Consider the following 112,289-nt stretch of genomic DNA (forward strand, 5'->3'; position numbering starts at 1 on the left):
AACCGCCGGACTGCCGCTTCCACAGCCTGGCATAGAGCCCGTCGAGCCCGACCAGCTCGTCATGCGTGCCTTGCTCGACGATGCGGCCCTCGTCGAGCACCACCAGCCGGTCGAGTGCCGCAATGGTCGACAGCCGATGCGCGATGGCGATGACCGTCTTGCCTTCCATCAGCCTTGCCAGATTTTCCTGGATCGCCGCCTCGATGTCGGAATCGAGCGCCGAGGTCGCCTCATCGAGCACCAGGATCGGTGCATCCTTGAGGAAGACGCGGGCGATCGCCACGCGCTGGCGCTGGCCGCCGGAGAGCTTGACGCCGCGCTCGCCGACATAGGCCTCGTAGCCGATACGATCGCGATTGTCGCGCAGACCGAGGATGAACTCGTGCGCCTCGGCCTTCTTCGCTGCCGCGACCATCTCGGCGTCGGTCGCTTCCGGCATGCCGAGCTTGATGTTGTCGCGCAGCGAGCGGTGGAAAAGTGCCGTATCCTGGCTGACGACGCCGATATTGGCGCGCAGCGAATTCTGCGTGACCCTGGAGACGTCCTGCCCGTCAATGGTGATCTTGCCGCTCTCGAGGTCGTAGAGGCGCAGGATCAGATTGACCAAGGTCGTCTTGCCGGCGCCGGACGGGCCGACCAGGCCGACCTTTTCGCCCGGCCGCACGACGAGGTCGATGCCGTTGAGCACGCCGGACCCCTTGCCGTAGTGGAACTCGACATTGCTGACGTTGATGCGCCCGCCGCCGACGACAAGCTCTTTCGCGTCCGGCGCATCGGTCAGGCCGAGCGGCTGTGAGATCAGCGCCTTGGAATTCTCCAGCACGCCGAGGTTCCGCAAGATGCCGTTGAGCTGCATCATCAGCCGGCCGAGCAGCATGTTCAGCCGCAGCACCAAAGACAGCGTGAAAGCCACGGCGCCGACTGTGATCGCACCCTCGACCCAGAGATAAACGGCAAAGCAGGCGATCGCCGTGATCATAATGCCCGACAGCATCGTCAGCGCCATGCGCACGCCGGTCAGCCTGCGGGTGAACGGGCGCAGCGCGTCGAGATAGATGTCGAAGCCGTTCCTGATGTAGCGGTCGTCGCCATCGGCCGAGAACAGTTTCAACGTCTGCACGTTCGAATAGGAATCGACAAGGCGGCCGGTGATCATCGAGCCGGCTTCGGCGGTGGCTTCGGCATGTTTGCGGATTGCCGGCAAATAGCGCCTGGCCAGAAAGCCGAAGGCGGTAATCCAGATCACCACCAGCACCGCCAGCCGGAGATCGAGCCCGGCGACCAGCGCCAGCGTCGTCACCGTATAGACGACCATGAACCAGACCACCTCGATGAAGCTTTCCATCAGATCGCCGGTCGCCTGTCCCGCCTGCCAGACCTTGGTCGCGATACGCCCGGCAAAGTCGTTCTGGAAGAAGGCGTAGGATTGGCGCGAGACATGGCGATGGGCCTGCCAGCGCACCAGATTATAGAAGCCCGGCGTGATCGTCTGCTCGTCGACCAGCGCCGACAGGCCGACGACAATGGTGCGGATGACCAGCACCACCGCGATCATGAAGACAAGTTCCGGGCCGGCGGCAGTCCACAGAGCGTGCCAGCTGCGTTCACCGGGAAGCTGGTCGAGGATGTCGACCAGCCGCCCGACGAAATAGAACAGTCCGGCTTCGACCAGCGGCGCGATGCCGCCGATCACCAGCATGGCGAAGAAGGCGATCTTCGCCTGCCCGACATAATGCCAGAGGAAACCCCTGACGCCGGCAGGTGGGCGAAGGTCCGCAGGCTCGCGGAATGGATAGACCCAGTTCTCGAACCAGCGGTAGATGGCAGTCATCATTCGGCGGCTTCACCCTTGGCGATTGCATCGTTGGCGGCTGCATCGTTGGCGGAGGGGCCGTCGTCGAGCAGGAAGCCGCCCGACTGGCGTTGCCAGAGCTGGGCGTAGAGCCCGCCGCTGGCAACCAGTTCCTCATGCGAACCTTCCTCGATGACGCGGCCCTTGTCCATAACGACGAGCCGGTCCATGGCGGCGATCGTCGACAGCCGGTGCGCAATGGCGATGACGGTCTTGCCTTGCATCAGTCTGTAGAGGTTCTCCTGGATGGCCGCCTCGGCCTCGGAATCGAGGGCGGAGGTCGCTTCGTCGAGGATAAGGATTGGTGCGTCCTTCAGCATGACACGGGCTATGGCGATGCGTTGCCGCTGGCCGCCGGACAATTTGACGCCGCGATCACCGACATGCGCGTCGAAACCCTTTCGACCGTTAGAATCCGACAATCCGGCGATGAAATCCAGCGCCTCGGCGCGCCGCGCCGCCTCGATCAGCATCTGGTCGCTGGCGTCCGGCCGGCCATAGAGGATATTCTCGCGCACCGAGCGATGCAGCAGCGAGGTGTCCTGCGTGACCATGCCGATCTGGGCGCGCAGCGAGTCCTGCGTCACCGCCGCAATGTCCTGGCCGTCGATCAGGACCTTGCCGCTTTCGAGGTCATAGAAGCGCAACAGAAGATTGACCAGCGTCGACTTGCCGGCACCCGAACGGCCGACGATGCCGACCTTCTCGCCCGGCTTCACCGTCAGCGACAGGCTTTCGATCACGCCCTTCTGCTTGCCATAGTGGAAGCGGATGTCCTCAAAACGGATCTCCCCCTTGGTCACGGCAATATCCTTGGCGCCAGGCCGGTCTTCGACGAGGCGCGGCAGCGAGATCGAGGCGATGCCGTCCTGCACCGTGCCGATATTCTCGAACAGCGTGGACATCTCCCACATGATCCATTGCGACATGCCCCAGAGCCGAAGCACGAGGCCGATGACCAGGGCGACGGCGCCGATCGTCACGGCTTGGCCGAGCCACAGCCATAGCGAGATTGCAGTGACCGAAAACAACAGCAGCGAATTCAGGACGTAGAGCAGGCCGTAGAGCTGCGTCACCAACCGCATCGACCGGTAGACTGTATCGAGAAAGCCAGCCATACCGTCCTTGGCGAAGGATGCCTCGCGCCGCGCATGCGAGAACAGCTTGACCGTCTGGATGTTGGAGTAGCTGTCGACGACACGGCCGGTCATGGTTGAGCGCGCATTAGCCTGCTCCTCGCCGACCTTGCCCAGCCGCGGGATGAAATAGCGCAACAGCAGGACATATCCGGCAAGCCAGACGGCAAGCGGCGCAGCCAGCCGCCAGTCTGCCGAGCCGACAATGAACAGCATGCCGAGAAAATAGACGACGATATAGTTGAGCACATCGATGAGCTTGATGACGCACTCGCGCACCGCGAGCGCGGTCTGCATCAGCTTGGTCGCGATGCGCCCGGCAAACTCGTCCTGATAGAAGCTCATCGACTGCTTGAGCAGGTAACGATGCACCTGCCAGCGGATACGCATCGGATAATTACCCATCAGCGTCTGCTGGTTGAGCAGCGAATGGAACCAGACCGTCGCCGGCAGCGCGAAAACCACGATGAAGGCCATCCCGGCCAGCTTCAAGCCTTCGGTCTGCAGGAACGTCTCGCGATTCTGTCCGGACAGCCAGTCGACGATCCGGCCCATGAAGCCGAACATCCACACCTCGGCAAGGGCGATGGCCGTCACCAGTACCGCATCGAGAGCGATGTAGGGCCACGCGCCGCGCGTATAATGCACGCAGAAGGCGATCAGTGTCCGCGGCGGCTCGACCGGCTCCTTGGCAGGGAACGGATCGAGCCTTTTTTCAAACCAGCTAAACATAGAGATGCTCACAATACCTGTTTCCGCTCACGCGGCACGCGAACGGACGGGGTGCCCAGACCGCATGGCGTCAAGGACCGGCGATACGGAATCGTCCGCCTCGCCGGTCCTGCTTCGCGCTATATAGGTTGTCGCGGGCCTTTCGCCGACAGTCTCGTTTGACGATGCTGACGACGTTTTGACGATCCGGATTTTCGCGCTGGTTTTTGCACCAGGCCGGATCAGCCTGATGATCCGGCGCACCAGCGACGGCCGGCTATAGTCCGGAACGGCGCGCGAGAAATCGACGTCCGGCAGCATACCGCGATGCGGACGCCGGCGGGTCTCGGCGTGAACCGCCGACGAGTAGGTCTCGCCGATCAAAAGCGCCCAGGTCGCAGTCTTCCGCTCGTGCAGGCTTCTTGAGCCGGGTATTCTACAGGGATCGAACATCGGTCCGTCCTCCAGTTGAAGATGCAGGTAGAAGGGTGAACCAACCCAGGCCGCGGGCACGCGCGGCGCGGCAAAGGTGGCATCGGTCGAAGCGTGTTCAGGTGGGGCGTTCAGCCCCTTCCACAGCTTGAAAAACATCGCAGGATTCCTTCAAAGGCCGAAAAAGGTTTCGGCGGGAATCGGTGCGATTGAAGTCTAGAAGGTCAGGAGAATCGTCGTACCGAAACCGCCGTCGGGCTGGTAAGCCCACGAGAGGGGTGGTGGATGTGCATGGCCATCATGAATTACCCCTCCGTCGGTTCGGGTTGACAATGCTGGCCGTATAACCGACTTCGCAGAAAATGACCACCCGCCAGTCCAGGAATTTCCAAAACCGCGAGAGCTCTGTGGCTGATCTGCCACTTATTAGAAAGACGCGGAAATGAACGACCGTCTCCGCATCGCGCTCTACCAGCCTGATATCGCCGGCAACACCGGGACAATCCTGCGCTTCGCCGCTTGCCTCGGTCTCGGCGTCGACATCATCGAACCGGCGGGCTTCCCGCTCGGTGACCGGGCGCTGAAACGGGCCGGCATGGACTACCTCGAAATGGCGGCGCTCACCCGGCACGTCGACTGGCACGCCTTCGAGGACTGGCGCAAGCTTGCCAAGCGGCGGCTGGTGCTGCTGTCGACCAAAGCCACGACCCCTTACACCAGCTTCGCCTTCGGCGATGACGACATTCTTCTGTTCGGCCGCGAATCCGCAGGCGTTCCGGATCTTGTCCATCAAGCGGCGAATGCCCAATTGACCATTCCCATGCAAGACGCTGCGCGCAGCATCAACGTCGCGCTTTCCGTCGCCATGGTGGCGGGTGAAGCCATCCGGCAACTCGGATAACGGCACTCCGTCTCCCGTCATCCTGGCCCAGGCGCACATCACCATCTCCTTGGTTTGCAGATCCCGGGTTTCTTCGCTACAAGCTCAACTTAACTTTAGGTCAAGCGAAAAAATCGGAACGGAAAAAGAGGGATGGCACCGGTAACGGAATTGACGGTCGGCCAAGTGGCCATGCGCAGCGGTGTGGCGGTGTCGGCGCTACATTTCTATGAGGCCCGCGGGCTGATCCGCAGCCACCGGACGTCAGGCAACCAGCGGCGCTACGGCCGCGACGTGCTGCGCCGTGTCGCGATCATCAAGGTAGCGCAGGAGGTCGGTATCTCACTGGCCGAGATCGGCACGGCCCTTGCGTCACTGCCTGAGGGCCGGACGCCGACGCGCGAGGATTGGAACTTGCTTTCGACCGCCTGGCGCGACGGGCTCGACCACAAGATCGCCCAGCTGAAGAAACTGCGCGACGGGCTGACCGACTGCATCGGCTGCGGCTGCATGTCGATCGACAAGTGCCCGTTGAGGAACAAGGGCGACCGGCTGGCAAGGGAGGGGACCGGGGCGCGGCGGCTGATTGTTGCATCCTAAATGGAAGCAGTGCGATTATGGTGCGATACGGAAGGGAACCTCAGTGCTGGGACATCTAATCCAAGCAGAAGAAGAGACACAGCTCATCGTGATCTATCGGATCGATTCCGGCGGCATGCCAACGCCCTATACGTCCTTGAGCTTCGATGAGGCGCAGAAAATGGGCTTCGAAAAATTCGGCAAGCTATTTGGTGAGAACCTAATTCTAGATTCTCCAAAATTGCGCGATCTATTTTTGTCGTGACATCCCTTAATCTGCTGCCGGCAACCGTCGTATCGTGAACTCGATCACGTCGCCCGGCCGCTCGAACCAGCTTTCGATCTCGGTCCAATAGGCCTGCTTGGGAAAGCGCTCGAACCATTCCTTCGCCTTGAGACGAGCGTCGGAGCGCGGCAGCACGAAGGTCTCGCGCAGGAAGCCGTCGCGCGGCATGCGCGCGTTCTCGGCGCGCGAACGGTCGAGCCTCTTCTTCAGGCCATCCAGCGGCGGTCTTGCCGGGGAGCGCACGAAAGAACACCATTCACACTTGACCCTTGCACCCAAGAGATTAGGGATCGCGGCCGGAAAAGACGAGTCATTTGTCGGGCGCGCCCGCAACCGGAGACAGGATTTGCAACGACCCGAGATACCGGCGGGGCTGCCAGCCGACATCGAACAGAAGAAGACGAAGGCACGGCTGTGGTTCGAGACGTTGCGCGAGCGCATCTGTGCCAGCTTCGAGCAGATCGAGCAGGACCTGCAGGGGCCGCAGGCTAGCTGGTCGCCCGGCCGCTTCGAAAAGACGCCGTGGCAACGCGATGCCGGCAAGGGCGGCGGCGGTATCATGTCGATGATGCACGGCCGCGTCTTCGAGAAGGTCGGCGTCCACACCTCGACCGTCCACGGCGAGTTCTCCCCCGAATTCAGGAAGCAGATGCCGGGCGCCGAAGAGGACCCCTCCTTCTGGGCAAGCGGCATTTCGCTGATCGCCCATCCGTGGAACCCCAACGTGCCGGCCGTGCATATGAACACGCGCATGGTCGTCACCTCGCGCCAGTGGTTCGGCGGCGGCGCCGATCTGACACCGGTGCTCGACCGCCGCCGCAGCCAGGACGACCCCGACACGATCGCCTTCCACAGAGCGATGCAATTTGCCTGCGAGAAGAACGCGGCGATCGCCGACTACGTGAAATTCAAAGCCTGGTGCGACGAGTACTTCTACCTGCCGCACCGTGACGAGCCACGCGGTACCGGCGGTATCTTCTTCGACTGGCTGCATTCGGATGAGGACAAAGGCGGCTGGGACGCCGATTTCAACTTCGTCCAGGACGTCGGGCGATCTTTTCTCGTCGTCTACGAACATCTGGTGCGCGCCAACTTCAATGACAACTGGACCGATGGCGACCGTGACGAGCAGCTCATCCGCCGCGGCCGTTATGTCGAATTCAACTTGCTTCACGATCGCGGCACCATCTTCGGGCTAAAGACCGGCGGCAATGTCTCCTCGATCCTGTCCAGCCTGCCGCCAGAAGCGAAATGGCCGTAAAATCTCGGTGAGCACGACGTGAGCCGCAATCGGGTCCAAATCCCCAGAATTTGACGGCGAATGTGGCGCAAGGCGCGCCAGAAAATATCTTTTTCGTCTAATATATCATTGTAAAGATTGGGCTATTTGTCGCGTCGGGCCGGGAAACGCCGGCGGTTCTTTACTCCCGAGAGCCGCGACCCGACGTGACCGGACGGCCCATGATTGAATCGGGCACCTTTCCCAAGCGGTGCCCGTATTTTCCAGGAGAGCATGCCATGCGCAAGCTTATTATGACCGCAGCCGCCACTGCCGTTCTCGCCTCTGGTACTGCCGCATTCGCTGCGGTCAAGCACACCACCGGCACGATCAAAAGCTTTGATGGAACGGCGATGAGCCTAGTTCTGGATAACGGAGCCACTTTTACGTTGCCCCAGACCTTCAAGGATCCTGGCCTGAAGGTCGGCGAAAAGGTCCGCGTCACGTGGGATATGAGCGGCAAGGATAAAATTGCCGAGGCAGTCAAGATCGTGAAGTGATGACCTGCCCGCTGGAGCAAGACGAGGTCTTACTCCTGGGTAGCGCAAGAGGGCGGAGCAGCGATGCTCCGCCCTTTCGCAACCCGATCACTAGAGGGCCGCGTGTCGGCTTGGACGCACGGGCACTCTAAGGCAACCAAAACCGTTCGATCGTGTTATGCTAAGCTGGCCAGCGTGTAGCCCGGATACCGGACACGGTTTCCGGATCGCGCAATCAAAGGTCTGGGGCTTCCGTGTCATTGCGCGGCGCGGCGCTCCAAGGAGGAAATGAGGAGAAGCCGATGAAGGAATTCCATTGCGGGTCGCTCGTACCCGGCTGCGAGTGGCACACACGCGCCGAGGAGGAGGCTGAGGTCATGCGCCGTGCCGTCGAGCATCTGCGCGAGACGCACGGCGAGACGGTGATCCGCGAGACGATGATCGAGGCGATCCGCTCGCGCATCGAAAAGGTCCGCGACGCAGCGTGACGGTCAGGATTCGAGTGCCTCCGCGGCGCGCTTGAGCAGCGCGCCGCGATCAAGCGCAAAACCGGACTCGACCCATTCCTTTTCGAGATTCTTCAACGTTGCACCAAGCTTCGGCCCCGGTGATGCGCCAAGCGTCGTCAGATCGGCGCCCTTGACCGGAAAAACAGGGTTTTGCCATTTTGCAGCAAAGGCAAGCAGGCGCGAGAAGCCGCCGGTTTCGAGCAGTGCGTCATTGTCTTCGACCGCGCGGGCTCGAGCGGAAGCGAGCAACAGCCGCAACCGATCGACAAAGCCTTGGCGGTCGCCAAAATAAAGCCTTTTCGCCAACTCTCCTTCGGTCGTTTTCGGATCGACGGCAGCCGTGATCGCCCAATTCCGCAGCCGGCTTGCTTCGCTCACGGAAAGCCTCAATCTCTCGGCAAGCGTTTTCATGCGCGCGGCATCCGGCGGCACGATGGCTTCCAGCCTGAGCAGCGGGTCCGGCGCCCAGGCCAGATCCTTCTCGGTCTTGGTCAGCCCGTGGATGGCATCGATGCCCCATTTCTCGCTTTCCGGCAAAACGGCGGTCAGAACGCCGGCCTGGCGCATCCACAGCAGCGCCCGCGACGGATCTGGCGCTGACAGCAATTTCTTCAATTCCCACCAGACGCGCTCGACCGAGAGCTGGTCGAGCCCCTGCTTCAGCCGGGCACAAGCCTTCAACCCTTCGGCATCCGGCCTGCCGTCGCCATACCATGCGAAGAAACGGAAGAAACGCAGGATGCGCAGATAATCCTCGCGGATACGCGCTTCCGGATCGCCGATGAATCGCAGCCTCCGCGCTTCGATATCGGCGATACCGCCGACCAGATCGACGACCGTTCCATCGGCTTCGGCATAGAGTGCATTGATGGTGAAATCACGCCGCTCAGCGTCGGCTTTCCAGTCGCGGCCGAACGACACTTTGGCGCGCCGGCCGTCGGTTTCGATATCGGCACGCAGCGTGGTGACCTCATAGGCCTTGCCGTGGCCGACCGCGGTGACTGTGCCATGCTCGATGCCGGTCGGTACCGTCTTGAAGCCTGCCGCCTCGGCGCGCCGGATGGTTTCCTCGGGCACCGTGGTGGTGGCGATGTCGATGTCGGCGACCGGCTGGCCGATGAGCGTGTTGCGCACCGCACCGCCGGCGACACGCGCCTCCTCGCCGCCATCAGTCAGCGCCGCGAGCAGGCGCTGCAGGTGGCGTTCGCCGAGCCACCCGGCCTTGCCCGCGATCGACACTGGATCGCTCACGAATAGAGCCTTTCATAAAGCGTACGGATGATGCCCGCGGTGACGCCCCAGATGCGCTGGCCGCCATAGGGCATCTCGTAATAGAACCATTCGAGGTCGTTCCACATGCGACTGTCTCTGGTGTGGTTGGCGGGGTCCATCAGAAAGCCCAGCGGCACCTCGAAGACGGCATGGACTTCGTCGGAATTCAGCGTCAGGCTGAAACCGGGCCGCACAATCCCGAGCACCGGGGCGATGCGATAGCCGCTGCCGGAAACGTAGTCCGGCAGACGGCCGACGATCTCGATGTAATCCCTATCGAGACCGATCTCCTCGAATGTCTCGCGCAACGCCGCCGCTTCCGGGCTCGCATCGGTTTGATCGATGGTACCACCGGGGAAAGCCACCTGCCCCGAATGGTTGCGCAGCTTTTCGGCCCGCCTGGTCAAAAGGACCGTGGCTTCATGGCCATGATCGACCACCGGGATCAGCACGGCGGCATCGCGCAGCGCCTTGGCCAGCTTCAGCCTGGGATGGCCCGGATTGAAGCGGTGGTCGCCAAAATCGTCGCCGGCATGCGCCAGCGGCTGCGCCGCGACGCGCTGGCGAAACCCGGCAACGGAAAACGGCAACGGCATCACCTGATCCATCATAGGCGGTCCATCATGCGCTCAGCCGTTTCAGTTTCTCAGCCGGCATGATTGGATAGACCTCGCCTTTGGAACGGACGGCAAACATCCTGTTGCCACCGATGTCGATCTCTTCGCCGTGCTCGACCAGCTCGTACATCACCGGCCGTGCCACCAGCGCCTCCAGCCGCCCGCGCACCAGCACATAAGGCTTCAGGCCACCTGTCTCGTCCTCATCGACGAAGCGCAGCGGGTGTCCCGCCCCAGCCTCGACCACGTCGCCGACATTGGTGCGAAAGGTGATGATTTGTCCGTCGCCGGCGCCCGACACGTCCATCTCGACGGCAATGAAGGGCGCGTCGGCGACGCGGATGCCGACCTTTTCCACCGGCGTCACCAGGTAAGTCCTGCCGTCCACGTCCTTGCGCAGCACTGAGGAAAAAAGCTGCACCAGCGGCATCCGGCCGATCGGCGTTCCCAGATAGAACCAGGTGCCGTCCTGCTTGATTTCCATGTCGAGATCGCCGCAAAATGCCGGATTCCAGCGTTCCACCGGCGCCGGCCCCTTACCGGCGCGCGTCGCGCGCGAGACCAGCGCTTCCAGCCCGCGCGCCTCGGTCGCGGCCGTCAGGCTCTCTTCACGATGGTCGGCGGCTTCCGTCATGGTCACGAAATAGTCACTGTTGTTCCGCTTGTCAGCCTAAGTCTGTGATTTAAGTTCATTGCAGGCGCATGCGAAGCCGAATCGCGGCATTCTCTGCGGCACCAAGGTGCCAAGCGGTGTTTCCAACAGAAGGATCGATGCTGCATGAGCGTTATGATCAAGGAAAGCCCAATCAGCGAAAAGGACATGGTGGCGCAGGCCGAGAAAGCGCTGGCCGACATTTCGAGGGTCCGTGACGGCGTCGGCCGGGTCATTTTCGGCCAGGAAAGCGTCGTCGAGCGCACGCTCGTCGCATTGCTGGCCGGCGGCCATGCACTGCTGGTCGGCGTGCCCGGCCTCGCCAAGACCAAGCTGGTCGAAACGCTGGGCATCGTGCTCGGCCTCGATTCGCGCCGCATCCAGTTCACGCCCGACCTGATGCCATCCGACATTCTCGGCTCCGAAGTGATGGAGCAGGATGAATTCGGCAAGCGCTCCTTCCGCTTCATTTCCGGGCCGATCTTTGCGCAACTGCTGATGGCCGACGAGATCAACCGCGCCTCGCCACGCACCCAGTCGGCGCTGCTGCAGTCGATGCAGGAATACCACGTCACCATTGCCGGCGTGCGCCATGATCTGCCGTCACCGTTCCACGTTCTGGCGACGCAGAACCCCCTGGAGCAGGAAGGCACCTATCCGCTGCCGGAAGCGCAGCTCGACCGCTTCCTGATGCAGGTCGATATCCTCTACCCCGAGATCGAGGCGGAGCGCCGCATCCTGCTGGAGACCACCGGTATCGAGGATGCCAAGGCTGAAAACGTGCTGCAGCCGGCGCGGCTGAAGGACATCCAGACGCTCATCCGCCGTATGCCGGTGCCGGAAAGCGTCGTCGAGGCGATCCTCAAGCTGGTGCGCTCAGCGCGCCCCGGCCAGGGCAACGCCGATACTGACAAGCACGTCGCCTGGGGCCCAGGCCCGCGCGCCAGTCAGGCGCTGACGCTGTGCACCCGCGCCCGCGCCCTCTACGATGGCCGGCTGGCGCCGTCGGTCGACGACGTCCGCGCGCTCGCCGAGCCGGTGCTGCAGCACCGCATGGCGCTGACCTTCGCCGCCCGCGCCGAGGGCACCACGGTTCGCGATGTTGTGGCGAAGCTCGCGAAAGGGATTTGATGGCGCGCATCGGTGAAGCGCAGGCACCGGCAGCGACGCGCGATGCGCTCGCCAGAGGCCGGTTGCGGGCTTCGTTGGTGCCGGACCTGCTGGTCGAGGCGCGCCGCATCGTCAACACGGTAATTGCCGGCTGGCATGGCCGCCGCAAGCGCGGTATCGGCGAGAATTTCTGGCAGTTCCGGCCCTATGTCGAAGGCGATTCCTCGCGCATTGACTGGCGCCGTTCCGCTCGCGACGACCACACCTATGTCCGCGACCGTGAATGGGAGGCTGCCCACACGGTGTGGCTTTGGGCCGATCCCTCGCCTTCCATGCTCTACAAATCGACCGGGGCCAGCGTTTCCAAGGAATCGCGCGCCCTGGTGCTGACGTTGGCCATGGCCGAGCTTTTGTCGCGCAGCGGCGAGCGCATTGCCTGGCCGGGCCTGACCGACCCGTTCACCGCCCGCAATGGCGCCGAGCGCATCGCGGCGCAACTGATGCACGCCGGCGACCTGCCGGCAAAGCCCGATCTATCCGGCATTCGCAGGTTCTGCGACATCGTCCTCGTCAGCGATTTCCTCGACCCCGTCGAGGACACTATTGCGTGGCTGGACGTTCCCGCCCGCCACGGCGTGCGCGCCCATCTGGTCGAGGTCGCCGATCCGGCCGAGGAAAGCTTCCCCTATGCCGGGCGCACCGAATTCACCGATCCTGAGACCGGCGACAAGCTGACCGCCGGCCGCGCCGAAATGCTGGGCGAGGAATATCGCCTGCTTTATGCCGCCCGCCGCCAGGAACTGGCCGCCTGGTGCAAACGGCTTGGCTGGAGCTTTACCGTCAATCATACCGATCGCCTTGCCTCCGAGGCGCTGGTGCGCATCCACATGGCGATGACCGCCGAAGGCAGCTTTGCCGGGAGGGCCCGCGCATGAGTTGGCTGCCGCTCTCCTTCGGGGCGCCGATGGTGCTGTGGGGCCTGCTGGCGCTGCCGGTGATCTGGTGGCTTCTGCGGCTGACCCCGCCCAGGCCGCAAGCCGAGGTGTTTCCGCCGCTCAGGATTCTCGCCCGCGTGCTGAGGCGCGAAGAAACGCCGCAGCAGAGCCCTTGGTGGCTGACGCTGCTCAGGCTGCTGATGGCCGCGCTTGTCGTGGCAGCACTTGCCGAACCCGTCTTCAACCCGCGCGAAAAGCTGCCGGCCGAAGGCGCCGCCCTGGCGCTGGTGATCGACAATGACTGGGCAAGTGCCGCCGACTGGGGCAAGCGGGTCGCCACCGCCGAGCGGCTGATCGCCGATGCCAATTCGAACGGCGTGCCGGTGCTCATCGCTTTCACCGCCGAGAAGCCGAATGCCGAGATCGGTCCCTTCGATGCCGCTGCCGCGCTCGACCGGCTGCGCGCGGCAAAGCCGCGGCCGATCCCGACCGACCGCCCCGCCGTCTATGCCCGCGTCGCGTCAGCCCTGGAGTCGCTGCCGGGCGCAAGCGTCGCAGTGCTCGCCGATGGCTTGGCGGCGCAAGGCGACGAAGCCGCCTTCAACACGTTGTTGTCAAAGAACGCGGCACGTGTCGTCTGGGCCGTCTCCGACCGGCTGTCGCTGACCGGCCTGACCGGCGCCCACAACCAGGTCGACGGCTTCGCCCTGACCGCCATCCGCGCACCGGGCGATCCGGCACCTGCACAGGTGACGGCCGGCGCGTTCGACGACAAGGGGCGCCGCATTGCCGACGCGACGCTGACCTTTGCCCCGGGCGGAACCACCGCAACCGGCACGATGGCGGTGCCGTTCGAACTGCGCAACGACTTCGCCTACATCGCGCTCGATGGCGAGCGCCAGGCCGGTGCCGTCCGCGTGCTCGATGAGAGCTCAAAACGCCGCCGCGTCGGGCTGCTGTCGCAGTCCGAGGCTGATCAGGCGCAACCGCTGCTGTCGCCGCTCTACTACATTCGCCGCGCCCTGCAGCCCTTCGCCGATCTCGTCGAGCCGTCGAGCGTCGATCTCGCCGACGCCATCCCGCAACTGCTCGACCAGAAACCGGCGATGATCGTCATGGCTGATGTCGGCACCATTCCGGAACAGGCGCGGCAGAGGCTGGTCGACTGGGTCGACAAGGGCGGCACGCTGGTGCGTTTTGCCGGTTCGCGGCTGGCCGCTGCCGGCAATGACGACGATCTGCTGCCGGTCCGGCTGCGCACCGGCGAGCGATCGCTTGGCGGCGCGCTGTCATGGACGGCGCCGCAGCCGGTCACCGAATTCCCGAAAACCGGTCCCTTCGCCGACCTCGCGCCGCCGACCGAGGTCACCGTTACCAGGCAGGTGCTGGCCGAGCCGACGCCCGACATTGTCGAGCGCACCTGGGCCACGCTTGCCGACGGTACGCCGCTGGTGACCGGGATGAAGAAGGACAAGGGCACCCTCGTACTGTTCCACGTCACCCCCGAGGCGACGTGGTCCAACCTGCCGATCTCCGGCAGCTTCGTCGAGATGCTGCGGCGCATCGTGCAATTGTCGCGCAACCAGGGCTCGGCGGTCGCCAATGCCGAGGCAGCCGCCACGTCGCTGGCACCCTATCGCATGATCGCTGCCGACGGCACGCTGGTGCCGCCGACGCCGGATGCCAGGCCGCTGGTGCCCGGCGCCGGCCCGCTGCCGGTGACGCTGGAAAACCCGCCCGGCCTCTACGGCTCGGAGACGGGAGTGTTCGCTCACAATCTGCTCGGTGGCGACAGCGCATTCACGCCGCTGGCCCGGCCTGAAATCACGGTACCGGTCACCACCATCCAGTATGCCTTCGACGAGCAGCACAACCTCAAAGGTCCGCTTGTCACGGCCGCTCTGGTGCTGATGGTGCTCGACACGCTTGCCGTATTCTGGATGGGCGGCCTGTTGTCGCGCCGGCCGCGCCGTGCCGGCGCTGCGGCCACGGCAGCCGTCCTGCTGATTGCGCTCGGCGCTTTGATTGGCCACGCGGACGTCGCGCGCGCCGACGACGCCAAACCGGGAGATACGGAGGCGATCGGGGACATTTCAAAGACCCGGATCGCCTACGTGCTGACCGGCGAGCCGGGTGTCGATTCGATCAGCCGCGCCGGGCTCGAAGGCCTGACCCGCTTTCTTATCGAAAAAACCGCGCTCGAACCCGGAGCACCGGCCGGCGTCGACATCTCGAAGGACGAACTTTCCTTCTATCCGCTGATCTACTGGCCGATCGATCCCTCGGCCCCGATGCCCAGCGAGGCCGCCATCGCCCGCATCGACGCCTACATGCAGCAGGGCGGAACGGTCTTGTTCGACACCCGCGACCAGTTCGCCAATGGCATTGGTGCGGATTCGACCAGCCCGGCGACGGAGCGGCTGCGCGACATCCTCGGCAACCTCAACGTGCCACCGCTTGAACCGGTGCCGTCGGATCACGTGCTGACCAAATCCTTCTACATTCTTCCGGAGTTTCCCGGCCGTTTTGCCGGCAGCCCGCTTTGGGTCGAGGCATCGCTCGAAGCCAGCAACACCGAGAACCGCCCGGTGCGCACCGGCGACGGCGTTTCGCCAATCATGATCACCGCCAATGATTTCGCCGGCGCTTGGGCCGTCGACGAGAATGGCGACCCGCTATTGCCGACGATGCCTTCGGATCCGATGCAGCGCATCTATGCGCTGCGTGCCGGCGTCAACATCATGATGTACATGCTGACCGGCAACTACAAATCCGATCAGGTGCACGTCCCGGTGCTGCTCGAACGGCTGGGGCAGTAGACTATGAACTGGTCGCTCTCCTTCGAACCGCTCATCACCTGGCCACTGCTCGCAGTGGTTCTGGTGCCGCTGCTGCTGCTGGCGCTGGTCGGCCTTTGGTTTCGCCAGCGCGGCGCGGTCTTCCGCCTGGCAGCCCTGATTGCCCTGGCGGCGGCGCTGCTCAATCCGGTGTTCCTCGACGAAGAACGTGAGCCGCTGAAAAGCATTGTCGCCGTCGTCGTCGATCGCAGTCAGAGCCAGGATATCGGCGACCGCACCAAGCAGACTGACGCGGCGTTGGCCGGGCTTCAGCAGCGTCTCGGCCGCTTCAAGCAGTTCGACGTCCGTGTCGTCGAAGCCGGCAAGTCCGAAGCCGCTGACGAGCGCACCGAGACGCGGTTGTTTTCCTCGCTCGAAAATGCTTTCCGCGACGTGCCGCCATCGCGCATCGGCGGCGCCATCATGATCACCGATGGCGAGGTGCATGACGCGCCGTCCGGCGCACCCGATTTCAATGCCCCGCTGCACGCGCTGATTACCGGCAACGAGCATGAAAAGGACCGTCGCATTCGCTTCGAGAATGCGCCGCGCTTCGGCCTCGTCGGCAAGCCGCTCGACATGACCTATCGCGTCATCGCCACCAACAACGAAACCGGCCTGGTCGATGTCCGCGTATCGGTCAATGGCGAGCAGGTATCGGTCGAGCACGCCAACATCGGCCAGGCGATGCCGCTGCAGGTGACCATTCCCAGCGCCGGGCGCAACATTGTCGAACTCGCCATCAACCACGAGCCGGGCGAACTCACCGACACCAACAACCGCGCCATCGCGCTGATCGACGGCATTCGCGAAAATCTGCGCGTATTGCTCGTTTCCGGCGAACCGCATGCGGGCGAGCGCACCTGGCGCAATTTGCTGAAATCCGACGCTTCGGTGGACCTCGTGCACTTCACCATCCTGCGCCCGCCGGAAAAGCAGGACGGCACACCGATAAACGAATTGTCGCTGATCGCCTTCCCGACGCGCGAGCTGTTCGTCGAGAAGATCAAGGATTTCGACCTGATCATCTTCGATCGCTATCAGCACCGCGACGTACTGCCGATCCTCTATTACGACTATATCTCCGAATATGTCGAAAAGGGCGGCGCGCTGCTGATCGCGGCGGGCCCCGAATATGCCGGCGAAAGCTCGATCGCCCGCACGCCGCTGATGTCGGCGCTGCCGGCAATGCCGACCGGCGAGGTCATCGACAAGGCCTTCTATCCGCGCCTCACCGATACCGGCCAGCGTCATCCGGTAACGCGCGGGCTCGACGGCTCCGCGACCGAGCCGCCGCACTGGAGCCGCTGGTTCCGCACCATCGGCGTCGAGAACCCCGAGGGCGAGGTGGTGATGAAGGGCGCCGACAACCGGCCGCTGCTGCTGCTCGACCGCAAGGGCGAAGGCCGCGTCGGCATGCTTCTGTCCGACCAGGGCTGGCTGTGGGCGCGCGGCTTCGAGGGCGGCGGCCCCCATGTCCAGCTTTACCGGCGCATCGCCCACTGGCTGATGAAGGAGCCCGAACTCGAGGAAGAGCGGCTGACCGCCGACGGCCGCGGCATGGTGCTTGAAATCCGCCGCCAGACGATGAGCGACGACCCCGGCCCGGCGCAAGTCATCACGCCGTCCGGCAAGGCACTGATCGTCAGGCTCGAGAAATCCGAACCAGGCGTCTTCCTCGGCAGCGTCGAGACCAACGAAATCGGTCTCTATCAGGTCGGCAATGGCGACCTGACGGCATTGGCCCATGTCGGGCCGGTCAACGCCCCGGAATTCACCGACGTCGTCTCCACCGAGAACCAGCTGAAACCACCGGCTGAGGCAACCGGCGGCAGCGTTCGCCGGCTGGCGCCGGCCTCAGCACTTGGCACTCTCACCAGCACCGTCACGCTGCCATCCGTAGTCCCGGTCCGTTCCTCGGGCGCTGCCTCCGGCGATGACTGGATCGGCCTGCGCACCACCGACGACAGCGTACTCAAGGCCGTCTCGCGCGTGCCGCTGTTCGGCGGCTTCCTCGGCCTCGGCCTGCTGCTTCTGGCGATGGGCTCGATGTGGTACCGCGAAGGGCGGTAACGCGGTTTATCCTTCTCCCCTTGTGGGAGAAGGTGGATTGGCGCGCAGCGCCAAGACGGTTGAGGGGTGCTGGACGGAGTGCCGTCCTTGCCAAGCTGGAACACCCCTCATCCGACCGAGCTTCGCTCGGCCACCTTCTCCCACAAGGGGAGAAGGAAGAAAGCGAACCGCCCTACTCCTCCGGCTCCGTCGTGAACATCAGCGGGTAGCCCTTGGCCTTGCCGGCATCGGTTGCCCGCGCCGCCTTGGTCTCGGCGACATCCCTGGTGAAGACGGCGACAACGCAGACGCCGCGCCGGTGCGCGGTGATCATTATCCTATGCGCCTGGTCTTCGCTGAGCTTGAACTCGGACTTCAGCACCGTCACGACGAACTCGCGCGGCGTGAAATCGTCATTGACCAGGATGACCTTGTAGAGCTTCGGCCGTTCGACCTTCGGCTTCGTGCTGGTACGGGGTTTTGTCGTGATTTCAGGCATTGGACCGGCAATTGCGTACGACAGCTTTGCGGTCATTTTGACATGGGCAAAAGCGGTCGTCCATTCAACCGCGCGCGATCGGCTTGCCGGCGAGCGCAGTTCACAAATCCGTGCCTATGTGGGAACTGCCGGCTGGCGTTCACCTGGGCGGTGTGGGCAGGGACTGGCCCTATTGTATGCACGCAACAAAAAAGACGACCGCTCCAGGCAAATCGCAACTGGAGCGGTCTTCTCATAGGGTAGAAAGATGTCGCTTGATCAGGCCTTCGGAGCTGCCTTGACCGCGTGCTTCTTGTGCTTCTTGACGGTCTTCTTGGCAGCGACCTTCTTCACGGCCTTGGCCGGCGCAGCGGTCGTCGTTGTCGTCGCAGCCGGGGTGGTGGTCGCGGCATTGGCGCTGCTGGCGCCGAGAACCGGCATCGAGACGGCCAGCGCGATGGCGAGACCGAGGGCGGAGAGGAGGGACTTTTTCATGGCTTCACTTCCTTTTTGTGCAGATCGGATTGAGTGTCACTGAACGGGATCGATCGGTGTCACTCCAAGCAGCTTCAAAGCGTTCGCGAGCATCCGGATTCCCTGTGCCTGTTTCTTGTTGGCGCAGAACCGGTTTCCCTTTCTTTGAAGTGCTTTCGCCGCGGTGACCTGCGTTGCCGCGGCATGGGTTTCGAGGGCTTCGTCAAACTGGCGGTTCAGATCGATGCAACGCTCGCTGCGGGTGGTCGCCACCTTTGCATCGGCCGCCTTTGCATTGGCCACCTTCGCATCGGCCAGTTTTGCATCGGCATGTTCGACCGCGACCGTGACGAGCGAAATGGAAAGCAACGCACCCATCAGACTGATCGAGAACCTTTGCATTGGTCTGTCCGTAATCCCGTAACGCGTGTCGCAGCCGATGACCTGACCGCCACGGCACCACTTATGCCTTTGATTTTTTTCGGCAGTTTTTCCGGATTGTAGAATTTTGTTTCTGGATTGTTTCTGGGCAGCCCGGATCGGGTCGCCGATCTCCACTGGCCAACTTATGGCCTGAATTCTATCGTCTGGCTGACAGCCGAAGCAGCGCTTGGGCGATCCACAAATGACAGGTTCCCTGTGAAATCCGACCCCCACATACTGATCGTCGACGACGACAAGGGCATTCGCGACCTGCTTCAGGAATTTTTCCAGAAGCGAGGGCTGCATACATCGGTCGCCGCCGACGGCACCGAGATGGAGACCATCCTACGCCGCGCCCAGGTCGACCTGATCGTCCTGGACGTCATGCTGCCCGGCAAGAGCGGGCTGGAGCTCTGCCGCGAGTTGCGCGCCAATTATTCGACGCCGATCATCATGCTGACCGCGGTTACCGAAACTACCGACCGCGTGGTTGGGCTGGAGATGGGTGCCGACGACTACGTGCCGAAACCCTTCGATCCGCGCGAGCTGCTCGCACGCATTCGTGCCGTCTTGAGACGCAATGGCGCCGCCGAACCGCGACGCGCGGCCTCGCGGCAGATCTACCATTTCGCCGGCTGGACGATGGACTGTTCGCGCCGCCGGCTGATGGCGCCCGGCGACGTCAGGATCGAGCTGACGATGGCCGAATTCAATCTACTGCAGACCTTCGTCAAGAGCGCGCAACGCGTACTGAGCCGCGAGCAGCTGATCGAGCTGTCCGGCGGCGACAGCGGCTACAGTTTCGACCGCAGCGTGGACATTCTGGTCAGCCGGCTGCGGCGCAAGATGGAGGATGACCCGAAAACGCCAAAGCTGATCTTGACTGTGCGCAGCGGCGGCTACCAGTTCCTGCCTGAGACGACCGCCGAATGAGACGTATTCTGCCGCAAACACTGCCGGTCTGGGTGCTGCTCATCGTCATAGCCGGCCTGCTGATCAGCCAGATCGCGACCCTCTACATCGTTTCGCGCGACCGTGCCGCCGCCAATGACGTCGTCGATCTCTACCGGCTAAACGACCGCGCCTTCTCGCTGGTACAGCTGATGCATGACGCCACCCCCGAACAGCGCAAGGCGACGGCCTCCGGCCTGTTCAACGCCACTTATGCGCTCACCGTTTCCAACACGCCCGCCGTTACTTCCTCGATAGCCGGCGACGACGAGCTGGCCGAATTGGAGGACATATTGGTCGGCCGGCTATCGAAGTTCGGCATCACCGACGCGCGGGTCCGCCGCGACCCGGCAACGCACGAAGCCGACGCTCCCGGCGGGACGGTCGCCGGTCCCGATATTGGCCAGGTCGAGCGCGACCTGCTGGTGCTGGCGGCCGATTTCGCCCAGAGCGACAAGCTGACCGCTTCGCTTCGCTTTGCCGACGGCCAATGGCTGAACTTCACCGAGCCGAACACGCCGGCCGGGCCGATACTGAGCTTCGATAGCCTGCCACTCTATGCCTTGATCGCCGGGCTGGTGGTGGCTTCCTCGATCTGGTCGCTGCGCCGGCTGACGGCGCCCTACCGGATGATGGAGACCGCGGTGAAGCGGATCGGCGAGGACCTGAAGAGCCCGCCGATCGCCGAGAGCGGCAGCCGCGAGGTGCGTACCGCGGCAAAGGCGGTCAATGCCATGCAGGCAAGACTGCGCGCCTACGTCGAGGACCGCGAGCATCTTGCCGCCGCACTGGCGCACGACCTGCGCACGCCGTTGACCAGGATGCGGCTGCGCCTCGAACTGCTGAGGAATTCGTCCGTGCGCGCCGCACTGGCGCACGACCTCGCCGACATCGAAGGCATTGCCAGCTCGGTCATCGACTTCGCCACTTTCGAGGTGACCGAGGAGAAGAGCGAGAGGATCGATTTCTGGTCGCTGGTAGAATCGATCGCCGACGGCTTCGACGAGGTCTCCTTCGACAATGAGGACGCGCGCTCGCGCGGCCTGATCTGCGTCGCGCAGCCGGTCGCGCTACGGCGCTGTGTCACCAACCTCGTCCAGAACGCGGTGACCTATGGCAAGAGGGCGCATCTCAGCCTGCGTCAATCAGGCAAGACAATCACGCTGGCGATCCATGACGAGGGTCCGGGCATCCCGCAAGCCGAGCTCGACGCCGTGTTCGGCTCGTTCGTGCGCCTGGAACAGTCGCGCAGCCGTCAGACCGGCGGCCTCGGCCTCGGCTTGACCATCGCCCGCAACATCGCCCGTAGCGCCGGCGGCGAAGTCAGCCTGTCCAACCATCCCGATGGCGGCCTGATGACGGAGCTGCGCCTGCCGCTGGCGGTTTAGCTTGCGTATCGGGCTAAGCCGGCGTTCCTTCGCGCCCCCCTCTGTTCTGCTGGACACCTCCTCCACAGGTGGGGAGATTGGTCGTCATCGCCGATTTCGCCAATTACAAACGTTGGAATGTGAGAGCCGTCCGCGAAGCCGCCGATCTCCCCCCAAGTGGGAGAGATGTCCGACAGGACAGAGGGGGCGCGACAGAACTCGGCGTTTGGTCTTGGTTCTCTCCCCAAGGAGAAAAACTATCTTCGCAACACCGCGCTCAACACATCCCTGACGCCGATGGCGCCGACGAAGCGCGACTGCTCGTCGAATAGCGCGACGGGTGCGGTCTGCGAGCGATGCATGGCCAGCATCACGGTCTTCAGCGAGGTGCCGGGATTGGCCCAGAATACCTGAGCCGTCTCCTCCGGCTGGGCTTCGACATCGGCGCAGGACACCCAGACCGCCGGCTTGCCGTCGCGCTCGGCCGCCGCCACCAGCCCATGCTCGTCGATCTTGAAACGCGTCGTCCTGCGCCGGTCGAGCCACACCCAGCCGTTCTCGCCATGTTCGAGGTCGCGGCGGTCGCGCATGACGTTCCACGCGGTCAGCACCGAGAGCGGGTTCACATTGGCGATGAAGTCGCGGACATAGTCGTTGGCGGGCCGCAGCACGATGTCTTCCGGCGCGCCTGTTTGCACGATGCGCCCGCCTTCCATGATGGTGATATGGGTGCCGATCTTCAGCGCCTCCTCGAGGTCGTGGCTGACGAAGATGATGGTCTTCTTCAGCTCGGCCTGGAGCTGCAGCAGCTCGTCCTGCAGCTTGGTCCGGATCAGCGGATCGAGCGCCGAGAACGGCTCGTCCATCAGCAGGATCGGCGCCTCGGTGGCAAAGGCGCGCGCCAGGCCGACGCGCTGCTGCATGCCGCCGGAAAGCTCATGCGCATATTTCTTCGACCACTGGTCGAGATGAACCAGCTTCAGTTGCCTGTTCACCCGCTCCTTGCGCTCGGCTTCGGGTACGCCGGCGAGCTCGAGGCCAAGGCCGACATTCTCCTCCACCGTGCGCCACGGCAGCAGGCCGAACTGCTGGAACACCATCGCCACCTGTTTCTGCCGCAGCCGCCGAAGCGTCGCCTCGTCGCAGGTGACGACGTCGACCGTGCCGTCGCCATCCTTGACCAGCACCTGGCCGCGCGAGACGACGTTCAGCCGGTTGACGGCTCTGAGCAGCGTCGATTTGCCGGAGCCGGAAAGCCCCATCAGCACCGAGATCTCGCCCTCGTTCACGGTGAGGCTGGCGCCGGCGCAGCCCAGTACGTTGCCGGTTTTTTCGAGGATCTCGGCTCGGGTGGCACCACTGTCGATCAGCGCCAGCGAGCCTGCCTGGTCGGCGCCGAAGACGATGTCGACATTCCTGAAATCGACGGCGACGGTCATTTCTTGCCTCCCACGCCGATGCGCGTCATCCGGTCGAGCACGATGGCGAGCACGACGATGGCGAGCCCTGCCTCAAGCCCGAGGTCGATCCTGCGCGAACCGAGCGCCCGGTTGATTTCCGTACCGAGGCCGCCGGCGCCGATCAGGGCGGCGAACACCACCATCGACAGCGACAGCATGATCGACTGGGTCAGCCCAGCCATGATGGTCGGCAGCGCTGAAGGCAGCTCGACCTTCCACAGCAGCTGGCGCTTGGTGGCGCCGAATGCCTCGCCCGCCTCGACGATCGATTTCGGCACCGAGGTGACGCCGAGATGGGTGAGCCGAACCGAGGTCGGGATGACGAAGATGATGGTGACGATCAGGCCGGGCGCGTTGCCGAGGCCGAACAGGGTCAGCACCGGGATCAGGTAGACGAAGGTCGGCAATGTCTGCATCAGGTCGAGCACCGGCAGCATGACGCGATACACCTTCGGCTTGTGCGCGGCCCAGATGCCGAGCGGCACGCCGATGGCCATCGACACGGCGGCGGCGGCGACCACCAGCACCAGCGTCTCCACCGTCTGCTTCCACAGGTTCTGGTTGAGGATGAACAGCAATCCGATGAATACCGCCAAAGCCAGGCCTTTCGAGCGCTGCAGGAAATAGGCGAGCAGAGCGATCAGCGCGATCAGCAGAACCGGCGGCAGCAACAGCAGCCCGTCGACGATGCCGTCGAGCAGGAAGTTGAGGCTGTTGGAAAAGGCCCTGAAGATGGTGTCGAAATTGTCGGTGAGAAAGCCGAAAAACGCCTTCCCCCATGCCCCGATGGGAATCTTGTAACTGACCAGGAATTTGGAGATCGGATCCATCTAGCCCCTCTTCTGCCGGCGCCGTCCTTCGCCGGACGGTCATCTTGTCACAGGATATGAAAAAGGGCAGCCATTTCTACCGTGGCTGCCCTTTGTCTCGTCATGCCAGATGGTCGGGTCAGCTTCCGAGCGCCGTTTTCACCGCAGCCGCCGCATCGCCGCCGTCGAAGGTGGTGACGCCGGCGATCCAGGGAGCGACCGCGTCCGGGTGCTTCTTCAGCCAGTCGGTCGCGACCGTATTGGCATCGCCGCCCTTCAGGATCGCGTCCATCATCTCGCCTTCCATGTCGAGGTTGAACTTCAGATTGGCGATGAACTTGCCGGCGTTCGGGCATTCGCTCATGTAGCCCTTGCGTACGTTGGTATGCACGGTGGCAGCACCAAAGCCGCTATCTCCCATCCCCTCGAGATAGGTGATCTTCATGGCGCCCATCACCGGATGCGGCGTCCAGCCGAGGAAGGCGATCCATTCATTGTTCTTCATCGACTGCTCGGCCTGGGTGAGCATGCCGGCCTCGGAAGATTCGACCAGTTCGAAGCCTTCAAGATTGGTCTTCGGATCCTTGATCATGTCGAGGATGATGCGGTTGCCGTCATTGCCGGCCTCGATGCCGTAGATCTTGCCGTCGAACTTGTCCTTGAACTTGCCGAGATCGGTCAGCGTCTTGACACCGGCATCGGCGACATAGGTCGGAACGACGATGCCGTAGCCGGCACCGCTGAGATTTTCGCTGACGGTCTCGACCGAGCCTTCGGCGGCATAGTCCTTGATGTCGTTGGTCATCGACGGCATCCAGTTTCCGAGGAACACGTCGAGGTCTTTGTTCTTCAGCGACGCATAGGTCACCGGCACCGAAAGCTGGATCACCTGCGGCTCGTAGCCGAGCGCCGTGAGCAGCACCGAAGCGACGCCGGTGGTCGCCTGGATGTCGGTCCAGCCGACATCGGACAGCCGCACCGTCTTGCAGCTTTCCGGATCGCCGGCGAAGGCCCCAGTCGTGGATAGAAAAGCCGCCAGGCCGAGGCCGGCGACGAATGAACTCATACGCGACATGAAAATTCTCCCATTTCAGTTCTCGGTGAAGCGAAGCGACGGTTTATCTCCGCCTTTGTTCCGTCAGCCAAACATCATTCTGCTGCGGTTTCAAGCACTAAGGCAATCACGAACAACGGCGCAGGCTGGCCGATCAGCGACACGCCCGCCGCTTTCCGGATGGAAGTCGCCTTTTCCCGGTGGAATGTAGGCGCTCCCCCTCCCCGCTTTGTTGCAACTCGGCTTAAAAGGACGGCATGGCCAAGCTGTACTTCCATTATGCGACGATGAATGCCGGCAAGACGACGATGCTGTTGCAGGCCTCGTATAATTACCGCGAGCGCGGCATGACGACGATGTTGTTCATCGCCGGCCACTACCGCAAGGGCGATACCGGGCTGATCTCGTCGCGCATCGGCCTGGAGAGGGAAGCCGAGATTTTCCGCGACGGCGACGATCTGTTTGCCCGGGTCGCCGAGCATCACGACCACGCCACGGTCCATTGCGTCTTCATCGATGAGGCCCAGTTCCTCGAAGAGGAGCAAGTCTGGCAACTCGCCCGCATCGCCGACCGGCTGAACATCCCGGTCATGTGCTACGGCCTGCGCACCGATTTCCAGGGCAAGCTGTTTTCCGGATCGCGCACCCTGCTGGCAATCGCCGACGACCTGCGCGAGGTGCGCACCATCTGCCGTTGCGGCCGCAAGGCGACGATGGTGGTGCGCCTCGGCGCCGACGGCAAGGTGGCGAAACAGGGCGAACAGGTGGCGATCGGCAAGGATGTCTATGTCTCGCTCTGCCGCCGCCATTGGGAAGAGGAAATGGGCCGCGCCGTGCCCGACGATTTCATCGGCTTCACCAGAACCTGACCAGCGCTATTGCTTTCATCCGACCTCCCGGCCGACATTCGTTCGCCAATCGCGCCATCGTGCGGCGCTTGTTTAAGGCCTGCTTCCTATTTCAGAACCTCTCAGCCAGAGCCGTCGGGGAGTTCCCATGCTTCGAGCCATCTCATCTGCAACTGCTTTCCTCATCGCCGGCGCTCTTGCCGCGCATGCCGACGGCGATGCCGCTCTCGGCAAGAAAGTCTTCAACAGATGCGTGGCCTGTCATGAGGCAACGAGCGACCACGACAAGGTCGGCCCGCATCTGCTGGGTGTCGTCGGCCGCACCGCCGGCACCGCGGACAGTTATCTCAGCCGCTACTCGCAGGGGATGAAGGACGCCGGCGCCGCCGGCCTGGTCTGGGACGAAGCAATCCTCGCCGAATACCTGCGCGCGCCGCGGCAGAAGGTCCCTGGCAACAAAATGGCCTTCTCCGGCCTGACCAGCGACGACGACATCGCCAATGTCATCGCCTACCTCAAGGCCGATCCCAAGCCCTGAGCGTCGCTCCCCGACCTAAAGTCCAGCCGCGGTTGAAGCGGTGTCTGACCGGACGGCAGTTACACCGTAATCATTGCCTGACTATCCTGCGGTCGGCCTCCTGAAATTCTTTTGTTTTCCTGTAATCCCATGTCTTCCGTCTTTCATTCGCCAAACCCGGCACATATATTCGCGGCGGTTTGCGAAACGAAACCGATGCCGAAGCGGGAGGCCCCAATGGCGACATTGCAGAATTTCGACGCCGAGATTGCCAAGACCAAGCAGGTCGTTGAGGACATGCGCACCAAGATCGAGCAGTCCGGTACTGTGCTCGAGACGCTCGCCACCGCCGACAAGAAGATCGGCGACGCCAATTTCGACATCGAGAATGCCCGCATCGAGGACGTGCTGAAGCAGCAGAAGGTGATGGAAGGCAATATCGCCGACCTGATTATCGGCCTCGAGGACGCCACCAACGTCTTCGGCGCCGAATTCGAGAGCATGAAGAACTACACCGGCTGGGAAAATTTCGTCGGTGTCTTCTCCAGCCAGCGCAAGCAGCGCCTGCGCACCGACCGCGTCCGCAACATGTCGCTGGCCGGCAATCTGCAGGAGCTGCTGGCGAAATCCGACACCATCGTCGGCATCCTCAAGGCGCAGAAGCAGGTTCTCGACACGCGCTACAAGACCTCCGAGGCCAGCCTGTCGCAGGTGATCGAGCGCCGCAAGACCACCATGTCCAATCTCGAGACCGTGCAGAAACGCATCGAAGAACTCAACCCGATGCTGCTCGACATCGAGAACAAGATCGCCGCCTCGACCAGCCAGAAGGAGCGCACGCAGCTTGAAGGCGAACGCTCGAAACTGGCCACGGAATACAACGAAAAGCAGGCCAAGGAGCAGGAATTGCTGGCCGAAAGCCAGACGCTGGAGCGCTACACCTCGATGTTCCAGACCTTCGTTGATTCGCTCAACAACCAGATCGCGGCGCAATCGACGCTGATCAACAAGCTGACCATCGATACCGAGCAGCGCATCGTGCTGTACAAGGCGCTGGAAGATTCGCTGAAGACCGCCGCCCAACAGGATGTCGCCCACAAGATCAACACGCTGGGCAGCCAGGTCGACAACACCGCCGAAGAGACCATGGCCGGCATTGGTGCCGCCTCGCAAAAGCACATCGGCGATCTGCTTGAAATGCACGAGAAAAACATGGTCGCCACCGCCGACATCCAGCGCCGCAAGAAGCTCGCCGACGATGCCTTCGCCCGCCGCTTCGACGATGTGATGAAGAAGCACAATTCGGCAAATTACGTGCAGTCGTAATTGCTGCACGTGCACTGCTCCCGAGGGCTGGCAGCATGACCCCCGAAAACGAAGCTGCGGCGCGCTATTTCTCGGCGATCGCGGCGGCACTTGGCGGCCTCGAAGTGTTCATGCGCGACGATCGCTCGCCGCTCTACCGGCACGGCATCGTCGCCAAGGTCGTCGCCGAATATATTGCGCGGCTCGACAAGTCGTTCTCGTGCTGGCGCAACCGGCTGGGCTTCACCGAGACGTTCCGCATCTCGCGCGCCGAAAGCGGTTTCCCGGTCTTCCAGAACCTGCTCGAACTGGAAAACGACCGGCTCCAGGCCGATGCGCGACTCGCCGTCATCCCTTCGGCCAGCGAGCTGCGCGAGGAAATGGCCGACTTCATCCTGCGCCACAAGGAATGTCCCGAAGCGCTGCAGAAGTCGATGGCCGAGCGGCTTTACCTCGAGGACGTCAAGAGCGAGACTACCTTCGGCCCGTTCACGCTGGCCCAGACGGTCAAGGTGTCGGTCAATCCGAAGACGTTGCGCCCCTATTATCTGGTCCACTGGGCCTGCTTCGACGGCAGCGCCAACCTGCCGCTTGTCTATATGGTGACGGTCGAGGATTCCTCGGACGACATGATCCGGCAGCTTGTCGACTCCAGCGGCAAACTTAATGAGAGGATCGACATTCCGCTGCCGGTCGACGGCTTGCTCAATCCCGAGCTTGCCCACCGTTTCGACGATTTCACCGAAAAGAATTCCGCCTACGCGCTGTCGCCGGCGACCATCGCGGTCAACCTCGACAAGGATTTCGAGCCGCTGCATCCCAAGCAACTGCGTCGCGTCGTGCTCGGCCCGTTCTATTCTGCAGGGATAACCGACAACAATTCGACGGTGAGCGAAGTGCTGGCCAAGGTGCGCAAGCCGGAAAACGCCTGGCTGCTGACCTGGACCATCCAGGAGGTCTTTTCCAAGGCCGAAAAGCCAGGCCGCAAGGGGCTGTTTTCGAGCGAAAAGACGACACAGGAATTCTTCATCAATACCGACGATCTCGAGGCCGCGCGGCAAGGCGTGTCCAACTACGAGAACCATGCGCTGATTCCGCACGAGGCCTATCAGGCGCTCTATGCCGCCGGCGAGGCGCAGAAGATCTTTTCGGGCTACAAGGTCCACATCCTGTCCAAAGGGCAGGTCATCAGCGACGTCTGACCGTCAAATCGCGGAGCATCCTCCATGGACACCGGCCTGACCACCATCCCGGAAGCGGCAATTGAAAAGCACCGTGCCACTGCGCAAAGTTTCATCACCCGCATCGTCGTGCTGGAGGACCCATCGCGCGAGTCCGGCACCGCGCTTGCCGGCACCAACCGCCGCTTCGTCTCTACCGTCTCGGTCGGCTCGGCGCGCCGCACGCGCGAGGTCGAGCTCTCCAAAACCGTCGCCGCCGTCCATTCCGACGACCAGTTGCTGACCATCCCGCAGCACACGCTGTTGTTTCGCGCCCGGCGCGGCACAGCGATAGCGCTGGCCATATCGGATGTCTTCGCCGAGGGCTCGGACCTCGAAAGTCTGCAGGCGAAAAACGCCCGCTCGCCGCTCGAAGGCGATGAAGCTGCCACCTTCAAGAAGCTGCTGTCGGCCTCTGCCTACATCTCCGCCTTCAGCCTTGCCTCCTATTTGTTCCAGCTGATCGACAGCGACGGCGAGGCGCCGAACGACACGCCCGAGCCGGACTTTCTGTTCGACACGCCACAGGATGCGGTGAAGTCGATCGTGGCCGGGCTCGACAGGGCGATAGCAGGTTCGAAGGACGATGCCGACCTGATGACCCGCGCCCGCGCCTTTGCCCGCGTCGCGATCGACGGGCTGTTGGCGCGAAAGGGCCGCTTCGACGGCATCGGTCCGTTCGAGAACGCGCATATCCGCATCGACGTCGACGATTTTACCCTTGACGGCTTCGACGTCGCGCCGGGTAAGCGGGCAAAGCCGCTGGTGATGACCTTCAAAAAACCGGAAGAGGTCGTCGGCAACCACATCGCCAAATACCAGTCGGTCAAGCTTGCCAAGATGCTGATGGCCTACGATTTCGAGCGTGAGCTGAACCCATTCGTCGAACTCGGCGGCTTCCTGTTCACCTTTATCGGCGATGGCGCGCCCGGCACCGGCAAGACAACCTTGATCCAGATGATCGCTGGTCTTCTCAATGGTTATTGCCAGGTCGCCGGCTATCCCTTCGCCTACGAGAATTTCGGCGTCGACCAGATCTCCTCCTACCAGGGCAAGTCGGGCCAGAACTGCCGCCAGTTCATCAACAATGTGCTGAACCCGCGCGTCATCGGCTTTGGCACCATCGACGATATCGACCAGGTGGCGGCACGCCGGTCCGACGACCGCGCCTCGGCCGGCCAGCAGGAAATCACCGGCGTCCTGATGGACGCCTTTGGAGGTGCGGCGACCGTGGTGCGCGGCAACTGCTCGTTCGGCATGTTCTCCAACTATCCCGAGAACGTCGACGACGCATTGCGCCAGCGCGCCGGCGCGCGCTGGCTGGTCGATGGCCCGCAGAGCCGCGACGACTACATCGACATCTTCGTTCTGCTCGCCGGCAAGAACCACAAGATCCCGCTCGGCGAGCACAAGCTCTACGCTGCCCAGGAAATCCAGCGCGCGGTGATGGAAGCCTACGAGGAGCATGAAAAGCCGCAGGAAGACGGGCTGATGAAGGTCTATGAGCGCTACATGAAGGAGAATGGCGCGCCGAAGACGATGGCTGACATCGGCACCTATCTGCACTTGATCAAGGATGCCGAGCCGCGCTTTACCGGCCGCGCCATCAAGAACGTTACCGATGCCATCAAGATGCGCGCCATGGACATCGAATTGCCGGACGAGTGGTTCGAAAAGCCGGAAGCCTTCATGCACAAGGGTTACGACGACAAGAAAGCGATGATCGAGGAGCTGCGCGGGCCATTCTCGATGGACATGGTCATGCAGGAGATCAACCGCTATGCGGATTCCGAATTCCGCTATTCCGACAAGTCCGATGATGCGGCGGTGACCAAGATGATCCGCGACACCCGTCTGCGGGAGCGTGCCGTCCGCGAGATCGAGGGGTTGAAGAAAAAGGGGCTGTGGAATGCGTGAGATGCGCCGACGCCACCTTCTCCCCTTGTGGGAGAAGGTGGCGTCGAAGGCGACGGATGAGGGGTATTCGTCAAGCTGGAACACCCCTCATCCGACCGAGCTTCGCTCGGCCACCTTCTCCCACAAGGGGAGAAGGAGCGTTCGCGCCCCTCATCCGCCCTTCGGGCACCGTCTCCCCGTGAACGCGGAGAAGGAATAATGGCCAAGAAACCCGATCTGTTGCGCGACAACGAGCTGATCTACGGCCGGCTGCTGACGATCGACGAGCCGCACCTGATCCAGCGCTACAACAAGGCGATGGTCGCGTTCGGCTTGAAGCCGACCAAGTTGAAAAGCTTCGAGATCGACCGCACTGGCTTCTCGCCGCAGGTCGCCGAGGAATGCGGCGACTACAGCTACCTCGATCCGAACGAGGTCAACCGCCGCTTCATTATCCTGACGCCGTCGCAGATCGACCTGCCGGTGGTGCACACGGCGTTCTCCAACACCTCGCTGCTGATGTACGAGTTCATGTCCAAGAACCAGCGCGCCATCGATGCGCTGACGATCAAGGACGTCATCTACGGCGAGATCGAGGATTCGGTCCCCAAGGTCGACGACATCGAGGACCTGCTGTCGATCAACCAGGTCGAGTTCAAGGTGCTGTCGGCCGAGGATGTGCTCGGCAAGGCCGCCGAGCTCGGCAAGCTGGTCGACCGGCTGAAGCAGGAGCCGGATGCCTGGCGCGACAACGCCATGCTGGCCCACATGGTCGAGCTGGCGAAGGTCTGCGGCGACATCCGCGAGAATGCGCTGGTGCCGGACCAGGTGATCTTCCGTCACAATGCCTATTGGACCAGCCATTTCGGCGGGCTCTATGTGTTCGTCGATCCCGACGTGACGACGGTGATCAGCGACCCGGCAGCGCCCGGTTTTCGCCGCTCGCGGCCGTGGCAGGTGAGTTACCTTTCGATCCACGATGCCGACAAGGTGTTCAAGTTCCTCGCCTCGACCGGCCGCATCGAGCTGCCGCGCGCCTCATGGATCGAAACCTCCGGTTATCTCGAGCATCGCGCCGAAATGGTGGTGCGCGCGCTGATCCGCGACGCCGATCCCGACCGCAATCTGACCGACGTCGACAAGGTCTGGCTGCAGACCTGGATCCACGGCCATACCGATCTGATCACCAGGGACGGCAATTTTCCCTTCCTCAACGCCGCCAAGCGCGAGATCGCCCAGCTCGGCCATCTCAAGATCGAGGACGTGTTCCCGCAGCAGCGCTTCCTGGTCATCCGCGCCAAGCCGGACCATCCCGACGCCTGGCTGACCAACCAGCTGATCTCGGACTTCGTGCCGCAGGACTTCGTTTCGCGTTACGTCTTCAACAAGCCGGGCTTCTACAGGGACTATGAGGGCTTCAGCGACGCCTGGCGATCGCATGTTGTGGACGTTCTGAAAACCACATATCTGAAGGACAAGGTGGCGTTTCGCACGCGCCTCTACGGCTTGACTGACTGAGGGGTGACATCGCCATGCTTGATCCGATCGTGAGTTTCTTCACCCGGATTTTCCAGTGGATTGGCCGCGGCATCGGCCTGCTCATCGGCGCGATCCTGTGGCCGTTCCTGTGGGCGGGGCGCTGGTACACGCAACGCGGCTGGATCCTGAAGGCGGTGCTCGGCCTGGCTGTGCTCGTGCTGATCGGTCTCTATGTCAACTTCTTCTACGCCACCCAGTGGTGGAACAATTTCGACCCGAATTACGTCGACAAATACACGTTCGAAAAACGCAACAGCTCCGCCGGTGAACAGGTTTCCGCCGGCGCCGGCACCGACACGGCCAAGACCTGCGGAAATTCAGCCATTGCCCAGGTTGCGGCCGACCTGACCGACTTCAACGTCAACCAGAATGCCTGGGTGTCGTCGATGATTCTTTACAAGCTCGGCCTGTTCGGCATCGACTGGGATCACACGCCGTTCATGGACAACAAGGCTTCGTTCCAGCGCGGCATCAACCAGGCGGTGCGGCGTACTGCGACCGAGCTTGCCGATAATCTCGGCCGCGTCCGCACCACCTCGCAGATCGACGCCGACCTGCAGGATGCCCGCGGCAATCTGCAGTTCGACGAGGAAACCTGGTATTTCGGCTTGAACCCGTTCGGCCCCAAGACGCCGACGCCGAGCTACTATCGCGACGCGGTGCGCAAGCTGCGTTCCTTCAACGCCCGCCTCGCAGCCTGCCAGGCGACGTTCGATGCCCGCGCCGACAATCTCAAGCAGTATATCGACCGCATTTCGTCCGATATCGGTTCGACCTCGGCGATCCTCAAGGAGCGTGCCGAAAACCACAATAATGGCTGGTTCGACACTCGCGCCGACGACCGCTTCTGGTTCGCCTATGGCCAGCTCTATGCCTATTACGGGCTGATGAAGGGCGCACAGGCCGACTTCGAGGACGTCATCAAGGAAAAGCACCTGCAGAACCTGTGGGATACGATGGACGCGCAGTTCGTCTCGGCACTGCGCATCCAGCCCTTCATCATCGCCAATGGCCGCGAGGACGGCTGGCTGTTGCCGACACATCTGACGACGATGGGTTTTTACATACTCAGGGTGCGCTCGAACATGGTCGAGATCAGCAACGTGCTGACGCAGTAGCGGATCGTCCCGCACAGCCGGCGCTGGTGAATTTGCGCCGTTGCTTCTGTCGCTTTTCGCGTATTACGCGGCTGTTTTGAGACGGCGGAACCGCGCCTGCTCTGGCTTCTATACGGCGCGGCAACCGGCGCGAAAAGAACCTGTAGCAGGGCAGCCGGCCGCAGAGGCATTTTCTTCGTAGGAAACATAGTTGCATGAAAGTTGACGCCGCGGCAGCGACAGGGGTAGAACATGCCCGCGCCTGCAATGCCGGGCTATTCTTGCGACCACACTAGTCAAATCCGTCCAATTCAGAGGGAAGTCGTCCATGGCCGAAGTGAAGTCCGACATCGAGATCGCGCGCGGCGCCAGGAAGAAGCAGATCCAGGAGATCGGCCAGAAGATCGGCATTCCGAGCGAACATCTTCTGCCCTACGGCCACGACAAGGCGAAGATCTCGGCCGAGTTCATCAAGTCGGTGAAGGGCAACAAGGATGGCAAGCTGATCCTCGTCACCGCCATCAACCCGACACCGGCCGGCGAAGGCAAGACGACGACGACGGTGGGCTTGGGCGATGGCCTCAACCGCCTCGGCAAGAAGGCCATCGTCTGCATCCGTGAGGCTTCGCTCGGACCGAATTTCGGCGTCAAAGGCGGTGCCGCCGGCGGTGGCTACGCGCAGGTCGTGCCGATGGAGGACATGAACCTCCACTTCACCGGCGATTTCCACGCCATCACCACCGCCCATAATCTGCTGTCGGCGCTGATCGACAACCACATCTACTGGGGCAACGAGCTCGGCATCGACACCCGCCGCGTCGTCTGGCGCCGCGTCATGGACATGAACGACCGGTCGCTGCGCGAGATCATCTGTTCGCTCGGCGGCGTCGCCAACGGTTTCCCGCGCGAGGCCGGTTTCGACATCACAGTCGCCTCGGAAGTCATGGCCATCCTGTGCCTGTCGACCGACCTGAAGGATCTGGAAAAGCGCCTCGGCGACATCATCGTCGCCTATCGTCGCGACAAGTCGGCCGTCTATGCCCGCGACCTCAAGGCCGACGGCGCCATGGCCGTACTCTTGAAGGACGCCATGCAGCCCAATCTCGTGCAGACGCTGGAGAACAACCCGGCCTTCGTGCATGGCGGCCCCTTCGCCAACATCGCGCATGGCTGCAACTCCGTCGTTGCCACGACGACGGCGCTGAAGCTTGCCGACTACGTCGTCACCGAAGCCGGTTTCGGCGCCGATCTCGGTGCCGAAAAGTTCTTCGACATCAAATGCCGCAAGGCCGGCCTGAGGCCCGCCGCGGCGGTCATCGTCGCCACGGTTCGCGCCATGAAGATGAATGGCGGCGTCAAGAAGGAGGACCTCGGCAAGGAGAACGTCGAGGCGGTCAAGAAGGGATGTGCGAATCTCGGCCGCCACATCGAGAACATCCGCCAGTTCGGTGTGCCGGCTGTGGTCGCCATCAACCATTTCTACTCCGACACAGAGGCCGAGATCCAGGCGATGAAGGATTACGTCGCCTCGATGGGCGAAGAGGCGATCCTGTGCAAGCACTGGGCCCAGGGATCGGCCGGTATCGAGGAACTGGCCAAAAGAGTCGTGGCGTTGGCCGAATCCGGCGCGTCGCAATTTGCCCCGCTGTATCCCGACGCCATGCCGCTGTTCGAGAAGATCAACACCATCGTCCAGCGCATCTATCGCGGTTCCGAAGCGATCGCCGACAAATCGGTGCGCGACCAGCTCCACGCCTGGGAGCACGCCGGCTATGGTCATTTGCCGGTCTGCATGGCCAAGACGCAATATTCCTTCTCCACCGATCCGAATCTGCGCGGCGCGCCGACCGGCCACACCGTACCGGTGCGCGAGGTCAGGCTGTCTGCCGGCGCCGGCTTCGTCGTCATCATCTGCGGCGAGGTGATGACCATGCCCGGCCTGCCCAAAGCGCCATCCTCGGAAAAGATTTTCCTGAACGAAATGGGCCAGATCGAAGGCCTGTTTTAGGGATAATCAACGCTTGAACGGCAAAGGGCGCCGCAACGCTGCGGCGTCCTTCTGCCTGTTCGCAACAGTCTCCTACGCCGCGCTTCGCGCTAGCGCGCGCTGGTTGGAGGCATAGGGTGTGTCGTGCTGGGGTACCACGCCGGTCTTCAGGCAATCGATCCACTCGGCGGTTTTGAGAACGGCCGCGAAGCGCGACTGCAGGACGATCGTCACGACGCGATGGATTTCCTCCCCCGAGGCGTAGCCGGCGCTGTTGGCGTACGGCAACGACCCCGTTGCGTCCGACAGGAACTCGACCTCGAAGCCCATATGCACGGCGTGGATGACCGTCGACAGATCGCAATTGTGAGTCATGTAGCCGATGACCGTGATCGTATCGATGGAGTTGGCGCGTAGCCACTCCTCGAGGTCCGTGCCGGTGAAGGCGCTGGGCAAGTTCTTTTCGATGTAGTGGTCGCGGTCTCGCCTGGCGATTTCCGGGTGCAACTCGGCGCCATGGCTGCCCTTGGCGAAGACCGGTGAGGTTTCCGGCGCCAACTGTTTGATGACCACCACCTTGACGCCTGCCTCGGTGGCCGCGTCCATCGCTCGCGCGACATTGACGACGCTGTCGCGGAAGGGCGGATGCTGGATGGCGAGGTTGCCGCCATCATAGTCGTTTTGAACATCGATGACGATGAGGGCGCGGCGCGGAGCTTTGCCTTTGGCTGGTTGCGACATGGGGTTTTCCTTTCCCGTTGGACATTGATGGGTGGACGATAAGCTCGGCACCGGATTGCAAAAAGTGTCCCGATTGACATTATTCGAAAGAATTGGGACAATCGGTCTCACCCGTTGCTGGAGCTCCCATGACCGATCCTGCCGTTGCCGCCATCGCCTTCGATGGCATCAGCCCGTTTCATCTCTCCGTGCCGTGTCTCGTGTTCGGAGCGGATCGCACGGAGCTCGGCCTGCCGCGCTTCGACTTCCGGGTCTGCGCGATTGAGGACGGGCCGATCCGCACCGATGCCGGGCTGACCATCAGCGTCCCGCACGGGCTTTCCGCGCTCAATGACGCCGACATCGTCATCGTGCCAAGCTGGACGGATCTCGGGAGCTCGCCTCCAGCCGCATTGATCGACGCGTTGCTTGGCGCGCACGAGCGCGGCGCGCTGATCGTCGGACTGTGCTTGGGAACGTTCGCTGTTGCGGCGACCGGACTGCTTTCGGGGCGGCGAGCGGCGACGCACTGGGCCTACGCGGATCAGCTGCAGGAACTCTATCCCGACATTCTCGTCGAACCGGAAGTGCTCTACATCGACAATGGCGATGTCGTGACATCCGCCGGCGTCGCCGCCGGGCTCGACTGCTGCCTGCACGTCGTACGGGCTCGTTACGGCGCCGAGGCGGCACTTCGCCTTGCCCGGCAGATCGTGCTTTCTCCGCATAGGCAGGGCGGGCAGGCGCAATTCATCGAACGTCCCATCGCCAGGACCGGCAATGCGGACCGCTTTACCCAGGCTCTCGAAACGGTGCGCAAAACCCTGGGTGATCCGCACAGTCTGGACAGCGTTGCCGGTCTCGCTGGCCTCACCCGCCGGACGTTCACGCGCCGTTTCCAGAAAACGATCGGCACCAGTTTCGGCGACTGGCTGACCGACCAGCGCGTTCAGCTGGCGCAGCGGCTGCTGGAAGCAACGGAAAAATCGATGGACACGGTTGCCTTCGAGGCCGGCTTCGGCAGCGCTACCTCGCTGCGCCAGCACTTCGCAGCGCGCCTCAGAACCTCGCCGGCGCAGTACCGGCGCGAATTCTCGAAGAGTGCTCAGGAGGAGCGCGTGGCGCATATGCCGAGGTGAAATTCGGCTCGCGCTCGATTCCAGGGCAATCGCTTCAGGCCGACGTTGGACTGCCATCTGGCCCGAGTAGGCTATCTTTTCTCTCGAAGCGATTGCCCTGCTCTCGATCCTGTCGTGCTTGAAAGGCTTTGCGTCATCTGTCATATATTAAAGCGACAGATGACGCGAAGAGGGCTCGCCGTGGCGATGGCATTGGAAAAGGCTGCGCCAGCAGCAAAAAACAATGAACTTCAGAAGGTGGCGAAATTGCTAGGCGGCAGCCGCATTCTGGCAAGGCGCCTCAGCAGCGCTTTGGATGCCCACGAGTTGCTTCTGCACGGCCTGCCGGCTTCAGCGCTGGACCATCTTATCGGGCAACTCGTCTTCATCCAGAAGACCGATTCGCTGGAGAAGGCCATCGGCATGAGCCTGCGCACCTACCAGCGCCGCAAGGATGCTCCGTCCAAGCCTCTCAGTCAGGACCAGAGCGGACGAACCTGGAAGTTCGCGGAGATCCTGTCGAAAGCGACCGACGTGTTCGGTTCGCAGGCGGAGGCAGAGCAATGGCTGGAGCGCCCGGCGATTGGGCTCGACCAGCGTCGTCCAATCGACCTTCTGGCGACGCCGGCGGGGATCGAGCTTGTCGAAGACTATCTGGAACGGCTTGAATATGGCGTTTATGCATGACGCCGCTGCCGGCGGCGCTTGGTGGCTCCGACCTCATCGGATGGCGCCTCGATCAAGCCGCGTTTGCGCCTACATGGGATAGTGGCGAGGGCGCATACAGGGTGGGCGGACGCTGGAACAGCAAGGGCGTGCGCGCCGTCTACTGCTCGATCGATCCGTCGACTGCGATCCTCGAGGTTGCGGTCCATAAGGGCTTCAGGGCGCTCGACACGATTGCGCATGTCATGACGGCAGCAATCGTCAGCGATGTCGCGGATGTGCATATCGTCGACCCCGCCGCCGTGCCCAACCCCAACTGGTTGCGCCCGGGCATTCCGAGCTCCGGGCAACAGGCGTTTGGCGACGATCTTCTGCAACGGCACCGGTTCGTGGTGATTCCGAGCGCCGTATCGCAGCATAGCTGGAACCTGATCTTCGACGCGAGCCTCGCCAGAGGGGCATACGCCATGAAGACCCAGGAGGCGTTTGCGCTCGACACACGGTTGCATCCACCTCCGGCCAAGTGACATAGCCGCCCCCATGTCCATCAGAACGAGGACGTGACCGGCGACAGAAGCACGGTGCTCAGTTGTTGCTGATTACCCGTGCCGGATTGCCGACCACCGTGGTGTTCACCGCGACGTCGCGCGTCACCACAGCACCGGCGCCGACGACGGCGCCATCGCCGATCCTGACTCCGCCGAGGATGACGGCACTGCCGCCGATCCAGGCATTGTCGCCGATCTCGACCGGCTTGGCGATCTCCAGCCCTGCCCGTCGCCCGGCAGCCTCCTTGTGGTGCTCGGCACAATAGATCTGCACATTGGGGCCGAGCAGCGTTCCCTTGCCGATGCGCACTGGCGCCGTATCGAGAATGGTGCAGCCGGCATTGAGAAAAACGCGGTCGCCGAGAAAGATGTTGAAGCCATAGGCGCAGTGGAACTGCGCCTCGATCCGGGCGCCCTCGCCCGCAGCGCCGAGCAGCGTCCGCAATCCAGGCCCGATGTCGCGACGCTGCCGGGGCGGCAGGCTGTTGTGCTCGAACACCGCGTCTCGCGCCGTGATGCGCAACGCCTCCAGTTCCGGATCGAGGCAGCAATACCACTCGCCCGCCGCCATTTTCGTGCGTTCGCTTTCGGCCATGGCCGCAACTCCAGTCTCAATCTTTGCCAAAGCACAAGTGCTGCAAATGCGGAAGCGCCGGCGGCGACACCACCTCTGGTCAAATACCGGACCTATGGTAGCTTGCTCTCTCGGACCTGTCCCAAGCCGGCCATCGAGGGGATCAATCATGCTGTACATTTTTGCACTCCTGATTGGCATCGTTGCCGGGCTTCGCGCCATGACCGCGCCCGCCGCCGTCGCCTGGGGCGCCTGGCTTGGCTGGTTGCCGGTCGCGGACACCTGGGCGAGCTTCATGGGCCACTGGATCGCCGTCGGCATCTTCACCATCCTGGCCATCGCCGAACTGGTCACCGACCAGCTGCCCTCGGCGCCGAGCCGCAAGGTGCCGCAGCAATTCGGCACGCGCATCGTCTTGGGCGCTTTCACCGGCGCGGTGATCGGCGCGACCGGCGGCGCCACCATCGGCGGCCTGATCGCCGGCGCCATCGGCGCGGTGATCGGCACGCTGGGCGGCGCCGAGGCGCGTAAACGCCTGGCCGCCGCCTTCGGCAAGGACCCGCCGGCCGCCTTCATCGAGGACGCGGTGGCGATCGTCGGCGGGCTTCTGATCGCGGCGGCGGCGGCATGACGGCAAAGACATTCGACGCCATTATCGTCGGTGCCGGGCAGGCCGGCCCACCGCTCGCCGGCCGGCTGAATGCGGCCGGCATGAGCGTGGCGCTGATCGAGCGAAAGCTGGTCGGCGGCACTTGCGTCAACACCGGCTGCACGCCGACCAAAACGATGGTGGCAAGCGCCTATGCCGCGCATCTCGCCCGCTCGGCCGCGGATTACGGGGTGACGCTGTCCGGTCCCGTCGGCGTAAACTACAAGGCGATCAAGGCGCGCAAGGACAAGGTCTCCAACGACGCCCGCGGCAATCTCGAAGACTGGATTGCCGGCATGGACAAATGCACGCTCTATCGCGGCCATGCGCGCTTCGTAAGCGCCAACACGGTGCGCGTCGGCGACGATCTGCTGAGCGCCGAAAAGATATTCCTCAACACCGGCGGGCGCGCCTCGGTGCCCGACCTGCCCGGCATCGACGGCATCTCTTACCTGACCAATTCCTCGATGATGGATCTCGACGTGCTGCCGCGCCATCTCATCGTCGTCGGCGGCAGCTATGTCTCGCTCGAATTCGCGCAGATGTTCCGCCGCTTCGGTTCCGAAGTCACGGTCATCGAAAAAAGCCCGCGTCTGATCGGTCGCGAGGACGAGGATGTCTCGGACGCCATTTTGTCGATCCTCGAAAACGAAGCCATTGCCGTCCATCTCGGCGCCGACGACATCCGCTTCGCCAGGCGAGGCAACGAAATCGCCGTGACCTTCTCGCCAGGCAAGGCGGCTGCGGTCGGCTCGCATGTGCTGCTGGCGCTCGGCCGCACGCCAAACACCGACGATCTCGGCCTCGACAAAGCCGGCGTCGAGGTCGACAAACGCGGCTTCATCGTCGTCGACGACCAGTTGCGCACCAGCGTGCCCGGCATCTGGGCGATGGGCGACTGCAACGGCAAGGGCGCCTTCACCCACACCTCGTACAACGATTACGAGATCGTCGCCGCCAACCTGCTCGACAACGATCCGCGCAAGGTCAGCGACCGCATCGAGGCCTATGCGCTCTATATCGACCCACCACTCGGCCGCTGCGGCATGACCGAAGCCGCGGTAAGGAAATCCGGCCGCCGCGCCCTGGTCGGCCAGCGGCCAATGACCCGCGTCAGCCGTGCAGTCGAAAAAGGCGAGACGCAAGGCTTCATGAAGATCCTGGTCGATGCCGACACCAGGGAGATCCTCGGCTGTTCGGTGCTCGGCCCGGGCGGCGACGAGGCGGTGCACTGCGTACTCGACCTGATGTATGCCAAGGCGCCGGTCAGCACGCTGGCGCGCGCCGTGCACATCCACCCGAACGTCTCGGAGCTTCTGCCGACCATCGCCCAGGAACTCAAGCCGCTGGTGTGACGGCCGGGTAGAATCTTGCGCCCATAGCGGCAGCGACTGGACCAATCGACAGCCCAGCGGCAAAAGGGCATGTGTTCCGCCTCTTCTTCCGGAGGCATCCCATGCAGAAGTCCATCGAACGCGTCGCCGGCGACAGCGAAGGCGCTTCCTACGAATTCCCCATCTTCCGCTTCGCCGGAACGGACAAGACGGCGCCTTCCGCCTATCTGCAGGCGGCACTTCATGCCGGCGAATTGCCGGGCGTCGTTGCCATCGATGCGCTGATGCCGATGCTCAGCAGGGCGGAAGCCGAAGGCCGCATCAGCGGCAATATGACCATCGTGCCCTGGGCCAATCCGATCGGCCGCGCGCAATATCTCTATGGCGACCATCAGGGCCGCTTCCATCTGGGGACGCGCACCAATTTCAATCGCGGCTTTCCGCGGCTCGCCGCGCCCGACCTCACGCTCCTGCCGGCGCACGGCACGGTCGATCAGCGGCTGAAGACGCGGCTGCTGCAGCTCTCCATCGGCCACGACATCGTGCTCGACCTGCACTGCGACGATGAAGGCCTCGCCTACCTCTACGTCCACACCAGCCTGTGGCCGGCCATGGCGGATTGTGCGGCGGCTATGGGCGTCGATGCGGTGATGCTGTGGCACGAAGATCCCGACGGCACCTTCGAAGGCGCCTCGATCATGCCGTATCAGAACGTTCCCGCCGACGTCGCGCGCCTCGATCGGCGCGTCGCCACCACCGTCGAATATCGCGGCATACTCGACGTCGACGGCGCCCTCGCCAGCGCCGACGCCGAAGGGCTCTACCGGCTGCTGGTGGCGCGCGGCGTCATCCGGGATCAGGCGCTGCCCGCGTCTGGCAGCTTCGGAGGACTCGTCGCGCCGATCGAAAATATCGAGATGATGCCGGCGCCCCGTTCGGGCGCGATCCTCTACCACGTGAAGCCGAGCGACCGCGTCACCAAGGGTGCGCGCCTTGCCACCATCGTCCACGCGCCCGGCGAGCCCGACGGCCGCACGGAAGTGTTGGCGCCGCAGGCGGGCCTCATCCTGACGCGGCGTTCCCGCCGCATCATTCGCGCCGGCGAAGACCTCTTGAAGCTGGTCGGCGACGGGACGAGCGCCGATGCAAGGTCGGGAACGCTGGAGGACTGACGCACCCCGCCAGGCTACCCCGAAATCGCCTGTCGCGCCTTGGCCTCCAGCCATTCGGCCATCTGCCGGTACGGCACCGGACCATGGCTCACGCGGGCGACGCCGAGTTCGGCAAGCCTCTGGCGCGGCGGCACATGCGCCAGGGTAACGCAGAGTCTAGGCAGGACAGCCGGTCTTGGCCATGTGCTGGGTTGCGAAAGCGGCAGCCACCCCACAGACTTTCAAACCTGTTGCGCATACCGCTTTTCGCGGCTATGGATTTCGCCATGAACATGCGCTCGATCAAGACCATTTGGTGGTGGGCTCGCTGACAGCGGCCTGTTCGAACGCGTTCGCGTGACAATAGAGGGTGGCCGCAGCGGAATGTCCGGGCGGCCATTTGTTTTTTCAAGCCATTCCCGGGTCCGTTGCCCCAAAGACGCTGATGGAGACGGCAATGACGACGAAAATTCTGGAGAATGGCGCCGAGCGCTTCGTCACGGCGGGTGGCGTGGCGATTACCCGCCAACGCCATGACCGGCCTTACGAGGGGGCGATCGACGGCTATGTCGATGGCCTGAATTCGCGCCGCGGCGCCGTGTTTTCCTCGAATTACGAATATCCCGGCCGCTATACGCGCTGGGACACCGCCATTATCGATCCGCCGCTGGTGATCTCGGCACACGGCCGCGCCATGCGCATCGAGGCCTTGAACAGCCGTGGCCAGGTGCTTTTGCCGGTGATCGGCAAGGCGCTTGCCGGTCTTGACGACGTAACGATCGCGGAGACAACGCAGAAACTCATCCGCCTCGAGGTCGCCAAGCCCGGCCGTGTCTTCACCGAGGAGGAACGCAGCCGCGTACCCTCCGTCTTCACCGTGCTGCGCGCCATCACGGCTTTGTTCAAGACCGAGGAAGACGCCAATCTCGGCCTCTATGGCGCCTTCGGCTATGACCTCGCCTTCCAGTTCGATCCGGTCGACTACAAGCTCGAGCGCAAGCCAAGCCAGCGCGATCTCGTGCTGTTCCTGCCCGACGAGATCCTCGTCGTCGACCACTATTCGACCAAGGCCTGGACCGACCGCTACGACTATTCCGGCGATGGCTTCTCGACCGAAGGCCTGCCGCGCGACGAAATCGTCGAGCCGTTCAGGACCGCCGACCGCATCCCGCCGCGCGGCGACCACGAGCCCGGCGAATATGCCAAGCTGGTGCGCAAGGCGATGAAGAGCTTCGAGCGCGGCGACCTGTTCGAAGTGGTGCCGGGGCAGATGTTCTACGAACGCTGCGAAACCCAGCCCTCCGAGATTTCCCGCAAGCTGAAGAGCATCAACCCTTCGCCCTATTCCTTCTTCATCAATCTCGGCGAGGGCGAATATCTGATCGGCGCCTCGCCGGAAATGTTCGTGCGCGTCAACGGCCGCCGCGTCGAGACCTGCCCGATCTCCGGTACCATCAAGCGCGGCGACGACGCCATCTCCGACAGCGAGCAGATCCTGAAGCTGCTCAATTCGAAGAAGGACGAATCCGAACTCACCATGTGCTCGGACGTCGACCGCAACGACAAGTCGAGGGTCTGTGAGCCGGGCTCGGTGCGCGTCATCGGCCGCCGCCAGATCGAAATGTACTCCCGCCTGATCCACACCGTCGACCACATCGAGGGGCGGCTGCGCGAAGGCATGGACGCCTTCGACGCCTTTCTGTCGCATGCCTGGGCGGTCACCGTCACCGGCGCGCCGAAATTATGGGCCATGCGCTTCATCGAGCAGAACGAGAAGAGCCCGCGCGCCTGGTATGGCGGGGCGATCGGCATGGTCAATTTCAACGGTGACATGAACACCGGCCTGACGCTTCGCACCATTCGCATCAAGGACGGCATCGCCGAGGTGCGCGCCGGCGCCACGCTGCTCTTCGACAGCATTCCCGAGGAAGAAGAAGCCGAAACCGAACTGAAGGCATCCGCCATGCTCTCCGCCATCCGCGACGCCAAATCAGGCAATGCCGCCAGCACCGAACGCAGCACCGCGCGTGTCGGCGACGGCGTCAACATCCTGCTGGTCGACCACGAGGACAGTTTCGTCCATACGCTCGCCAACTATTTCCGCCAGACCGGCGCCAATGTCTCGACGGTGCGCACACCAGTGCCGGACGAGATCTTCGACCGGCTGAAGCCAAACCTGGTCGTGCTGTCGCCCGGCCCCGGCACGCCGAAGGACTTCGACTGCGCCGCCACCATCAAGCGGGCCCGTGCGCGCGACCTGCCGATCTTCGGCGTCTGCCTCGGGCTGCAGGCGCTGGCCGAGGCCTATGGCGGCGAGCTGCGCCAACTGCACATCCCGATGCATGGCAAGCCGTCGCGCATCCGCGTGTCGAAGCCGGGCATCATCTTCTCCGGCCTGCCCAAGGAGGTGACGGTCGGCCGCTATCATTCGATCTTTGCAGATCCGGTGCGGCTGCCCGATGGTTTTGTCGTCACCGCCGAGACCGAGGACGGCATCATCATGGCCTTCGAGCACCGCAAGGAGCCGATCGCCGCAGTGCAGTTCCACCCGGAGTCGATCATGACGCTCGGCCACAATGCCGGCATGCGCATCATCGAGAACATCGTCGCGCACCTGCCGCGCAAGGCCAAGGAAAAGGCCGCTTAATTCGAGGGCTCAGTGTTGGGATCTTTTCCCCAGTGACCGCGGCAGAAATCAAAGCCGCCGCCAGGCAGAAGGTCGCCAGCCTCGCCTTCTGGTCGATCGTCGTCGCCTGCGTCGTGCTCGGCCTGAAGCTGGTGGCCTGGTACGTCACCGGTTCGGTCGCGCTTTATTCGGACGCGCTGGAATCGATCGTCAACGTCATTGCCTCTGCCGCCGCCTATTGGGCGATCCAGGTCAGCTACAAGCCAGCCGACCAGGACCATCCGTTCGGCCACCACAAGGCCGAGTATTTCTCAGCCGTCCTCGAAGGCGTGCTGATCGTGCTTGCCGCCTTGCTGATCCTCAACGAGGTCTGGTGGTCCTGGCAGCATCCCGCCCTGCTGGAAAAGCCATGGACCGGCCTTGCCGTCAATGGCGTCGCAACGGTCATCAACGCCGTCTGGGCCTTGACGCTGATCCGCACCGGCCGAAGCGAAAAATCGCCGGCTCTCGTTGCCGACGGCAGGCACATCATGACCGATGTGGCGACCTCGCTCGGTGTGTTCATCGGCCTGGTCGGCGCCGTACTGACCGGCTGGCAGGTTCTCGATCCGGCTCTTGCGGTGATCGTGGCGCTGAACATCCTGTGGCAGGGCTGGCACGTCATCGGCTCGTCGATGAACGGGCTGATGGACCGCGCCGTCGACACCCAGGAACATATCCGCATACGCGACATCATCTCGGCCAATTGCAAGGGCGCGCTCGAGGTCCACGACCTGAAGACGCGCATCGCCGGCCGCGCCACCTTCATAGAGTTCCACCTGGTCGTCGACGCCGACATGTCGGTCGGCGCCAGCCACGTCATCTGCGACCGCATCGAGGACGCGCTGCAGGCCGAAATCCCTTCCGTGCGGGTCATCATCCATGTCGAACCCGACGATGAAGCGAAACTGCCCAAAGGCACGACAGCCGTGCCTTTCGCGTGAGGCGATAGCGGGACGCCGCCATCCAAAACCTTGAGGTCGGCGGGACAGCACCCCCTCTGTCCCGCCGGCATCGCGTCTCTGAACTGCTACAGCCCGCAGGCAGCCTGCGGCATCGGCTCCAGCCGGTAGACCTTGTCGTCGGAGCTGGTGTCACCTTCCGCCGCTTTCGAGCACAGATCGATGATCGGCAGGCCGCTGTTCGGGTTGGCCAGCATCATCGTGCCGTTGGCGCCGCGGCGAAGGAAGACCTCCCTTTGCGCGATGTCACAGGACGCAGCACCCGTCTTCGCGCTCGCCGCACAGCGCCACTGGTCGCCCTCGCCCTGACAATTATAGACCTGCGTGACCTTGGCCGATTTCTGCCGCGTGGTAACCGAAACGGCGATATCGGCGCCGCTTGGCCAATTGGCCGGATCGCCCTCCTTGGCGAAAGACGCCAGCTCGACCGCTCCGCGGAACACCCTGATCGACTGGGTCAGCTGGTCGGGATGCGAGCCGAGATGCTCGGCGTCGTAGTCGCGTCCGTAGCAGAAGGCCTGGTCCGGCTTCAGCCGCTCGCGCAATGGCGGGCCAAGTGCCGGATCGATCGGGTCGATGCGCGCGAACTCCGCCTTGCAGGTGGCGGCCGGCATCGGATCGAGCCTGAAGCCGTTGTCGTCCTTGCCCAGCGCCTGCCTTTCGTACTCCGCCTTGCCGAGCTCGTCTTCCGATCCGGCGTCGAGATAGAGGTCGGGCTGCACGTCCGAGACGATCAGCCGGCCTTTGTCGTCGACCTTCAGCGAAGCCATGGTGCGGTCGCAGTCCATACCGCAGCGGATCGGGCCGGTCTTGCCGTCCTCCGACTCATGACTGCACCAGCCGCCAAGCCATTCAGGCGCCTCGGCGCCGCGCACCGTCGTCGCCATGAAGCCATTGTAGGAGGAATCGATGCCGGCGCTTGGCTCCTCGTTTGGCCGGCTGACCGGATCGCGGCCGTAATAGAAGAAGATGCGCGTCACCTTCTGCTGCGGATGCGACTTGAGATGCGCGGCGTCATAGACGCGGCCGAAGCAGGCGTCCTTGCCGTCGGGGCTGAGCTCGGTGAGTTTGAGCGTGTCGTCGGCGAAAGCAGAGCCGGCGACGGCGGCGAGCAAGGCAACCCCAACTCCGGCGCCCATCACGGTCCTTGATATCATGCTGGCGCCCCCTGCCCCGACAAGACGTGGCTTCAATTTATGTTAGGATCGAGGCCGAGGCCATGCAATTTGCGCCGGCCGGATAAATGGAGATAAAGCCATGCGACGCCGCGATATTTTCCGCGTCGGTCTTGCCGGGGCCGCCGGGCTTTTCGGGCTGCGCCCCACCAAGGCGGCAGCCATTAAAGTCAAGGCCGTCGAAGAGGAAAGGCAAAAGGTCGCCTATCACCTCAGCGATCTCGACAAGGTCAATTTCGTGCTCGGCAACATCAAGAACCACTTCGAAGGCACCGACGGCAAGGTCGACATCGCGCTTGTCGTGCACGGCCCAGCACTTGCCGCCTTCAAGTCGAAGGGCATATCGGCCGCCATTTCCGGGCGGTTCGCCGGCCTTGTCCAGGATGGGCTCAGCCCGCACGCCTGCGCCAACACCATGCACGGCATGGATATCGGCCTGGCCGACCTGCTCGACGGCTTCCATGCAGCCGACAGGGGCGGCGTCGTCAAGCTCGCCGAATTGCAACGCCAGGGCTACGCCTATCTCAGGCCATAGGGCAATTCCAGGAAAAGCGTGAAACGGTTTTCCGTCCGGAATTGCGTCAAGACAAAGAGGGAGCGGTTCGCCGTTTCCGTGAAACGGTGAACCGCTCAAGACTTTTACGGACTTGAACGCGAGGACTGCGAAGGCTTACGAAGAGCAGGCAGAGTCCCCGGAGGAATAGACGTGCCAGCCACCACCACCCTTGTCAGCCCCTCTCTGGTCATCCCCGACCTTGCCGGAAAGGCGGTCCTGGTCACCGGCGCCTCGACCGGCATCGGCGCGGCGCTTGCACTTGCCTATGCCGCGCAGAAATGCCGCGTCGCGCTGCATTACAATTCGAGCCGCGCGGCTGCCGAAAACCTGGCCGCGACCATTCGCAACGGCGGCGGCGACGTGTTCCTCGCCCAGGGCGATTTCTCGATCCCCGCCGATGTCGAGCGCGTCGTCGAGGACAGTGCGCAACATTTCGGCCGGCTCGACGGCCTCGTCAACAATGCCGGCGGCATGCTCGGCCGCGTGCCCTATGCCGAGCAGACCGAGGCGCATTACGACGCGGTGATGGACCTCAACGCGCGTTCCGTGCTGACAGCTTCGCGCAAGGCAATCCCATGGCTGAAGCGGCAGGGCGGCTTCATCGTCAACACCTCCTCGATCGCCGCGCGCAACGGCGCCGGTGGCGGCGCCGGCCTTTACGGCTCGGCCAAGGCCTTCGTCTCCAACGTCACGCGCGGCATGGCCAAGGAGCTGATCGGGTTCAACATCCGCGTCAACGCGGTGGCGCCCGGCACGATCGCGACACCTTTCCACGAGCGCTACTCGACCGACGACCAGATGAAAGGCATGATCGCCACCATCCCGCAGGGCCGCGCCGGCACCGCGGAGGACTGTGTCGGCGCCTATCTGTTCCTCTCCTCCGATCTGTTGAGCGGCTACATCATCGGCCAGGTGATCGAGGTCAATGGCGGGCAGTTGATGCCGTAGACGGCGAACTGCATACTCCCGGTTGCGTCATCTCAACGGAGCAAAGCGAATGTACGGACTGATCGGCAAGATGCGGGCGATGCGCGGCCAGCGTGACGCAATGATGGATATCCTGCTCGCCAGCACCGGTGCCATGCCCGGCTGCCTGAACTACATCATCGCCACCGACCCGGCCGATGCCGACGCGATCTGGGTGACCGAAGTGTGGACCGACGCCGAAAGCCACAAGGCTTCGCTGCAGCTGCCCGAAGTCCAGGCGGCAATCGCCAAGGCACGGCCGATCATCGCCGGCTTCGAGTTCCAGGTGGAGACGCATCCTGTTGGCGGGTTCGGCTTACCGGCGAAGGCGGGATAGAGGGAGAGGCCGGTAGGCCAGAGGGGCGCGCGAAGGATCGCTGCGGATGGTTGGTGCCATTACCACCCAAGCCCTTTTCCGCGCAAAAAGGGTTCGCATTTTTTCGCGACCGGTCTAAGAGCCCATCTATGGATTCCTCCCCGAACCCGCCGGCCATCGAGCACCTGGCGCGGATCCACAAGGCCTGGCAGTGGCCCGTCCTGGTGGTGGTCTCGGTGCTGTTTGCCGGCGCGCTGGAGCTCGCCGCCCTGCCCGCCGCGCTCTTGATCGGACCGATGCTGGCGGCCATAGCTGCCGGCACCAACGGCGCCACGGTGCGTGTGCCGCGGGTTCTGTTCGGCTCAGCCCAGGCGGTCGTCGGCTGCCTGGTCGCCAGTTCCATCTCGGCCGATATCTTTCCCGTCTTCTACAGGGAATGGCCGCTGTTCCTTGGCGTCGTGATGGCGACGGTCGCGGCATCCAGCCTGCTCGGCTGGCTGATCAGCCGCTGGCGCATCCTGCCCGGCACCACCGCGGTCTGGGGCTCGTCGCCGGGCGCCGCCACCGCCATGGTGCTTATGGCCGGTGCCTTCGGCGCCGACCAGCGCCTCGTCGCCTTTATGCTGTATCTGCGCGTCATCTGCGTCTCGATGACGGCAGCCCTGGTGGCCAAGCTCTGGGTCGACACCTCGGGCATCGAGGTGCCGGGCATCGTCTGGTTTCCGCCGATAGACCCGCAAGGCTTGGCCGCAACATTCGGCGTGGCGCTGGTTGGCGGCCTCGCCGGAAAGCTTTTCCGGCTGCCGTCGCCGTTATTCCTCGGCACCTTCATTTTCGGCACCGTGATCCATCTCGGGCTCGGCGTGACCATGCAGTTGCCGCCCTGGCTGCTTGCCTTGAGCTATACGATGATCGGCTGGAGCATCGGCCTGAATTTCACCAGGGCCATTCTGCGCCACGCGGCCCGCGCGCTGCCGCAGATCGTCGGCTCGATCATTGCCCTGATCGTCTTTTGCGGCGGCCTCGCCTTCCTGATCAGCCGCCTGCTCGGCATCGATCCGCTGACCGCCTATCTGGCAACCAGCCCCGGCGGCATGGACAGCGTCGCCATCATCGCCGCCGCCGCACAGCATGTCGACATCTCCTTCGTCATGGCGCTGCAATCGGCACGCTTCCTGATCGTGCTTCTGGTCGGCCCAAGCGTGGCGCGGCTGGTGGCGAGAAGCCTCAAACCATAGCAGCTCGCCTCTCCCTGATTGGTAGCCTTTTCTTGAAACCGGTCGCACTTTGCTGTCGCCGACCGTATCGGGCCAGCACCCGCACGAGCTCAAAAAATAACTTGACTCAAATACTCAGATTTGAGAGCCCCTTCCGTCAATGTACGGAAGAGTGGAGACGAGTTGATGCGGAAACGGACGATGACATGGCTCCTGGGGTTATCACTGCCGGGCAGCGTTGCCCTGCTCGGCCTGTCCGGGCCGGCTCACGCTCAGGACCAGGGCGGCGTCACGGTTCTCAACAAGATCGAGGTCGATGCCGAGAGCGACGAGATCCTCGTGCAGGACGGCTATGTCGCCAAGAAGGACCGCATCGGCACCAAGACCGACACGCCGATGGTCAAGATTCCACAAGCCGTTTCGGTTGTGACGCAAAAGCAGATCGAGGACCAGAAGCCACGCACGCTGAACGAATCGCTCGGCTATGTCGCAAGCGCCAATCCCAACAGCTTCGGCTTCGACACCCGCTACGACGCCTTCTTCCTGCGCGGCTTCCAGGCCTTTTACAACGGCATGTTCCGCGACGGGCTGCGCCAGTACAACGGCCCCTCGGCCTGGTTCAAGACCGAGCCCTACGGCATCGAGGGCGTCACCATCCTGAAGGGTCCGGCCTCCTCGCTTTACGGCATCAGCGGTCCGGGCGGCATCGTCAATCTGGTCACCAAGCGCCCCAAGGAAGAACAGTTCCGCGAAATCGAAATGCTGCTAGGCGAACACAATCGCTTCCAGGCCGCACTCGACGCTTCCGGCCCGGTGAACGACGACGGCAGCATTCTCTACCGCTTCACCAGCCTCGGCCGCACCAGCGACACCGACCTGCCCGGTTATCCCGACGACAAGATCTATCTGTCGCCGGCCGTCACCTTCAAGCCGGACGAGGATACCAGGCTGACCATCCTCGGCGAATATTCGAAATCCGTCACAGGCGGCACCGCTGCCTTCTACAATTCAGGCGGCGCTCTGACGAACCTCTACGAGGGCGATCCCGCCTGGAACGACTTCGACCAGACCCAGGGCCGCATCGGCTACGAGTTCGAGCACCGTTTCAACGACGTGCTGACGGTCCGGCAGAACCTTCGCTACAGCGCCGTCGACAGCGACATCGAATATAGCGGTCATTACCCGGACGGCGTGGATCTGAAACGCTATTGGGGTCACTACACCGAGACCATGAAGAACTTCGTCGTCGACAACATGGCGCAGTTCGAATTCGATACCGGCCAGGTCAGGCACACGGCGGTAGCCGGCATCGACTACGCCTGGTCGAATTATGACGCCGGCAGCGGTATCTCCTACGTTTCCGTCGGTGACATCAAGGCCGCTCCGGTTCCTTACTCTGGCGGGCAGGAGATGAACCAGCTCGGCGCTTATCTGCATGACCAGATGGAGTGGAACGATTTCACCCTGTTCGCCAGCGGTCGCTACGACTGGGCCGACACCACCTCGACCGCCGCCGACTTCACCAGGTCCAAACAGGACGACAGTGCCCTTTCCGGCCGGCTCGGCCTGTCCTACCAGACCGAATGGGGCATCACGCCCTATGTCAACTATTCGACGTCGTTCTCGCCCAATATCGGCTTCGTCTATGACGATGTCAGCAGCCCGATCGGTCGCGTCGCCCGTCCGACCATCGCGACGCAAAAGGAAATCGGCGTCAAATACGAGTTTGCCGATTACAACGCCGCCGTCAGCGCCGCTCTGTTCGACATCGACCAGAAGGATGGCGTCGTCTTCGACGCCTCGACCGGGATCAACAAGCAGCGCCAGCTCGACCTGAACTCGCGCGGCGCCGAACTGGAAGCCAGCGCCTCGCTCGACAACGGCCTCAGCATACTCGCCTCCTACACCTATCTGCGCGTGAAAATCGAACGCGGCGCCACGGGAACCGCAGGCAAGGAACTGTCGGCGACGCCAAATCACATCCTGTCGCTCTGGGGGCAGTACCAGTTCGAGGACGGCACGCTGCAGGGGCTCGGGCTAGGCAGCGGCGTTCGCGTCGCCGGCTCGAGCTATGGCGATGACACCAATACCTTCAAGAACGACGCGCGCGCCTTCGTCGACGCCTCGCTCTCCTATGATTTCGGCTACCGCAACCCCAAGCTCGAGGGCGTGAAGCTGCAGGTCAACGCCAAGAACCTGTTCGACACTCAAAAATCCATCTGCTCGGCCGGCTATTGCTACCGCGACGAGGGTCGCTCGCTGTTCGCCAGCCTGCGCTACCGCTTCTGATGTCGATCGCCGTTTCCAGCCGGGCATCGACGCCTGTCGCGATCGTCCTGGCGATCGGCGGGCTCTACGTCGCGCAGAGTGTGATCGGCGGCATCACCTGGGCGGGGCTGCCGGCGGTGATGCGCGACCAGGGCCTGCCGCTCGACCGGATCGGCCTGGTTTCGCTGATCGCGCTGCCATGGGCGCTCAAGTTTCTATGGGCGCCGGCCGTCGAGCGCTATCGGCTGCCGCCGGTCGGCAAGAACCGCACCGGCACGATCGTCGCCGCCGGTGGACTTGCGTCCATCGCCGGGCTGTGGGCCGTCGGCGCGCTCGGCCCGGAGGCCTGGTGGCCGGTCCTGGCCTGCCTGACCATCGTCGCCTTCGCCGCCTCGACGGTCGACATTGCCTGCGATGGTTTCGCCGTGCAGAGCCTGGCCAGGGAAAACCACGGTTGGGGCAATGCCGCGCAGGTCGGCGGCGCCTATCTCGGCTCGGCCATCGGCGCCGGCCTGTTTCTGCTTCTGGTCGACGCTTATGGCTGGCGCATCGCCGTTTGGGCGATGGCCTTGCTGCTCCTGCCGCTCGGCCTCCCCTTCCTGCTCGGCGCGGCCGGCCGCGCGCGCGAGGAGACGCGCGAGCATGTTCCCAGCCTCCTCGACGCGTTGAAGCGTCCCGAAATTCGGCGCGGCCTGGCAGCGTCGGCCATCTATGTCCTGGCCCAGAAGGCGGCACTCGCCATGCTCGGACCATTCCTGATCGACGCCGGGCTCGACCTCTCGATGGTCGGACTTGTCAACGGCGTCGGCAGCATGTTCGTCGGCCTGGCTGCCGCACTCGCCGGCGGCGCTCTCGTCAAATGGTTCGGCCCGCGCAACGTGCTCGTCCTGGCGCTTTTCCTGCAGGCCGGATCGCTGTTCTTCTTTTCGGTCTTCGATTTTCTTGGTGGCTTCTCGACCACCGCTTTGAGGGCCATCGCGGTGCTCAGCTCGTCCGGCTTCATGGCTCTCGGTTTCGTCGCGCTTTACGCGCAGTTCATGCGCTGGTCAGATCCAAGACAGGCGGGCGTCGACTTCACGCTGTTCCAGTGCATGGACGCACTGATGAGCATGGCCGGCGGGATCGCGGCCGGCTACGCCGCGCAGTATCTCGGCTATGGCGCGTTCTTCGCAGGCGCCGGCCTCGTCGCGATGCTGGCGGCCCCGGCGATCATCATCGTATCCGACCGCCGCTGACCGCGGAGCATCGTCGCGCGCTATTCTTCGCCGCCGTCCGCTTGCGTCCCGCGGCGCCAGTAGGCAGTGACCAGGTGCCGGTCGCGCGGCACACCCCATTCTTTGCGGACGATCCTGCGGATCTCGCGGAAATCGCCGAACTCGCATCCGGCCCAGACATAGAGATTGTCGATAAGGGCAGTGCGGTTCCGCTGCTGCAGCACCGCCGGTAACAGCCTGGCTGTACCGGCCTCGCCCCCATGCCGATAGAGCCAGGTGACGGCAACGGCCTCGCCCGCGGCCAGCGGCATCCGATCGTCGGGACCATCGACCTCGATGAACGCTTCGGCGCGGGTTGACGGCGAAAGCTGCTCCAGGATCCTGCCGATCGCCGGAAGCGCGGTGTCGTCGCCGAGCAGCAGCAGGTTTTGCGCCTCGGGCACGCCGCCTCCGCCCGGTCCGATCATGCCGATGATCTCGCCGGCAACTGCCTTTTCGGCGAAAGCGGCCGCCGGCGTCTCCATACCGGGGTGGAGGACGAAATCGACATCCAGCCAGCCGCTTGCGGCGTCCAGTGCCCGGATCGTGTAGACCCGCACGACGAGCGCGTCCTTGCCCGACGGCCAGACCATCAGGCCGTCGGCGCCCATCGACGGCCACACCGGCAGCCTGCCGCGCGGCGGCAGCAGCAGCCGCACATGCAGGCCGCCACGGCCAAAGCGGCCGAGATCGTTGCCGGTGAAGCGGACGCGCTGCATATGCGGAGAAATCCGCGTCGAGGACAGCACCGTGATCTCGCGGAAGAACACCGGCGTGCCGGCATCGCTGCCGTCGCCCTGCCAGGCGATGCCCCTGGTCGTGCCGAGATGTTGCGAAAAATGGCCGGCGACCGCCATCTTCATGTAGGACAGGCAGGTTTCATCCTCGGCCGCGACGCGGATCAGCACGTTGTCGTCACCGAGCGTCGCCTTCAACGAGCCGTAATGCGTGCGAAATTCCCAATGATCGGCAAGGCCGGTATCGATCTCGGATTCGCCATGCTCGGCGCGCAGCCTGTCCATCACCGACCGGATGGCGGCACCGCTGATCCGGGTTTGCGCACTCAATTGCTCCATCGCTAAGCCTTTCGATGCCGTTGAATTCGAGATCGCCATACGGCGGCCTCGCCACGCCGGAATGCCACAGCCGGCCCGGCGTTTCCACTAAAAGATGATAAGTATAGTCATGTTTTGAAATCAGGCTGAAGGGAAGTCCATTTGCAGGCCGCATCACCTAGATATCGACATGCAATAGGTCGTAAACTCGTAAAGCGGGGCGTCGCCAGCGGCAGGGATCGAACCCGCACCTGAACCAAGAGGCTCAGGATCACTGTGGTGATACGTTTACCAATTCCGTCACGCTGGCACCTGCCTCGTAGCGCAAATTTGCGCGGATTGCCATTCGAGGCTTCTCTTGTGGCGTCCGAGCCGATTCAGCGTCGGCATGAGCCGATACGACCTGCCCGACTTCGAGTGGCGTGATCGAGCCGCTCCTGCCCAACAAGCCGCCAGGCGTGCCGCGTGTGGATGATCGCCGCGTGCTGAACGACATCTTCTCAAGGCGACTGTGGCTGCGCTTGTGAGTCTACGGTAATCTAATCCAGCCGGTGCATCAGATCGTCGTCCAGCCAGCGGGCGAAGAAATAGACCAGTTGCTTGTGCCACCACGGCCAGTCATGGGCGGCATCGCCGCCCCAGTAGTCGACCCAGGCCGGAATCGACTTGTCACGCAGGATCTGTTCCAGCGCCTGCGTATCGGCAAGCATCCGTTCCTCCCAGGCACCCTGCCCGCAGCAGAAGATCAGCCGCAGCGCCTTCAGCCTGACAAGCAGCCCCGGATCGACGATACCCGGCAGGTAGTCGAGCGGCGAGTTGAAGAAAATTTGTCCGTCGAGCGCGCTGCCGAAGAAATCGTGGGTGGAGTAAACCCCCGACAGCGCGATGACGCCGCTGGCCAGTTCCGGAAAGCGGAAGACGAAATTCGATGAATGGTAGCCGCCCATCGAGCAGCCGCAAAACAGCGGCTTCAGCGTACGCCCGCCATTGGCCTCGGCCGCGGCAGACAGGAGTTCCGGCAGCGCCTCCTCGCGCACATAGCGGAAATACGCTTCATGCCGGGCGATGCGATGGGCCGGCTCGGCATGGCGGTCGAAGAAGGATTCCGCATCGATGCCGTCCAGCGTGAACAACTGGATGCGACCGGTGTCGACGAACTCGGCGAGAGCCGAGACGGCGCCGGAATCCTCGAACTGGTAGAACCGCCCTTGCGAAGTCGGGAACACAACCACGGGTCGGCCGGCATGGCCGTAGCGCTTGTATTCCATGTCGCGGCCGAGGTTGCGGCCAAAACCCTTGTGGTAGGAAACGTCCATCGCCTCACGCCTTTTCCGCATGGATGTAGTCGACCGCCCGGCGCAGCGCCTTCGGGTCGGTGGAGCGCAGCTGATAGGCGTAGTTTCCCATGGCGCGGCTGAAAACCTCCTCGATGGCGTGATGATGGACGATCATGCCGCCATGGGCGGCCAGCACGTCGGCATGGCTGTGCACATAGTTGAGGTGCCGCTTGCGGCTGGCATAGGCGGTGAAATACTTGCCCCTGTAAGGGCCGCCGGCGGCGTCCTTGACCACCATGTCGGCCCATGCGGCATAAACATCGATATCGAAGGTGTAATTGATGGCATCGGTCATCCAGGCGCCAGGCGGCCGCATGTTGACCTCCAGCGCGATGACCCTGTCGTCCCTGGTTTCGAACAGCTCGATGTGGAAGAAGCGCTCGCGCACGTCGAACGCCTTGAGGATTTTCCTGCCGGCCTCCTCGACCGCCCGGCTGATCTCGGGAAAACAGACATAGCTCATATGGCGGTCGCGGTTGACCACCTCCATGACGCTCTGGTCGTAGCGGTGGCTGGCGGCCAGCACCACCTCGCCGTCGCGGTTGACCAGCCCGTCATAGGTCACCACCAGCCCTTCGATGAATTGCTCCATGACGAAGCTGACGCCTTCCGGCTTGTCCCTGAAGAAGCTGTCGAGTTCGCCGGTGTTGGAGATTTTGAAAGTGTTCGAGGCGCCGGAGCCCGAATCCGGCTTCACCACCACGGGATAGCCGACACGTCGGATGAAGGTCATGGCGCCGGCGCGGTCGGAGCATTTGCGTTGCGGGATGGTTTCGACGCCGCTCTTGCGGAAGAACGCCCGCATGCGGCTCTTGCGTTTCAAATTCTTGACGAAGTCGAGCTTGGTGCCGAAAATGTTGAAGTCGGTGCGGATATTGGCTTCCAGCTCCAGCCAATGCTCGTTGAGCGATTCGAACCGGTCGACGCGGCCCCATTTGTGGATGAAATGGCCGATCGCCCGGAACACAGGCTCGTACTCCTCCATGTCGTCGATGCGGTAATATTCCGAAAGGGCTGCCTTCAATTTGCCGTCCAGCGCATCGAACGGCGCGTCGCCAATGCCGAGCACGGTGGCGCCGGCCTTCTTCAGCCGGTCGCAGAAATCGGCGCCATTGGCTGGAAAATGCGGCGAGAAGAACACGAAATTCATGGACCATCCCTCCCGGCGGCGAGCCATCGCACCCCGCCGACAATCGACTCTGGCGCATTTGCCGGGCTCGGGGAAGAGCAACTGGATCAGGTGAGCGGCTGGGCCCGCGAAAGGTGACGCCAAAACCGTGAAATAAAAAACCCGCCACGACAGCGGGTCCTCGGCGCCAGTCAGCACCATACCCAAATTAGTAGCATAGCTGCCGGCACAAAGCAAGAACAAAGTTGCTGTAATCAGGAAAAATCGCTTGATGTCGGCGCCGCGCCTTCATTGCAGCTTGGGTTCCTCTCCCCCGTTTCGCGACGGCGAGGAACCCAGGTCTTGAGAGGCTGGATCGGCAGCTTCACCCACCTCCAATGCCCCCACTTGCCTCGCTTTGCCCGCTCCTGTATGAAAACCGCATGAGCCCGCGCGCCACCTCTTTTGCGTCTCGTCCGACCGGCATTGCCGGCCAGACCGTCCGCGCGTTTGCCTCCACCCTGCTGCTTCTCGGCCTTATCGGCGATCGCCGGGTTCGCTGAAGGAGCGCCCGGCGGTCGAATTCGCCGCTCACGCGCACGCTCCTTGGCCAGTCACAAAATTGGCACGTCACATCAAGCGAACGAAATTCTGGTAAAGGCGCCGCTCGCCACCAATCCGCCTGAAGCTGGATCCGCGAGCCGCCGGGAGAAAAGACGATGAACGCACGAGAAGATATCCGTCTGAATGTAGAGGAAACCGCCAGCCCCGCGAGGGGCATGCCGGATGCTGCCCGCAAGTACCAGCCCTATCCGACCGTCGGTCTTGCCGATCGCACCTGGCCCTCGAAAGTGATCGATAAGGCGCCGATCTGGTGCTCGGTCGACCTGCGCGACGGCAACCAGGCGCTGATCGATCCGATGGGCCAGGAACGCAAGGCGCGCATGTTCGCCCTGCTGCTCGACATGGGCTTCAAGGAGATCGAGATCGGCTTCCCGTCGGCCTCGCAGACGGACTTCGATTTCGCCCGCTGGTGCATCGAACAAGGCAACGTGCCCGCCGACGTCTCGCTGCAGGTGCTGGTGCAGTGCCGGCCGGAACTGATCACCCGCACTTTCGAGGCGCTGAAGGGCGCCACCAATCCGATCGTCCATTTCTACAACTCGACCAGCGAGCTGCAGCGCCGCGTCGTCTTCGAGAAGGACGTCGCCGGCATCAAGCGCATCGCCACCGACGCGGCCAAGATGATCACCGACATGGCGGCCAAAGCCGGCGGCGGCTACCGTTTCGAATATTCGCCGGAGAGCTTTACCGGCACCGAGCTCGAAGTGGCACTGGAGATCTGCAACGCCGTCACCGAGATCGTCAAGCCGACGGCGGAGAACAAGCTGATCATCAACCTGCCCTCCACGGTCGAGATGTCGACGCCCAACATCTACGCCGACCGCATCGAATGGATGTGCCGCAATCTCGACAACCGCGAGAACCTGTTGATCTCGCTGCATCCGCACAATGACCGCGGCACCGGCATCGCCACCACCGAACTCGGCCTGATGGCGGGCGCCGACCGCGTCGAAGGCACGCTGTTCGGCAACGGCGAGCGCACCGGCAATGTCGACATCGTGACGCTGGCGCTCAACATGTACACGCAAGGCGTCGATCCCGGGCTCGACTGCTCCGACATCAACCGCATGAAGGACGTCTACGAATACTCCAACCAGCTGAAGATCCCCGAGCGCCATCCCTATGTCGGCGAGCTCGTCTACACCGCCTTTTCCGGCTCGCACCAGGACGCTATCAACAAGGGCATGAAGGCGCTGCGCAAGGCCAACACGCCGCATTGGGAGGTGCCCTATCTGCCGATCGACCCGGCCGATGTCGGCCGCAGCTATGAAGCCATCATCCGCATCAACTCGCAGTCCGGCAAGGGCGGCATCGCCTATGTGCTGCATGCGGATTACGGCCTCAACCTGCCGCGCAACCTGCAGATCGAGTTCAGCCAGGCCATCCAGGCGATCACCGACGCCGAAGGCAAGGAGGTGCCGGCCAGGCGCATCTACGAGCGCTTTCTCGACACCTATGTCGACCAGCCCGGCGCGCGGCTGAAGTTCCTCGACCACCACACCTACCCCGACACCGAGGTCAAGGGCCGGCGCGTGGTTGAAGCGGTGATCCTCGACAGGGGCAAGGAGGTGACCATATCGGGCACCGGCACCGGCCCGATCGACGGCTTCGTCGATGCGCTGTCGCGCCATGTCGGGGTGCCGATGTCGGTGCTCGATTATTCCGAGCATTCCATGCAGCGCGGCTCGAACGCCTCGGCCATTTCCTATGTCGAGATGGAACATCCCAGCGGCAAGCTGTTCGGCGCCGGCATCAACACCAACATCGTCGCCGCGTCGCTCGAAGCCGTGGTTTCGGCCGCCAACCGCATCGTCGGCCGAAAGGGCGGCTAGCCGGGACTGCCAGGCCCGCGCATCAGCCCACCGGAAATTTTATCCGGTGGGTACGCTATCGCACCATAAGCACATGCTTGTAAGGCGCCGCCAGCGCGATATGATTGTACCTCAACCTGTGCCGAATTCGAAGGGATCGACACTTGCAGCATACCACGCCTGCCGCCCCCGCAGTGCGCGAAACGCTGGAGCGATTGCTTGCCAGCGAAACGTTCGGACGATCCGAGCGCGCGCGCAAGCTGCTCCGCTACCTGGTCGAGCGCGAGCAGGCAGGCGAAGCCGACAGGCTCAAGGGCTTCTCCATCGCGATGGACGTGTTCGGCAAGGACGGCGATTTCGATCCGTCGACCGATGCGGTGGTGCGGGTGCAGGCCGGCAGGCTGCGCGAGCTTCTGCAGCAGTATTTCGCCAATGAGGGCGTTGCCGAACCGGTCCGCATCGCCATTCCGCGCGGCGGCTATGTTCCGTCCTACGAACTCAACGCCATTCGCTTGCCGGCGGAGGTGGAGCCCAAGGCAGAAAGCAAGCCGGAGCTGGCAACAGAGGAAGCGGCGACGACCGCCCCGCCCGGATCGCTGGAGGACGCCCGCAACCGGGCACATCCGGCCGCATTGCTGAGCGTTCCAGCCGTCGCCCCTGCTGCTCCTTCGCTGCAACGCCATTTGCAGTTCTTCTGGCTGGCGATCGCGCTGGTCATCCTCATGCTGGGTGTGCTGATCCTTCGCCAGGGTAGCGTGGTATTGCTGACCGGCGGCGACACGGCGGTCGAGACTGCGGTGGCGACCGGCAGCATAGCAGCGCCTCCGGTTGAAAACCTCCCCCAGGTCTACATCGCCATCAAGGCCGACAGCGACCTGGCTCGCCGTGTCGCCGCATCGCTGCGCGCCGGCCTCAGCGGCTTCGATACCATCAATTTCATCGGCCGTGATGCCGACAGCCCGCCCGATCCAGTAACCGACGCCGCCAGCTTCGTATTCGATGTCCTGCCCGGGCCGCGTAGCGGCGACATCATGCTCGAGCTGCAAAGCGTGGCGACCGGCCGCGTGCTGCTCTCACGCAACCTGACCGCCGGCGACAGCGCGAACACCGCCATCGAGGACCAGATCTCCGGCATTTTGACCTCGGCTCTTCCCGCCTCGGGCACGATCTACAACTACATCGAGCAGAGCGGCATCCAGACCGGGCTGACGGCGTGTCTGGTGCTCAACGGCAAATATTATCTCGACCAGAATGCCCAGACGCACGAAGCCGCCTACCGCTGCCTCGAAGATCTTGCCAACCGGGAGGCGAAGTCGTCGCTCGTCTATTCGGAACTTGCGTCCTTGCATCTCGAAGCGGTCACCGACCACTATCCCTACCCCGCCGACGCGACGATCGACAAAGCCATGACGTTTGCCCATCGCGCCATCCAGATGGGCCCGACCAGCCCCTACGCGCACCGCGCCCTTGGTTACCTCAATTCGCGCATGGGCGATTCCGCGGAATCGATCCGCTGGATGCGCAAGGCCTATGAGCTCAATCCCTACGATCTCGCAATGGCCGCCGCCTACGGCTACGGGCTGGTTTTCGCCGGCAAGTACAGCGAGGGCGCCCCGATCCTTGCTCACGCGGTGGACATCGCCAGCGCCCATCCGACATGGTGGGATTACGGGCTGTTCGCCGGAGAGTTCATGATGGGCGACATGAACAGGGCCACGCTTGCCAGCGACGGCTTGCGAACGACTGAAATGAAATCGCATTATCTGGCGGCGCGGCTGATCGGCGCCAAGGCTGCCGGCCGCGAGAAGCTGGCGAGCAGGCTGCTGCAGGAACTGACCACCAAATTTCCGAAATTCGCAGCCGATCCGCGCACAACCTTCGTCGAACGAAGATATCCCGCCGATCTGACCAACCGGCTGGTGGAGGCCCTGCGTGCCGCCGGGCTTGGCGGCGCCAGCTGACGTCTCCCGGCGCGTGCACGACGTCAGGTGATCGCGAAGATTTTACTGGCCATCCGGACGGCCAAAGCGCAATTCAGACACAATTTGAACCGGCCAATCTGATCCCCCATAGGTCTGATCCTGCATAGATTGATCTCCACATAAGTCTGACCTCCCGCAAAGACTGATCCTCGCATAAGACCGCCCCGGCATCCTGACTGATTCCGGCACCAAGCCATAAAGTTTGCATGACCCCATCCCTTTACGCTGCCGAACGGGGCGCCGGCCCGACAACGATCGCCTTCCTGCATGGTTTCGGTGGCTGCCACGACGACTGGCGCGATGTGGCCGAGTCTCTGGCGCCCGGCGCGCGGACCCTGGCCTATGATCTGCCGGGACATGGGCTGTCGCTCGATTTTCCGGGCGGCGGTCCGGCCAGGATCGCAGCGAGTGCCGTCCTTGCGGATCTTTCCGCTCGCGGGATAAAGCGGGCCCATCTCGTCGGTCATTCGATGGGCGGCGCGGTGGCCGCCCTGATGGCATTGAGCGAGCCCGAAAGAATGGCGTCGCTGACGCTGCTGGCGCCGGGCGGTTTCGGTCCTGAGATCAATGGTCCGCTGCTGCGTCGCTACGCCGCCGCTGCCGGCATGGATGAAATCCGCGCCTGTCTTGCCGCCATGTCGGGACCGCAAAGCCGGCTGCCGCAGCATAGGGTCGAACTCGTCAGCGAGATGCGCCAGCGGCCCGGCCAGTTGCGTACACTTGTCGAGCTCGCAGCCGCCATGACCAGGGATGATCGGCAAGGCGTCATCCCGAACGAGCGGCTTGAAACGCTGAATATGCCAATCATGGTGGTTTGGGGAACCGACGACGCGATGCTGCCCGTCAGCCAGGCGGACAGCGTGCCGAAGCATTTTCATCTGCACCACGTGCTGGAAGCCGGCCATATGCTGGTCCAGGAAGCGCCCGGCCTGGTCGTCGAGGCCGTCCGTCGCAATATGCGGCGCCGCAGCAGGCGACTTCGTCCAGGATTCGCCGCTGCGGCGAGCTGATCGATCTTGGCGCAGGCACGGCGGCGGCGCTTGTGCTCATCCAGCGAACCCCTTGCCGGCCCATCGATCTCGCAAGTGCATTTTGCCGGCGGCTGTGTTAATTCGGTGTTAACCAAACCCGCGAGGCAACGCCGATGAAGGACGCAGGCGAGAACATCACCCAGATCGATCAGTCGCGAAAACTGTCCGATGCCATTCGCGACGTCAAGAACGCCTTCGCCGACCGCGATGACGTCGTCGTCGACATGCGCGAAGCGCATCGCATGCGGCTCGATCTGCTTGCCGCCGAACTCGCGTCGGTCTTCGCCGACGTGCCCACCGACATGGACAGTTTCGACTTCGCCGTCTCGTCCGGCCTGCAGCCACGGCTGTGGATCGACGCCGTCAGCCATGTCGCCATGGGACGCGACCGTCGCACCTACCGCTTTCTCAAGGACACGCGCATCGGCCGCGTCGTCCTCGCCGAATCGACCGACATGAAGGTCGTTGCCGACCAGGTGACGCGCTATGTCGCCGAGCGCGTTGTCGAACGCCAGAGAATGATGGAAGGCGGCATCGAGCAAGCCGTCGCCGGCCTGAAACGCGCCCTGGTGGCGGAGGCCGAGCCGCCGCTGCAGATCGCTGCGCGCAGCAACGGCTGGTCGGCGTTCTTCTCGGGCCTCGGCCTGATCGCCGCCGGCGCGCTGGTCGGCCTGGCGATTTCGCTCGTGTTGTTCTGGGACCGCATCGTCGCGATGAAAATCAGCTTCTAGAGCGGTTCAGCGTTTCACGGAACGCTGAACCGCTCTATTTCTTTGTTTTGACGCAATTCCGGACTGAAAACCGCTTCACACTTTTCCTGGAATTGCTCTGGCCATCGACGCCTCGGCCCCCACGCCAAGCTCCAGCGTCTGCAGATCGCTGGGCGGCAATGCCGGCCCGGTCAGGCCGCGGCGCGTCAGCCTGATCCGCCAATTGTCCTTTTCACCGTCGATGTCGAGCAGATTATATTGCGCCGGCGCATGCGAACTGCCGGGCGCCTGCCCCGCCGCGGCGACCCCGACCACCGGAATTTTGATCTTGCGGGCGCCGATGAAGAACAGCGACGGCACATGCGAATGGCCGTGCAGCACAAGCTCGGCACCATGCCGGTGAAGAACCTTGTGGAAGCGCGAGATGCCGAACAGCCGCTTGTTCTGCGAAACCGCGCCGCGCACCGGCGGATGGTGGATCATGATCACCCGGAACAGGCCGCGCTTGCCCGTGGCGTCGAGCATGTCGCGCAGCCGTTCCGCCTGGCCCTCCAGAAAGAAGCCGTTGGCCATGAACGGAGCCGTGGCGCGCGCCGTCGTGACGCCGACCAGCGCAACATTGCCGCGTACGCGCAAATAGGGAAAGGTGTTGCGATCGACCGGCGTATTGACGCCGTCGCCGGTCATCCACGCCGCCCAGGACCGGCAGGTCTTGTCGAAGGCGCCCGGCACATAGGCATCATGGTTTCCCGGCACCACCGACACGTCATTGGGCGAGCCCAGCGTCTCCAGCCAGTGCTTGGCCATCTCGAGCTCACCGTCGAGCGCCAGATTGACCAGGTCGCCGGTGATGGTGAGATGGTCCGGCCCGCTGGCCTTCATGTCGGCGACGATCGTGTCGATGACGGCATCGTGCATGTAGCGGCGGCGGTTGCGCTGCCAGTTGACGTAACCGACCACGCGCTTGGAGGCGAGATCGCGATAGGTTACATCGGGAAGCGGCCCCAGATGGACATCGGAAATATGCGCGAGCCTGAACATCTTTTCTTCATAGGCGAGCCGCGCGCCGCTTTCCACTCACGGTTTCGCGGACGATGACGCCGGATCCCGAGCAAGCCCTGCGCCAGACCGGCTGGCCGGGCTTCAGGGCAAGGCTGTTTCACCTGTATTTCGTACTGCGGCGGCCGATGACGCTCGGCGTGCGCGGCTTGATCCACGACCGCCCCTCCAATTCCGTCTTCCTCATCCGCCACACCTATGTCCCGGGCTGGCACCTTCCGGGCGGTGGCGTCGAGTTGGGCGAGACGATGATCGAAGCGCTGACACGCGAAATCTTCGAGGAAGGCAACATCGCGCTGACCGGACCGCCGGTGCTGAAGTCGCTGCATTTCAACCGCCGCGCCAGCCGCCGCGACCATATCGGCCTCTATCTGGTCGAGGCGTTCAACCAGACAGCGCCCAAGCTGCCCGACCGCGAGATCGCCGAAGCCGGCTTCTTCCCGCTCGACCGCTTGCCCCAGGGCACGACACCGGCGACGCTGCGGCGGATTGCCGAAGTTTTTGGGGGGAATTCGGCATCGCCTTACTGGTAGATCATCTCTTCAACAGCTTTGGCTACGTCGGTATAGACCGGCAGCATTCATTGTTCTCAGAGAGATAAATGCTGAGCGATGAGGAGAAAAAATGCAACACAGCCAAAACGATAGATTTAGAATCGCGCTCTATGTATCACTTTACACGGGAATTAATGTGACAACATTTTCCGTTATAGCGTTAATTTCGACAATAGTTCTTGGGATAGATCCATACATGTTAGCAAAAGTTGGAAGATTCATCCAATTCACAATACAATTAGTTGCGGCATTCGTGACATATTTCGTTTTTATAAAGCGACATGCTCAGCTTTTTACTCGCACTGAATTCTGGAAAATGGTCGGATTCTCAACCCTGATAGAAATGATTTTGGGAATGGCTGTGCTTCTGCCGTCGGGATTGTTACGCGCAATCCCGCCCCAGATGTCGGTCGTGATCGTCATGATCAGCGGCATCGTTGCGTTCCTTGCAACGTCGCTCGGCTACTCCAATCGATTTGGAAATACCATATTGAAAGCTGAACTCGTTAGAAGGGCAAAGATGGACTCCGAGACCTTCCGCTAGATCGCTGATTTCACGCCGCCTTCCTGAACCTGTCCCGGTCATGCGGCGCGCCGTAGTCCAGCTCCGGCCCGACCGGCACGATGCGCGTCGGGTTGATGGTCTCGTGGCTGCCGTAATAATGCGCCTTGATGTGGTGCAAATTCACCGTGCCGGCGACGCCCGGCACCTGGTAGAGATCGCGCAGGTAATTCGACAGGTTCGGATAGTCGGCGATGCGGCGCAGATTGCACTTGAAATGGCCGATATAGACCGGGTCGAAGCGGACCAGTGTCGTGAACAGCCGCCAGTCCGCCTCGGTGATGCGGCCGCCGACGAGATAGCGCTGCCTTGACAGACGGTCCTCCAGCATGTCGAGCGCCGAGAACAATTCGCCGAATGCCTCCTCGTAGGCTGCCTGCGTGGTGGCGAAGCCGGCACGGTAGACGCCGTTGTTGACCGCGGGATAGACCAGCGCATTGATCGCATCGATCTCGCCGCGCAACGGTTGCGGATAAAAATCGAGCCTGGCATCGCCCCATTCGTCGAAGGCCGAATTGAGCATGCGGATGATCTCGGAGGATTCGTTGGAAACGATGGTCTGCTCGCGTTTGTCCCACAGCACCGGAACGGTGACTCGGCCCGAATAGCCGGGATCGGCCCTGGTGTAGATCTGGTGCAGGAAATCGAGGCCGTAGAGCGTGTCGCCGGTGGCGCCGTCCTCGGCCAGGAACGTCCAGCCGTCGGCGCCCATGAAATGATGGACGACCGAGACGGAAATCACGTCCTCGAGTTTTTTGAGCACGCGAAAGATCAACGTCCGATGCGCCCACGGGCAGGCGAGCGAGACATAGAGGTGGTAGCGGCCGGGCTCGGCCTTGAAGCCGCGTTTTCGCCCTTCGGCCGGCGCGCCGTCGCGGGTCACCCAGTCGCGCCACTGCGACTGCGCGCGCACGAATTTGCCGCCGCTCTCCCCGCTATCGTACCGGCGGTCCTGCCATTGGCCTTCGACTAGCAATCCCATGCAATATCCTTTCGCGTTCCTACCCGATGTAGGGCACCAAGCGGCGCCGCGGAAATCCCCGATGCTGAACAGATCGTCAACGGCTGCGTCGTCGAGTGCGCGTCGGCTGCGCGGGCCGATTGCGGCGGCTGAAAATTGGTGCTAGCGGACATCCGCATGTTCGACTTTGCCGTGATCCGGTTCGACCGACGACGAAAGAGCGCCCGCGCTTGATGAAGCGCTGACTGGCGAACGCTGCCGCTTGCAGCAAACCTTTCCTCGCATACCGGAACGCAAAGACCATGAGCCTTGCCGACTTGAAATACCTGGCCGACGTGAAATACCTGCCGGAAACTCCGGCGCACGATCCTGAAATCGAAGCCATCAATGACGAGGCCTTCGGGCCAGGCCGTTTCGTGCTCGCCGCCTACAAGATCCGCCAAGGTGGCCCGCATGAACGGGCTTTGTCCTTCGTGGCCGTCGATGGCGCAATCGTCGTCGCCTCGGTACGGATGACGCGCATCGCCGCCGGTGCCGGCCGCGCGCTGATGCTCGGGCCGCTCGCTGTGCGGCCGGCCTTCAAAAATTTCGGCATCGGCCGCCGGCTGGTGGCAATCGCGCTGGAAGCCGCCGCCAAGGCCGGCGCGCCGGCGGTGATGCTGGTCGGCGACGAACCCTACTACGGCCCGCTCGGCTTCAGGAGGCTGCCGCGCGGGCAGATCTCGATGCCGCGTCCGGTCGACCCCGACCGGCTTTTGGCGCACGAGATCGTGCCGGGCGCGTTGGCGAGGCTGGCGGGCGAGGTTTGCCACGCCGACCAGGCAAGGATTGCCGCGCACATCGCCGCGATGGCATGACCATGCCGGTGCTGTCGCACGGTGGCTTGGCGGCATAGTCTGGGCACGGAGGAGGACGTCGAGATGAACCCGAACGGCCAGATTGCGATCGTCACCGGTGGCGGCTCCGGCCTTGGCGAGGCGACGGCGCGCGCTCTTGCCGCCGGCGGCGCCAGGGTTGCCGTCCTCGATCTCGGTATCGAGCGTGCGGCCAAGGTGGCGGCTGACGTCGGCGGCATCGCCGTCCGATGCGATGTGAGCGACGCCGAGAGCGGTGCCGCCGCAGTCGCGGAAGCGGCAGAGACGCTCGGCGCGCCGCGCATCCTGGTCAATTGCGCCGGCATCGTTGTCGGCATGAAGACGATCGGCAAGGACGGACCGCATCCGCTCGATCAATACCGCAAGGTGATCGAGGTCAATCTGATCGGCACCTTCAACATGATCCGCCTGGTCGCCGACCGGACCGCCAGGCTCGAGCCGCTGCAGGGCGGCGAGCGCGGTGTCATCGTCAACACCGCGTCGGTCGCGGCCCATGACGGCCAGATCGGCCAGGCCGCCTATTCCGCGTCCAAGGTCGGCGTCGTCGGCATGACGCTGCCGGTGGCGCGCGATCTCGCCCGCTCCGGCATTCGCGTCTGCACCATCGCACCCGGCATCTTCAGGACGCCGATGATGGCCGGCATGCCGCAGGAGGTGCAGGATTCGCTCGGCGCCGCTGTGCCCTTCCCTTCCCGTTTGGGCGAGCCTTCGGAATACGCGGCACTTGCCTTGCACATCATCGAGAACCAGATGCGCAACGGCGAGACAATTCGCCTCGACGGCGCCATCCGCATGGCGCCGAAATAAATGCGACGGTGATGCCTTGGACGAACCCAGGAAAGACGTGATCCGCGCGACCGATACCGAGGCGATCAGGCTGGCAAAGACGCTGATCCGCAGCGCCCGTTTCGGTGCGTTGGCAGTGCTCGAACCAGGAACCGGTTCGCCGCTGGCCAGCCGGGTCGGCGTCGCCACAGACATCGACGGCACGCCATTGATCCTGGTATCGATGCTGTCCGCTCATACCGGCGCCATCCTTGCCGACCCGCGCTGCTCATTGCTCGTCGGCGAACCCGGCAGGAGCGATCCGCTGGCGCATCCGCGATTGACGCTCGTCTGCCGCGCCGTGCGGCTGGAGCGCGGATCGAACGAACACGCCCGCGCCGAGCGGCGCTACCTCAACCGCAACCCCAAGGCAAAACTCTATGCCGGGCTCGGCGACTTCTCGATTTTCCGGCTCGAACCGGAGCGCGCCAGCCTGAACGGAGGCTTCGGCAAGGCCTATCTGCTCGACCGCACCGATCTGGTCGCGACGGGAGCGATCGTCGAAGAGCTTGCCGCCGGCGAGCAATCGGCGCTCGACCACATGAACGCCGACCATCTCGATGCGATTGCCCTCTACGCAAGTCATTTCGGCGGGGCCGAGAGTGACGGCTGGATCGTCACCGGGTTCGACGCCGACGGGATGGATCTCATATCGGGCGACAATGTCTGTCGGGTTTTCTTCCCCGAGCCGCTGAGAGCGGCGCGCGACCTCAGGCCTGTCCTGGTTGACATGGCCAAGGCGGCCCGATCGGCAAATTAATCACAGCCGCACAGTTAATCGGCTTGCGTGGAAAGCAAGCCTTGAGATTTGAGCGAAATGTTCTACCTTTGCGAGTGACGCTGAATCGCTGGCGTGCATCTATAGGGAAAGTCTATGGAATCCGACGCTATTGCCCCCATAGCGGCGGATGAGCAAGAAGGCATGGGGGATCTATGGTCTCGAACAAACTAGTCGCCAACGCCGGAACCGCGGCTGCGTTTCTGACGCTGATGGGCAACGAAAAACGTTTGTTGATCATGAGCTATCTGGCCGAGGGCGAGATGTCGGTCGGCGCCATAGCCGAGAAGGTGTCGCTCAGCCAATCCGCCCTGTCACAGCATCTGGCCAAGCTCAGGGCTTCCGACCTTGTCGAGACCCGCCGCGACCGGCAAATGATCTATTATTCCTGCAAGTCCGCGGCGGTGCACGAATTGCTGCACATGCTGGACGGCATTTTCGGCGAAGGTGAACTGTCGCAGATGGCTCACCGGCTGCGTCGCGCCGGGACCTGAGCGGCCGGAGCGGAGAACGCCCCGCCAAATCCGCTTTGCTGCCAAGTCCGCCTTGCTGCCAAGTCCGCTTTGCTACTGAACGCGCTCGTCGGCGGCCTGCGCAATCTCGCCCTTGAACTCGACATTCGTGCCCGGCTGCACCATGGAGGCAAGGTCTTCGGCATCCCAATTGGTCAACCGGATGCAGCCATGCGAAAAGGTCGTGCCGATCTTGCCCGGTTCGGGCGTGCCGTGGATGCCGTAGCTTTCGATCGAGAGATCGATCCAGACCGATCCCACGGGGTTGTTCGGCCCGGCAGCGATGGTGAAGGGCCGCTTGGTCTTGACCCCCTTGAAAGCGAAGTCCGGATCGTAGTGATAGGTAGGGTTGTGCACCACGCGCCTGACCTCCGCCATGCCGCTTGGCGCCGGCTTCTCCTCGCTCCCGATCGAGGCGGGGTAGACCGCCAGCCATTTGCCGGCACGGTCGAGCACACGCACCAGGCGAGCGCCCTTGTCGACCTCGACGGTGGCGACGCCGGCGGGAGGGTCGCCTCTGCCGACATCAGGCACCACCAAGGTCCTGCCTGGTTTCCTGAGGCTGGTGCCCGGATTGAGCATTCGCAGCAATTGGTCGCTGACGTGGAAGCGCTCGGCCAACCTCTCCACCGCATTGCGGTAGCCGAGCCGCCGCAAGCGGGCCATCCTCTCCAAGCGAGCCGGAATACGCCTGGTGAAAGGTCCGCGCACATCCTTGCGCATCACCTCATAGGTCACCAGCACCGGCCTGGCGGAGGTTGCGATGAGTTTGCTCCAGGTTTGTGGACTGAGCTTGCCCTCGGGCGGAAGTCCGTTTGCCGCCTGAAACGCGGCGACGGCCTTGGCGAAGTTCTGGGAAAGGCGCCCGTCGATCAGGCCCGGCGAGAAGCGGGCCCGATCCAGAAGGATCTGCGCCTTCAGCAGCATCGGATCGACACCCTTCGGTTCGCCGATAGTGAATTGGGCCTGATTGACGGTGGCTGGATCGAGCTTGGCCGCGCTGGCCACGCCACATGCAAGGGCAAGCGTGGCGGTAAAGACGAGGAGGAGCCTGATCATCGATGTCCTCCCAGGACCGCAGCAGGAGCCCGCCTCTATGACGCGGCATGGCCCCGTGGGGTTCCTTCGCCCCATCGAAATTCTGCATTGAAGCGGCTTGGCCGAAGTGCCGTGCCGCGGGAATCAATATCTCCATGCCGCCAGGAGGCCAGGCAAGGCGTCTCGGCCCGGCGCCTTGTGATTGGATTTGACCGTTAGAACGGCGTGCATCCATTTGGACGCTGAGATACGGTCAGAGCTTCGGATCCGGCATCATGCCTTCCGAAGCCGAATCCCGATTCGCGGCCGACGCCAAGATCCGCCGAGGAAGCCATGAATCCGATCCGCATAGACGACCCGCAGGATCCTCGCGTCGCCGCCTATCTCGACATCCGGGAACGCGATCTTGCCGGCCGGCAGGGCCGTTTCGTCGCCGAAGGCAAGGTGGTGCTCGACACGCTGCTTGCCGCCCGTCGCTTCGAGGCAGAATCGGTGCTGGTGCTCGAGAACCGGCTGGCCGGCCTCGATGACGTCCTGCGCAAGGCGCCTGCCGGGCTTCCGATCTATGTCGCATCCGGCGAAGTCATGGACAGGATTGCCGGATTCCACATGCATCGCGGCATATTGGCGATCGGCCGCAAGGGCGCGGCCGTCTCCGCTGAAGCTTTGCTCGGCGCACTGCCCGCCCGCGCGCTGATCGTGGTGCTGGTCGGCATCGCCAATCATGACAATATGGGATCGATCTTCCGCAATGCCGCCGCCTTTGGCGCGGATGCCGCGCTTCTCGATCCGACCTGCTGCGATCCGCTGTACCGCAAGGCAATCCGCGTCTCGGTGGGCGCGGCCTTGAAAGTCCCCTTCGCCTGCTTTGCCGATACCGCGGGCTGCACCGCAATGCTCGACCGGCAAGGCTTCAGCCAATTCGCCTTGTCGCCGCGCGGGCAGATCGACATTCGCGATGCCAAGAGAAACGAGCGGCTGGCGCTCTATCTCGGCACCGAGGGCGAAGGCCTGCCGGAAAGCCTGCTTGCCCGCCTGCAGACGCTGCGGATCGGTATGGCGCAGGGCTTCGACAGCCTGAACGTCGCCGCCGCATCAGCCATCGCGCTGCATCATTTTTCCGGAGCCTAATTTAGAGCCGGGGCGTCCCGCTCGCGCTTGTGGAATCTTAGTCGGTCGAAGCGGCCTTCTGCAGCGCCCGCACCCGATCGGCAAGGCTGCGTCCGCCGCTCCCCGGCCGCGTATCCTCAGGCGCTGCAAGCGCCCGGGCGATCGGCGAATCCGGCCCGTCGAGCTTTGCCGTCAAGGCCACGACTTGCGCCGCCAGATCGTTCATCTCTTCGCGCAATGCCGCGCTGGCGCTGCCGGTATCGTCTCCGGTCCGCGATTTCGACGTTTCGACGGCAGCAAGATCTGTCTTCAGCCGCCTGTTCTCGCGTGCCAGCGACGTCAGCCTGGCCTCCAGCCGCTCGCGGTCGGCGTCGAGCTTGGCGGTTGTCTGTTCGATGTCGCCGTTGGCGGCCACATTGACCTGACTGCCTGGCACGCCGGCAAGACCCACCGCAGGCGCCCTTTCAGCGCCTTTCGGCTTTTCGCGAAGGCGCACCAGTTCCTTCTCGCGGCGCTCGAGCCTGTCCTCGCGATCGGCCAGCGAGGCGAGCAGGCGTTCGACCTTCTTTTCCAGGTCGCCGGTTCTTTTCTTCTCGGCCTTCAGCGCGTCCCGCAAAACCTTGCTTTCGGCTGCCAATTCCTGGCTGCGCCTGTCCGCCTCCTTGCGCTGGCCGCGCAGCAGCGAAATGTCGCTTGCCAACTTCTGCAGCTCGGATTCGCGCGCCACCAGCTCGATCTGCCGGCTGCTGGATGAAAAACTGGCGTCGTCATACATGTGCTCCAGTTTCCGCAGTTCGAGCCCGCGCTTTTCGAGGGCGCGCTCGGTCTCCGCAAGCCGTTCCGACAGCTGCTGCAGTTGCTCATCGCGCTTGCGAAGCTCCTCGCCGCTGGCTGTAAGATCGGCGACGACCCGGTTCTTGTCCTGTCGCTCGGCCGCCAATTCCTTCAGGGCTTCGCGGTCGCGGCCGATCTCGACCAGCTGTTCGGCGGCTTTCTCGCGCAATGACTTGACGTTCATTTCAAGCCGGCGCACCGAAACCGCGAACTCGGCGCGAATGCGATCCTTGTCCGCCTGGATCTCGGCCAGCGTCAACGGCATCGAGCCCTCGACGCGCTTGCGCGTCAGCGCCACCGCCCGCCGCCACACGGCCGGAGCAATCATCAGCGCCAGAAAGCCGGCGCAGAGAAAGCCGAGAACAAAGAACAGGATCGACTGGACCAAGATGACTATCCGTTGTGCATGGCAACCGCCAAAGGTCGACTTTGCCATCTTCGCATGACGGAAATCCGGCACCACGGCAAGAGTATGCTGCGGCAAAGCTCAGACCGTGGGATCACAGCTCCAATCGCAGTGGCGCCATCATGCAGGTCAGAACGGATTCCAGGTCGCGCGCTGGGTGAGCTTGAGGTAGCCGAGATTGACGCCGAGACGAGCGCCGACGCCGGTACGGATCGGCACGAGCAGCACATTGTTGTTCTTCAGCACGTTGAAGCCGACGCCGGCGACGACATAGGCGGAGCCGGCGACGCCGCCAAAACGATTATACAGGCTGCTCACATCGTCGAGATTGTAGACCAGCATCATGACGCGCGAGCCCTCGCCGCCGAAATCCCAGCCGAGCGAAGGGCCTTGCCAGAACACTTTGTGGTCGCCGGCATTCTTGGTGTAGAGCGTGCCTTCGCCATAGGTCAGGCCACCGATCAGCGCCCCGGACCCCTCTTCGCCGAGCAGATAGCCGTTCGGCAGGCCATAGGTGGCGAAAATCTTCTCGACGACGGTGGCGAGCCCGCCCGACGTCGCGCCGAAGAATTTATGACCGGAATCGACGATCTCCTGCGCGGTGTATTCCTGCGCCCGCGCGGCCGATGCCGAAAAGGCGACAAGGCCGATGAGCGCGATCGTCATTGAGATGACACGGAAAAAAGTCCGGTCGTAGAATCGGGAAACCATGCTTCCAATCTCCGTCAGGGAGCACTTTCGCCGACGCCTCGCACCCGTACGGCTCTTTGGCGGCCGTTAAGGATGACTGTTAGGGGCAAACTATGCCGTAATCCTTTTTCAACCATTAAACTCCCACATGAAGATGGCGGTTCGAAGGCTGTTTTCACATCGCCCGCGCAGCACCCTGCTGCGTGAACACGCCATTTTCGACAATCATGATTTCGGATTTGTTGCTGCACGCACAAGCGCTGTGTATTCAGAATGCTTGGGAGAGAGCGTGATTCGTGTGGACAGGCGTGATCATGATCGCCCGGTCATTGTGTTGTGAAATTTGCAGGGATTTTTGCCGATGGCCGAGCTTTTCACCCTTTCCGCACCCGATCTGGCAGCGCTGCTGTGCAGCCGGGTCTGCCACGACATCATTTCGCCGGTCGGCGCCATAAACAACGGGCTTGAGCTGCTCGACGAAGGCGGCGCCGACGAAGACGCCATGAAGCTGATCCGCCAAAGCGCCAAAAACGCCTCCGCCCGCCTGCAATTCGCCCGCATCGCCTTCGGCGCCGCCGGTTCCGCCGGCATGCTGATCGACACCGGGGACGCCGAGGCCGTGGCCATCGCCTTCCTGAAGAACGAGAAGCCGGAACTGATCTGGAACGGAACCCGCGCACTGTTGCCCAAGAACAAGGTCAAGCTGCTGCTCAATCTCATCCTCGTCGCTAACGCCGCCATTCCGCGCGGCGGCAGGCTGGTGGTCACGCTGGAGAACCTCGAGACCGAGCCGCGCTTTGCGCTCGCGGCGAGCGGCCCGATGCTCCGCGTGCCGCCCAAATTCCTGGAATTGCATTCCGGCCACAGGCCGGAAGAGCCGATCGACGCGCATTCGGTGCAGCCCTATTACACGCTGCTCCTGGCCCGCGAAGCCAACATGACGATTTCGATCCATGCGACCGCCGACGAGATCGTCCTTTCGGCAGCCTGAAGTTCTCCTAAAGAGTGGGGAAAGTATTTTTCTCAAGTCATATTTGCGGCGTTGTTCCTAACATCTGTGGGGCGGGCTTGCGGATTGATTGCGTGAAGCATTGCGAAAGAAGATTTCACTTAAAACACCTTCAGGAAAATTTTACCTAACGGCTTTTCGGCTTCTTTACCAGATCGGCCTATGTTCCCCGGCAGATGCCACGACGCTGCCGGTTCGCCGCATGGCAAAGAGGGTCCCGGAATGAAACGCTGCATGTTCGTCGACAATTCGAGCGTCATCAGGAAGGTCGCAAGGCGTATCCTGGGCGGTTCCGGCATGATGGTGATCGAAGCCGCCAGCGGCAACGAGGCGATCGAGATGTGCGCGGCCGACATGCCTGATATCATCGTCGTCGACGGCGCCTTGCCGGACATGCAGGCGCAGGACCTCATCCGCCGCCTGCGCGCCATGGAAAGCCCGGTATTGCCGCAGGTTTTGATTTCGCTGGTCGAGGTCGATGTCGGGGCGATCATGCGGGCAAAACGAGCCGGCGCCCAGGGCTACCTGCTGAAGCCGTTCAACCGGCCGCAACTGCTCGAGTGCTTCCGCGCCTTGAAGATTGCCGCCTGATCAGAGCTGTTCCATTCCGACGAAAATCGGATCGGCTCTATCTTGTTGTTCTGCCGGGTTCTTTTCCGAAAAAATCGGCGCCCACCTTGGGATCACGCCCCTAGTTCAGGCGCTGACGCGGATATCTTCGGGCTCACGCAGCACATAGCCGCGGCCCCAGACGGTCTCGATGTAATTCTGCCCGCCAGACGCGGCGTCAAGCTTCTTGCGCAGCTTGCAGATGAAGACGTCGATGATCTTCAGTTCTGGCTCATCCATGCCGCCATAGAGATGGTTAAGGAACATTTCCTTGGTCAGCGTGGTGCCCTTGCGCAGCGAGAGCAGTTCCAGCATCTGATATTCCTTGCCGGTCAGATGCACGCGCTGGCCACCGACCTCAACGGTCTTGGCATCGAGATTGACCACTAGGTCGCCGGTGGTGATGACCGACTGGGCGTGGCCCTTGGAACGCCGCACGATGGCATGGATGCGGGCGACCAGTTCGTCCTTGTGAAAGGGCTTGGTCATGTAATCGTCGGCGCCGAAGCCGAGGCCGCGCACCTTGTCCTCGATGCCGGCCATGCCGGAGAGGATTAGGATCGGCGTCTTCACCTTGGACAGGCGAAGTGTTCTCAAAACTTCATAGCCCGACATGTCGGGGAGATTGAGGTCGAGGAGAATGATGTCGTAATCGTAAAGCTTGCCTAGATCGACGCCCTCTTCACCAAGGTCAGTCGTATAGACATTGAAACTTTCCGATTTCAGCATCAGCTCGATGCTTTGTGCGGTTGCACTGTCGTCTTCTATCAGCAGAACGCGCATTTCATTCCCCTTTTCTGCTGCCGGACCATTTCACGACCCGTCCAGGACCGGAGCAGTGATTGCCTGAGCAGAGGCTGCCATCGAATGGTTAATAAAACCTAATTCCCCGTCCATGACGGTATCAGATTTTTTAACCCCTTTCTACACCTTGTTGAATCCAATAACGAATCACAGACCCAAACCGTTAACGCAGCACATTAATAAGCCAGACTAAGTGACTCTTCGGACTCGTTGGCCGGGTTTCCCGACGAGAAGCAGAATTTTTACCCGCCCTTAAGTCCTGAGCCGTATGATTAACAATGCCCGTAAACGAATGGTTACCGCCGGCAAAAAACTTTAGGAGTTTGTTTCCCATAGTTCGGGGAAAGCCGGTGGAAACGGGTCAAGCCTGGGCCTTGCCGGGTGAATTGGACGATATGTGCAGGTGTGCGTTTCCGGGAGTACCGAATCATGAAGTCACGTGAAAACCTCGTTCGGCTGAAGCAATTTCAGGTGAGCGAGAAGCGGCGGCAGCTGCTGCAGCTCGACATGATGATCGCCGAATTCGAGCGCATGGCCGTCGAGCTGGAACTTCAGATTGCTGCCGAAGAGAAGAAGGCCGGCATCACCGACATCAATCACTTTGCTTATCCGACCTTCGCCAAGGCGGCACGTCTGCGCCGCGACAACCTTAGAAATTCGCAAAGCGACCTCGCCCAGCAGCGAAATGTCGCCGAATCATTGCTGAGCGAAGCCGAAGCGGAGCTTTCCAAGGCCGAGATGCTGGAATCGCGCGACACCAAGGCGCGCGACACAGAAGCCGGCGGCCGCAGCGCCATGATCGGGTGAAAACAAGACTTTAACGCGCGTCGCGCTTGCGCGCTATTGCTGCGCACCGAACTGTGCCCGCCTCAGGCATCCAGATCTTCTTGCTGTTCCGCCGCCCGTGCGCGCGCATTTTTGATGTCGGGCACATGCTGCTCCGACCAGGCTCTGATCTGATTGAGCAGCCCTGCCAGGTTCTGGCCAAGTTCGGTCAACTCATATTCGACCCGCGGCGGAATGACCGGGAAAACCTCGCGCCGCACAAGCCCGTCGCGTTCCAGGATACGCAGCGTCTGCGTCAGCATTTTCGGCGTGATGCCTTCGAGCTTGCGCGCCAATTCGCCGTTGCGGAGCCGGCCCCGGCGCAGCGCACAGATCACCAGGTAGACCCATTTGCTGGCGAGCGTCTCGAGCACGGCGTGTGACGGGCACGACCGCCGAAAGGCGTCATAGCCAAAAGGGGAACCATCTTCACTATCCATGGGGTGCATATATATCAAAAAGGTACATACTAGACAAGAGAAAATAACTATCCAAATGATAGTGGCACATCAAAACCAGCAGGAGAGCCTTCCATGCGTGCCATTATCCAGAATTCCTTCGGCGGACCCGATGTCCTCGTCATTGCCGATCGCCCCGCGCCATCACCCGAAGCCGGCGAAGTGCTCGTCCGCATCGAAGCGGCCGGCATCAATCCGGTCGATGGTGCGGTGCGCGGCGGCCACTATCCGCTGCTTGGCGAGCCGCCTTTTGTCCTTGGCTGGGATGTTTCGGGGACTGTCGAGGCGCTGGGCTCCGGCGTCTCCGGCCTCAAGGTCGGCGATGCCGTGTTCGGCATGCCGCGCTTTCCCAAACAGGCGGCAGCCTACGCCGAACTCGCCGCTGTCCCGGCTGATGAGCTTGCGCCGAAACCTGAAGGCATAGATCACGCGCAAGCCGCCGCGCTGCCGCTGGCCGGCCTGACGGCCTGGCAAGGCCTTGTCCGCCATGGCCGGCTCGATTCTGGCAAGCGCGTGCTGATCCACGCCGGAGCCGGCGGCGTCGGCCACCTGGCGGTGCAGATCGCCAAGGCGCACGGCGCTTACGTCGTCGCGACCGCCAGCCCGGAAAAGCTCGATTTCGTCCGCTCGCTCGGCGCCGACGAGGTGATCGACTACACAAGGGATGATTTCACCGCGAAGGCCCGCGACATCGATCTGGTTCTGGACCCGTTCGGCGGCGTGCATGCGGAGCAATCACTGAAAGTGCTCACTGCCGGCGGCGTTCTGGTGTCGCTGCTCGATGTCAGCGATGCCACCAAGGCAAAGGCCAGGACGCGAGGCATCCGCGTCGAGCGCATGTCCGTAGTGCCCGACCGTGCCGCTCTGGTGGAGCTCGGCAAATTGATCGACGCGAAAAAGCTGGCCGTCCACGTGGCAAAGGCGTTTCCGCTCGAACAGGCCGGTGCCGCCCATGCCTTTCTCGCCACCAGGCCGATCGGCAAGGTGGTGCTGACGGTCTGAAATTGCAGATCGTCGACCCTCGCAGACGTAAGGGCGCTGATCAGCGCCCTTATCGGCCTAATGCCGGTATTGCTGGATGCGCGTGGTGCGCAGGCCGGCAAGGCCGTATTCGTCGATCGACGCTTGCCAGGACAGGAATTCCTCGGTGGTGAGCTTGTAGCGCTGGCATGCCTCTTCGAGGCTCAAAAGCCCGCCACGCACCGCCGCCACCACTTCCGCCTTGCGCCGGATAACCCAGCGACGTGTGTTTGTCGGCGGCAGATCGGCGATGGTAAGTGGGCTGCCGTCCGGCCCGATAACATATTTGACTCGCGGTCTAATTAGATCGGTCATCGTACTCTCTACAAAAAACTCAAAGACCCAATCCCCACCACATTACCGCCACAGCTTTAAAATTTGCCTAAGCAGACCCTAATGGTTAGGTAAGGATCATGAACGCGGCGTTAGCCTTTTCATCGGCATTTGAAACATCTGCCGGCAAGCGCATTGAACCCGGCAGGAAAAATGAGCCGGCCCGGCAAAGCTGGCGCAGCCGAGACGCTTGACCTATATTCCGGCCATTGGCATTGAAGCGCCGCGCAGAACGAAAGAACCATGAACAGCCTCGATCTTCCCGGACGCCCCGAAAACACCCGCGTCGTCGTCGCCATGTCGGGCGGTGTCGATTCGTCGGTCGTTGCCGGCCTCCTGAAGCGCGAGGGCTACGACGTCGTCGGTGTCACGCTGCAGCTTTATGACCACGGCGCGGCAACGCACCGGGCCGGCTCATGCTGCGCCGGCCAGGACATCGACGATGCCCGCCGCGTCTCCGAGACGCTCGCCATCCCGCATTACGTCCTCGATTACGAGGAGCGCTTCCGCAAGGCGGTGATCGACCCGTTCGCCGAGAGCTATGTCGCCGGCGAAACGCCGATCCCTTGCGTTTCCTGCAATCAGACGGTGAAATTCGCCGACCTTCTTGCGACCGCCAAGGAACTCGGCGCCGACGCGCTGGCGACCGGCCACTACATCCGTTCCGGCGCCAATGGCGCCCACCGCGCGCTTTACCGGCCGGTCGACGCCGACCGCGACCAGAGCTACTTCCTGTTCGCCACCACCCAGGCACAGATCGACTATCTGCGTTTTCCGCTCGGCGGCCTGTCGAAGCCTGAGGTTCGCGCCATCGCCGAGGAGATGGGACTGACGGTTGCGGCCAAGCAGGACAGCCAGGACATCTGCTTCGTGCCGCAGGGCAAGTATTCCGACATCATCGCCAAGCTGAAGCCGGCTGCCGCCAATCCAGGCGACATCGTCCATATAGACGGGCGCGTGCTTGGCCGCCACGAGGGCATTTTGCGCTACACCGTCGGTCAGCGCCGCGGCATCGGCATCGCCTCGGGCGAGCCGCTCTACGTCGTTCATCTCGACGCCGACCGGGCCCGCGTCGTCGTCGGCCCGCGCGAGGCGCTGGAGACCCACAAGATCTTCTTGCGCAACATGAACTGGCTGGGCGATGGCCCGCTGACCGCTATCCCGGCGGCCGGGCTTGAGCTTTTCGCCAAGGTGCGCTCGACGCGGCCGCCGCGCCCGGCCGTGCTGCATCACCGCGCCGGTGTCACTTCGGTGGAACTGGTAGACGGCGAATCCGGCATCGCGCCCGGTCAGGCTTGCGTGCTCTATTCCGACGATGGCAACGAGGCGCGCGTGTTCGGCGGCGGCTTCATCGAGCGCTCCGAGCGCGGCGCCGAGGCCGAGGCGATGCTGACGCGGCTTGCCGTCCAGCCGGCGCGGGTACCCGCCGAATAGACGGCGTTTTCTCTTAGGGCCTTGTATGGGCGACGGTGCCGGCGGTCAGGATGCGCAGCACGCGGATGGCCTCCTCGCCGCTGGTGCGCGGTTCGGCCCGCGTCTCGATGCAGTGGATGAAATGCTCCAACTCGCGCGTCAGCGGCATGCCCTCACCGACCGCGACATAGGACGGCTCGTTGGCGGTGAACGCCCATTGGCCGCTGTCCTGCCACACCGCGTGGCGATAGACGGCAAGCTTGCGCTCCCACGGCTCGACATCGTCGAACACCGCCATCGCCTTGGTGCCGACAACGGTCAGCCGCCGTTCGCGGTAAGGGTTGAGCCGCGAGGCGAACAGATGGCCGCGCAGGCCGTTGGGAAAGCGCATGTGCAGATGCGCAAAGTCGCTGAGATTGTCGAGAAGAGCAGCGCCTTCGCCGCGCACTTCGACCGGTTCGGTGCCCGTGATGGCCAGGATCATCGACAGATCGTGCGGCGCCAGATCCCATAGCGCGTCGTTTTCGGTGTGGAACTTGCCGAGGCCGAGCCGATGCGAATGGATGTAGCGGACTTCGCCGAGTTCGCCATTGTCGATCAGCGCCTTCAGCGTCTCGAAGGCGGGATGAAAGCGCAGCACGTGGCCGACCATGAAGACACGGCCATTATCGGCGGCCGCCTGCACCGAGCGTTCGGCATCGGCCACCGTCAGCGCGATCGGCTTCTCCACCAGCACGTCCTTGCCGCCGAGCACGGCGCGCACCGCCATGTCGGCATGGAACTGCGGCGGCAGCGCCATGACGATGGCGTCGACATCGTCGCGGGCAAACAGCGCCTCCGGCTCTATGGCCAGGCAATCCTGCTCGCTGGCAAAACCCTCCGCGCGCGCGGGGTTGACGTCCGAAACCGCATGCAGCGCGCCGAGCGCCTTTAGGGTGCGGATGTGGTTGCTGCCCCAGTATCCGCAACCGAGGACTGCAATGCGCGGTTTCATGAATTCATGACCATGACTTTCGTGGCCGAGACATAGCGACGTGCCTCGCTGAACTCAACCCCGGCCTGTGCGCCCAAATGTCTGCCCGGCAAAGCTTTCGGCGCCAGCAATATGCCGGCGCGGCAGCCACTTCGATGCTTGACAGGCTTGGCCTCGCAACCTTATATCCGCGCGACCTTGGCGAACGCGCCGATATGCCTGCCGATTTAAGCTGGATTTCGGGCCTTCGCCGCCCTGGCGGGGTAGCTCAGTTGGTTAGAGCACGGGAATCATAATCCTGGGGTCGGGGGTTCAAGTCCCTCTCCCGCTACCATCACTACCTTGTCCAACCCGGAGACATGGGTAACAGATTGTACTTAAGACATGGGTGACAACCTCGTGCCGAACGGGTTGTCGATGGTCTGCAAGGTCCTCTGTTCCAAGTCGATATACCCGAGATCGTAATGCATGAAGCTGACGAGCCAAATGCCGTCGTCGATCTCCTTGATTCCCAGCCTCTGACCGGCGAGCACGGTCGAGACGTTGATCTTCTTCCTGTGCATGCAGATGCGGCCGCAAGCGATAACTAGGCCAAAGGATTGGGCAAGGAGATTCAGCTCCCTCAGCCTCTGACGATCATCCGCTCTACAGCCGTCCCTCCTGCGGCCAGCTTCATCAGATCGGTGTCGAAATTGACATCGGCAGCGCTGCGCTCCGCGCGCGCCGCATTGCCTGCGAACTGGTGTTGATAGCCTTTCCATGCCGCGTCCGCGATGGATCGGCTGGTGCCACTCAACAGGAACTGGGTGAGCTCGGTAGCAGCTCGATCGATGCGACCGCCGAGCTCCGGCGACCCCCAATCCTCCGGGGCAGCAAAGATCGACGTCGGCACGGGAAAAGTGCGCAGAAACGCGAAAAGTGGGCGCATCTGCGCGTCCGCGACCATCGCATGGCGGGCGGTGCCGGCCGTCGCGGCGAGGATCACCGGTTTGGCAATGAGCAAGTCGTTGTCGAGGATATCGATGAACGACTTGAACAGCCCGCTGACACCGGCCTTGTAGACTGGCGTGGCGGCAACGACGGCATCGGCGCCGGCAAGCGTTTCGATTACGGACTGCACCTTGGCCTCGGGAAATCCGGCCACCACGGCACGCGCAATATCGACTGCAAGCGGAGCCAGGTCGATGACGCTAAGGACGGCGGTCTTTCCCGTACCAGTGATACGTTCGATGCTCTTCTGTGCGATGCGGTCGGCCAGCATCCGCGTTGTGGAGGGATCATTTACGCCTGCGTTCACCACGACGAGCCGTATGGGCTTCCCCCTGTTCTCGATGGTCTTCGTCATCTCTCTAATCCTTTCCCTGAAGACACCACCGGGGGCCTACCGCTTTGCGACATTGCCGGACCGGGCGGCCTGCCCCACGACCAACGGAGAGCGGGCCGATTCGCTTTTGTCGTTATCGTGATACGGCCGGACATCCGTCAGGTTGTCTCCGCGATTGGCATTCGGACGCGGCTGGCGCGGCGGCTGGTCTCCATACTTGACTTCCACCAGGCTCCGGTGCGTCGGGGCTCTGGCGGCGCCCGGCGAGCGTCGCGCCGCCATCTCCTTGCGGAGCACGGGCACCACCTCAGTGCCCAGCAGCTCGACCTGCTCGAGAGCCATCTCCAGCGGCAGCCCCATGGCGTCGAGAACCCACAGCTGCCGCTGATAGTCGCCGAAGGCTTCCCGGAAGCTCAGCGTCCTGTCGATGACCTCCTGCGGGCTGCCAACACTGAGCGGCGTATCGCGCGAATATTCTTCCAGCCGATAGGTCTTTCCGTAGATGGGGCTGCCTTCGAAATAGGGCCGGAATCGGTCGTATGCGTCCTGCGAGCGCTTCGCGATGAAGGCATAGCCACCAAGCCCGACGACGGCCTGCTCCTTGGTGCCATGTCCGTAATGCTCGAACCGCTCGCGGTAGAAGTTCACCAGCGGCAGGAAGTGCAGGTTGGGCGCAAGGATGTTGTTGGCGAAATAGCCGTTCCCGTAAAAAGCCGCCTGCTCGGCGATCTCCGGAGTGCGGATCGAGCCGTGCCAGACAAAGGGAGGAACGTCGTCGAGCGGACGCGGGATCGACGTGAAGCCTTGCAGCGGGGTCCGGAATTTGCCTTGCCAATCGACAACGTCCTCGCGCCACAGCTTGTGGAGCAGATTGTAGTTCTCGAGCGCCAGTGCGACACCGTCACGCATGTCCTTCCCAAACCAGGGATAGACCGGCACTGTATTCCCGCGGCCGAGCATCAGGTCCGTCCGCCCCTTCGAGAGATGCTGCAGCATCGCGTAGTCTTCCGCGATCTTCACCGGGTCGTTGGTCGTGATGAGCGTCACGGCGGTGCTGAGGATGATGCGCTGCGTCTGCGCGGCGATATGGGCGAGCAGAGTCGTCGGCGAGGACGAGAAAAAGGGTGGGTTGTGGTGCTCGCCGATGGCGAAGACATCGAGCCCGACCTCGTCCGCCCGCTTCGCGATCTTGACGATCGCATCGATCCGCTGCGCCTCGCTCGGCGTGACGCCTGTGATCGGGTTGCGCGTTACGTCGCTGACAGAGAAGATTCCGAACTGCATTTTGAAGCTCCAGGGGCTCGATGTCGGTAGATGTCTGCGTCAACGGGTCGTGATCCGCGAGTGGCGGGCCGGCCTACCCTCTTCGTGACTCGCCATGCTCAGCGAGCCGGGATCTTGGCTTTCCGCAGCCGGGCCCAAGCAATGAACAAGGACAAGGCGAGCAGCGTCAGGTTGATGGGCAGCATCTTGGCCGTCTCGCCGAGCAGCGCATGCGTGATGATCGCCCCCACCTGTATGAGTGAAAGCCCGACAGCCGCCAGCGGCGTCAGCCAAGGCTTGATCCGCGTCGCGGCCGGCAGGATGAGACCGACAGCGCCCAGCACTTCGAGAGTGCCTATCAGCCGTGTGACGGCTTCCGGTACATGGGTGACGAAGCTCATGCTCGCGGCGAGCGCGTCGATGGGCTGTGTCAGTTTCGCGCCACCGGCTGCCAGATAGAGGAGAGCCAGGAGCGCCTGTGCGATCCACAGCGCCAGGCTCCAACGATTGATGGGGCCGCGAACGGCGCCGGTTTGAGTTTTCATTTTGATCGTCCTTTTCGAAAATAGGGAAATTGGCGGCGGGAGAGCCGACTATGCGGGGCTCGCCGGTGCTGCCGATAGAACAGGCGGGAAAAATCGGCCCTGTCAGAGGCGTCCCCGCCGCTCCAACCGTGCTCGGCCTGGCGCTTCAGGCGGCCTTTGCGGCCGGACCCTGCAGCTTCGCAAGCTCCTCGTAATACCAGTACACCAGCGTGCGGGCCTTGTCGGCCACCGGCCCCGCCCAGTCGCGGAAGAGTTCGGTAACGACAGCCAAGGCCGTACTGGGGACCGCCCCGGCATGAGTGAGCCGCTGGATCGCCGTGCTGTGGGCAAGCTGCGACCGACCGCCGACGGCGTCGACCGGGAAAGCCACGTCATGGCCGTCCTTGAGCGCATCGATGACCGGGAAAGCAAGACAGATCTCGGTCCAGAGGGCGCCGATGATCAGCCGTTTGCGGCCGGTCTTCTCGACCGCGGCGCGAAAGGCCGGATCTTCCCACGAGTTCATTGTCGAGCGATCGATCACCTCGATGCCGGGCAGTTCGGCGAGGATCGCCGGAACCGTGGGGCCGTTGACACCCATGTTTGCACCGACCGTCGAGAGAATAATGGGCATGTCGAAAGCCCGTGCAGCCCTGATCAGTAGCCGCACGTTGAGCTCGACCAGGTTGGCCGGCGTTTCGGATCGGATCTGGCTGAACATTTCCGGCTGGTAGTCGATCAGCACCAGCGCAGATTCTTCGTATTTCCACACGTCTTGCACGCTCATCTATTTCTCCATGGGGTTGGTCCGGCGCGGCTATGCCGGATGAACTGACCCACAAAGGATGGCGTTCCTTGTCGGCTTAAGATAGCCTCCGGTTTTGCGATTGATTGTTGCTGAAAGCGGAACGCTATGGAGATTGAGGACGTCAGGACTTTCGTGGAGATCGCGGAGGGGCGAGGCATATCGCCTGCCGCGCGGCGGCTGGGCGTCGCAAAATCCGTCGTCAGCCGCCGACTGGCTCGGCTGGAGGAAACGCTCGGAAGCCAGTTGCTCTCTCGCACGACTCGCGGCGCCGCCTTGACGGAGGCCGGCGCGACGTTCCGCGACCACGCCACTCGCATCCTCGGCGAGTTCGAGGCGGCACAGGATGCAATAGCACCCGATGGCGCGGTGCGCGGGCTGCTGCGTATCGCCGCGCCCCTGTCTGGCGGGCCGAGGCTTGTCGCCCCGGTTCTTGCCGAACTCGCTCGACGCCATCCCTTGCTGCATGTTCATGCAGCCTACAGCGATCGTTTCGTGGATCTGATTTCCGAGGGCTTCGACGCGGGAATCAGGGCGGGATTTCTGCCTGACTCGAGCCTGATCGCCAGACGCATTCGGCCCATATCCGGCATGCTTGTCGCCAGCCCCGCCTATGTCGCCGGGCATGGGGCACCGCAAACGCTTGGCCAACTCGCGGATCACGAGTGCCTGTTGCAGGGGACCGAAGCATGGCGGTTCGTCGAGGGAGGCAAAACGATCGCGGTCCATCCTCACGGTCGTTTCAAGGCGGATAACGGCGAAGCGCTGCTTTCGGCGGCGCTGGCCGGACTCGGCGTGGCGGCCCTGCCGGATTTCCTGATCGAGCCCCACATCGCCTCCGGTGCGCTCATCCCCCTGCTTGCCGACCACACGGTGGTCGCGGCAGGGCTTTATGTGGTGCGTCCTCCCGGCGACTTCCCGCCACGCAAAGTCAGAGCGCTGATCGACATCATGCTCGAATATCACGCCGGCTGAGGACGGGCGCCCGACGGCCAATGGAGATCGGCGGCTGTGCACTCTGCGGACCCGGCCGAAGGCTATGGTTAGTATTCGATCGAGACACTGGCAGAACTCGCCTTCAAGCGGCTCAAGAGCGGCATGGGCACCCATAAGCTTCCTGCACGCGATGAGCGGCTCGTCCGAAGCTGGCTCATGGCCCATCTGATCCTGGCGCTGATGATCGACGAGCCCGATCACGCGCCGCTACAAGGTCGCCGTCGGCCGACCGCTTTTCCGCCTGGCCGAAAAGCACCGTACGGATAAGGCCACAAATACGAAATTGGAGACGCCGGAAGGCCATTAGGTGTCTCTCCAGCGAGACAGACTGTCTTATTTCGATGACTTATGGCGCGGATTTCGAACGCATACCTTCTGCCAAGAAGGAGAACCTACATGATCCAATCCGCTGATCTCAAGCGCGGGGCCTCCACATCCGAACCGCTTGCCCCCGGCCGAGCCTTACGTCTTCAAGCCTATGGCGGCCCCGAATCGCTGACAGTCGATAGCGTATCCGCGCCCGAGCCGGGTCCGGGCGAGGTCTTGGTGTCGGTCAAGGCCGCCGCGGTAAACGGTATCGACTGGAAAATCCGTGAAGGCTACCTCCGCGAGCGCTTCAAGCTGACCCTGCCCGCGACGCTTGGCATCGAAATGGCCGGCGTCGTGCTTCGGACCGGCCCCGGCGTCACAGGCGTGAAGCCCGGGGATCGGGTTATGGCCGCCATCGGTGGCGTCGGAGCCTACGCCGACCATCTGGTCATCAACGCCGAGAAGCTCGTCCTGACGCCGGCATCACTGTCCGACGTGGAGGCGGCGGCCATTCCGGTCGCGGCGATGACAGCCTGGCATGTCATTCAGGCGGCGGATTTCGACCTCTCCGGACGGCGGGTGCTGATCCATGGCGCAGCCGGCGGCGTGGGCGGCTTTGCCGTCCAGTTCGCCAAGGCGGCCAGAGCGACGGTCTTTGCCACGGCCTCGACCAATAGCCTGCCACATGTCCGGGCGCTCGGCGCGGACGAGGTGATCGAATATCGGCAGCAGAACTTCGAGCTGCTTGCGCGCGACATCGATTTCGTCGTCGACCTCGTCGGTGGTGAGGTCGTGAACCGCTCCTGGGCAGTCCTGTCGCCCGATGGCCTTCTCGTAAGCATCGCCGCCACGGACCTCGCATCACGTACGCCGCCAGGCCGCCGCGGCGTCTTTTTATCGAACAAACCTGATACCGCGCGCCTGACCGCGATCGCCCAGCAGGTCGCCGTCGGCGCCCTGCGATCGACGATCGCCGACGTGGTGGGCTTCGATGATTTGGCTTCCGCAATCGAGCGCAATCGCACCGGCCACGCACCCGGCAAGATCGTCGCTGATTTCACCCGCTGATCACCAAGTTTTCAACTTTCAAGGAGTTTATCATGACGACTATCTGGAGTCCGGTCCGCGTGGGCCAAATGGACCTGCCCCACCGCCTGGCCTTGGCCCCGATGACTCGCAGCCGTGCCGAGTTCAACGGCGTACCGGGCGAGCACGCCGCTGAATACTACGCCCAGCGCGCCTCCCTTGGCCTGCTGATAACCGAGGGTGTGCAACCCTCGGCCGATGGCCAGGGCTATTTCGCGACGCCGGGGATCCACGCACCCGAACATGTCGCCGGCTGGCGCAAGGTCACCGATGCGGTTCACGCAAAAGGCGCGAAGATCTTCCTGCAGCTCATGCATGTCGGCCGCATGTCGCACCCGGACAACACGCCGCATCACCGCCAGCCCGTCGCCCCATCGGCCGTCGCGCCCGGTGAGCAGATGTTCACTGCGAGCGGCATGCAGCCCATCCCCGAGCCGCGCGCGCTGACGACCGAGGAAGTCGCCGCCACGGTGCAGGACTTCCGGCGGGCCGCGCGGCTGGCTATCGATGCCGGCGCCGACGGCGTCGAGATTCACGGCGCCAACGGCTATATCGTCCATCAGTTCTTTGCGCCGAACGCCAATCACCGGACCGACGCCTATGGCGGGCCGATCGCTAACCGCATTCGGTTCGCCGTCGAAGTGGCGCAGGCTGTCGCCGATGAGATCGGCGCCGATCGCACCGCTATCCGCCTTTCGCCAGGCCTGCCTTTGGGCGGGCTTGATGAAGGTCCGGAGAGTCCTGCGCTCTATCGCGAACTGGTCGCCGCGCTGGCACCACTGAAGCTGGCCTATCTCCATCTGATGTATGGCGGGGGCGACGAGTTCCTCGCCGACATCCGCCGTGCGTGGCCCACGACCCTGATGGTGCTGCGGCTTGGCCGCACACGCGAAGCCCTGGACCAGGACATCGTCTCGGGCCAGGCAGACATGACCTCGATCGGCCGTTGGGCTTTGGCCAATCCCGACTTCGTCGAGCGTCTGCGGTTGGGCGCGCCCGTCAACGAGCCCGATCCATCCACCTTCTATGGCGGTGGCGCGGCCGGCTACACGGACTATCCGCGGCTTGCGGGCTGATGCGTCGGCTGCTGTAGTTCATCGGACTGCAGCAGCCACCTTCTGGCGGTCGTCGCTTGCGTTATTGGATCAAGCTGGCCCGCGACGTGGGTGATGGCGTTGGCCGACAGAAGGTAACCGTGGCGGCTTCAAATCCGAATGAACGCTGCCAATTCGTCGGGAGTTCCTTTTGGGAACGCTCCTCTCAGATGGTCGAGAAAGGCGGAAACGCGGGCATTCAACAGGCGCCGCGACGGGTAGAGCGTCCACAGTGCCGTATCGGGACCATCCACGTCCCCCCAATGCACCAACGTGCCGGCGGCCAGATCATGACTCACGAGCGATACCGGCAACCGTGCCGCACCCACGCCCATGACGACCGCATCGCGAACCATGATGATCGACGACAGGCTGAGCACCGGGGTGAACGCGATCGTCGTCGGCCCCGTGTCCGGTTTGATATTCCACAACGAGAGTCCTCTGTCCGAGCTCCGCACGACAGCGGGAGCGGCGTCTCCGTCTCGCGGTCTCGCCACTTGCGGGCTCGCCACGATCACAAGCCGATCACGCATGAAGACCCGTCCCACCAGGCTTTCATCGGAACGCGGATTGACGCGAATGGCCAGGTCATACCCTTCTTCGACCATGTCGACTGCACGGTCTTCGGTCGTGACTTCAAGGATAACGTCGGGATATTTGAGCGAGAAGCCTGCCGCCAGCTTACCCATCGCAAGTTGAGAGAAGAGCAACGGTGCACTGATCCGCAAATTTCCACGCGGTTCCCGGTCTCCCGACGCAATCGCTGCGGCCGTCTCCTCCACTTCCGTCAGCAAGCGACTGGTTCGCTCATGCAGGTCCTTTCCCTCCTGCGTGAGCTTCAGGGTACGCGCCCCGCGCTCGAACAAGCGTAGGCCCAAGCTATTCTCCAGTTCTGCGGCGCGCCGCGAGAGCGTCGCCTTGGGGCGCCCTGTGGCGCGCGCGGCTCGCCCGAATCCACCATGACGTGCAACCAGATTGAAGTCGGCTAGGGCGAGCAGGTCCATGTGTTCCACCAGTGAGACAGGGTGTCTACAAATGGCAGCTTCCGGTGCGTTTGTGGACTCCTAAATAGCGCTAACGATCTGATAAAAGCAGGAGTGACCACATGACTATCCTCGTCACCGGTGCAACCGGAACCGTCGGCCGCAATGTCGTCGATCAGCTCATCAAGCGCGGCGCTAATGTGCGCGCGCTCGTCCGCGATCCCTCGAAGGCCAATTTACCAGCCGCCGTTGCCCTCGCCGAAGGCGATCTGCTTGACGTCGATGCGCTGCGCACGGCCTTCTCGGGCGTGTCCACCCTGTTCTTGCTCAACGCCGTGGTGCCCGACGAGTTTACCCAGGCGCTGATCGCCCTCAATCTGGCCCATGAGGCCGGGATCAAGCGGATCGTCTATCTGTCCGTGCTTCACAGCGACATCTACGTGAACGTGCCGCATTTCGCCGGTAAGTTCAGTGTCGAACGCATGCTGGAGCAGCTGGGCTTCAACGCCACCATCCTGCGGCCTGCATACTTCATCAACAACGACTATTCGGTGAAGGACGTGGTGCTCGGTCACGGTGTCTATCCGATGCCGATCGGTGACAAAGGCATCGCGATGGTCGACGCGCGCGATCTCGGTGAGATCGCAGCCATCGAGCTGGTTCGCCGTGAGCAGGCAAGCGAGCCGCTTCCTCTCAAGCGGATCAATGTCGTTGGTCCCGACACGCTGACCGGTGCCGATGTCGCCGCCATCTGGTCGAATGTTCTTGGGCGGACGATCCACTATGGCGGCGACGATACCGCTGGGTTCGAGCAAAACCTCCGAAATTACGCACCGAGCTGGATGGCGCTCGACATGCGTCTCATGGCCGAGCGCTTCCTTGTGGTTGGCATGGTCCCTGAGGCAGGGGATGTTGATCGATTGACCGGCATGCTGGGTCGCCCGCTGCGCTCCTATCGCGACTTCGCAGCGGAAATCGCTGTTTTGGCTTGATCATTCCGCATGTCTGAATATCGGCCTGCCGGTGCGCTTGCAACGCCGGCGGCCGAACGGGGTCATGCGGCGGCATATTCGAGCGCGCATAGCCGCCCCACGGCCAACCCGCAGTGCATCCGGCAAAAGGCATTTGCCATGACCAATACCGTGTTCAAGCCCATCGTCTACCTGCTCCATGGCTGCCCGTTCTGCATGAAGGTTCGCGTGTTCCTGCTTGAGGCGAGACTGCTCGACCAGGTCGACATCCGGCTGGTCGAACAGGGCAGCAAAGAGAAGTGCCAGATCACAGAGAAGCTCGCCGCGCACCTGCCCAAGGTCGGCTTTCCAACTGTCGAGCTAACGCCGGGACAGTATATGACGGAATCCGACGAGATCATCGCCTGGTTTGCCAAGGGCGCCGCCATCGACATCGCGACGCTGCCGACCTTCCAGGATTGTGTCGGCGGTATTTTCAAGGACCACATCAGCCTGTGCCGCGAGAACATGCGGCTCCAGCAGCAGGCGGTCTGAGAGCCGGTTCGAAACTGGGTGTTTGACACCGGACCTTGATGGTGCAGTCTCTTCGCCAGTGGGAGAAGCGCTTTGGGTCGGGTTCACCACGGGAGCGTACTTGTTCACCTATGTGGGCGTCCGGAAGGCAGTCCGCGGCAATATTGTCGGATATGCTTTCTGTTCAGATGCCTCGATTACCGCGGAAGGCAAAGCGAAACGCGCGTTGTGCATGTATTCGCACGGCAATCCGCGCGACCATATCGACCATTCCTGCCATCGCCGCGCGTTCTGGGTGTTTATGAACGCGGGTGTAAAGCAAGTCCTGGCCTGTTCGACCGTTGGCGCCATCGTGGCTGCCTGAATTGCAGCCAAAAGCGCGGCGGGGCAAATCAACGCGGTCTTCCCTATCTGAATGTCGGTAGAGGCAGCAGCGTGAGACAAGTGGCGCCGCTTATCAGAGCGCCGGTATCCTGGCCATTCGCCTGTGACAAGCCTCACTGGTCAGGTCGCATCACACTGCCCTGTTTTGCGTTGGTGCACGGCCGCCGCCGTCGGCGACGAGCACAGCACCGGTGACGAAGGAGGCGGCATCGGAAGCCAGGAACAGACAGCAGTTGGCGATCTCAGACGGTTCGGCGACACGCCTGAGCGCAATACGGCCGGTGAGCGCGGTGAACTCCTCGTCGGGCGTCGAGCCGTTGGCCGCTGCCGCCACTTCCATTTCGTAGACGCTCATCGGCGTCCGCACCCAGCCAGGCGCCAACGCGTTGGCGCGGATGCCGTCGGGGCCATGTGCAAAGGCGAGCGAGCGGGTGTAGGAGACGAGTGCTGCCTTGCTGGCCGAATAGGCGGCATTTTGGCCGCTGGCGTTGAAGGCGCCGACGGAGGCGATGTTGACGATCGCGCCGCCGCGCTTTTTCATGAGCGGCAGTGCGGCGCGGCAGACCATCATGGCGCCCGTCACATTGACCGCAAAGCTGCGCGCCCAGGTCTCATCGCTCAGGCTCTCCGGCTCGTCGAGGATCATCACTCCGGCGGCGTTTACGACGATATCAAGACACCCGCCGCAGGCGTCGATAGCACGTGCGACATCGTCTGCGCTGGTGATGTCGCCGAGCACGGCGGCACCGCCGCTCGCCTTGACGGCGCCGTCCAGTCCCTCACCGCCGAGGCCGAAGGCGATGACTTCGGCGCCGTGCCGGCCGAACAATTCGGCAGTGGCGCGGCCCATTCCGGTGGCAGCACCGGTGATCAGCGCCTTGCGGCCTTCGAGGCATCGGCTCATGTCAGCCCCCAATGGCGCTCGACGGCGAAGCCGGTTTCCGGCAGCGTTGAGCCGCCGTCGACGACGATCGTCTGGCCGGTAGTGTATTTGGCCTGCTCCGAGGCGAGGTAGAGCATGGCATAGGCAATGTCGTCCGCCTCGCCGAGATGGCCAACGGGGATGTGTTGGCCGAGGCGCCCGGCAACTTCCGGCGCGCTCATCGTGCCCCTGCCCGGCTTGGCTATGAAGCCCGGCTCGACACCGTTGACGGTAATGCCGTCGCGCGCGAATTCGAAGGCGGCACCCCGAATGAAGGCGTTGACGCCGGCCTTGGCGGCCGAGTAATGCGCGCCGCCGGCCATCGCCAAGCGCGCCGACACTGAAGAGGTGACAAGGATGCGGCCGAAGCCGTTCTTGCGCATCACCGGCACTGCTGCCTGCGCCAGCCAGAAGCAAGGCTTGAGGTTAAGCGCCAGCGCTTCATCGAGCTTGTCCTCGTCAAGATCCTCAATCGAGGCCCAGGGACAGCCGCCGGCATTGTGGACGACGATGTCGAGCCGGCTCGCCTGACGTACGATGTCGCCGACCAGTGCGTGCAGCCTGGCGCGGTCGAGCACAGCAAGCGGAACCGCACGCACATCAAGCTTGCGGGCGGACAATTCGGCGGCCAGCGCTTTTGCCATATCGAACGTTCGATTGGCGATGACGACACTAGCACCGGCCTCGGCGAAGCGGGTGACGATCGCAGCACCGATGCCGCGTCCGCCGCCGGTCACCAGCGCCACCTTGCCGCTGAGATCGAATGGTTTCGCCATCGCTCAGACGACTCCGGCGCCACGCACAAGATCTATGAAACGGGTGAAGACCTCGGCGTGGCGGTCGACATCGGCCTCGGTCGTCGCCGGACACATCAGGAACATGGTGTGGAAGGGCGTCACCAATATGCCCTCGTTCATGTAGAAGGCGTGCAGCAGCGTCTCGAGATCTCCGCGCCGGCCGGCGATGACGTCGGCGCCGTTCCGCGGCGGATCGGGCATGAACATGATCTCGGCGCGGGCGCCGATCTGCGTCACATGCCACGGCAACTTATTGGCGTTTATGATGCCACGTGCCATCTCCGCCAGCCGCGAGGCTCTGCCGATCATGATTTCGAAGTTGGCGGGCGTGAGCACCTCTTCCAGCACAGCGCGCATCGTGGCTACGGTGAGTGCGTTGCCGGCCAGCGTGCCGCCGATGCCGAGATGCGCCGACTGGCGCACGCGCGGATTGACCATCGGCACGATGGCCCACAACCGCTCGGCGATCGCCTGCGAGACGCCGAAGATGCCGGCCGGAATGCCGCCGGCGATGGCCTTCCCGGCGACCAGAATGTCCGGCTCCAGCCCATGCTCGGACGAATAACCGCCGGGTCCGCTGGAGATCGTATGCGTCTCGTCAATGATCAAGACCGTGCCGGTGCGGCGGGTGATCTCGCGCAGGGCGTCATGAAAGCCGTCGGCGACCGGGATCATGCCGAAATTGGTCATCAGCGGCTCGGTCAGCACGCAGGCGACGTCGCCAGCCGAGAGTGCCGTTTCGAGCGCAGCGACATCGTTGAACTCGACCACCCTCGATACGGCCGAATGGTCGACACCGTTGGGATGGATCATGTTGCGCAGGCCGACACGGCCGTCGCGGATCTCGACATGCGCTTCCTCGACGCTGCCGTGATAGCAGCCGGAAAAAACCAGCACCTTGTCGCGGCCGGTGATCATGCGGGCGATGCGGATGGCGCCGCGATTGGCGTCGGTGGCCGAGGTGGTCAGCGTCCAGTAGGGCAGTCCGAAGCGACGATGCAGCTCAGTGCCAACCCACAGGCTGTCCTCCGTGGGCAGCATCATCGTTGTGCCGTTCTGCAACTGGCGCAGTGCGGCGCAAGTCACCGCCTCCGGCGCGTGGCCGCACATGCCGCCAGTGTCGCCAAGGGCGAAGTCGACATAGTCGTGACCGTCGATGTCTCTTATATGGGCGCCTCTGGCCGACGCGGCATAAACCGGGAAGCCGCCGGCCCAGCGCCGCATCCAGTGCGAGGGTCCGCCATAGAGGAAACGCTGCTTGCCCTCTTCCCAGGCCGCCGCTGAGCGCGGATGCGTGTCACTGAAGCGCGCCTGCTCGCGGTCGAGCAGCTCACCAATGGTCGTTGAATGCGAAGCGCTTCTGCTGGCAGCCATCACAGCGCTTAACTCTCCCTGCCGCGCGATTATTTTGGGGCGCGCGCGTTCCAATCTGGTTCACTATTTGAACCAGCATTTTGTATGTTATAGACTGCAAGGCGGGTCGGCTGCTGTCAAGTTAATTCACACGCGAAGTATCTCGGAGAATCGATAATGAGCACAGTCGGCAAGGCGGTTTCGCTGCTGGAGCTGTTCACGGTGGGTGAACCGGAGATCGGCCTCTCCGACCTCGCCCGCAAGGCCGGTCTCGACAAAGCCACCGCAAGGCGCCTGCTGGTAGCGCTTTCCAACCACCGGCTGATCGAGCAGGAGCCGAAGAGTCGCCGCTACCGGCTGGGCGCCGGCCTGTCGCGGCTGGCCCGCATTCGCGACGCACATTTCCCTTTCGTCCGCGTCGCGGCGCCTGTGGCGCGAGAGCTTTCGCTCGAAACCGGCGAGACCGTGCATCTGTCGGAATTCAGCGCCGGGGCGCTGCTGACCGTCCATGTTGAGCTTTCCACCAAGGCCAACCGCGTCAATGTCGATGTTGGCCAGGTGCTGCCGCTGCACGGCACAGCGTCCGGCGTCGCCTTCCTGGCCGCTTCAAGCCCGGATGTGGTCGGCGCCTATTTCAAAAAGCCGCTGGAGGTGTTCACCCGGCATACGGTGACGCGGCCGGACAAGGTTGTGGAGGCGATACGGCTTGCCGCCACGCGCGGTTACTCTCGCAGCGCACAGGGCTATGAGGAAGGCGTGCACAGCATCGCCGCGGCGATCCTCGGCGCTGACGGCCAGCCGATCGGCACCTTGGCGGTGGCTTCGCCCGTCTCACGCGTCGACGACGCGACCGCAGCCACACAGGGCAGGGCAGCAATCAAGGCAGCACGGTTGATCACGGCGCGTCTCACCGGCGAACCTTAGCCTTGCATCTCCGCGACGGATGCATCGGGCATGCCCTTGCGCCATAATCTCGCAAAATCGGGCGGAACGAGCGGCTGCCCTCCGCCCGGATATCCGCAGAGCGAAGACGCTCGCGCAATGCCGCGAGCGGCTCATATAGCCGGCGGTCAGATTTCTGCTGCCCAAAGATCAGTTTCCGATCGGTTCGACCGGCTGGTCGGAACACGCTCAGGGCGTTGGACGGACTTTCTCGAAAGAGGAACTCGGGGCGACTTCGCTGTACACGGTGGCGAGACGACGCCCGCGAGCAGACATCAGCCGTTGCGGAAGAGGTTTCGAGGCCGCTGCCTGCCGTTCTGAGAAAGCATCTCGACGAACCGTGCAACCTTGGGCGGGCGGAACCGGCCGGCCGGATACACGGCGTGGATGCCGCCGGTAGGCAGCGTCCAGGCAGGCAGAATCGGCACCAGCCGGCCAGCCGCCATATGATCGCCGACAAGAAAATCGGGAAGGATCGACATACCGGCGCCCGCTAGGGTTGCCTCCAGCACGGCCGGGGTGCTGTTGATCGTCATGCCGGGCTTCATGCGGACTGTCCGCAGTTCATGATCCCCCCGGGTAAACCGCCACACCAGCGGCTCCTTCAGCGCGACATTCGCGACAAAGGGGAGGCCGGACAGTTCCTCGGGCTCGCTCGGGGACAAGTCTCCGGCTATGTCGGGCGCGGCGACCAGAAATTGCCGGAATGAGCTGATCCGGCGCGCCTGCAGGCTGGAGTCGGTAAGCCAACCTACGCGAATCGAAAGGTCGACCTGGTTGGCGACCAGATCCATCCTGGCGTCCGAGAGGATGAGATCGACCCGGCATGCCGGATAGATTCGACAGAACTCGGCTGCCAGTGGCGCGACGGTGATCGCGCCGTAATCGTTGGACGCGGTGATCCGCAGTACGCCCAACGGCTGAGCATTGGTCTGGGCAAGTTCGGCGAAGGCCTCTTCTGCCTCGCTCAGGATCATCACGCATCGCGCGTGAAGCTGCCAGCCTGCCTCGGTCGGCTCGACCCTGCGCGTCGTGCGCAGCAGCAGGCTTGTCTTCAATTCCGCTTCAAGCCGCGCAACCTGTTGGCTGACGACTGTCTTGTTGACGCCTAGCCGATCGGCCGCGCGAGTGAACGAGCCCATGTCCACCACGGCCGCGAAGTACGCCAGTCTGTTGAGGTTGATCGCTTCCATGCTCGCCTGCTCCGATTGTGCGCTTATACCTCACATTGAATCCAATTCATCGATATTTATCGTCCAATCGAAACGGTCCATCCTTCTGTGCGTCGGGCAACCGGGTCCGCGCAGGAGGAAAAGCAGAGTGACGATCGAGGCTTTTCCCGCAATGGGCCACGTCTACGAGGCTCGCTTCGGCGACCTCGCCTTCCATCTGCAGTTCGATGCCGAGGCACCTTCATGCGCTTGCCTCCGGAGGCGGCCAAGTTCGCCAAGGCGGAGGCCGTCCGCGACCGGGCGCTGGAAGTTCGGCCAGGGGTGTTCATGGTCTGGACCGAGGTTGCCGGGACGACCGTGGGTCCATGTCGGGGACTGCGAGAACGGTATCGTCCACACCACGATCACTCGGCCCTATCTGAGCTTCCTGAATTTATCCGGCGGCTGGACCCGGCCGACTCGATCTCAATATCGCGCGCACCCCGATTTCTTCAGCGCCATCCAATCCGAGAGGACACCCACATGCTTACGAGGAGACAAGTCATGAAAACCACATTTGCCATCAGCGCCGCTGCCGTCTTCGCCCCTGCCGATATCGGCCGTGCGGCTGGAACCGGACTTGCCTGGAAGCATTTCCCGGCCGGCCCAAACGGTTTTTTCCGCGCCCCCGTCCTGCTTTCCGGCGCCACCGAGGCGCTGCTGATCGACGGCGGCTTCACCTATCCGGACGGCCGCGCGCTGGCCGAAGAGATCAAGGCCAGCGGCAAGAAACTGACCACGATCTATGTCAGCCAGTCGGACCCGGACTACTATTTCGGCCTGAAGCCGGTGCGTGAGGCATTCCCCGAGGCCAAGGTCGTCGCCGCCTCGGACACGGTTGCCGCGATCAAGGCGTCGGTCAAGAAGAAGCTCGATGTATGGGGACCCCAACTGAAGGAGAACGGTCCGCAGACGCTGGCCGACATCGTCCTGCCCGATGCGTTTGACGGTCCGTCACTGACTGTGGATGGTGAGACGGTGGAGTTCGTCGCCGCCGAGGGCCTCGCTAATCGCCGCTATCTCTGGGCGCCCTCGCTGAACGCGGTGTTTGGCGGCGTCCTGGTCTTCGCCGGCGTTCATGTTTGGACCGCCGACACCCCGACCAGGGAATCACGCGCGGTCTGGATTGCCAATCTCGACAAGATCGCAGCGCGCAAACCGACCGTCGTCGTGCCGGGGCACATGACGCCTGAGTCGCCGGTCGACATCTCCGCTGTCGAATACACCAAGACCTATCTTCTGGCCTTCGAGCAGGAACTCGCCAAGGCCGCGGACGCCGCGGCGCTGAAGAGCGCGATGGAGGCCCGCTTCCCAGGCCTCGGCATGGGCGTCGCCCTCGACATCGGCTCGAAGGTCGCGAAGGGCGAGATGAAGTGGGGCTGAGATGAGCGCCAATTCGATCTGATCCGGAGGACCTATGAAGGGTCCTCCGAGGAGAACGGCGGCGATCTGCTCGCCGTGCTCGCGCGTCCGAAGTCGAATAGACCGAGGCGGAACGCCTTCCCTGTGCCGGCATGGACGCCCTGATGAATGTGTCTTCCAGTGCTTGGCCACCGAGCGGACCGGCTATCGCGCCGACGTGCACGGCTATCTCGCCGACGGCGACCGGGTACCGGCCTTTGAAACGGCTCGACCGCAAGATCGGGCCTTTCCGCACGGCAGCGGCATGGGGCCCTTCAGTAACGCGGACACCAGGATGCCGGCCGACTTCGTCCGGCGCGGCGTGAAGCACCTCCGCCGTTGCGGCAAAGATGCTTATCATGTTAAGGATGACGTGGCGCTGCCGCTGCGTCACAATCCCGCGACAAGACGGGAACAACGAGAATGTGGAGGAGACTATGATCGCCCACCACGTGAGCGTCGCCGACGGCGAGGCTTTCCTATCTGCGTCGCGGATGCTGTTCGGCCCGATCACCCAGCGTTTCTCACGCGGCGAGGCGCCGTCGCTGCCGAAGCTCGTTTCCGTGCATCTCGGCTCCTGCCGGCTTTCCGAGATCAAGGCCAAGTCGCATCTGGTCGTCAGCGACCGTACCTTCTGGCGCAGCTTCGATCCCGACGCGATCAAGATCCTGATGCAGCTCAGCGGTCACAGCCGCTTCGAGCAGCAGGAGGTCGCGGTCGATCTCGGCCCACGCGCTGCGATCATCTATGATCCAATGCGCAGCTATTCGCTGCAAAACCTGTCGGATGTTGACCAGCTCATCCTGCAGGTGCCGCGCTCGACCTTCGGCGACGGGACGCTGGCGCGGCTCTCGGCGCCGGTGCCGTTGCCCGGCAACGACGACAGCCTCACCCATATCGTTTCCGGTCTGATGCAGATGGCGATCGGCACCGCTCACAAGCTCGACGAGGCCGGCTGCCGCCGTGTCGGAGAAAGCTTGATACAACTCGTCAACGGACTGATCCAGGCAAAGCCGACGGCGCCGGACTTCCGCCGCTCGCCGCTGGAAGCGCTGCGCGAACGCATCGTCGCCTATATCGACGCCAACCTGGCGCGCTCAAACCTGTCGGCCGAGGACATAGCCCGCCACATGGGCTGCTCCCGCCGCTATCTGCACCGCGCCTTCGAAGGCGAAGGCACCACACTGGAGCGGTTCGTGTGGGATAGGCGGCTGGAGCGCAGCAAGCAGGAGCTGCTGTCGCCCGCCCGCGCCTCAGCCTCCATCTCGGAAATCGCGTTTGCCTGCGGGTTCAATTCGAGCGCACATTTTTCGCGGGCGTTCAGAAGCAAGTATGACGTGGCGCCGAGAGATTTGCGGGAGCGAGTGCGTATGGTGGTGCATTAGGAAGGTGCTGTTAGCCGTACCTTTATCGGATACAGCAAATTGTTTTGCGCCCGTATGAGGCACATTGTATCCTCACCTTCCATAATTTTTCGAGGGCTCTCACTCCCGACTTGCAGCGCTGACGCTTCAACAGGGCTGTACCCAGACCTCAAGCCGTCCGCGCCCTGCCCGCAAAACTCCGCATCAGCCCCTTCGGCAAGAACAGCATCGCCAAGATGATGGTCAGCCCCGAAATCACCGGGTGGTAATCCGGCACTACGATGCGCGCCAGGTCGAAAACCGCGTACATGACGAAGGCGCCGAGGATCGGGCCGAGCAGGGTGCCGGTGCCGCCGACCACCGTCATCATCAGCGGCAAAAGCATCCAGTCGAGGTCGAAGACGGAGTCCGGGCCGACATGGAAGATGTAGTAGGTATAGAGGCTGCCGGCGACGCCGGCGATGAAGGCGCTGCCAGCAAAGGCGGCGACCTTGACCCTCAGCGTATCGATGCCGTTGGCCGAAGCCGCCATCTCGTCGTCGCGCACGGCGATCAGCGCCAGGCCGTAGCGCGAGCGCATCAGCAAGCGGATGGCAAGCGCCGTGCCCACCATCAGGCCGAGCCCGACCAGATAGTGCGGCAAGAGCGTATCGAAGGTGCCGGCGGGCGCCACGACGCCGAAGGCGCCGCCGGTGAAATCACCGCCATTGATGAACATCACCTTGATGATCTCGCCGAAGCCGAGCGTGCCGAGCGCGAAATAGTCGCCGCGCAGCTTTGACAGCAGCGGCAGGCCGATGATGATGGCGGCGACGGCCGCGACCAGCCCGCCCAGCATCATCGTCACCGGGTCGAAATAGTAGATCCGCGGATAGGCGTCATAGAACGTGCCCCAGAGATAATTGCCGCTCCACAGAATGGCGGTGGTGTAGGCGCCGAGCCCGAAGAAGGCATGGTTGCCGAGGCTGATCTGGCCGCCGAAGCCGGCAACGAGGTTCCAGCCTTGCGCCATAGTGGCGTAGATGAAAACGAAGAACAGGAACGAGAAGGCGTAAGAATCGATCGCGCCGGGCAGGAGCGGCACCAGCGCGAGGGCAGCGACCACGGCAATTGCGATCCCAATCCAGAATTGTTCCGGCAAGGCTTTCATCATCATGACGCTCAAGCCTTCTTGTAGGGCCGGCTGAACAGGCCTTCCGGCTTGAACATCAGCACCGCCAGGAACACGCCGTAGGCGATAGCGTTGGTCCAGCCGCCCGAGATGAAATACTGCACATAGGCTTCGATCAGGCCGAGGATGATGCCGCCGGCAAGTGCGCCCGCGACATTGCCGATCCCGCCCAGCGCCAGCGCCACCAGCGCCTTGAGGCTGAAGATGAAGCCGGCGAACGGGTTGAACGGGAAAGTCGTCGCCACCGCGACGCCGGCCGCTCCGGCGAGTCCGATGCCGATCGCGAAGGCGACGGCGTTGACGCGGTGCGGGCTGATGCCCATCAGCGTCGCCGCCTCCATGTCCTCGGAGGCCGCGCGCACCGCCTTACCAACCAATGTCTTGCGCAGGAATAGCACCACCAGGCCGGTACCGGCGAGCGCAATCACGAAGCCCATCGAGCGGGTGAAGGAGGTGCGCACGCCCAAAATCTCGATGCCGCTCGCCGTGTAGGAGGTGACGATGGCCGCGGTGTTGCCGCCCCAGATAACCGTCATCAGGTTCTGGATCAGGAACATCAGACCGACCGCGATCAAGAGTGAGATGTTGCGGTCCTCCGCTGCCGCCGCGCGGCGAAACAGGCCTTGGTAGACCAGCCAGCCGACGACGAGCCCGACGGGCACGACGATCAGCAGCGACGCGAAAGGGTCGATGCCGACGCCGTAGAACAGCGCCCGTACGAAATAGGCGGACAGGATGATCATCGCGCCCTGCGCCAGAAAGATCAGCCGCATGGTGCCGAAGATGAGGCTGAGGCCCACCGCCGCAACGCCGTACATGGCGCCGCCCAGCGCGCCGTTGAGCGACAGCTGCAGCAGGATTTCGGGAGGCGGAATGTTCTGCATCATTGCACCTCCAAGACGCCCATATAGGCCTTCTGGATTTCGGGATCGGCGATGAGCTCGGCACCAGTGCCTTGCATGGCAAGCTCGCCGGTTTTCAGCACGAAGGCATAGTCGGCGACCTTCAGTGCCTGATGGATGTTCTGCTCGACCAGGAGGATGGTGACGCCCTGCTTGTGCAAGGTCTCGATCAGCGCGAACATCTGCTGCACCACGATCGGGCTGAGCCCCAGCGACGGCTCATCGAGGATGAGCAGCGACGGGTCCGACATGGTGGCGCGCGCGATCGCCAGCATCTGCTGCTCGCCGCCGGAGAGCGAACCGGCCTTCTGCCCTGCCCGCTCCTTTAGCCGCGGAAACAGCGTGTAGGCTTTCTCCAGCGACTGCTTGAAGCGCTTCCGCACCTTGGGTTGGAAGGCGCCGAGCTCGAGGTTTTCCAGCACGGTCATCTGCCGGAACAGGCCGCGCCCTTCCGGTACATGCGCGATGCCCATCGCCGCGATCTCCTCCGGCGCCTTGCCGGCCAGCGGCGCGCCGGAGAGGAAGATCTCGCCGCGCTTCGGCTTCAGCAGACCGGAGATGGTCTTCAGCAGCGTCGTCTTGCCCGCGCCGTTGGCGCCGACAATGGCGACGATGCTGCCGGCGTCGACGTGGATCGACACGCCCCACAGCGCTCCGACGTCGCCATAGGCGACTTCCAGATTGGTGACGTCAAGCAGCCGGTTCGCCAAGATAGGCCTCTATCACTTTGCGGTTGGCGACGATCTCGCGCGGCGTGCCGTCGGCGATCTTCTCGCCATGGTCCAGCACGATCACCCGGCTGCATACCTTCATGATGGCATCGACCTTGTGCTCTACCCACAGGATCGAGACCCCCTTGTCTGTGCGCACGCGGCGAATGACATCGACCGTGCGCTGGATCTCGGTCGGGTTCAGCCCCGCCATCGGTTCGTCCAGCAACAGCAGCCCCGGGCTGGAGGCAACGGCTCGCGCGATCTCCAGCAGCCGCCGGTCGGACAACGTCATATGCGCGGTGCGGACATCGCGCTTGGCGGTCAACCCGACCAGTTCAAGTGCCTCCTCGGCGGCTGCCGTCGCATGCTTGACGCGGCCGCCCGAGCCATAGACGGCACCTACCATGATGTTCTCGAAGGCCGTCATGGTCAGGAACGTGCGCACCAGCTGGAAGGTGCGGGCAATGCCGAGCCGGCAGATGCGATGCGGGGCCGTGCCGGTGATGTCCTCGCCACGGAAGCGGATACGGCCCTGGGTTGGGGTGTAGAGCGCGGTAATTACGTTGAACAGTGTCGACTTGCCGGCGCCGTTGGGACCGATCAGCCCGATCAGCTCATTGGCTCCGACGGCGATGTCGATGTTGTTGAGCACGACAAGCCCGCCGAACCGCTTCTGGATCGCCTCGAGGCGAAGCAAGGTTTCGTCAGGCTGCATCGTGTGTTTCCGTTTCTCGAGGGGAAGCTATCCGCGCAATCTATCGAGGTCAGCGCCGCCCTCATCGCCCTGCCGGCCTTCTCCCCGAGTAGGACGGGGAGAAGGGCAGGCGGCAACGTCGGAGCCCGTGCCCTCGCCGCTCAGCGCTTGTCCCAGGCCGGCGCCGGCTTGTAGGTCCAGTTGCCATTCGGGAAGATCAGCTGGTGCTTGCCTTGCCACCATTGCGTGGCAACGCTGGGGATCAGCGCAAAGCCGGTCTGGTCGAATTTGAGATCGCCGACGACGGTGTCCTTGAATTCCTGGTTGAAGACCGCGTCATGCAGCGCGGCGGCATCGGTGGTTCCCGCCTTTTCGATCGCCTGCGCCAGCACCTGCGCATTAGCGTAGAAGGCGCCGACTGTGACGGAGTCCTTCTTGAATTCGGCCTCGTAGCGATCGCCGAGTTCCTTGGCGCCGCGATAGGGATAGCTCGACGACCAGAAACCGTCGGTCATGATGTAGTCCGAATCCGCTCCGAGCGCTTCGTGGAACTCGCCCGTCCAGGTGCCCTTCCAGCCATGCAGATAAGGCACGGAGAAGCCGAGCTCCTTCATCTGGCGCAGCAGCGTCACCGTGTCGGCCGGCGAGCCGAACACCAGCATGGCGTCGACATTGGCGGCCTTGAGCTTGGTGATCAGCGCCGAATAGTCGGTGGCCCCGATCGCCCAGGGATCGTCGACCGCGAAAGTGTAGCCATATTTCTTGGCCGCCGCCTCGAAGGCGCCGCCAAAGCCCTTGCCGTCGGGCGAATCCTCGGTGACAAGTGCCGGGTTCTTCGGCTTCTCATTGGCCGGCAGCTTGTTCCAGATCTCGAATGGCACCTCGGCGCCCGGCCCCGGGTGGAAGAAGAAGAGGGCCGAGTATTTGAGCTTCAACGGCTGCCACTCGAACGGGAACGCCGTCGTGATCATGTAGAACTTCTTGTATTTCTCGGCGACGATGGCACCGGCGATGTTCATCGGCCCGGAATGGGTCGATAGCAGCGCGTCGACCTTCTGCACCTTGATGAGGTTTTCCAGCGCCGAGGCGACCTTGCCTTCCGAGCTTTCGTCGTCGGCGACGACGAGGCGCACCGGCAGCTTCTTGCCGGCCGACTTGAGCATGATGCCGCCGGCCTTGTTGATGTCGGCCACCGCTTGCTCATAGGCCCATTTCTGCTCCTTGCCGTCGCCGGCCAGCGGCCCGGTCAAGGAGATCGGAGCGCCGATGACGATCTCGTCGCCGGCGGCATTCGCGACTCCTGTGCCGCCGGCCGCAAGTGCGGTCGACAGCACCAGGCCCGCCAGCATTGCCTTCAGATTGTTTCCCATTGCATCCTCCCAGGTTGTTTCATCGGCCGGACGCATCGGCGCCCGCCCGCATGCCTCAGACCGTCGCTGCCGCGACCAGCCTGGTATCGGTGAACTGCTCGAAACTCACGGCTTTACCGTCGTCCATCTCCCAGACATGGACGACGCGCGCCGACATTTGCTTGCCGGTCTTCCTGTAGGTGCCCGAATAGGTGCCGATGCCGACGATGGTGGCGCCGCCGTCGACCAGTCTTTCGAGCTTCAGCGTGTAGCCGTCCCACTCCTCGCCGATGCGCTTGAAGACCCCCGCTATGATGGCGTCGGGGCCGACATAGGTGCCGGCATAGGGGAAGCCCGCCATTTCGGTCCAGGCGGTGCGGCTGGTGATTGGCGCCATCATCGCAGATAGGTCCTTGGCATCGGAACCGGCGTAATGGGCCTTGATCGCTTCGTAGTTCTTGTTCATCGCGTTCTCCCGCGCGGTCAGACCGGCGCCTTGCCTTCGTCGTAGACGGTTCTGGATTTCTTCTCGATGTGAGCGCCGGCCGGCTTGTTCTCGACCTTGCCCAGGCTGGTCACGCCGAGGAATTTCCCGGTCGAGCGCATGACGTCCCAATTGTAGAAGAACAGCGAGGCGACCGGGATGATGAACTCGCGGAAGCCGAACACATATTGGTTGTCGGCAAACTTCCAGGTGGTCGCCAGGTCGACGTCGCCATGGCCACGCTGGATGCCGACGAGGTTCTGCCAGGCATAGCGCTCGGAGCTCAGATAGATGTGCTCGTAGACGTGGTTGGGGCTGTATGTGTAGTGCGCGGTGAGCCCGATCAGGTCCCGGGTCGGCGCCGGCTTGATACCGGTCGGCGCGTTGCTGGGATCCCCGAGCACGCCGGCCGACCAGGTCTGCGCGACGCGCGGCTCGCCGGGCGCTTCGCCTGCTTCACGCACCCGTTCGCGCACCGACAGCACGCGGCGCGTGCTGGTGTTGACGATGTAGGCCTCATCCTCGGTCGGCCGGGCGGCGAAAGTCATGTTGATGAAGAACACGTTGGCGGCGACTTCGAGCGCCTCGTACCAGTCCGCGCCGGCCTCGCTGCCCTCGCTCCACGCCACCGTGTCGGGCGACGTGAAGGCAAGGTCGATTGTGCGCCCCGTGTCGAGCGTGATCTTGAAGGTCTGGCCGCGCAACGCTGATGTCGTCGCCAGCCGGTTGGTGGCGATGCCGGCGGCGAAATCGTCGAAATGCTTCCAGTCCGCCGGCCTGTTCTGGTCGTTCATCGCACTCTCCCAATCAATCGACAAAAGCTAATGTCGGCAGGTCGACGACGGTGGCGCCGCCATCGACGGTCAGGATCGAACCGTTCATCATGGCCGCCTCGCTCGAAGCGACGAAGCAGACGACGTTGGAAACCTCTTCCGGTGTCGCCGGCCGGCCGAGCGGGACGTCCCTGGTCACCAGCCGGTAGGCATCGTCGATCGAGCCAAGTCCGTGCTTCTCGACGATCACCGCCATCTGTTCGTCGGCCATGTCGGTCGAGACCCAACCCGGGCAGATGATGTTGGTGCGCACGCCCTTGCGGCCATAGTCGCGCGCCAGCGATTTGCCGAAGCCGATGCAGGCATGCTTCATGGTGACGTAGCCGGCGGCGTCCGGGCCGGCAAACAGGCCGGCGATCGAGGCAACGACGACGATGTTGCCCTTCCGCGCGATCAGGTCCGGCAGGCATTCGCGGGCGCAGACGAAAGCGGTGTCGAGATTGGTGCGCGTCGCCAGGCTCCAGGTTTCGTCGCTCATCGAAATCGTCGGGCCGACACCATGGCCGCCGGCATTGGCGACGAGGATGTCGACCGGTCCGATTTTTTCATGCACTTCGGCAAGCGCCGCACGCACCGCCTTCGGATCGGCGGCATCGCCCTGCACCACCAGACCGCCAATATCCTTGGTCACAGCTTCCAGCGGCTCGCGCCGCCGGCCCATCAGGACCACCTTGGCGCCGTCGGCCGCCATGCGCCTGGCCACCGCCGCGCCGATCCCGGTGCCGCCGCCGGTAATGAAAGCCGTCTTTCCCGAAAATCGCATTGTTCCATCCCGATTGGTAAGCGCGCCGGCTATGTGCCGATCTTCGCTGGGAATAATGCGGCACCGGCCAATCTGCGTCTTGTCCGAGCGAGAACTTTGTTTTGACTGAGTGCGCACTTTGCGCCCTGTCCGATGAAGTGCCGCGCGACCTTGCGCGCGGCACTCGCTCGCCGGATTACTTTTTCACCGCTTCCAAATCCATGACGATGTCGACATCCGGTCCAAGGCCGAAGCCGGCCGCGGCCTTGGCCATCGGGAAGTCGGCCGTACTGACCTTGCCTGTGGCGCTGAACGCCGCCTTGGTCAGCGTCGCATCCCACGGCGCCGGCGCCTCGTTGATCAGCGTCACGTCGAGGGTGATCTCTTTGGACACACCGCTGATGGTGAGATTGCCGGTGACCTTGCCGGTCTTGTCGCTGACCTTCTCTACCTTGGTGCTTTCGAAGGAGATCGCCGGGAATTCGGCGGCGTTGAAGAAGTCGGGGCCTTTCAAATCGCTGTCGCGCTGGTCATAGGCGGTGTGCACCGAGCCGACATCGATCTCGGCCTTGACGCTGCTTTTCGATGGATCGGCCTTGTCCATCACGATGGCGCCCTTCACCGCATCGAACTGGCCATGCGCGATGCCGTAGATGCCGTGCTTTATGGTGAAGGTGATCCAGGCGTGCTGGCCGTCGATCTCGTAAGTGTCGGCATGTGCTGCCGATGCGAATGCGCACACCGAGGCAAAGGCCAACGCGGCCGTCAGTTTTCTCATCGTCACGTAACTCTCCCCATTGTTGGTTGTCGTTCTTTGGCTCAGGAAAAGCCGAGGGCGGCTCCATGCGGCGCCCATAGGATCGCCGTCAGGATGGCCAATATCGCCGGTGTGGCGATCAGCAGACCGGCAATCGGCGGCCGCAACGGCCGGACGCCGGGAACAAGGCCCCGCAGCGGACCGGGCATCAGCATGGCCACGATCAGCGGCAAGGATGAAAGCACCAGCGCGACCGGATTAGCCTTCGGCGCCAGCAGCGCGACCTGGATCTGCACGGTGGCTGCGGCGTAGATAAGCAGCAGTTCAGTGCCCTTGCTCCAGGCAACGGCGGAGCCTCCGCGCAGCACTGTGATGTACTGGACAAGACACCAGCCGCCGGCGAGCGCGGCAAGCGATCCCAGCAATTGCCCGGTGACGATCGAGGCGCCAAGCACCGAGATGATGGCGCCGGCCAGGCAAAAAGCGAGCATCGCCGCCGGCACCAGGAACGGCGCTTCGGCGGACGACGATGGCGAGGACCGCGCCGACAGCAGCATCGCGGCGCCGACGATCGCCAACAGGCCGGCGATGAGGGCGGCGACCATCTGCAGGTCGAGTGAACCGCCGGCCAGGCGGCGCCAGCCAAGCCACAGCAAGGCTACCGCAAGCGCGGCGGCGACAAGCTTGCCCGCAACGGCAGCGCCCAACAGGCGTTCGGGCAACAGGCCCACGACGATGCCGCCAGAGGCGAGATAGATCAGCTTCTGGCTGGCGGCGACCGGCGGCACCACAGGCGGCCCGAGCGTGTCCCAATAGAAGAACAAAATCAAAGCGGCCCACAGCAGAGAAAGCACTGATCCCGGCAGTGCGACCCTTGCCAACAGCGCCATCACCGTGCCGAGCGCGAGTGGCAGCGCAGCAGTGGTGACCATCGGATTGCCCAGCAACGCACTCAATCGTCGACACCTCTTTGACAACCGGGAAGCCTGCGCAAAACACGCTGCTCGATGCGACTTTGATCTAGGCCAGTCGACTGCGGGGCGTCTTGTCCAAGCGGGAACTTTGTTTTGACTGAGCGTGCACTGGCACCATCAGCCGCTTGAAGCCAGCCGACACGCTCCATAACCCTGATGCAACGTGTTCACCAGCAATCGAGGAGGATGGCGTGAACGAGAGAACCGTGCCGCCGATCAGCACTGCTGCCGCCGCTTTCCTGGCGCGTCCGCACCGGCCCTTCATCAATGGACGCTTTGTTGACGGCTTGGCGGGAAATGGCCTCGCTGTCGATGATTCCGCCTCCGGCGAGATCGTCGCGCATGTGCCCGAGAGCGGTCCCGAACTGGTCGACCAGGCGGTGCGTGCTGCGCGTGCAGCCCTTGAAGGCCCGTGGGCCTCAATGCGGCCGGTCGACCGCCAGAACCTGATGCTGAAGCTCGCCGACGCCATCGAGGCCGATGCCGATCTCTTGGCCGAGATCGAAAGCATCGAGAACGGCAAGTCGCTAGGTGTCGCCCGCATGCTTAGCGCCGGCGGCAGCGTCGACTGGCTGCGCTATTATGCCGGGTGGGCGACCAAGATCGAGGGCTCGACCTTCCAGGTGTCCATTCCGGTGCCGCCTGGCGCCAGGCATCAAGCGATGACCATAATGGAACCGGTCGGCGTCGTCGGCGCCATCGTGCCGTGGAATTTCCCGTTGCTGATCGGCATGTGGAAGATCGCGCCGGCGCTCGCCTGCGGCTGCACCGTGGTGTTGAAGCCGCCGCAGGAGACGCCGCTCGGCCTGCTCAGGCTCGCAGAACTGATCAAGGCGTCAGGCTTCCCGCCCGGCGTCATCAACATCGTGACCGGCAGCGGCAGCGTCACCGGCGAGGCGCTGATCCGTCATCCCGGCATCGACAAATTGACCTTCACCGGTTCGACGGAAGTGGGAAAACGCGTCGGCCACGCGGCCGTCGACCATGTCGCCCGCTTCACGCTGGAGCTCGGGTCGAAATCGCCGATGATCCTGCTTGCCGACATGGAAGAGGGCATTGAGCCCCTGGTCGCCGGGCTCGGCATGTTTTTCAACCAGGGCCAGGTCTGCACCTCGGCCTCGCGGCTGCTGATCGAAAAGTCTATCTACGAACGCACGCTGGCGCGGCTGGCCGAGATCGCCGATGGCATGACACTGGGCGCCGGCCGCGATGCCGAAGCCCAGATCAACCCACTGGTCTCGGCCAAGCATCGAAGGAGCGTCGAGGGCTTTGTCGAGCGCGGCCTGGCGGCCGGCGGCGAACGTGTCAGCGGTGCGCGGCCGGTGCCGGCCAGGGGCCACTATGTCGCGCCGACCATCCTGCACAATATCAGGCCCGACATGGAGATCGCGCGTGAGGAGGTGTTCGGTCCGGTGGTGGCGGCGATGCCTGTCGCCGATCTCGACGAGGCGATCCATATCGCCAACGACACGCGCTATGGCCTGTCGGCCTCGATCTGGACCCGCGACATGGGCAAGGCGATGACCGCCGTCCACGGCCTCAAGGCCGGCACGGTGTGGGTCAATTCGCATAACACGCTGGACCCTGCGGCACCCTTCGGCGGCTTCAAGCAGTCCGGCATCGGCCGCGAACACGGCCGCGCGGCGATCGACGGCTATCTCGAGACCAAGACCGTCATCATGCGCTACGCCTGACGCCATGAACGCTGCGTACGACTACATCATCGCCGGCGCCGGCTCGGCCGGCTGCACGCTGGCCAACCGCTTGGTCAATACCGGCAAGCGCGTGTTGATCGTCGAAGCCGGGCCGGCCGACAATTCGCGCTTCATCGACATGCCCGCCACCTTCGCCAAGGTGATCGGCACGGCGCGCAGCTGGATCTACGAATCCGATCCCGAACCCAGCGTCGGCGGCCGCCGGCTACCGGTGCCGCAGGGCCGCACGCTGGGCGGCGGGTCGTCGATCAATGCCATGCTCTATGTCAGGGGCCAGCCGCAGGACTATGATGACTGGCGCGACCTTGGCTGTCCCGGCTGGGGCTGGGACGAGGTGCTGCCGGTGTTCAGGCGGCTGGAGCGCAACGAGCGGCTGGCCGGCGATCGCCACGGCACCACCGGACCGCTGCCCGTCTCCGATCCCCGCCATCGCCATCCGCTGTCTCTGGCCTATGTCAGGGCCGCGCAACAGGCCGGCTATCCCTTCAATGACGACTTCAACGGGGACAGGCAGGAAGGCGTCGGCTTTTACCAGACGACGACCGCGAATGGCGAAAGACAATCGGCGGCAAAGGTGTTCCTGAAGCCGTTGGCAGGCAATGCCAACCTCACCGTCGTCACCGATGCGCTTGTCACCGGCGTGACATTGGAAAACGGTGCGGCAAGCGGCCTCGCCTACACCACATCGGACGGACAGACCCATACAGCGACGGCGGAAGCCGAAGTGATCCTCACATCAGGCGCGCTGGCGACGCCGAAGCTGATGATGCTGTCGGGACTGGGGCCAGCCGAACATCTGACCGCGCTGGGCATTCCCGTCATCCGCGACATGCCCGCGGTCGGCCGCGACCTGCAGGATCACGTCGCGGCTCCCGTCTATGCGCTGACGCGCCAGCCGATCTCGCTGCTTGGTGAGGACCGTGGCCTGCGGGCGCTGCGCCACGGCCTGCAGTACCTCATGTTCCGCACCGGCCTGCTCACCTCGAATGTGGTCGAGAGCGGCGGCTTCTTCGACGCCGATGGCGATGGCCGTCCCGATATCCAGTTCCACGTCCTGCCGGTGATGATCGAGAGCGCCGAACACGGCTCGATCGAGCGGCACGGCATGGAGATCAATCCTTGTGTGCTCAGGCCGAAGTCGCGCGGCACGGTCAGGCTGCGCTCGCGCGATGCGGCCGATCCGATCCGCTTCACCACCGGCTTCCTGTCCGATCCGGACGATCTCGCCTTGCTGCTGGCCGGCATGAAGATCGCCCGCACCATCCTGCGCCAGCCGGCGCTGCAGGCCATGGTGGCGGAGGAGCTTTCGCCGGGCGCGGCCGCGGATCTTCCTGACCAGGCGATCGTCGGCCACATCCTCGAACACGCCAAGACGGTCTACCACCCATCGGGAACCTGCCGGATGGGCAATGACGACAGTGCCGTGGTCGATCCGCGGTTGCGCGTCCGCGGCGTGCCGCGCCTGCGGATCTGCGATGCCTCGGTCATGCCCAGGCTCATCAGTGGCAACACCAACGCGCCGGTGATCATGATCGCCGACCGCTGTGCCGATTTCATCCTCGGCAGCGCTTAGCGAGAAACGGTCAGCCGAGAGAAATCCAGGCCGTTTTGAGATCGGTGTATTTGTCCAGCGCATGCATCGACTTGTCGCGACCGAAGCCGGACTGCTTGACGCCGCCGAGCGGCACGGTGATGTCGGCGCCGCCATAGGTGTTGACGTGGACGACGCCGGCATTGATGTTGCGCACCATACGATGCGCCGTGGAGAGGTTGGCGGTCCACACCGCCGAGGCAAGGCCATAGACCGTCGAATTGGCAAGCCGCACCGCCTCTTCCTCGGTCTCGAAGCGCATCACGCCGAGCACCGGCCCAAACACCTCCTCGCGAGCGAGTTGCATCTCTTGCGTCACGTTCTCGAAGATCGTCGGCGCCATGTAGCTGCCGCCGGTTTCGGCCAGGATCCGTCCGCCGCCGGTGACCAGACGGGCGCCTTCAGCTGTCGCCCGTTCGACGAAGCCGAGATTCTTGTCCAGCTGCTCGGCGCTTGATACCGCACCGACGTCGCTCGTCAGATTGAGCGGATCGCCGACCTTCAGCCGCGTGGTCGCTGCGAGGAGCTCGTCCATGAAGCGGTCGTAGACCGACGCCTGGACGAGCAGGCGCGAGCCGGCAACGCAGACCTGGCCGGAATTGCGAAAAATGCCGTTGGCCGAGACGATTGCGGCCTGTTTCAGGTCCGGGGCGTCGGCAAAGACGATGTTGGGCGACTTGCCGCCGAGTTCGAGGAAGACGCGCTTCAGATTGGAACGCGCCGCATACTCAAGCAGATGCCGGCCGACCGGCCCCGAGCCGGTGAAGGCTATGGCGTCGACATCCATGTGCAGGCCGAGCGCCTCGCCGGCAACCGCGCCACGGCCGGTAACGACGTTAAACACACCGGCGGGAAGCCCGGCTTCGGCAGCGAGCTCAGCCAGCCGCAGAAGCGTCAGCGAAGCGACCTCGGGCGGCTTGACGACGATGGAATTGCCGGCAGCCAGCGCCGGCGCGATCTTCCAGGCGCCGATCATCAATGGGAAATTCCAGGGTACGATGACGCCGACAACGCCGAGCGGCTCCTTGTGGATCAGCCCGAGCACATTCTCGGCCGTCGGCGCGATCTCGCCATAGACCTTGTCGATAGCCTCCGCGTAGTAGCGGATGGTGCCCGCGGCCGATAACGGCTCGGCCTTGTAGGCCATGCCGATCTCGGTGCCGTTGTCGCGGACGCCAAGCACCGCCAGTTCATCGACATGCTTTTCGACCAGCTCGGCTAACTTCGTCAGAATCTTCTTGCGGAAGGCGGGGGCGGCGCGCGACCACGAGCCCTTCTCAAACGCCTTGCGCGCCGACGCCACGGCGCGATCGACATCGACGGCGTTGCCGTCGGCGATGCTGGCGAACGGGCGGCCATCGATCGGCGAGATCACGGGCAGCGTGGCGCCACTTGCACCTGCGGTCTGCGCACCATCGATGAAGAGGTTTCGCACGCCGACCTCGGCCTTGCGCAGCATATCGATGGTGTTCTGGTTGATCATTGGGTACCGGCTCCGAAGGCGACATGCAGGGTGGTTGGCGCGCGAAATTCCCAGCCCCGGAACACCGGTTCCTTGCCTGGCACCAGCCGCAGATCCGGAAACCGTTCCAGCAGAAGCCTTACCGCGAGGCACATCTGCTCGCGCGCAAAAAA

Annotated in this window: 110 protein-coding genes, 2 tRNA genes and 2 pseudogenes (2 of these 114 cut by a window edge); 62 read left to right on the forward strand and 52 right to left on the reverse strand. The window is 63.3% G+C overall.

The features are described from left to right. The 3 genes in view from NKH30_RS04865 to NKH30_RS04875 are tightly spaced (at most 27 nt apart) and all read right to left on the reverse strand, a layout consistent with a single transcriptional unit that may run on beyond the window. Nucleotides 1-1,834, reverse strand: the 5' portion of a protein-coding gene (locus tag NKH30_RS04865; RefSeq protein WP_352994424.1) for an ABC transporter ATP-binding protein. 50 nt of this gene lie to the left of the window's left edge; the window shows 1,834 of its 1,884 coding nt (coding positions 1-1,834); the start codon lies at nt 1,832-1,834; the stop codon falls past the left edge of the window. Beyond that, complete coding sequence (locus tag NKH30_RS04870; protein WP_352541005.1) at nt 1,831-3,720, reverse strand: ABC transporter ATP-binding protein; 1,890 nt, start codon at nt 3,718-3,720, stop codon at nt 1,831-1,833. The genes NKH30_RS04865 and NKH30_RS04870 overlap by 4 nt, the downstream gene beginning before the upstream one ends. Nucleotides 3,721-3,747: 27 nt before the next feature. Beyond that, nucleotides 3,748-4,290 (reverse strand): hypothetical protein, encoded by a 543-nt coding sequence (locus NKH30_RS04875; RefSeq protein ID WP_352469727.1) that lies wholly within the window; start codon nt 4,288-4,290, stop codon nt 3,748-3,750. A gap of 283 nt (nt 4,291-4,573) precedes the next feature. Here NKH30_RS04875 and NKH30_RS04880 point away from each other — a divergent pair, with 283 nt between their 5' ends. The 3 genes from NKH30_RS04880 (at nt 4,574) to NKH30_RS04890 (ending at nt 5,855) form a co-directional block, all read left to right on the forward strand. Beyond that, the gene (locus NKH30_RS04880; RefSeq protein WP_352541004.1) at nt 4,574-5,032 is read left to right on the forward strand and encodes a tRNA (cytidine(34)-2'-O)-methyltransferase; all 459 of its coding nucleotides are present in this window, start codon (nt 4,574-4,576) and stop codon (nt 5,030-5,032) included. Nucleotides 5,033-5,164: 132 nt separating this feature from the next. Continuing rightward, a complete protein-coding gene (gene soxR, locus NKH30_RS04885) occupies nt 5,165-5,611 on the forward strand; it encodes a redox-sensitive transcriptional activator SoxR (protein ID WP_352541003.1) in 447 nt (148 codons plus the stop codon). A gap of 43 nt (nt 5,612-5,654) precedes the next feature. Beyond that, nucleotides 5,655-5,855, forward strand: a complete 201-nt coding sequence (locus tag NKH30_RS04890) for a hypothetical protein (protein ID WP_352541002.1) — start codon at nt 5,655-5,657, stop codon at nt 5,853-5,855. Nucleotides 5,856-5,861: 6 nt separating this feature from the next. On the opposite strand, the gene NKH30_RS04895 is transcribed toward NKH30_RS04890, so the two are convergent. After that, nucleotides 5,862-6,119 carry a hypothetical protein gene (locus NKH30_RS04895; protein ID WP_352994427.1) on the reverse strand — a complete coding sequence of 86 codons (258 nt, stop codon included), beginning with the start codon at nt 6,117-6,119 and terminating at the stop codon, nt 5,862-5,864. A gap of 103 nt (nt 6,120-6,222) precedes the next feature. Between NKH30_RS04895 and hemF the strand changes: the two genes are divergently transcribed. The 3 genes from hemF (at nt 6,223) to NKH30_RS04910 (ending at nt 8,122) form a co-directional block, all read left to right on the forward strand. Further along, the gene (hemF, locus tag NKH30_RS04900; RefSeq protein WP_352541001.1) at nt 6,223-7,137 is read left to right on the forward strand and encodes an oxygen-dependent coproporphyrinogen oxidase; all 915 of its coding nucleotides are present in this window, start codon (nt 6,223-6,225) and stop codon (nt 7,135-7,137) included. 257 nt (nt 7,138-7,394) lie between these two features. After that, a complete protein-coding gene (locus tag NKH30_RS04905; protein ID WP_352541000.1) occupies nt 7,395-7,655 on the forward strand; it encodes a DUF1344 domain-containing protein in 261 nt (86 codons plus the stop codon). 281 nt (nt 7,656-7,936) lie between these two features. Continuing rightward, nucleotides 7,937-8,122 (forward strand): DUF1059 domain-containing protein, encoded by a 186-nt coding sequence (locus NKH30_RS04910; protein WP_023679490.1) that lies wholly within the window; start codon nt 7,937-7,939, stop codon nt 8,120-8,122. A 3-nt stretch (nt 8,123-8,125) separates the two neighbouring features. On the opposite strand, the gene NKH30_RS04915 is transcribed toward NKH30_RS04910, so the two are convergent. Genes NKH30_RS04915 through NKH30_RS04925 form a run of 3 tightly spaced genes read right to left on the reverse strand, consistent with a single transcriptional unit; the run spans nt 8,126 to nt 10,666 of the window. Continuing rightward, a complete protein-coding gene (locus tag NKH30_RS04915) occupies nt 8,126-9,394 on the reverse strand; it encodes a CCA tRNA nucleotidyltransferase (RefSeq protein WP_352540999.1) in 1,269 nt (422 codons plus the stop codon). Further along, nucleotides 9,391-10,023 carry a CoA pyrophosphatase gene (locus NKH30_RS04920; protein WP_352541101.1) on the reverse strand — a complete coding sequence of 211 codons (633 nt, stop codon included), beginning with the start codon at nt 10,021-10,023 and terminating at the stop codon, nt 9,391-9,393. The genes NKH30_RS04915 and NKH30_RS04920 overlap by 4 nt, the downstream gene beginning before the upstream one ends. Before the next feature lie 13 nt (nt 10,024-10,036). Next, nucleotides 10,037-10,666 (reverse strand): DUF1285 domain-containing protein, encoded by a 630-nt coding sequence (locus NKH30_RS04925; RefSeq protein WP_352994517.1) that lies wholly within the window; start codon nt 10,664-10,666, stop codon nt 10,037-10,039. 144 nt (nt 10,667-10,810) lie between these two features. Between NKH30_RS04925 and NKH30_RS04930 the strand changes: the two genes are divergently transcribed. From NKH30_RS04930 to NKH30_RS04945, 4 genes are read left to right on the forward strand one after another with little or no spacing between them, the layout of a single operon-like run. After that, entirely contained in the window at nt 10,811-11,815 is a 1,005-nt protein-coding gene (locus NKH30_RS04930) for an AAA family ATPase (RefSeq protein WP_352450525.1), read from the forward strand. Beyond that, nucleotides 11,815-12,729 (forward strand): DUF58 domain-containing protein, encoded by a 915-nt coding sequence (locus tag NKH30_RS04935; protein WP_352540998.1) that lies wholly within the window; start codon nt 11,815-11,817, stop codon nt 12,727-12,729. Before NKH30_RS04930 ends, NKH30_RS04935 begins: the two co-directional genes overlap by 1 nt. Then, the gene (locus NKH30_RS04940; protein WP_352994431.1) at nt 12,726-15,548 is read left to right on the forward strand and encodes a DUF4159 domain-containing protein; all 2,823 of its coding nucleotides are present in this window, start codon (nt 12,726-12,728) and stop codon (nt 15,546-15,548) included. Before NKH30_RS04935 ends, NKH30_RS04940 begins: the two co-directional genes overlap by 4 nt. Before the next feature lie 3 nt (nt 15,549-15,551). After that, the gene (locus NKH30_RS04945) at nt 15,552-17,639 is read left to right on the forward strand and encodes a hypothetical protein (RefSeq protein WP_352540996.1); all 2,088 of its coding nucleotides are present in this window, start codon (nt 15,552-15,554) and stop codon (nt 17,637-17,639) included. Nucleotides 17,640-17,811: 172 nt separating this feature from the next. On the opposite strand, the gene clpS is transcribed toward NKH30_RS04945, so the two are convergent. The 3 genes from clpS to NKH30_RS04960 form a co-directional block, all read right to left on the reverse strand. Further along, on the reverse strand, nt 17,812-18,117 hold the full coding sequence (clpS, locus tag NKH30_RS04950; RefSeq protein WP_352540995.1) for an ATP-dependent Clp protease adapter ClpS: 306 nt from the start codon (nt 18,115-18,117) through the stop codon (nt 17,812-17,814). A gap of 258 nt (nt 18,118-18,375) precedes the next feature. Continuing rightward, nucleotides 18,376-18,591, reverse strand: coding sequence for a hypothetical protein (locus NKH30_RS04955; RefSeq protein WP_352450529.1), 216 nt, complete (start codon nt 18,589-18,591; stop codon nt 18,376-18,378). Nucleotides 18,592-18,627: 36 nt separating this feature from the next. Then, the gene (locus NKH30_RS04960) at nt 18,628-18,972 is read right to left on the reverse strand and encodes a hypothetical protein (RefSeq protein ID WP_352469825.1); all 345 of its coding nucleotides are present in this window, start codon (nt 18,970-18,972) and stop codon (nt 18,628-18,630) included. Nucleotides 18,973-19,209: 237 nt separating this feature from the next. Here NKH30_RS04960 and NKH30_RS04965 point away from each other — a divergent pair, with 237 nt between their 5' ends. Next, entirely contained in the window at nt 19,210-19,926 is a 717-nt protein-coding gene (locus tag NKH30_RS04965; protein ID WP_352469721.1) for a response regulator, read from the forward strand. Next, nucleotides 19,923-21,332, forward strand: a complete 1,410-nt coding sequence (locus NKH30_RS04970; protein WP_352540994.1) for an ATP-binding protein — start codon at nt 19,923-19,925, stop codon at nt 21,330-21,332. Before NKH30_RS04965 ends, NKH30_RS04970 begins: the two co-directional genes overlap by 4 nt. 236 nt (nt 21,333-21,568) lie before the next feature. On the opposite strand, the gene choV is transcribed toward NKH30_RS04970, so the two are convergent. The 3 genes from choV to NKH30_RS04985 all read right to left on the reverse strand — a co-directional run bounded on the left by choV (nt 21,569) and on the right by NKH30_RS04985 (nt 24,655). Continuing rightward, nucleotides 21,569-22,750 (reverse strand): choline ABC transporter ATP-binding protein, encoded by a 1,182-nt coding sequence (choV, locus tag NKH30_RS04975; protein ID WP_352540993.1) that lies wholly within the window; start codon nt 22,748-22,750, stop codon nt 21,569-21,571. Continuing rightward, nucleotides 22,747-23,601 (reverse strand): choline ABC transporter permease subunit, encoded by an 855-nt coding sequence (gene choW / locus NKH30_RS04980; RefSeq protein WP_254819158.1) that lies wholly within the window; start codon nt 23,599-23,601, stop codon nt 22,747-22,749. Before choW ends, choV begins: the two co-directional genes overlap by 4 nt. Nucleotides 23,602-23,719: 118 nt before the next feature. Further along, nucleotides 23,720-24,655 (reverse strand): choline ABC transporter substrate-binding protein, encoded by a 936-nt coding sequence (locus tag NKH30_RS04985; RefSeq protein WP_292660734.1) that lies wholly within the window; start codon nt 24,653-24,655, stop codon nt 23,720-23,722. Between the two features lie 236 nt (nt 24,656-24,891). On the opposite strand from NKH30_RS04985, the gene NKH30_RS04990 reads away from it, so the two are divergent. The 8 genes from NKH30_RS04990 (at nt 24,892) to NKH30_RS05025 (ending at nt 35,064) form a co-directional block, all read left to right on the forward strand. Next, on the forward strand, nt 24,892-25,503 hold the full coding sequence (locus tag NKH30_RS04990; protein ID WP_352540992.1) for a thymidine kinase: 612 nt from the start codon (nt 24,892-24,894) through the stop codon (nt 25,501-25,503). Nucleotides 25,504-25,630: 127 nt separating this feature from the next. Next, nucleotides 25,631-26,020: a c-type cytochrome gene (locus tag NKH30_RS04995; protein ID WP_352540991.1), complete on the forward strand. Its 390-nt coding sequence runs from the start codon at nt 25,631-25,633 to the stop codon at nt 26,018-26,020. Between the two features lie 216 nt (nt 26,021-26,236). Then, on the forward strand, nt 26,237-27,325 hold the full coding sequence (locus NKH30_RS05000; RefSeq protein WP_352540990.1) for a hypothetical protein: 1,089 nt from the start codon (nt 26,237-26,239) through the stop codon (nt 27,323-27,325). Between the two features lie 35 nt (nt 27,326-27,360). After that, complete coding sequence (locus NKH30_RS05005) at nt 27,361-28,506, forward strand: hypothetical protein (protein WP_352540989.1); 1,146 nt, start codon at nt 27,361-27,363, stop codon at nt 28,504-28,506. Nucleotides 28,507-28,530: 24 nt separating this feature from the next. Then, nucleotides 28,531-30,441 carry an AAA family ATPase gene (locus NKH30_RS05010; protein WP_352540988.1) on the forward strand — a complete coding sequence of 637 codons (1,911 nt, stop codon included), beginning with the start codon at nt 28,531-28,533 and terminating at the stop codon, nt 30,439-30,441. A 198-nt stretch (nt 30,442-30,639) separates the two neighbouring features. Further along, nucleotides 30,640-31,938 (forward strand): DUF6638 family protein, encoded by a 1,299-nt coding sequence (locus NKH30_RS05015; RefSeq protein WP_352540987.1) that lies wholly within the window; start codon nt 30,640-30,642, stop codon nt 31,936-31,938. 14 nt (nt 31,939-31,952) lie between these two features. Then, the gene (locus NKH30_RS05020) at nt 31,953-33,077 is read left to right on the forward strand and encodes a DUF2333 family protein (protein ID WP_352450540.1); all 1,125 of its coding nucleotides are present in this window, start codon (nt 31,953-31,955) and stop codon (nt 33,075-33,077) included. A gap of 307 nt (nt 33,078-33,384) precedes the next feature. Then, complete coding sequence (locus NKH30_RS05025; protein WP_023679514.1) at nt 33,385-35,064, forward strand: formate--tetrahydrofolate ligase; 1,680 nt, start codon at nt 33,385-33,387, stop codon at nt 35,062-35,064. A 72-nt stretch (nt 35,065-35,136) separates the two neighbouring features. Here the strand turns inward: NKH30_RS05025 and NKH30_RS05030 are convergent, their stop codons facing one another. Then, nucleotides 35,137-35,784, reverse strand: a complete 648-nt coding sequence (locus NKH30_RS05030) for a cysteine hydrolase family protein (protein WP_352540986.1) — start codon at nt 35,782-35,784, stop codon at nt 35,137-35,139. Nucleotides 35,785-35,912: 128 nt separating this feature from the next. On the opposite strand from NKH30_RS05030, the gene NKH30_RS05035 reads away from it, so the two are divergent. The 3 genes from NKH30_RS05035 (at nt 35,913) to NKH30_RS05045 (ending at nt 38,074) form a co-directional block, all read left to right on the forward strand. Further along, on the forward strand, nt 35,913-36,902 hold the full coding sequence (locus NKH30_RS05035; protein WP_352540985.1) for a helix-turn-helix domain-containing protein: 990 nt from the start codon (nt 35,913-35,915) through the stop codon (nt 36,900-36,902). A 186-nt stretch (nt 36,903-37,088) separates the two neighbouring features. Next, nucleotides 37,089-37,568 carry a type II RES/Xre toxin-antitoxin system antitoxin gene (gene parS / locus NKH30_RS05040; protein WP_502904291.1) on the forward strand — a complete coding sequence of 160 codons (480 nt, stop codon included), beginning with the start codon at nt 37,089-37,091 and terminating at the stop codon, nt 37,566-37,568. Then, nucleotides 37,565-38,074, forward strand: a complete 510-nt coding sequence (locus NKH30_RS05045) for an RES family NAD+ phosphorylase (RefSeq protein WP_352466798.1) — start codon at nt 37,565-37,567, stop codon at nt 38,072-38,074. The genes parS and NKH30_RS05045 overlap by 4 nt, the downstream gene beginning before the upstream one ends. Nucleotides 38,075-38,132: 58 nt before the next feature. Here NKH30_RS05045 and NKH30_RS05050 read toward each other — a convergent pair whose 3' ends face one another. Then, a complete protein-coding gene (locus NKH30_RS05050; protein ID WP_352540984.1) occupies nt 38,133-38,690 on the reverse strand; it encodes a sugar O-acetyltransferase in 558 nt (185 codons plus the stop codon). Nucleotides 38,691-38,838: 148 nt separating this feature from the next. Here NKH30_RS05050 and NKH30_RS05055 point away from each other — a divergent pair, with 148 nt between their 5' ends. From NKH30_RS05055 to NKH30_RS05075, 5 genes are all read left to right on the forward strand, one after another. Continuing rightward, entirely contained in the window at nt 38,839-39,300 is a 462-nt protein-coding gene (locus NKH30_RS05055) for a DUF4126 domain-containing protein (RefSeq protein WP_352450545.1), read from the forward strand. Next, nucleotides 39,297-40,673 carry an FAD-containing oxidoreductase gene (locus NKH30_RS05060; RefSeq protein WP_352540983.1) on the forward strand — a complete coding sequence of 459 codons (1,377 nt, stop codon included), beginning with the start codon at nt 39,297-39,299 and terminating at the stop codon, nt 40,671-40,673. The genes NKH30_RS05055 and NKH30_RS05060 overlap by 4 nt, the downstream gene beginning before the upstream one ends. 101 nt (nt 40,674-40,774) lie before the next feature. Continuing rightward, complete coding sequence (locus NKH30_RS05065) at nt 40,775-41,824, forward strand: M14 family metallopeptidase (RefSeq protein ID WP_352540982.1); 1,050 nt, start codon at nt 40,775-40,777, stop codon at nt 41,822-41,824. 436 nt (nt 41,825-42,260) lie between these two features. Beyond that, nucleotides 42,261-44,450: an anthranilate synthase gene (locus NKH30_RS05070; protein ID WP_352540981.1), complete on the forward strand. Its 2,190-nt coding sequence runs from the start codon at nt 42,261-42,263 to the stop codon at nt 44,448-44,450. 32 nt (nt 44,451-44,482) lie between these two features. Beyond that, nucleotides 44,483-45,412, forward strand: a complete 930-nt coding sequence (locus NKH30_RS05075) for a cation diffusion facilitator family transporter (RefSeq protein ID WP_502896420.1) — start codon at nt 44,483-44,485, stop codon at nt 45,410-45,412. Nucleotides 45,413-45,498: 86 nt separating this feature from the next. On the opposite strand, the gene NKH30_RS05080 is transcribed toward NKH30_RS05075, so the two are convergent. After that, complete coding sequence (locus NKH30_RS05080) at nt 45,499-46,587, reverse strand: hypothetical protein (RefSeq protein WP_352540980.1); 1,089 nt, start codon at nt 46,585-46,587, stop codon at nt 45,499-45,501. Nucleotides 46,588-46,687: 100 nt separating this feature from the next. Between NKH30_RS05080 and NKH30_RS05085 the strand changes: the two genes are divergently transcribed. The 6 genes from NKH30_RS05085 to NKH30_RS05110 all read left to right on the forward strand — a co-directional run bounded on the left by NKH30_RS05085 (nt 46,688) and on the right by NKH30_RS05110 (nt 53,163). Then, on the forward strand, nt 46,688-47,140 hold the full coding sequence (locus NKH30_RS05085) for a DsrE family protein (protein WP_352540979.1): 453 nt from the start codon (nt 46,688-46,690) through the stop codon (nt 47,138-47,140). 171 nt (nt 47,141-47,311) lie between these two features. Beyond that, complete coding sequence (locus NKH30_RS05090; protein ID WP_352478045.1) at nt 47,312-48,109, forward strand: SDR family NAD(P)-dependent oxidoreductase; 798 nt, start codon at nt 47,312-47,314, stop codon at nt 48,107-48,109. A gap of 49 nt (nt 48,110-48,158) precedes the next feature. Then, nucleotides 48,159-48,464 (forward strand): putative quinol monooxygenase, encoded by a 306-nt coding sequence (locus tag NKH30_RS05095; protein ID WP_352683881.1) that lies wholly within the window; start codon nt 48,159-48,161, stop codon nt 48,462-48,464. Nucleotides 48,465-48,592: 128 nt separating this feature from the next. Then, nucleotides 48,593-49,681 (forward strand): AbrB family transcriptional regulator, encoded by a 1,089-nt coding sequence (locus NKH30_RS05100; RefSeq protein WP_352540978.1) that lies wholly within the window; start codon nt 48,593-48,595, stop codon nt 49,679-49,681. 180 nt (nt 49,682-49,861) lie between these two features. Next, a complete protein-coding gene (locus tag NKH30_RS05105) occupies nt 49,862-51,949 on the forward strand; it encodes a TonB-dependent siderophore receptor (protein ID WP_352994439.1) in 2,088 nt (695 codons plus the stop codon). Continuing rightward, complete coding sequence (locus NKH30_RS05110) at nt 51,949-53,163, forward strand: MFS transporter (RefSeq protein ID WP_352994442.1); 1,215 nt, start codon at nt 51,949-51,951, stop codon at nt 53,161-53,163. The genes NKH30_RS05105 and NKH30_RS05110 overlap by 1 nt, the downstream gene beginning before the upstream one ends. Nucleotides 53,164-53,183: 20 nt before the next feature. On the opposite strand, the gene NKH30_RS05115 is transcribed toward NKH30_RS05110, so the two are convergent. Both NKH30_RS05115 and NKH30_RS05120 read right to left on the reverse strand, forming a co-directional pair. After that, on the reverse strand, nt 53,184-54,257 hold the full coding sequence (locus NKH30_RS05115; protein WP_352994445.1) for a siderophore-interacting protein: 1,074 nt from the start codon (nt 54,255-54,257) through the stop codon (nt 53,184-53,186). A gap of 203 nt (nt 54,258-54,460) precedes the next feature. Further along, nucleotides 54,461-54,546 (reverse strand) — tRNA-OTHER (locus NKH30_RS05120). A 78-nt stretch (nt 54,547-54,624) separates the two neighbouring features. Between NKH30_RS05120 and NKH30_RS05125 the strand changes: the two are divergent. Beyond that, nucleotides 54,625-54,742: pseudogene (locus NKH30_RS05125) on the forward strand (IS5/IS1182 family transposase); the annotation flags it as partial. A gap of 33 nt (nt 54,743-54,775) precedes the next feature. Here the strand turns inward: NKH30_RS05125 and NKH30_RS05130 are convergent. Together NKH30_RS05130 and NKH30_RS05135 are read right to left on the reverse strand one after the other, a co-directional pair. Next, on the reverse strand, nt 54,776-55,552 hold the full coding sequence (locus NKH30_RS05130) for an esterase family protein (RefSeq protein ID WP_352994448.1): 777 nt from the start codon (nt 55,550-55,552) through the stop codon (nt 54,776-54,778). Nucleotides 55,553-55,556: 4 nt separating this feature from the next. Continuing rightward, on the reverse strand, nt 55,557-56,723 hold the full coding sequence (locus NKH30_RS05135) for an ATP-grasp domain-containing protein (RefSeq protein ID WP_352994449.1): 1,167 nt from the start codon (nt 56,721-56,723) through the stop codon (nt 55,557-55,559). Nucleotides 56,724-57,400: 677 nt separating this feature from the next. Between NKH30_RS05135 and leuA the strand changes: the two genes are divergently transcribed. From leuA to NKH30_RS05155, 4 genes are all read left to right on the forward strand, one after another. After that, complete coding sequence (gene leuA, locus NKH30_RS05140) at nt 57,401-59,137, forward strand: 2-isopropylmalate synthase (protein ID WP_352994452.1); 1,737 nt, start codon at nt 57,401-57,403, stop codon at nt 59,135-59,137. 143 nt (nt 59,138-59,280) lie between these two features. Beyond that, nucleotides 59,281-61,077 (forward strand): tetratricopeptide repeat protein, encoded by a 1,797-nt coding sequence (locus NKH30_RS05145; protein ID WP_352822376.1) that lies wholly within the window; start codon nt 59,281-59,283, stop codon nt 61,075-61,077. Nucleotides 61,078-61,304: 227 nt separating this feature from the next. Continuing rightward, nucleotides 61,305-62,108, forward strand: a complete 804-nt coding sequence (locus tag NKH30_RS05150) for an alpha/beta fold hydrolase (RefSeq protein ID WP_352994455.1) — start codon at nt 61,305-61,307, stop codon at nt 62,106-62,108. Nucleotides 62,109-62,242: 134 nt separating this feature from the next. Next, nucleotides 62,243-62,860, forward strand: coding sequence for a hypothetical protein (locus tag NKH30_RS05155; RefSeq protein ID WP_352772490.1), 618 nt, complete (start codon nt 62,243-62,245; stop codon nt 62,858-62,860). A 75-nt stretch (nt 62,861-62,935) separates the two neighbouring features. Here NKH30_RS05155 and NKH30_RS05160 read toward each other — a convergent pair whose 3' ends face one another. Beyond that, nucleotides 62,936-63,880: a metallophosphoesterase family protein gene (locus NKH30_RS05160; RefSeq protein WP_352980572.1), complete on the reverse strand. Its 945-nt coding sequence runs from the start codon at nt 63,878-63,880 to the stop codon at nt 62,936-62,938. A 53-nt stretch (nt 63,881-63,933) separates the two neighbouring features. On the opposite strand from NKH30_RS05160, the gene NKH30_RS05165 reads away from it, so the two are divergent. After that, entirely contained in the window at nt 63,934-64,431 is a 498-nt protein-coding gene (locus tag NKH30_RS05165) for an NUDIX domain-containing protein (protein WP_352994458.1), read from the forward strand. A gap of 306 nt (nt 64,432-64,737) precedes the next feature. Here the strand turns inward: NKH30_RS05165 and NKH30_RS05170 are convergent, their stop codons facing one another. Next, entirely contained in the window at nt 64,738-64,887 is a 150-nt protein-coding gene (locus NKH30_RS05170) for a hypothetical protein (protein WP_352540966.1), read from the reverse strand. Between the two features lie 119 nt (nt 64,888-65,006). After that, nucleotides 65,007-65,996 carry a glutathione S-transferase family protein gene (locus NKH30_RS05175; protein WP_352540965.1) on the reverse strand — a complete coding sequence of 330 codons (990 nt, stop codon included), beginning with the start codon at nt 65,994-65,996 and terminating at the stop codon, nt 65,007-65,009. A gap of 281 nt (nt 65,997-66,277) precedes the next feature. On the opposite strand from NKH30_RS05175, the gene NKH30_RS05180 reads away from it, so the two are divergent. The 4 genes from NKH30_RS05180 to NKH30_RS05195 all read left to right on the forward strand — a co-directional run bounded on the left by NKH30_RS05180 (nt 66,278) and on the right by NKH30_RS05195 (nt 68,947). Then, on the forward strand, nt 66,278-66,832 hold the full coding sequence (locus NKH30_RS05180; protein WP_352540964.1) for a GNAT family N-acetyltransferase: 555 nt from the start codon (nt 66,278-66,280) through the stop codon (nt 66,830-66,832). Between the two features lie 63 nt (nt 66,833-66,895). Next, nucleotides 66,896-67,657: an SDR family NAD(P)-dependent oxidoreductase gene (locus NKH30_RS05185; protein ID WP_352994463.1), complete on the forward strand. Its 762-nt coding sequence runs from the start codon at nt 66,896-66,898 to the stop codon at nt 67,655-67,657. 16 nt (nt 67,658-67,673) lie between these two features. Beyond that, entirely contained in the window at nt 67,674-68,435 is a 762-nt protein-coding gene (locus NKH30_RS05190; protein ID WP_352540962.1) for a HugZ family pyridoxamine 5'-phosphate oxidase, read from the forward strand. Nucleotides 68,436-68,608: 173 nt separating this feature from the next. After that, entirely contained in the window at nt 68,609-68,947 is a 339-nt protein-coding gene (locus NKH30_RS05195; RefSeq protein WP_352540961.1) for an ArsR/SmtB family transcription factor, read from the forward strand. Nucleotides 68,948-69,019: 72 nt separating this feature from the next. On the opposite strand, the gene NKH30_RS05200 is transcribed toward NKH30_RS05195, so the two are convergent. Further along, the gene (locus NKH30_RS05200; RefSeq protein WP_352540960.1) at nt 69,020-70,024 is read right to left on the reverse strand and encodes a L,D-transpeptidase; all 1,005 of its coding nucleotides are present in this window, start codon (nt 70,022-70,024) and stop codon (nt 69,020-69,022) included. A 312-nt stretch (nt 70,025-70,336) separates the two neighbouring features. On the opposite strand from NKH30_RS05200, the gene NKH30_RS05205 reads away from it, so the two are divergent. Beyond that, nucleotides 70,337-71,134, forward strand: a complete 798-nt coding sequence (locus NKH30_RS05205; protein WP_352502237.1) for a TrmH family RNA methyltransferase — start codon at nt 70,337-70,339, stop codon at nt 71,132-71,134. Between the two features lie 37 nt (nt 71,135-71,171). Here the strand turns inward: NKH30_RS05205 and NKH30_RS05210 are convergent, their stop codons facing one another. Then, nucleotides 71,172-72,335: a coiled-coil domain-containing protein gene (locus tag NKH30_RS05210; protein ID WP_352540959.1), complete on the reverse strand. Its 1,164-nt coding sequence runs from the start codon at nt 72,333-72,335 to the stop codon at nt 71,172-71,174. 147 nt (nt 72,336-72,482) lie between these two features. After that, complete coding sequence (locus NKH30_RS05215; RefSeq protein ID WP_023679557.1) at nt 72,483-73,064, reverse strand: DUF1134 domain-containing protein; 582 nt, start codon at nt 73,062-73,064, stop codon at nt 72,483-72,485. A gap of 340 nt (nt 73,065-73,404) precedes the next feature. Here NKH30_RS05215 and chpT point away from each other — a divergent pair, with 340 nt between their 5' ends. Then, the gene (chpT, locus tag NKH30_RS05220) at nt 73,405-74,034 is read left to right on the forward strand and encodes a histidine phosphotransferase ChpT (protein WP_352452917.1); all 630 of its coding nucleotides are present in this window, start codon (nt 73,405-73,407) and stop codon (nt 74,032-74,034) included. Nucleotides 74,035-74,274: 240 nt separating this feature from the next. After that, a complete protein-coding gene (locus tag NKH30_RS05225; protein ID WP_352994467.1) occupies nt 74,275-74,643 on the forward strand; it encodes a response regulator in 369 nt (122 codons plus the stop codon). Nucleotides 74,644-74,748: 105 nt separating this feature from the next. On the opposite strand, the gene ctrA is transcribed toward NKH30_RS05225, so the two are convergent. Continuing rightward, the gene (gene ctrA, locus NKH30_RS05230; protein ID WP_006203583.1) at nt 74,749-75,444 is read right to left on the reverse strand and encodes a response regulator transcription factor CtrA; all 696 of its coding nucleotides are present in this window, start codon (nt 75,442-75,444) and stop codon (nt 74,749-74,751) included. Nucleotides 75,445-75,894: 450 nt separating this feature from the next. Between ctrA and NKH30_RS05235 the strand changes: the two genes are divergently transcribed. Further along, nucleotides 75,895-76,272 (forward strand): flagellar export protein FliJ, encoded by a 378-nt coding sequence (locus tag NKH30_RS05235; protein WP_023719275.1) that lies wholly within the window; start codon nt 75,895-75,897, stop codon nt 76,270-76,272. Nucleotides 76,273-76,334: 62 nt separating this feature from the next. Here the strand turns inward: NKH30_RS05235 and NKH30_RS05240 are convergent, their stop codons facing one another. Beyond that, nucleotides 76,335-76,730 (reverse strand): winged helix-turn-helix transcriptional regulator, encoded by a 396-nt coding sequence (locus tag NKH30_RS05240; RefSeq protein WP_352540958.1) that lies wholly within the window; start codon nt 76,728-76,730, stop codon nt 76,335-76,337. A 93-nt stretch (nt 76,731-76,823) separates the two neighbouring features. Here NKH30_RS05240 and NKH30_RS05245 point away from each other — a divergent pair, with 93 nt between their 5' ends. Then, complete coding sequence (locus NKH30_RS05245; protein WP_352540957.1) at nt 76,824-77,750, forward strand: NADP-dependent oxidoreductase; 927 nt, start codon at nt 76,824-76,826, stop codon at nt 77,748-77,750. Nucleotides 77,751-77,807: 57 nt separating this feature from the next. Here the strand turns inward: NKH30_RS05245 and sciP are convergent, their stop codons facing one another. Beyond that, on the reverse strand, nt 77,808-78,083 hold the full coding sequence (gene sciP / locus NKH30_RS05250) for a CtrA inhibitor SciP (protein ID WP_023679563.1): 276 nt from the start codon (nt 78,081-78,083) through the stop codon (nt 77,808-77,810). 261 nt (nt 78,084-78,344) lie between these two features. Here sciP and mnmA point away from each other — a divergent pair, with 261 nt between their 5' ends. Next, nucleotides 78,345-79,535 carry a tRNA 2-thiouridine(34) synthase MnmA gene (mnmA, locus tag NKH30_RS05255; protein WP_352456412.1) on the forward strand — a complete coding sequence of 397 codons (1,191 nt, stop codon included), beginning with the start codon at nt 78,345-78,347 and terminating at the stop codon, nt 79,533-79,535. Between the two features lie 13 nt (nt 79,536-79,548). On the opposite strand, the gene NKH30_RS05260 is transcribed toward mnmA, so the two are convergent. Next, a complete protein-coding gene (locus NKH30_RS05260) occupies nt 79,549-80,508 on the reverse strand; it encodes a Gfo/Idh/MocA family protein (RefSeq protein ID WP_352466761.1) in 960 nt (319 codons plus the stop codon). Nucleotides 80,509-80,744: 236 nt separating this feature from the next. On the opposite strand from NKH30_RS05260, the gene NKH30_RS05265 reads away from it, so the two are divergent. Continuing rightward, a tRNA-Met gene (locus tag NKH30_RS05265) sits at nt 80,745-80,821 on the forward strand. A gap of 43 nt (nt 80,822-80,864) precedes the next feature. Here the strand turns inward: NKH30_RS05265 and NKH30_RS05270 are convergent. From NKH30_RS05270 to NKH30_RS05290, 5 genes and pseudogenes are all read right to left on the reverse strand, one after another. Further along, nucleotides 80,865-81,077: pseudogene (locus tag NKH30_RS05270) on the reverse strand (hypothetical protein); the annotation flags it as partial. A 32-nt stretch (nt 81,078-81,109) separates the two neighbouring features. After that, the gene (locus NKH30_RS05275) at nt 81,110-81,832 is read right to left on the reverse strand and encodes a CE1759 family FMN reductase (protein WP_352469679.1); all 723 of its coding nucleotides are present in this window, start codon (nt 81,830-81,832) and stop codon (nt 81,110-81,112) included. 36 nt (nt 81,833-81,868) lie between these two features. Then, nucleotides 81,869-83,095 carry a CE1758 family FMN-dependent luciferase-like monooxygenase gene (locus NKH30_RS05280; protein ID WP_352994470.1) on the reverse strand — a complete coding sequence of 409 codons (1,227 nt, stop codon included), beginning with the start codon at nt 83,093-83,095 and terminating at the stop codon, nt 81,869-81,871. Between the two features lie 98 nt (nt 83,096-83,193). Beyond that, on the reverse strand, nt 83,194-83,619 hold the full coding sequence (locus NKH30_RS05285) for a DoxX family protein (RefSeq protein WP_352767280.1): 426 nt from the start codon (nt 83,617-83,619) through the stop codon (nt 83,194-83,196). 145 nt (nt 83,620-83,764) lie between these two features. Continuing rightward, entirely contained in the window at nt 83,765-84,385 is a 621-nt protein-coding gene (locus NKH30_RS05290) for an isochorismatase family protein (protein WP_352767278.1), read from the reverse strand. A gap of 126 nt (nt 84,386-84,511) precedes the next feature. On the opposite strand from NKH30_RS05290, the gene NKH30_RS05295 reads away from it, so the two are divergent. From NKH30_RS05295 to NKH30_RS05305, 3 genes are all read left to right on the forward strand, one after another. Next, the gene (locus NKH30_RS05295; RefSeq protein WP_352539260.1) at nt 84,512-85,378 is read left to right on the forward strand and encodes a LysR family transcriptional regulator; all 867 of its coding nucleotides are present in this window, start codon (nt 84,512-84,514) and stop codon (nt 85,376-85,378) included. A gap of 369 nt (nt 85,379-85,747) precedes the next feature. Then, nucleotides 85,748-86,776, forward strand: coding sequence for an NADP-dependent oxidoreductase (locus NKH30_RS05300; RefSeq protein WP_352539261.1), 1,029 nt, complete (start codon nt 85,748-85,750; stop codon nt 86,774-86,776). A gap of 32 nt (nt 86,777-86,808) precedes the next feature. Continuing rightward, on the forward strand, nt 86,809-87,870 hold the full coding sequence (locus tag NKH30_RS05305) for an alkene reductase (protein ID WP_352469672.1): 1,062 nt from the start codon (nt 86,809-86,811) through the stop codon (nt 87,868-87,870). Nucleotides 87,871-87,998: 128 nt separating this feature from the next. On the opposite strand, the gene NKH30_RS05310 is transcribed toward NKH30_RS05305, so the two are convergent. Then, complete coding sequence (locus tag NKH30_RS05310; RefSeq protein ID WP_352469671.1) at nt 87,999-88,892, reverse strand: LysR family transcriptional regulator; 894 nt, start codon at nt 88,890-88,892, stop codon at nt 87,999-88,001. A gap of 101 nt (nt 88,893-88,993) precedes the next feature. Here NKH30_RS05310 and NKH30_RS05315 point away from each other — a divergent pair, with 101 nt between their 5' ends. From NKH30_RS05315 to NKH30_RS05325, 3 genes are all read left to right on the forward strand, one after another. Further along, the gene (locus NKH30_RS05315) at nt 88,994-89,863 is read left to right on the forward strand and encodes an NmrA/HSCARG family protein (RefSeq protein WP_352469670.1); all 870 of its coding nucleotides are present in this window, start codon (nt 88,994-88,996) and stop codon (nt 89,861-89,863) included. A gap of 138 nt (nt 89,864-90,001) precedes the next feature. Continuing rightward, entirely contained in the window at nt 90,002-90,376 is a 375-nt protein-coding gene (locus NKH30_RS05320) for a glutathione S-transferase N-terminal domain-containing protein (RefSeq protein ID WP_352994474.1), read from the forward strand. Between the two features lie 100 nt (nt 90,377-90,476). Then, entirely contained in the window at nt 90,477-90,719 is a 243-nt protein-coding gene (locus tag NKH30_RS05325) for a hypothetical protein (protein ID WP_352469668.1), read from the forward strand. Between the two features lie 150 nt (nt 90,720-90,869). Here NKH30_RS05325 and NKH30_RS05330 read toward each other — a convergent pair whose 3' ends face one another. The 3 genes from NKH30_RS05330 to NKH30_RS05340 are packed head-to-tail and all read right to left on the reverse strand — an operon-like array spanning nt 90,870 to nt 93,832. Further along, nucleotides 90,870-91,643, reverse strand: coding sequence for an SDR family NAD(P)-dependent oxidoreductase (locus tag NKH30_RS05330; protein WP_352767268.1), 774 nt, complete (start codon nt 91,641-91,643; stop codon nt 90,870-90,872). Then, complete coding sequence (locus tag NKH30_RS05335; protein ID WP_352539265.1) at nt 91,640-92,437, reverse strand: SDR family oxidoreductase; 798 nt, start codon at nt 92,435-92,437, stop codon at nt 91,640-91,642. Before NKH30_RS05335 ends, NKH30_RS05330 begins: the two co-directional genes overlap by 4 nt. 3 nt (nt 92,438-92,440) lie before the next feature. Then, on the reverse strand, nt 92,441-93,832 hold the full coding sequence (locus tag NKH30_RS05340) for a transaminase (protein ID WP_352994477.1): 1,392 nt from the start codon (nt 93,830-93,832) through the stop codon (nt 92,441-92,443). A 156-nt stretch (nt 93,833-93,988) separates the two neighbouring features. Here NKH30_RS05340 and NKH30_RS05345 point away from each other — a divergent pair, with 156 nt between their 5' ends. After that, complete coding sequence (locus NKH30_RS05345) at nt 93,989-94,735, forward strand: IclR family transcriptional regulator (protein ID WP_352994480.1); 747 nt, start codon at nt 93,989-93,991, stop codon at nt 94,733-94,735. 293 nt (nt 94,736-95,028) lie between these two features. Here the strand turns inward: NKH30_RS05345 and NKH30_RS05350 are convergent, their stop codons facing one another. Continuing rightward, complete coding sequence (locus tag NKH30_RS05350) at nt 95,029-95,946, reverse strand: LysR family transcriptional regulator (RefSeq protein ID WP_352994483.1); 918 nt, start codon at nt 95,944-95,946, stop codon at nt 95,029-95,031. A gap of 501 nt (nt 95,947-96,447) precedes the next feature. Between NKH30_RS05350 and NKH30_RS05355 the strand changes: the two genes are divergently transcribed. Both NKH30_RS05355 and NKH30_RS05360 read left to right on the forward strand, forming a co-directional pair. Beyond that, the gene (locus tag NKH30_RS05355) at nt 96,448-97,347 is read left to right on the forward strand and encodes an MBL fold metallo-hydrolase (protein WP_352539269.1); all 900 of its coding nucleotides are present in this window, start codon (nt 96,448-96,450) and stop codon (nt 97,345-97,347) included. A 455-nt stretch (nt 97,348-97,802) separates the two neighbouring features. Continuing rightward, entirely contained in the window at nt 97,803-98,750 is a 948-nt protein-coding gene (locus NKH30_RS05360; RefSeq protein ID WP_352539270.1) for a helix-turn-helix domain-containing protein, read from the forward strand. A 148-nt stretch (nt 98,751-98,898) separates the two neighbouring features. Here the strand turns inward: NKH30_RS05360 and NKH30_RS05365 are convergent, their stop codons facing one another. The 10 genes from NKH30_RS05365 to NKH30_RS05410 all read right to left on the reverse strand — a co-directional run bounded on the left by NKH30_RS05365 (nt 98,899) and on the right by NKH30_RS05410 (nt 107,330). Next, nucleotides 98,899-99,885 (reverse strand): branched-chain amino acid ABC transporter permease, encoded by a 987-nt coding sequence (locus NKH30_RS05365; RefSeq protein ID WP_352469659.1) that lies wholly within the window; start codon nt 99,883-99,885, stop codon nt 98,899-98,901. A gap of 5 nt (nt 99,886-99,890) precedes the next feature. Then, entirely contained in the window at nt 99,891-100,787 is an 897-nt protein-coding gene (locus tag NKH30_RS05370; RefSeq protein ID WP_352469658.1) for a branched-chain amino acid ABC transporter permease, read from the reverse strand. Further along, nucleotides 100,784-101,512, reverse strand: coding sequence for an ABC transporter ATP-binding protein (locus tag NKH30_RS05375; protein ID WP_502893727.1), 729 nt, complete (start codon nt 101,510-101,512; stop codon nt 100,784-100,786). Before NKH30_RS05375 ends, NKH30_RS05370 begins: the two co-directional genes overlap by 4 nt. Beyond that, on the reverse strand, nt 101,493-102,230 hold the full coding sequence (locus tag NKH30_RS05380; protein ID WP_027027454.1) for an ABC transporter ATP-binding protein: 738 nt from the start codon (nt 102,228-102,230) through the stop codon (nt 101,493-101,495). The genes NKH30_RS05375 and NKH30_RS05380 overlap by 20 nt, the downstream gene beginning before the upstream one ends. A gap of 140 nt (nt 102,231-102,370) precedes the next feature. Next, nucleotides 102,371-103,579: an amino acid ABC transporter substrate-binding protein gene (locus NKH30_RS05385; RefSeq protein ID WP_352539272.1), complete on the reverse strand. Its 1,209-nt coding sequence runs from the start codon at nt 103,577-103,579 to the stop codon at nt 102,371-102,373. Nucleotides 103,580-103,634: 55 nt separating this feature from the next. Further along, on the reverse strand, nt 103,635-104,024 hold the full coding sequence (locus tag NKH30_RS05390) for a nuclear transport factor 2 family protein (protein ID WP_352469655.1): 390 nt from the start codon (nt 104,022-104,024) through the stop codon (nt 103,635-103,637). Between the two features lie 17 nt (nt 104,025-104,041). Further along, nucleotides 104,042-104,836 (reverse strand): MoaF C-terminal domain-containing protein, encoded by a 795-nt coding sequence (locus tag NKH30_RS05395; RefSeq protein WP_352469654.1) that lies wholly within the window; start codon nt 104,834-104,836, stop codon nt 104,042-104,044. A gap of 13 nt (nt 104,837-104,849) precedes the next feature. Then, nucleotides 104,850-105,638, reverse strand: coding sequence for an SDR family NAD(P)-dependent oxidoreductase (locus NKH30_RS05400; RefSeq protein WP_352469653.1), 789 nt, complete (start codon nt 105,636-105,638; stop codon nt 104,850-104,852). 175 nt (nt 105,639-105,813) lie between these two features. Next, nucleotides 105,814-106,395, reverse strand: coding sequence for a YceI family protein (locus tag NKH30_RS05405; RefSeq protein ID WP_352539477.1), 582 nt, complete (start codon nt 106,393-106,395; stop codon nt 105,814-105,816). A 41-nt stretch (nt 106,396-106,436) separates the two neighbouring features. Continuing rightward, complete coding sequence (locus NKH30_RS05410; protein ID WP_352767504.1) at nt 106,437-107,330, reverse strand: hypothetical protein; 894 nt, start codon at nt 107,328-107,330, stop codon at nt 106,437-106,439. 209 nt (nt 107,331-107,539) lie between these two features. On the opposite strand from NKH30_RS05410, the gene NKH30_RS05415 reads away from it, so the two are divergent. Continuing rightward, complete coding sequence (locus tag NKH30_RS05415) at nt 107,540-109,042, forward strand: aldehyde dehydrogenase family protein (protein ID WP_352767506.1); 1,503 nt, start codon at nt 107,540-107,542, stop codon at nt 109,040-109,042. 4 nt (nt 109,043-109,046) lie between these two features. Then, nucleotides 109,047-110,636, forward strand: coding sequence for a GMC family oxidoreductase (locus NKH30_RS05420; RefSeq protein ID WP_352767508.1), 1,590 nt, complete (start codon nt 109,047-109,049; stop codon nt 110,634-110,636). A gap of 10 nt (nt 110,637-110,646) precedes the next feature. Here NKH30_RS05420 and NKH30_RS05425 read toward each other — a convergent pair whose 3' ends face one another. Together NKH30_RS05425 and NKH30_RS05430 are read right to left on the reverse strand one after the other, a co-directional pair. Continuing rightward, nucleotides 110,647-112,137: an aldehyde dehydrogenase gene (locus tag NKH30_RS05425; protein ID WP_352539276.1), complete on the reverse strand. Its 1,491-nt coding sequence runs from the start codon at nt 112,135-112,137 to the stop codon at nt 110,647-110,649. Then, on the reverse strand, nt 112,134-112,289 hold the 3' end of the coding sequence (locus tag NKH30_RS05430; RefSeq protein WP_352539277.1) for a cytochrome P450. It continues 1,038 nt past the right edge of the window; only the last 156 of its 1,194 coding nucleotides appear in the window; its start codon lies off the right edge, out of view — the gene reads right to left on this strand; the stop codon is at nt 112,134-112,136. Before NKH30_RS05430 ends, NKH30_RS05425 begins: the two co-directional genes overlap by 4 nt.

Source organism: Mesorhizobium sp. M1273, assembly GCF_040318195.1.
GTDB lineage: Bacteria > Pseudomonadota > Alphaproteobacteria > Rhizobiales > Rhizobiaceae > Mesorhizobium.

Bases quoted from the DNA above. Each gene is read 5' to 3' on its own strand.
- NKH30_RS05115 (WP_352994445.1), bottom strand. From the start codon at position 54,257: ATGGAGCAATTGAGTGCGCAAACCCGGATCAGCGGTGCCGCCATCCGG.
- NKH30_RS05185 (WP_352994463.1), top strand. From the start codon at position 66,896: ATGAACCCGAACGGCCAGATTGCGATCGTCACCGGTGGCGGCTCCGGC.
- NKH30_RS05340 (WP_352994477.1), bottom strand. From the start codon at position 93,832: ATGGCTGCCAGCAGAAGCGCTTCGCATTCAACGACCATTGGTGAGCTG.
- NKH30_RS05295 (WP_352539260.1), top strand. From the start codon at position 84,512: ATGGAGATTGAGGACGTCAGGACTTTCGTGGAGATCGCGGAGGGGCGA.
- mnmA (WP_352456412.1), top strand. From the start codon at position 78,345: ATGAACAGCCTCGATCTTCCCGGACGCCCCGAAAACACCCGCGTCGTC.
- NKH30_RS05425 (WP_352539276.1), bottom strand. From the start codon at position 112,137: ATGATCAACCAGAACACCATCGATATGCTGCGCAAGGCCGAGGTCGGC.
- NKH30_RS05050 (WP_352540984.1), bottom strand. From the start codon at position 38,690: ATGGCCGAAAGCGAACGCACGAAAATGGCGGCGGGCGAGTGGTATTGC.
- NKH30_RS04970 (WP_352540994.1), top strand. From the start codon at position 19,923: ATGAGACGTATTCTGCCGCAAACACTGCCGGTCTGGGTGCTGCTCATC.
- NKH30_RS05380 (WP_027027454.1), bottom strand. From the start codon at position 102,230: ATGCAGCCTGACGAAACCTTGCTTCGCCTCGAGGCGATCCAGAAGCGG.
- NKH30_RS05390 (WP_352469655.1), bottom strand. From the start codon at position 104,024: ATGAACAAGAACTACGAAGCGATCAAGGCCCATTACGCCGGTTCCGAT.
- NKH30_RS05370 (WP_352469658.1), bottom strand. From the start codon at position 100,787: ATGATGCAGAACATTCCGCCTCCCGAAATCCTGCTGCAGCTGTCGCTC.
- NKH30_RS05175 (WP_352540965.1), bottom strand. From the start codon at position 65,996: ATGGGATTGCTAGTCGAAGGCCAATGGCAGGACCGCCGGTACGATAGC.
- NKH30_RS05305 (WP_352469672.1), top strand. From the start codon at position 86,809: ATGACGACTATCTGGAGTCCGGTCCGCGTGGGCCAAATGGACCTGCCC.
- NKH30_RS05030 (WP_352540986.1), bottom strand. From the start codon at position 35,784: ATGTCGCAACCAGCCAAAGGCAAAGCTCCGCGCCGCGCCCTCATCGTC.
- NKH30_RS04955 (WP_352450529.1), bottom strand. From the start codon at position 18,591: ATGAAAAAGTCCCTCCTCTCCGCCCTCGGTCTCGCCATCGCGCTGGCC.
- soxR (WP_352541003.1), top strand. From the start codon at position 5,165: ATGGCACCGGTAACGGAATTGACGGTCGGCCAAGTGGCCATGCGCAGC.
- NKH30_RS04960 (WP_352469825.1), bottom strand. From the start codon at position 18,972: ATGCAAAGGTTCTCGATCAGTCTGATGGGTGCGTTGCTTTCCATTTCG.
- NKH30_RS05315 (WP_352469670.1), top strand. From the start codon at position 88,994: ATGACTATCCTCGTCACCGGTGCAACCGGAACCGTCGGCCGCAATGTC.
- clpS (WP_352540995.1), bottom strand. From the start codon at position 18,117: ATGCCTGAAATCACGACAAAACCCCGTACCAGCACGAAGCCGAAGGTC.
- NKH30_RS04880 (WP_352541004.1), top strand. From the start codon at position 4,574: ATGAACGACCGTCTCCGCATCGCGCTCTACCAGCCTGATATCGCCGGC.
- NKH30_RS05055 (WP_352450545.1), top strand. From the start codon at position 38,839: ATGCTGTACATTTTTGCACTCCTGATTGGCATCGTTGCCGGGCTTCGC.
- NKH30_RS05310 (WP_352469671.1), bottom strand. From the start codon at position 88,892: ATGGACCTGCTCGCCCTAGCCGACTTCAATCTGGTTGCACGTCATGGT.
- NKH30_RS05105 (WP_352994439.1), top strand. From the start codon at position 49,862: ATGACATGGCTCCTGGGGTTATCACTGCCGGGCAGCGTTGCCCTGCTC.
- NKH30_RS05215 (WP_023679557.1), bottom strand. From the start codon at position 73,064: ATGGTTTCCCGATTCTACGACCGGACTTTTTTCCGTGTCATCTCAATG.
- NKH30_RS05020 (WP_352450540.1), top strand. From the start codon at position 31,953: ATGCTTGATCCGATCGTGAGTTTCTTCACCCGGATTTTCCAGTGGATT.
- NKH30_RS05080 (WP_352540980.1), bottom strand. From the start codon at position 46,587: ATGATATCAAGGACCGTGATGGGCGCCGGAGTTGGGGTTGCCTTGCTC.
- NKH30_RS05000 (WP_352540990.1), top strand. From the start codon at position 26,237: ATGGCGACATTGCAGAATTTCGACGCCGAGATTGCCAAGACCAAGCAG.
- NKH30_RS05070 (WP_352540981.1), top strand. From the start codon at position 42,261: ATGACGACGAAAATTCTGGAGAATGGCGCCGAGCGCTTCGTCACGGCG.
- NKH30_RS04990 (WP_352540992.1), top strand. From the start codon at position 24,892: ATGGCCAAGCTGTACTTCCATTATGCGACGATGAATGCCGGCAAGACG.
- NKH30_RS04870 (WP_352541005.1), bottom strand. From the start codon at position 3,720: ATGTTTAGCTGGTTTGAAAAAAGGCTCGATCCGTTCCCTGCCAAGGAG.
- NKH30_RS05420 (WP_352767508.1), top strand. From the start codon at position 109,047: ATGAACGCTGCGTACGACTACATCATCGCCGGCGCCGGCTCGGCCGGC.
- NKH30_RS05025 (WP_023679514.1), top strand. From the start codon at position 33,385: ATGGCCGAAGTGAAGTCCGACATCGAGATCGCGCGCGGCGCCAGGAAG.
- leuA (WP_352994452.1), top strand. From the start codon at position 57,401: ATGAACGCACGAGAAGATATCCGTCTGAATGTAGAGGAAACCGCCAGC.
- NKH30_RS05095 (WP_352683881.1), top strand. From the start codon at position 48,159: ATGTACGGACTGATCGGCAAGATGCGGGCGATGCGCGGCCAGCGTGAC.
- NKH30_RS05360 (WP_352539270.1), top strand. From the start codon at position 97,803: ATGATCGCCCACCACGTGAGCGTCGCCGACGGCGAGGCTTTCCTATCT.
- NKH30_RS04910 (WP_023679490.1), top strand. From the start codon at position 7,937: ATGAAGGAATTCCATTGCGGGTCGCTCGTACCCGGCTGCGAGTGGCAC.
- NKH30_RS05400 (WP_352469653.1), bottom strand. From the start codon at position 105,638: ATGCGATTTTCGGGAAAGACGGCTTTCATTACCGGCGGCGGCACCGGG.
- NKH30_RS04930 (WP_352450525.1), top strand. From the start codon at position 10,811: ATGAGCGTTATGATCAAGGAAAGCCCAATCAGCGAAAAGGACATGGTG.
- NKH30_RS05345 (WP_352994480.1), top strand. From the start codon at position 93,989: ATGAGCACAGTCGGCAAGGCGGTTTCGCTGCTGGAGCTGTTCACGGTG.
- NKH30_RS05300 (WP_352539261.1), top strand. From the start codon at position 85,748: ATGGCGCGGATTTCGAACGCATACCTTCTGCCAAGAAGGAGAACCTAC.
- NKH30_RS05335 (WP_352539265.1), bottom strand. From the start codon at position 92,437: ATGGCGAAACCATTCGATCTCAGCGGCAAGGTGGCGCTGGTGACCGGC.
- NKH30_RS05100 (WP_352540978.1), top strand. From the start codon at position 48,593: ATGGATTCCTCCCCGAACCCGCCGGCCATCGAGCACCTGGCGCGGATC.
- NKH30_RS05150 (WP_352994455.1), top strand. From the start codon at position 61,305: ATGACCCCATCCCTTTACGCTGCCGAACGGGGCGCCGGCCCGACAACG.
- choW (WP_254819158.1), bottom strand. From the start codon at position 23,601: ATGGATCCGATCTCCAAATTCCTGGTCAGTTACAAGATTCCCATCGGG.
- NKH30_RS05180 (WP_352540964.1), top strand. From the start codon at position 66,278: ATGAGCCTTGCCGACTTGAAATACCTGGCCGACGTGAAATACCTGCCG.
- NKH30_RS05290 (WP_352767278.1), bottom strand. From the start codon at position 84,385: ATGAGCGTGCAAGACGTGTGGAAATACGAAGAATCTGCGCTGGTGCTG.
- choV (WP_352540993.1), bottom strand. From the start codon at position 22,750: ATGACCGTCGCCGTCGATTTCAGGAATGTCGACATCGTCTTCGGCGCC.
- NKH30_RS05170 (WP_352540966.1), bottom strand. From the start codon at position 64,887: ATGCCGCTGATCATGACGATCACGACCGACATCTGGGGCGGGATTGCG.
- NKH30_RS05015 (WP_352540987.1), top strand. From the start codon at position 30,640: ATGGCCAAGAAACCCGATCTGTTGCGCGACAACGAGCTGATCTACGGC.
- NKH30_RS05035 (WP_352540985.1), top strand. From the start codon at position 35,913: ATGACCGATCCTGCCGTTGCCGCCATCGCCTTCGATGGCATCAGCCCG.
- NKH30_RS05320 (WP_352994474.1), top strand. From the start codon at position 90,002: ATGACCAATACCGTGTTCAAGCCCATCGTCTACCTGCTCCATGGCTGC.
- NKH30_RS05350 (WP_352994483.1), bottom strand. From the start codon at position 95,946: ATGGAAGCGATCAACCTCAACAGACTGGCGTACTTCGCGGCCGTGGTG.
- NKH30_RS05065 (WP_352540982.1), top strand. From the start codon at position 40,775: ATGCAGAAGTCCATCGAACGCGTCGCCGGCGACAGCGAAGGCGCTTCC.
- NKH30_RS04875 (WP_352469727.1), bottom strand. From the start codon at position 4,290: ATGTTTTTCAAGCTGTGGAAGGGGCTGAACGCCCCACCTGAACACGCT.
- NKH30_RS04945 (WP_352540996.1), top strand. From the start codon at position 15,552: ATGAACTGGTCGCTCTCCTTCGAACCGCTCATCACCTGGCCACTGCTC.
- NKH30_RS05285 (WP_352767280.1), bottom strand. From the start codon at position 83,619: ATGAAAACTCAAACCGGCGCCGTTCGCGGCCCCATCAATCGTTGGAGC.
- NKH30_RS05160 (WP_352980572.1), bottom strand. From the start codon at position 63,880: ATGTTCAGGCTCGCGCATATTTCCGATGTCCATCTGGGGCCGCTTCCC.
- NKH30_RS05405 (WP_352539477.1), bottom strand. From the start codon at position 106,395: ATGAGAAAACTGACGGCCGCGTTGGCCTTTGCCTCGGTGTGCGCATTC.
- NKH30_RS05330 (WP_352767268.1), bottom strand. From the start codon at position 91,643: ATGAGCCGATGCCTCGAAGGCCGCAAGGCGCTGATCACCGGTGCTGCC.
- NKH30_RS04920 (WP_352541101.1), bottom strand. From the start codon at position 10,023: ATGGATCAGGTGATGCCGTTGCCGTTTTCCGTTGCCGGGTTTCGCCAG.
- NKH30_RS05280 (WP_352994470.1), bottom strand. From the start codon at position 83,095: ATGCAGTTCGGAATCTTCTCTGTCAGCGACGTAACGCGCAACCCGATC.
- NKH30_RS05045 (WP_352466798.1), top strand. From the start codon at position 37,565: ATGACGCCGCTGCCGGCGGCGCTTGGTGGCTCCGACCTCATCGGATGG.
- NKH30_RS04905 (WP_352541000.1), top strand. From the start codon at position 7,395: ATGCGCAAGCTTATTATGACCGCAGCCGCCACTGCCGTTCTCGCCTCT.
- NKH30_RS05195 (WP_352540961.1), top strand. From the start codon at position 68,609: ATGGTCTCGAACAAACTAGTCGCCAACGCCGGAACCGCGGCTGCGTTT.
- NKH30_RS04985 (WP_292660734.1), bottom strand. From the start codon at position 24,655: ATGTCGCGTATGAGTTCATTCGTCGCCGGCCTCGGCCTGGCGGCTTTT.
- NKH30_RS05005 (WP_352540989.1), top strand. From the start codon at position 27,361: ATGACCCCCGAAAACGAAGCTGCGGCGCGCTATTTCTCGGCGATCGCG.
- NKH30_RS05385 (WP_352539272.1), bottom strand. From the start codon at position 103,579: ATGGGAAACAATCTGAAGGCAATGCTGGCGGGCCTGGTGCTGTCGACC.
- chpT (WP_352452917.1), top strand. From the start codon at position 73,405: ATGGCCGAGCTTTTCACCCTTTCCGCACCCGATCTGGCAGCGCTGCTG.
- NKH30_RS05085 (WP_352540979.1), top strand. From the start codon at position 46,688: ATGCGACGCCGCGATATTTTCCGCGTCGGTCTTGCCGGGGCCGCCGGG.
- NKH30_RS05275 (WP_352469679.1), bottom strand. From the start codon at position 81,832: ATGACGAAGACCATCGAGAACAGGGGGAAGCCCATACGGCTCGTCGTG.
- NKH30_RS04995 (WP_352540991.1), top strand. From the start codon at position 25,631: ATGCTTCGAGCCATCTCATCTGCAACTGCTTTCCTCATCGCCGGCGCT.
- NKH30_RS05010 (WP_352540988.1), top strand. From the start codon at position 28,531: ATGGACACCGGCCTGACCACCATCCCGGAAGCGGCAATTGAAAAGCAC.
- NKH30_RS05355 (WP_352539269.1), top strand. From the start codon at position 96,448: ATGCTTACGAGGAGACAAGTCATGAAAACCACATTTGCCATCAGCGCC.
- NKH30_RS05245 (WP_352540957.1), top strand. From the start codon at position 76,824: ATGCGTGCCATTATCCAGAATTCCTTCGGCGGACCCGATGTCCTCGTC.
- NKH30_RS04935 (WP_352540998.1), top strand. From the start codon at position 11,815: ATGGCGCGCATCGGTGAAGCGCAGGCACCGGCAGCGACGCGCGATGCG.
- ctrA (WP_006203583.1), bottom strand. From the start codon at position 75,444: ATGCGCGTTCTGCTGATAGAAGACGACAGTGCAACCGCACAAAGCATC.
- NKH30_RS05155 (WP_352772490.1), top strand. From the start codon at position 62,243: ATGAAGGACGCAGGCGAGAACATCACCCAGATCGATCAGTCGCGAAAA.
- NKH30_RS05395 (WP_352469654.1), bottom strand. From the start codon at position 104,836: ATGAACGACCAGAACAGGCCGGCGGACTGGAAGCATTTCGACGATTTC.
- NKH30_RS05130 (WP_352994448.1), bottom strand. From the start codon at position 55,552: ATGGACGTTTCCTACCACAAGGGTTTTGGCCGCAACCTCGGCCGCGAC.
- NKH30_RS05200 (WP_352540960.1), bottom strand. From the start codon at position 70,024: ATGATCAGGCTCCTCCTCGTCTTTACCGCCACGCTTGCCCTTGCATGT.
- NKH30_RS05260 (WP_352466761.1), bottom strand. From the start codon at position 80,508: ATGAAACCGCGCATTGCAGTCCTCGGTTGCGGATACTGGGGCAGCAAC.
- NKH30_RS05225 (WP_352994467.1), top strand. From the start codon at position 74,275: ATGAAACGCTGCATGTTCGTCGACAATTCGAGCGTCATCAGGAAGGTC.
- NKH30_RS05240 (WP_352540958.1), bottom strand. From the start codon at position 76,730: ATGGATAGTGAAGATGGTTCCCCTTTTGGCTATGACGCCTTTCGGCGG.
- NKH30_RS04925 (WP_352994517.1), bottom strand. From the start codon at position 10,666: ATGACGGAAGCCGCCGACCATCGTGAAGAGAGCCTGACGGCCGCGACC.
- NKH30_RS05165 (WP_352994458.1), top strand. From the start codon at position 63,934: ATGACGCCGGATCCCGAGCAAGCCCTGCGCCAGACCGGCTGGCCGGGC.
- sciP (WP_023679563.1), bottom strand. From the start codon at position 78,083: ATGACCGATCTAATTAGACCGCGAGTCAAATATGTTATCGGGCCGGAC.
- parS (WP_502904291.1), top strand. From the start codon at position 37,089: ATGGCATTGGAAAAGGCTGCGCCAGCAGCAAAAAACAATGAACTTCAG.
- NKH30_RS05060 (WP_352540983.1), top strand. From the start codon at position 39,297: ATGACGGCAAAGACATTCGACGCCATTATCGTCGGTGCCGGGCAGGCC.
- NKH30_RS05365 (WP_352469659.1), bottom strand. From the start codon at position 99,885: ATGATGATGAAAGCCTTGCCGGAACAATTCTGGATTGGGATCGCAATT.
- NKH30_RS05205 (WP_352502237.1), top strand. From the start codon at position 70,337: ATGAATCCGATCCGCATAGACGACCCGCAGGATCCTCGCGTCGCCGCC.
- NKH30_RS04940 (WP_352994431.1), top strand. From the start codon at position 12,726: ATGAGTTGGCTGCCGCTCTCCTTCGGGGCGCCGATGGTGCTGTGGGGC.
- NKH30_RS05235 (WP_023719275.1), top strand. From the start codon at position 75,895: ATGAAGTCACGTGAAAACCTCGTTCGGCTGAAGCAATTTCAGGTGAGC.
- NKH30_RS05135 (WP_352994449.1), bottom strand. From the start codon at position 56,723: ATGAATTTCGTGTTCTTCTCGCCGCATTTTCCAGCCAATGGCGCCGAT.
- NKH30_RS05110 (WP_352994442.1), top strand. From the start codon at position 51,949: ATGTCGATCGCCGTTTCCAGCCGGGCATCGACGCCTGTCGCGATCGTC.